The 115,343-nt window shown below is 53.4% G+C and carries 94 protein-coding genes and 1 pseudogene (1 of these 95 only partly in view); 52 read left to right on the top strand and 43 right to left on the bottom strand.

The genetic code is table 11. From position 1 onward, the window contains the following. The 8 genes from hutU to PLF13_04020 form a co-directional block, all read left to right on the top strand. Positions 1–349: the final stretch of a urocanate hydratase gene (hutU, locus tag PLF13_04055; GenBank protein ID HOP06446.1), read on the top strand. Its footprint begins 1,322 nt before the window's first position; 349 of the gene's 1,671 nt are visible here — the last part of the coding sequence; the start codon falls outside the window, past its left edge; the stop codon is at positions 347–349. 419 nt (positions 350–768) lie between these two features. Further along, positions 769–2,064 carry an imidazolonepropionase gene (gene hutI, locus PLF13_04050; protein HOP06445.1) on the top strand — a complete coding sequence of 432 codons (1,296 nt, stop codon included), beginning with the start codon at positions 769–771 and terminating at the stop codon, positions 2,062–2,064. 14 nt (positions 2,065–2,078) lie between these two features. Then, the gene (gene lptE / locus PLF13_04045) at positions 2,079–2,567 is read left to right on the top strand and encodes an LPS assembly lipoprotein LptE (protein ID HOP06444.1); all 489 of its coding nucleotides are present in this window, start codon (positions 2,079–2,081) and stop codon (positions 2,565–2,567) included. 35 nt (positions 2,568–2,602) lie between these two features. Further along, positions 2,603–3,550: a PorV/PorQ family protein gene (locus PLF13_04040; GenBank protein ID HOP06443.1), complete on the top strand. Its 948-nt coding sequence runs from the start codon at positions 2,603–2,605 to the stop codon at positions 3,548–3,550. Between the two features lie 2 nt (positions 3,551–3,552). Next, positions 3,553–4,014 carry a hypothetical protein gene (locus PLF13_04035; protein HOP06442.1) on the top strand — a complete coding sequence of 154 codons (462 nt, stop codon included), beginning with the start codon at positions 3,553–3,555 and terminating at the stop codon, positions 4,012–4,014. A 767-nt stretch (positions 4,015–4,781) separates the two neighbouring features. Continuing rightward, positions 4,782–5,246: a hypothetical protein gene (locus PLF13_04030; GenBank protein HOP06441.1), complete on the top strand. Its 465-nt coding sequence runs from the start codon at positions 4,782–4,784 to the stop codon at positions 5,244–5,246. A gap of 688 nt (positions 5,247–5,934) precedes the next feature. Beyond that, positions 5,935–7,473, top strand: a complete 1,539-nt coding sequence (locus tag PLF13_04025) for a YifB family Mg chelatase-like AAA ATPase (GenBank protein ID HOP06440.1) — start codon at positions 5,935–5,937, stop codon at positions 7,471–7,473. A gap of 80 nt (positions 7,474–7,553) precedes the next feature. Next, a complete protein-coding gene (locus PLF13_04020; GenBank protein HOP06439.1) occupies positions 7,554–8,294 on the top strand; it encodes a hypothetical protein in 741 nt (246 codons plus the stop codon). Between the two features lie 13 nt (positions 8,295–8,307). Here the strand turns inward: PLF13_04020 and PLF13_04015 are convergent, their stop codons facing one another. From PLF13_04015 to PLF13_03985, 7 genes are all read right to left on the bottom strand, one after another. Next, positions 8,308–10,764 carry a M14 family zinc carboxypeptidase gene (locus PLF13_04015; GenBank protein ID HOP06438.1) on the bottom strand — a complete coding sequence of 819 codons (2,457 nt, stop codon included), beginning with the start codon at positions 10,762–10,764 and terminating at the stop codon, positions 8,308–8,310. Between the two features lie 224 nt (positions 10,765–10,988). After that, positions 10,989–11,660: a phosphate signaling complex protein PhoU gene (phoU, locus tag PLF13_04010; GenBank protein ID HOP06437.1), complete on the bottom strand. Its 672-nt coding sequence runs from the start codon at positions 11,658–11,660 to the stop codon at positions 10,989–10,991. Between the two features lie 22 nt (positions 11,661–11,682). Then, complete coding sequence (gene pstB, locus PLF13_04005) at positions 11,683–12,459, bottom strand: phosphate ABC transporter ATP-binding protein PstB (GenBank protein HOP06436.1); 777 nt, start codon at positions 12,457–12,459, stop codon at positions 11,683–11,685. 58 nt (positions 12,460–12,517) lie between these two features. After that, on the bottom strand, positions 12,518–13,480 hold the full coding sequence (pstA, locus tag PLF13_04000; GenBank protein ID HOP06435.1) for a phosphate ABC transporter permease PstA: 963 nt from the start codon (positions 13,478–13,480) through the stop codon (positions 12,518–12,520). Further along, the gene (pstC, locus tag PLF13_03995; protein HOP06434.1) at positions 13,477–14,436 is read right to left on the bottom strand and encodes a phosphate ABC transporter permease subunit PstC; all 960 of its coding nucleotides are present in this window, start codon (positions 14,434–14,436) and stop codon (positions 13,477–13,479) included. The genes pstA and pstC overlap by 4 nt, the downstream gene beginning before the upstream one ends. Before the next feature lie 126 nt (positions 14,437–14,562). Beyond that, positions 14,563–15,414 carry a phosphate ABC transporter substrate-binding protein gene (locus PLF13_03990; GenBank protein ID HOP06433.1) on the bottom strand — a complete coding sequence of 284 codons (852 nt, stop codon included), beginning with the start codon at positions 15,412–15,414 and terminating at the stop codon, positions 14,563–14,565. Positions 15,415–15,466: 52 nt separating this feature from the next. Beyond that, the gene (locus tag PLF13_03985) at positions 15,467–16,588 is read right to left on the bottom strand and encodes a putative porin (protein ID HOP06432.1); all 1,122 of its coding nucleotides are present in this window, start codon (positions 16,586–16,588) and stop codon (positions 15,467–15,469) included. A gap of 342 nt (positions 16,589–16,930) precedes the next feature. On the opposite strand from PLF13_03985, the gene PLF13_03980 reads away from it, so the two are divergent. Beyond that, positions 16,931–18,259, top strand: a complete 1,329-nt coding sequence (locus PLF13_03980) for a putative sulfate exporter family transporter (GenBank protein HOP06431.1) — start codon at positions 16,931–16,933, stop codon at positions 18,257–18,259. Between the two features lie 11 nt (positions 18,260–18,270). Further along, a complete protein-coding gene (locus PLF13_03975) occupies positions 18,271–18,543 on the top strand; it encodes a hypothetical protein (GenBank protein ID HOP06430.1) in 273 nt (90 codons plus the stop codon). Here PLF13_03975 and PLF13_03970 read toward each other — a convergent pair. After that, the gene (locus PLF13_03970; protein HOP06429.1) at positions 18,517–20,283 is read right to left on the bottom strand and encodes an ATP-binding protein; all 1,767 of its coding nucleotides are present in this window, start codon (positions 20,281–20,283) and stop codon (positions 18,517–18,519) included. The genes PLF13_03975 and PLF13_03970 overlap by 27 nt on opposite strands. Before the next feature lie 3 nt (positions 20,284–20,286). Then, positions 20,287–20,973 (bottom strand): response regulator, encoded by a 687-nt coding sequence (locus PLF13_03965; protein HOP06428.1) that lies wholly within the window; start codon positions 20,971–20,973, stop codon positions 20,287–20,289. Positions 20,974–21,149: 176 nt separating this feature from the next. Here PLF13_03965 and PLF13_03960 point away from each other — a divergent pair, with 176 nt between their 5' ends. The 4 genes from PLF13_03960 (at position 21,150) to PLF13_03945 (ending at position 26,367) form a co-directional block, all read left to right on the top strand. Continuing rightward, entirely contained in the window at positions 21,150–22,064 is a 915-nt protein-coding gene (locus PLF13_03960) for a hypothetical protein (GenBank protein ID HOP06427.1), read from the top strand. Positions 22,065–22,294: 230 nt separating this feature from the next. Next, complete coding sequence (locus PLF13_03955; protein ID HOP06426.1) at positions 22,295–23,209, top strand: cation diffusion facilitator family transporter; 915 nt, start codon at positions 22,295–22,297, stop codon at positions 23,207–23,209. Continuing rightward, a complete protein-coding gene (gene rlmD, locus PLF13_03950) occupies positions 23,206–24,573 on the top strand; it encodes a 23S rRNA (uracil(1939)-C(5))-methyltransferase RlmD (protein ID HOP06425.1) in 1,368 nt (455 codons plus the stop codon). The genes PLF13_03955 and rlmD overlap by 4 nt, the downstream gene beginning before the upstream one ends. Before the next feature lie 63 nt (positions 24,574–24,636). After that, positions 24,637–26,367: a DUF885 domain-containing protein gene (locus PLF13_03945; GenBank protein ID HOP06424.1), complete on the top strand. Its 1,731-nt coding sequence runs from the start codon at positions 24,637–24,639 to the stop codon at positions 26,365–26,367. Between the two features lie 139 nt (positions 26,368–26,506). Here the strand turns inward: PLF13_03945 and tpx are convergent, their stop codons facing one another. After that, positions 26,507–27,022, bottom strand: coding sequence for a thiol peroxidase (tpx, locus tag PLF13_03940; GenBank protein HOP06423.1), 516 nt, complete (start codon positions 27,020–27,022; stop codon positions 26,507–26,509). Between the two features lie 208 nt (positions 27,023–27,230). Between tpx and PLF13_03935 the strand changes: the two genes are divergently transcribed. Both PLF13_03935 and PLF13_03930 read left to right on the top strand, forming a co-directional pair. After that, entirely contained in the window at positions 27,231–27,902 is a 672-nt protein-coding gene (locus tag PLF13_03935; GenBank protein HOP06422.1) for an OmpW family outer membrane protein, read from the top strand. Positions 27,903–28,075: 173 nt separating this feature from the next. Next, positions 28,076–28,723: a CDP-alcohol phosphatidyltransferase family protein gene (locus PLF13_03930; GenBank protein ID HOP06421.1), complete on the top strand. Its 648-nt coding sequence runs from the start codon at positions 28,076–28,078 to the stop codon at positions 28,721–28,723. A gap of 148 nt (positions 28,724–28,871) precedes the next feature. Here PLF13_03930 and PLF13_03925 read toward each other — a convergent pair whose 3' ends face one another. The 11 genes from PLF13_03925 to PLF13_03875 all read right to left on the bottom strand — a co-directional run bounded on the left by PLF13_03925 (position 28,872) and on the right by PLF13_03875 (position 43,479). Continuing rightward, positions 28,872–30,122, bottom strand: coding sequence for a hypothetical protein (locus PLF13_03925; GenBank protein HOP06420.1), 1,251 nt, complete (start codon positions 30,120–30,122; stop codon positions 28,872–28,874). Beyond that, positions 30,119–30,823 carry an ABC transporter ATP-binding protein gene (locus tag PLF13_03920; GenBank protein HOP06419.1) on the bottom strand — a complete coding sequence of 235 codons (705 nt, stop codon included), beginning with the start codon at positions 30,821–30,823 and terminating at the stop codon, positions 30,119–30,121. Before PLF13_03920 ends, PLF13_03925 begins: the two co-directional genes overlap by 4 nt. Before the next feature lie 11 nt (positions 30,824–30,834). After that, positions 30,835–32,061 (bottom strand): FtsX-like permease family protein, encoded by a 1,227-nt coding sequence (locus PLF13_03915; protein ID HOP06418.1) that lies wholly within the window; start codon positions 32,059–32,061, stop codon positions 30,835–30,837. A 12-nt stretch (positions 32,062–32,073) separates the two neighbouring features. Then, positions 32,074–33,291, bottom strand: coding sequence for an ABC transporter permease (locus tag PLF13_03910; protein ID HOP06417.1), 1,218 nt, complete (start codon positions 33,289–33,291; stop codon positions 32,074–32,076). Positions 33,292–33,302: 11 nt separating this feature from the next. Continuing rightward, positions 33,303–34,070 carry an outer membrane lipoprotein-sorting protein gene (locus PLF13_03905; GenBank protein ID HOP06416.1) on the bottom strand — a complete coding sequence of 256 codons (768 nt, stop codon included), beginning with the start codon at positions 34,068–34,070 and terminating at the stop codon, positions 33,303–33,305. Continuing rightward, positions 34,067–34,723, bottom strand: a complete 657-nt coding sequence (locus tag PLF13_03900; protein HOP06415.1) for a TetR/AcrR family transcriptional regulator — start codon at positions 34,721–34,723, stop codon at positions 34,067–34,069. Before PLF13_03900 ends, PLF13_03905 begins: the two co-directional genes overlap by 4 nt. Before the next feature lie 194 nt (positions 34,724–34,917). After that, the gene (locus PLF13_03895) at positions 34,918–38,403 is read right to left on the bottom strand and encodes a S8 family serine peptidase (protein HOP06414.1); all 3,486 of its coding nucleotides are present in this window, start codon (positions 38,401–38,403) and stop codon (positions 34,918–34,920) included. A gap of 36 nt (positions 38,404–38,439) precedes the next feature. Next, entirely contained in the window at positions 38,440–41,166 is a 2,727-nt protein-coding gene (locus tag PLF13_03890) for a CHAT domain-containing tetratricopeptide repeat protein (protein ID HOP06413.1), read from the bottom strand. Continuing rightward, a complete protein-coding gene (locus tag PLF13_03885) occupies positions 41,160–41,699 on the bottom strand; it encodes a hypothetical protein (protein HOP06412.1) in 540 nt (179 codons plus the stop codon). The genes PLF13_03890 and PLF13_03885 overlap by 7 nt, the downstream gene beginning before the upstream one ends. A 52-nt stretch (positions 41,700–41,751) precedes the next feature. Next, positions 41,752–42,303 (bottom strand): sigma-70 family RNA polymerase sigma factor, encoded by a 552-nt coding sequence (locus PLF13_03880; protein ID HOP06411.1) that lies wholly within the window; start codon positions 42,301–42,303, stop codon positions 41,752–41,754. Between the two features lie 552 nt (positions 42,304–42,855). Then, positions 42,856–43,479 (bottom strand): superoxide dismutase, encoded by a 624-nt coding sequence (locus PLF13_03875; GenBank protein ID HOP06410.1) that lies wholly within the window; start codon positions 43,477–43,479, stop codon positions 42,856–42,858. 609 nt (positions 43,480–44,088) lie between these two features. Here PLF13_03875 and PLF13_03870 point away from each other — a divergent pair. From PLF13_03870 to PLF13_03805, 14 genes and pseudogenes are all read left to right on the top strand, one after another. Then, positions 44,089–48,987, top strand: a complete 4,899-nt coding sequence (locus PLF13_03870; protein ID HOP06409.1) for a PKD domain-containing protein — start codon at positions 44,089–44,091, stop codon at positions 48,985–48,987. A gap of 253 nt (positions 48,988–49,240) precedes the next feature. Beyond that, positions 49,241–49,900: a TetR/AcrR family transcriptional regulator gene (locus PLF13_03865; protein HOP06408.1), complete on the top strand. Its 660-nt coding sequence runs from the start codon at positions 49,241–49,243 to the stop codon at positions 49,898–49,900. A gap of 319 nt (positions 49,901–50,219) precedes the next feature. After that, positions 50,220–50,576 (top strand): annotated as a pseudogene (locus PLF13_03860) (S-adenosylmethionine decarboxylase). A 2-nt stretch (positions 50,577–50,578) separates the two neighbouring features. After that, a complete protein-coding gene (locus PLF13_03855) occupies positions 50,579–51,577 on the top strand; it encodes a GNAT family N-acetyltransferase (protein ID HOP06407.1) in 999 nt (332 codons plus the stop codon). After that, positions 51,570–52,895, top strand: a complete 1,326-nt coding sequence (locus PLF13_03850; GenBank protein HOP06406.1) for an ATP-grasp domain-containing protein — start codon at positions 51,570–51,572, stop codon at positions 52,893–52,895. Before PLF13_03855 ends, PLF13_03850 begins: the two co-directional genes overlap by 8 nt. Beyond that, entirely contained in the window at positions 52,855–54,174 is a 1,320-nt protein-coding gene (locus tag PLF13_03845; protein ID HOP06405.1) for an alanine racemase, read from the top strand. Before PLF13_03850 ends, PLF13_03845 begins: the two co-directional genes overlap by 41 nt. Before the next feature lie 216 nt (positions 54,175–54,390). After that, a complete protein-coding gene (locus tag PLF13_03840) occupies positions 54,391–54,618 on the top strand; it encodes a hypothetical protein (GenBank protein ID HOP06404.1) in 228 nt (75 codons plus the stop codon). Positions 54,619–54,667: 49 nt separating this feature from the next. Then, positions 54,668–55,318 (top strand): RimK-like ATPgrasp N-terminal domain-containing protein, encoded by a 651-nt coding sequence (locus PLF13_03835; protein ID HOP06403.1) that lies wholly within the window; start codon positions 54,668–54,670, stop codon positions 55,316–55,318. After that, on the top strand, positions 55,306–56,208 hold the full coding sequence (locus tag PLF13_03830) for a RimK family alpha-L-glutamate ligase (protein HOP06402.1): 903 nt from the start codon (positions 55,306–55,308) through the stop codon (positions 56,206–56,208). The genes PLF13_03835 and PLF13_03830 overlap by 13 nt, the downstream gene beginning before the upstream one ends. After that, a complete protein-coding gene (locus PLF13_03825; GenBank protein HOP06401.1) occupies positions 56,192–57,328 on the top strand; it encodes a GNAT family N-acetyltransferase/peptidase C39 family protein in 1,137 nt (378 codons plus the stop codon). Before PLF13_03830 ends, PLF13_03825 begins: the two co-directional genes overlap by 17 nt. A gap of 96 nt (positions 57,329–57,424) precedes the next feature. Beyond that, positions 57,425–58,555 (top strand): M55 family metallopeptidase, encoded by a 1,131-nt coding sequence (locus tag PLF13_03820; protein ID HOP06400.1) that lies wholly within the window; start codon positions 57,425–57,427, stop codon positions 58,553–58,555. Positions 58,556–58,664: 109 nt separating this feature from the next. Further along, complete coding sequence (locus tag PLF13_03815; GenBank protein ID HOP06399.1) at positions 58,665–59,996, top strand: APC family permease; 1,332 nt, start codon at positions 58,665–58,667, stop codon at positions 59,994–59,996. A 260-nt stretch (positions 59,997–60,256) separates the two neighbouring features. After that, positions 60,257–62,467, top strand: coding sequence for a TonB-dependent receptor (locus tag PLF13_03810; protein HOP06398.1), 2,211 nt, complete (start codon positions 60,257–60,259; stop codon positions 62,465–62,467). Between the two features lie 28 nt (positions 62,468–62,495). Further along, positions 62,496–63,524, top strand: coding sequence for an HmuY family protein (locus PLF13_03805; GenBank protein HOP06397.1), 1,029 nt, complete (start codon positions 62,496–62,498; stop codon positions 63,522–63,524). Between the two features lie 207 nt (positions 63,525–63,731). On the opposite strand, the gene alr is transcribed toward PLF13_03805, so the two are convergent. After that, complete coding sequence (alr, locus tag PLF13_03800) at positions 63,732–64,883, bottom strand: alanine racemase (protein ID HOP06396.1); 1,152 nt, start codon at positions 64,881–64,883, stop codon at positions 63,732–63,734. Positions 64,884–65,024: 141 nt separating this feature from the next. Between alr and PLF13_03795 the strand changes: the two genes are divergently transcribed. Beyond that, positions 65,025–65,471 carry a globin gene (locus tag PLF13_03795; protein ID HOP06395.1) on the top strand — a complete coding sequence of 149 codons (447 nt, stop codon included), beginning with the start codon at positions 65,025–65,027 and terminating at the stop codon, positions 65,469–65,471. Between the two features lie 5 nt (positions 65,472–65,476). Here the strand turns inward: PLF13_03795 and PLF13_03790 are convergent, their stop codons facing one another. Then, positions 65,477–65,962: a ferritin family protein gene (locus PLF13_03790; GenBank protein ID HOP06394.1), complete on the bottom strand. Its 486-nt coding sequence runs from the start codon at positions 65,960–65,962 to the stop codon at positions 65,477–65,479. A 178-nt stretch (positions 65,963–66,140) separates the two neighbouring features. Here PLF13_03790 and PLF13_03785 point away from each other — a divergent pair, with 178 nt between their 5' ends. Both PLF13_03785 and PLF13_03780 read left to right on the top strand, forming a co-directional pair. After that, positions 66,141–67,148 (top strand): hypothetical protein, encoded by a 1,008-nt coding sequence (locus tag PLF13_03785; GenBank protein ID HOP06393.1) that lies wholly within the window; start codon positions 66,141–66,143, stop codon positions 67,146–67,148. Between the two features lie 167 nt (positions 67,149–67,315). After that, complete coding sequence (locus tag PLF13_03780) at positions 67,316–67,555, top strand: hypothetical protein (GenBank protein HOP06392.1); 240 nt, start codon at positions 67,316–67,318, stop codon at positions 67,553–67,555. Positions 67,556–67,617: 62 nt separating this feature from the next. On the opposite strand, the gene PLF13_03775 is transcribed toward PLF13_03780, so the two are convergent. After that, positions 67,618–69,645: a T9SS type A sorting domain-containing protein gene (locus PLF13_03775; GenBank protein ID HOP06391.1), complete on the bottom strand. Its 2,028-nt coding sequence runs from the start codon at positions 69,643–69,645 to the stop codon at positions 67,618–67,620. 240 nt (positions 69,646–69,885) lie between these two features. Between PLF13_03775 and PLF13_03770 the strand changes: the two genes are divergently transcribed. From PLF13_03770 to PLF13_03760, 3 genes are all read left to right on the top strand, one after another. After that, positions 69,886–70,575, top strand: a complete 690-nt coding sequence (locus PLF13_03770; protein HOP06390.1) for a YggS family pyridoxal phosphate-dependent enzyme — start codon at positions 69,886–69,888, stop codon at positions 70,573–70,575. A gap of 383 nt (positions 70,576–70,958) precedes the next feature. Continuing rightward, positions 70,959–72,158 carry a DivIVA domain-containing protein gene (locus PLF13_03765; GenBank protein HOP06389.1) on the top strand — a complete coding sequence of 400 codons (1,200 nt, stop codon included), beginning with the start codon at positions 70,959–70,961 and terminating at the stop codon, positions 72,156–72,158. A gap of 158 nt (positions 72,159–72,316) precedes the next feature. Beyond that, positions 72,317–73,147, top strand: coding sequence for a purine-nucleoside phosphorylase (locus PLF13_03760; protein ID HOP06388.1), 831 nt, complete (start codon positions 72,317–72,319; stop codon positions 73,145–73,147). Positions 73,148–73,289: 142 nt separating this feature from the next. On the opposite strand, the gene mscL is transcribed toward PLF13_03760, so the two are convergent. Together mscL and PLF13_03750 are read right to left on the bottom strand one after the other, a co-directional pair. Then, on the bottom strand, positions 73,290–73,742 hold the full coding sequence (gene mscL, locus PLF13_03755) for a large conductance mechanosensitive channel protein MscL (GenBank protein ID HOP06387.1): 453 nt from the start codon (positions 73,740–73,742) through the stop codon (positions 73,290–73,292). Between the two features lie 258 nt (positions 73,743–74,000). Further along, positions 74,001–74,363 carry an iron-sulfur cluster assembly scaffold protein gene (locus PLF13_03750; GenBank protein ID HOP06386.1) on the bottom strand — a complete coding sequence of 121 codons (363 nt, stop codon included), beginning with the start codon at positions 74,361–74,363 and terminating at the stop codon, positions 74,001–74,003. 101 nt (positions 74,364–74,464) lie between these two features. On the opposite strand from PLF13_03750, the gene hflX reads away from it, so the two are divergent. Further along, on the top strand, positions 74,465–75,577 hold the full coding sequence (gene hflX, locus PLF13_03745; protein ID HOP06385.1) for a GTPase HflX: 1,113 nt from the start codon (positions 74,465–74,467) through the stop codon (positions 75,575–75,577). Between the two features lie 55 nt (positions 75,578–75,632). Then, positions 75,633–75,989 carry a response regulator gene (locus tag PLF13_03740; GenBank protein HOP06384.1) on the top strand — a complete coding sequence of 119 codons (357 nt, stop codon included), beginning with the start codon at positions 75,633–75,635 and terminating at the stop codon, positions 75,987–75,989. Between the two features lie 259 nt (positions 75,990–76,248). Here the strand turns inward: PLF13_03740 and PLF13_03735 are convergent, their stop codons facing one another. Continuing rightward, the gene (locus tag PLF13_03735; protein ID HOP06383.1) at positions 76,249–76,728 is read right to left on the bottom strand and encodes a phosphate-starvation-inducible PsiE family protein; all 480 of its coding nucleotides are present in this window, start codon (positions 76,726–76,728) and stop codon (positions 76,249–76,251) included. Between the two features lie 245 nt (positions 76,729–76,973). Here PLF13_03735 and PLF13_03730 point away from each other — a divergent pair, with 245 nt between their 5' ends. The 3 genes from PLF13_03730 to PLF13_03720 all read left to right on the top strand — a co-directional run bounded on the left by PLF13_03730 (position 76,974) and on the right by PLF13_03720 (position 79,844). Next, positions 76,974–77,900 (top strand): alpha/beta hydrolase, encoded by a 927-nt coding sequence (locus PLF13_03730; protein ID HOP06382.1) that lies wholly within the window; start codon positions 76,974–76,976, stop codon positions 77,898–77,900. A gap of 34 nt (positions 77,901–77,934) precedes the next feature. After that, entirely contained in the window at positions 77,935–79,122 is a 1,188-nt protein-coding gene (locus tag PLF13_03725; protein ID HOP06381.1) for an FprA family A-type flavoprotein, read from the top strand. A 155-nt stretch (positions 79,123–79,277) separates the two neighbouring features. Then, a complete protein-coding gene (locus PLF13_03720; GenBank protein ID HOP06380.1) occupies positions 79,278–79,844 on the top strand; it encodes a GNAT family protein in 567 nt (188 codons plus the stop codon). Positions 79,845–80,000: 156 nt separating this feature from the next. Here PLF13_03720 and PLF13_03715 read toward each other — a convergent pair whose 3' ends face one another. After that, complete coding sequence (locus PLF13_03715) at positions 80,001–80,888, bottom strand: hypothetical protein (GenBank protein HOP06379.1); 888 nt, start codon at positions 80,886–80,888, stop codon at positions 80,001–80,003. Positions 80,889–81,155: 267 nt separating this feature from the next. Next, positions 81,156–83,198 carry a hypothetical protein gene (locus PLF13_03710; GenBank protein HOP06378.1) on the bottom strand — a complete coding sequence of 681 codons (2,043 nt, stop codon included), beginning with the start codon at positions 83,196–83,198 and terminating at the stop codon, positions 81,156–81,158. 169 nt (positions 83,199–83,367) lie between these two features. Here PLF13_03710 and PLF13_03705 point away from each other — a divergent pair, with 169 nt between their 5' ends. From PLF13_03705 to PLF13_03695, 3 genes are all read left to right on the top strand, one after another. Next, positions 83,368–83,781: an OsmC family protein gene (locus tag PLF13_03705; GenBank protein HOP06377.1), complete on the top strand. Its 414-nt coding sequence runs from the start codon at positions 83,368–83,370 to the stop codon at positions 83,779–83,781. Between the two features lie 62 nt (positions 83,782–83,843). Then, the gene (locus PLF13_03700; protein ID HOP06376.1) at positions 83,844–84,236 is read left to right on the top strand and encodes a DUF302 domain-containing protein; all 393 of its coding nucleotides are present in this window, start codon (positions 83,844–83,846) and stop codon (positions 84,234–84,236) included. Between the two features lie 218 nt (positions 84,237–84,454). Beyond that, the gene (locus PLF13_03695; GenBank protein HOP06375.1) at positions 84,455–84,655 is read left to right on the top strand and encodes a zinc ribbon domain-containing protein; all 201 of its coding nucleotides are present in this window, start codon (positions 84,455–84,457) and stop codon (positions 84,653–84,655) included. Positions 84,656–84,955: 300 nt separating this feature from the next. Here the strand turns inward: PLF13_03695 and PLF13_03690 are convergent, their stop codons facing one another. Both PLF13_03690 and PLF13_03685 read right to left on the bottom strand, forming a co-directional pair. Then, the gene (locus PLF13_03690) at positions 84,956–86,047 is read right to left on the bottom strand and encodes a hypothetical protein (protein HOP06374.1); all 1,092 of its coding nucleotides are present in this window, start codon (positions 86,045–86,047) and stop codon (positions 84,956–84,958) included. A gap of 14 nt (positions 86,048–86,061) precedes the next feature. Continuing rightward, on the bottom strand, positions 86,062–87,009 hold the full coding sequence (locus PLF13_03685; GenBank protein ID HOP06373.1) for a hypothetical protein: 948 nt from the start codon (positions 87,007–87,009) through the stop codon (positions 86,062–86,064). A 534-nt stretch (positions 87,010–87,543) separates the two neighbouring features. Here PLF13_03685 and PLF13_03680 point away from each other — a divergent pair. From PLF13_03680 to PLF13_03660, 5 genes are all read left to right on the top strand, one after another. Then, positions 87,544–87,864 (top strand): hypothetical protein, encoded by a 321-nt coding sequence (locus PLF13_03680; GenBank protein ID HOP06372.1) that lies wholly within the window; start codon positions 87,544–87,546, stop codon positions 87,862–87,864. Between the two features lie 189 nt (positions 87,865–88,053). Then, positions 88,054–88,233 carry a hypothetical protein gene (locus PLF13_03675; protein HOP06371.1) on the top strand — a complete coding sequence of 60 codons (180 nt, stop codon included), beginning with the start codon at positions 88,054–88,056 and terminating at the stop codon, positions 88,231–88,233. A gap of 11 nt (positions 88,234–88,244) precedes the next feature. Next, positions 88,245–88,808, top strand: a complete 564-nt coding sequence (locus PLF13_03670) for a hypothetical protein (protein ID HOP06370.1) — start codon at positions 88,245–88,247, stop codon at positions 88,806–88,808. A gap of 24 nt (positions 88,809–88,832) precedes the next feature. Continuing rightward, positions 88,833–89,417: a hypothetical protein gene (locus tag PLF13_03665; protein HOP06369.1), complete on the top strand. Its 585-nt coding sequence runs from the start codon at positions 88,833–88,835 to the stop codon at positions 89,415–89,417. Between the two features lie 557 nt (positions 89,418–89,974). Next, entirely contained in the window at positions 89,975–90,412 is a 438-nt protein-coding gene (locus PLF13_03660; protein HOP06368.1) for a nuclear transport factor 2 family protein, read from the top strand. A gap of 140 nt (positions 90,413–90,552) precedes the next feature. Here PLF13_03660 and lspA read toward each other — a convergent pair whose 3' ends face one another. From lspA to ileS, 3 genes are read right to left on the bottom strand one after another with little or no spacing between them, the layout of a single operon-like run. Then, positions 90,553–91,164, bottom strand: a complete 612-nt coding sequence (lspA, locus tag PLF13_03655) for a signal peptidase II (protein HOP06367.1) — start codon at positions 91,162–91,164, stop codon at positions 90,553–90,555. Continuing rightward, positions 91,103–91,489: a TraR/DksA C4-type zinc finger protein gene (locus tag PLF13_03650; protein HOP06366.1), complete on the bottom strand. Its 387-nt coding sequence runs from the start codon at positions 91,487–91,489 to the stop codon at positions 91,103–91,105. Before PLF13_03650 ends, lspA begins: the two co-directional genes overlap by 62 nt. 10 nt (positions 91,490–91,499) lie before the next feature. Next, positions 91,500–94,667 (bottom strand): isoleucine--tRNA ligase, encoded by a 3,168-nt coding sequence (gene ileS / locus PLF13_03645; GenBank protein ID HOP06365.1) that lies wholly within the window; start codon positions 94,665–94,667, stop codon positions 91,500–91,502. A gap of 166 nt (positions 94,668–94,833) precedes the next feature. Between ileS and PLF13_03640 the strand changes: the two genes are divergently transcribed. Beyond that, positions 94,834–95,229, top strand: coding sequence for a hypothetical protein (locus tag PLF13_03640; GenBank protein ID HOP06364.1), 396 nt, complete (start codon positions 94,834–94,836; stop codon positions 95,227–95,229). Between the two features lie 35 nt (positions 95,230–95,264). Beyond that, positions 95,265–95,594: a DUF202 domain-containing protein gene (locus PLF13_03635; GenBank protein ID HOP06363.1), complete on the top strand. Its 330-nt coding sequence runs from the start codon at positions 95,265–95,267 to the stop codon at positions 95,592–95,594. A 15-nt stretch (positions 95,595–95,609) separates the two neighbouring features. Here PLF13_03635 and PLF13_03630 read toward each other — a convergent pair whose 3' ends face one another. From PLF13_03630 to PLF13_03620, 3 genes are all read right to left on the bottom strand, one after another. Continuing rightward, entirely contained in the window at positions 95,610–95,882 is a 273-nt protein-coding gene (locus PLF13_03630) for a hypothetical protein (GenBank protein ID HOP06362.1), read from the bottom strand. A 13-nt stretch (positions 95,883–95,895) separates the two neighbouring features. Beyond that, a complete protein-coding gene (gene pepF / locus PLF13_03625) occupies positions 95,896–97,713 on the bottom strand; it encodes an oligoendopeptidase F (protein HOP06361.1) in 1,818 nt (605 codons plus the stop codon). Positions 97,714–97,799: 86 nt separating this feature from the next. Next, complete coding sequence (locus PLF13_03620; GenBank protein HOP06360.1) at positions 97,800–102,938, bottom strand: S8 family serine peptidase; 5,139 nt, start codon at positions 102,936–102,938, stop codon at positions 97,800–97,802. A 284-nt stretch (positions 102,939–103,222) separates the two neighbouring features. Between PLF13_03620 and PLF13_03615 the strand changes: the two genes are divergently transcribed. Further along, the gene (locus PLF13_03615) at positions 103,223–103,999 is read left to right on the top strand and encodes a hypothetical protein (protein HOP06359.1); all 777 of its coding nucleotides are present in this window, start codon (positions 103,223–103,225) and stop codon (positions 103,997–103,999) included. Positions 104,000–104,001: 2 nt separating this feature from the next. Here PLF13_03615 and PLF13_03610 read toward each other — a convergent pair whose 3' ends face one another. From PLF13_03610 to PLF13_03585, 6 genes are all read right to left on the bottom strand, one after another. Beyond that, positions 104,002–105,330 carry a Fic family protein gene (locus PLF13_03610; protein ID HOP06358.1) on the bottom strand — a complete coding sequence of 443 codons (1,329 nt, stop codon included), beginning with the start codon at positions 105,328–105,330 and terminating at the stop codon, positions 104,002–104,004. Positions 105,331–105,678: 348 nt separating this feature from the next. Further along, a complete protein-coding gene (locus PLF13_03605) occupies positions 105,679–106,938 on the bottom strand; it encodes a GNAT family N-acetyltransferase (GenBank protein ID HOP06357.1) in 1,260 nt (419 codons plus the stop codon). Between the two features lie 464 nt (positions 106,939–107,402). Further along, positions 107,403–109,220: a DUF4153 domain-containing protein gene (locus PLF13_03600; GenBank protein HOP06356.1), complete on the bottom strand. Its 1,818-nt coding sequence runs from the start codon at positions 109,218–109,220 to the stop codon at positions 107,403–107,405. Positions 109,221–109,474: 254 nt separating this feature from the next. After that, positions 109,475–111,409 (bottom strand): T9SS type A sorting domain-containing protein, encoded by a 1,935-nt coding sequence (locus tag PLF13_03595; protein ID HOP06355.1) that lies wholly within the window; start codon positions 111,407–111,409, stop codon positions 109,475–109,477. Between the two features lie 1,162 nt (positions 111,410–112,571). Further along, on the bottom strand, positions 112,572–113,501 hold the full coding sequence (locus tag PLF13_03590; protein HOP06354.1) for a hypothetical protein: 930 nt from the start codon (positions 113,499–113,501) through the stop codon (positions 112,572–112,574). Continuing rightward, on the bottom strand, positions 113,502–114,749 hold the full coding sequence (locus tag PLF13_03585) for an MBL fold metallo-hydrolase (protein ID HOP06353.1): 1,248 nt from the start codon (positions 114,747–114,749) through the stop codon (positions 113,502–113,504). It abuts the gene before it with no gap. Between the last annotated feature and the right edge of the window lie 594 nt (positions 114,750–115,343).

The raw sequence follows: 115,343 nt of genomic DNA, 5'->3' as shown, positions 1-115,343 counted from the left end.
CGACTGCGGTTCGGTCGCATCCCCCTATCGCGAGACAGAGGGAATGATCGACGGCTCCGATGCCATCGCCGACTGGCCCCTGCTCAACGGCCTGCTGAACGCTATTTCGGGCGCATCGTGGGTGTCGATCCACCACGGCGGCGGCGTAGGCATCGGCAACGCCATCCATGCCGGGCAGGTGATCGTGGCCGACGGCACCAAGGAAATGGCGCTCCGTCTCAACCGCGTCCTGACCAACGACCCGGGGATCGGCGTGGCCCGCCATGTCGATGCGGGTTACGGTGAAGCGATTAAATTCGCCAAAAAAGCCAAAATCAAGATCCCGATGAATCCGCATCAGCGCGACTGAACGGGATATATAATCAGGCATTAAGAAAAAAGGCCGCCCCCGGGCGGCCTTTTTCGGGACTGTTGAAAAAGTCATACATTCGGATATTCAATAAAACACAACTGTAATGCGGGCGACACAAGGCTGCCCGCTACGCGAGGTTAGGGTCCTTTAACGCGTAGCAGCGGGGCTTGTCTCCGCCGCAGAAGAAGTTTTTCAACACGCTTTTTCGTTACTACCACAGCTTTTTGGACGGCTGTTCGGTGATGTAACTAATTCTTACAATTATTCAACACTTCTTTCGTAACCCATCACCTCACAAGATTTACACAACCTTCCTCGGACAGTTGCTTTTTCCGGATTCCCTTGTTAGATTGATGCGGTTGTTTCTGATGTAACGTATGAACCTGAAGACCTAAGCATTCTGGTGTAACTGCGCTATGCCTCCTGAAAAAAAAGCTACTCTATTAATCAAGAATATCGGTCAACTTATAACCATGGATGGTCCTGTTCCACGATTGGGCAAGGACATGAACGACCTTGGCATGATCACCGACGGCGCTCTTGCAGTTGCCGGTGAAGAGATCCTGGCGGTCGGCGACTCCGATAAAGTAGCCGGCAACACACCGCTGGCCGAGGGCTGTACGGTGGTCGACGCCGACGGCCGAGTCGTTACCCCCGGTTTTATTGACCCACACACCCACCCGGTTTTCTCCCGCACTCGCGAAAAAGAATTCGAAATGCGAATTCAGGGAAAAACCTACATGGAAATCGCCCGGGCGGGCGGCGGTATTCGCGCCTCGGTCCGGGATCTTCGTGAAACCCCAAAAGATATCCTTATCCAGAACACTCGCAAACGCCTCGATATCATGCTCGCTCACGGCACCACCACCGTTGAAGCCAAATCCGGATACGGATTATCGACCGAGTCCGAGATCAAGCAGCTCGAAGTGATCCGCGAGGTGAATGAATCGCATCCGATGGACTTAGTCCCGACTTTCCTTGGGGCGCACGAAGTCCCCGATGAATATCGGGACAACCCGGATGATTATGTCGATCTCTTGATCAACGAGATGATCCCGGCGGTAGTGAAAAGCAACCTCGCCGAATTCTGCGACATATTCTGCGAGGAAGGTGTTTTCGATATCGAGCAATCGCGGAAAATCCAGTCGGCAGCCAAAAAGGCCGGTCTGGCTTTGAAATTCCATGCCGATGAACTCGCTTCCACCGGCGGCGCCGAACTGGCGGCCGAACTGGGTGCGGTTTCAGCCGACCATATCGTTTATATCTCCGATGCCGGAATCAAGGCAATGGCCAAAGCCGGTACGGCTGCGGTACTTCTGCCCGGCACCACTTTCTCGCTGGCCGGCAAGCAATACGCCCCGGCGCGTAAAATGATCGAGGCCGGTGTGGCAGTAGCGCTTTCGACCGATTGTAATCCCGGATCGAGTTTCACGGAGTCTTTATCGATCATCATTTCCCTGGCAACACTCCAGATGAAACTCACCGCGGCGGAATGTATCTCGGCCGTGACGGTCAACGCCGCTCATGCCCTTAATCGAACCAACTTGATCGGACAACTGACTCCCGGTTATCTGGCCGACATAACTCTTTGGGATATGGAAGATTACCGCGAATTACCATATCATTACGGGGTGAACCTGGCCAGTCGGGTTTTTAAACGCGGCAAGCCCGTGGTAAACAACAGCGGTCACGGGAACGTCCGGAGACAATAGGGGTTTAAGAGGTGATGCCGAGAATTACCATCCTGTTTATTCTGTTTTTGCTGCCGGTTCTGGCCGGCTGCGGATTTTACAGTTTCAGTCAGGCCGGTCAATCCGACATCAAGTCGATTGCAATCGAGCGGATCGAAAACCAGACCGATCAACTGGAACTCGGAGATAAAATCACCGATCTGGTTATCGATGCTTTCATGAGCGATGGGACCATGAAAGTCGCTTCGACCGAAACCGCCGATGCAATCCTTACGGCTACTTTTACCGGCTATTCCTGGCAGCCGTTTAAATACGACGAAAACGACGTTGTCGAGTCGTACGTCGTAAGGATGACTTTTCAGGTAACTCTGAAGAAGGCCGGTGAAGAAGCCGACATCTTTAATGAGACCTTAAGCCAGGAAGGATTCTACCAGGTAGGCTCCGGAACCGAAGAAGAAGCCCAGCAGGATGCCCTGGCGCTCCTTATTGACGCCATTATAGGCAAAACGACCAAGGGTTGGTGAACCTGCTTACCGTGCTTCAAAATCAAGGAACAAATATGCACAAGCGCATGCTCTACGGCCTGATTACGGCCATCCTTTGTTGCACCCTCACCGTTCAGGCGGGCAGCATTAATTCCGATGTCGGCACAACCGCCTTTCCGTTCCTTAAGATCGGCGTCGGCGCTCGCGCCGTCTCCATGGGAGGAGCTTTCACCGGGCTGGCCGATGATGCCTCGGCAATCTATTACAATCCTTCCGGACTGGCGGCTTTCGAACATCCGCAGTATATCGCCGGTTACCATAACTATTTCATGGATATCCAGTCCGGCTTTGCGGGTTACGTTTTCAAATTAGGTGAAGAACAATCGCTGGCCGCCTCGATTAACTACCTCAACTACGGTGACTTTATCGAGACCGACACTTCCGGCACCGAAACCGGCAACACTTTCGGCGGCGGCGATATGATGCTCGCCGTAAGTTACGCTCGTAAGTTCGGTTACTATTACCGGGCCGGGGCCACGGCGAAAGTGATTTACGAGAAAATTGACGATTATTCCGCCAGTGGCCTGGCGCTGGATCTGGGTGTTTCTTACGTCACCGAACGTAAGCGCTTCGGGGCGGGGATTGCAATTCAGAATCTCGGGACTCAGCTTTCTTCACTCGGCGAAGAGAAATACGATTTGCCGCTGACGCTCCGAGGCGGAGTTTTTATCAAACCCCGTGGCTTGCCGCTGACCCTTACCTCCGACATCATTCTTCCCAACGATAACGATCTAATCTTCGCCGTCGGCGCGGAATACTACGAACTCGATCCGTTCTTCGTTCGCATCGGTTGGAACAGCTTTGGCTCCAACTACCGGACGGCTGACTCCGATGACTCCTGGGCCGGCGCCGCTATAGGCTTTGGCGTCAATTATCGCCAACTGCACATCGCCTATGCCTTCACACCGGGAGCGGAGTTGGGAGACAACCACCGGATCACTATTACCGGAGGCATCCTCTAATCATGACCTCATCCTTTTCCAAACTCATCGCCGTGATAATTCTGGCCGTGCTGGCGCTTGGTTGCGGCGGTGAACAAGGCCCCCCCGATCCCAAGAAAACCGTAATAAAACTTTTCGGGGCAATGGAAAAGGACGACAAAGCAGCGCTTACCTATGTTCTCGACCTGCCGGAGTTGATGAAGTCGTTTAACGCCGACTACGCTCTCGACACCGAGAATCCCCGCGTGTTCCACAACCCGGAAGAGATTCTCGATGACCTCACCGGTGACGGCCAGACCAAAACCACCTGGTTCAAATACCAGCGTATCATTAACCAGGCCAATATCATGGGCGAAGAAACCGCATCGGTCGATGTTACCTTCGTCGATAAAGCTCAATCACGAGGATACCGGGCTCGTTTCGGACTACATCTTGTCAACGGCAAATGGAAAATTTACAGCTTCAACACCATCCAGGGCCGCTGATCCTGTTTCTTAGCCGACAATAAATATCTGATATAGCGTTATTCTTCACGTTATATCCTCCCCATAATCCGTTTCGGGATTTCTCTACAGCGATGTTGATAACTTGGTTGTAAGTGTGGACAACAAAAAAAGAGAAGCCCACCAATGGAGTCGTGGAGATAGAGGGGGGGATCTCCTTTCGAGCACCAAAGACAGACTTCCCATCACAAGAAAACAAATGCCTCCAGCGATGTCAACCCCTATTCGTAACTTTCCGGAGACCGCTACTGATAGTTATACTATTGATACAAAACATCTTATAGCGACCGCCCAAATGCCTCACAGAAATCATCGGGATGTCTGCAACAAGATAATGAAATATGGTCCGACCCGACCAGGGATAGCGATTTGTATCGTTTTCGGGACACCCGACAGCAGATACGGAACTTGTGGATAATGTCGAGCGGAAAAGCCTTGTTTCAAACGAGGCAGTAACCGTAAAGTCACCAAACATCAATGCCTTGGTGATTGTCCCCTTAATGCGAACGACTACTACTCCGGAAAACACACTATCCGGGATGAGGTCTTTCATCATGTAAAAATAAGGACGCACCCCGGCCGGAATTACGGTTATTCATTAACAGAGGCGCCCGGAAGTATAGTATTGAACACATATTGCGCTTGGCCGTCTTAAAGTTGATGAAATGGCTTTTTGGTCTTGTGCGGCTCGCCGGGGCTAATTATATTGGGCGGCAAAGTTGTGTGGTAAGTTTGGGAGTATATAGGAAATGAAGAAAGCTCTAATCGTACTGGCGCTGATAGCAGTGCCGCTTTATGTCTGGAATTGTTCCTCCGATATCATTCTTGAGGAAGAAGCACCTATTGAAGGTGAATACGAAGGTATCTATTACCTTACGACCGATTATGGCAATACGGCCGTTGAAGTAACAGATAGTCAATATATCTTCTGGACCTTCACTGAAGAGAACTTCATCATGATTCTAGACACGACTCGTAACCTTGATATTTGCGATTTCTGCCGAGTCGATGGTGTGTATGCCTTCAGCGATGGCATTCGTCTTCAGATACAGCATTATCAACCTGATGGTAATGCCGGATGTACTGCCTGCAATGAGAATCACAATCCGGAAGGTCGTTTCCGCAAGGAGACACAGGGGAGTGAAATTGTCCTCAAGCAGCTAGATGGAACGACATATCACGAAATTCGCCTGACCAAGCTTGCGGATGAATAAAGCAGGTCACAGTACCGAGAAAAATACTTACGGCAGGCTTTATAGTCTGCCGTTTTTCTTTTCTATGGTTGGTGCTTTATTGGTCTTTTGATCATACTCTATATATTTAAGATATAACCAGAACAGGGTGAAAGTCAGCAACCTGACACTGTAGGGCACGTCTCCCCGAGACGTGCCAAAGACCATGTTCGTGTTGAATCGCAAGTCCCACCCTAGAAACCTCTATCGCGGCGGAGACAAGCCCCGCCGCTACGCGTTAAAGTGCCCTAACCTCGCGTAGCGGGCGGCCTTGTGTCGCCTGCATTACAGATGTGTTTTTACTGAATATCCGAGCGTATGACTTTTTCAACACTCCCCGAGGGGTGGGGCACCTAAGCCCGGTTGTACGCAACTCTCACTTGAGGGGGTGGGGCACAGATTCCCCCACCCGTGGACTAGTGGGCCACCTGCGTCTCGTATCACACCCATATAACTCTTTCAAACCGAAATCCCCCCCATTTCTACTGACGTCCCCTGTCACCGGCCCTTTCGATATTGATCCCGGAAAACAAAACGAACCTGTAACTCGGTAATGTGATGGTTTACTAAAACGTGCGGGGAACCGTCCAGGGGAGGACGAGAGGGGAGTGCGGTTCCCCGCCGTTGAAAAACTACAACGAGTCCGAGCGTCAAACAGAGGGAGTGAAAAATGTTAGCCAAAGCAATCTCCTCCGCCACTCACGGAGTTGACGCCTACGCTGTCGAGGTCGAGGCGGATATCCAACAGCAACTGCCCGGGTTCGTAACGGTAGGTCTTCCCGAAGGGGCCGTGCGCGAATCCAAGGAACGAGTCACGGCCGCCATCAAGAATTCCGATTTCGTATTCCCCGCCAAGCGGGTCACGATCAATCTGGCCCCGGCGGATATTAAAAAAGAAGGCTCCGCGTTTGATTTACCGATTGCCGTCGGCATTCTGGCCGCCACCGGTCAGATTCTGCGTGAGCGTTGTGATGATTATGTCATGCTCGGAGAACTGTCCCTTGACGGAACCCTGCGCCCAATCCCGGGCATCCTTCCAATGGCCATGTCGTTCAAGAACGTGGGCGGCATCAAAGGCCTGGTGGTGCCGCGTGAAAACGCCCGCGAGGCAGCCATGGCCGATACTCTGCCGGTGTATCCCGTTCGCTCGTTGCGCGAGACGATTGATTTTCTCGAAGATGAGAAAGCGGTAGCTCCGTTCAAGATTGACATCGAGTCGGCTTTCCGTGACGCTCTCCATTATTCGTGCGACTTTTCTGATGTGAAAGGACAGGAATCGGCCAAGCGAGCGCTTGAGGTAGCCGCGGCCGGCGGCCATAACATCATTATGATAGGCCCTCCCGGTTCCGGAAAAACGATGCTGGCGCGGCGCATGCCGACCATTCTTCCCTCCCTCACCCTCGAAGAAGCGCTCGAAACCACCAAAATTCACTCCGTGGCAGGGCGTCTTCCGGCCAACTCCGCCCTGGTGGCAACCCGACCGTTCCGCTCGCCCCATCATTCCATCTCGTACGCCGGTCTGATAGGCGGCGGCACGATTCCGAAGCCGGGCGAAGTATCTCTCGCGCATCACGGGGTGTTGTTCCTGGATGAACTGCCGGAGTTCAAAAAGGATATTCTCGAAATGCTGCGCCAGCCGATGGAGGACAATCTCGTAACGATCTCACGAGCCGCCATCACTCTCACCTATCCGGCCGGATTCATGCTCCTGGCTGCGATGAATCCCTGTCCCTGCGGTTATTACGGGGACATCAACCACAACTGCAACTGCTCGGCCTCCGAGATTCAGCGTTACATGTCGCGTATATCCGGGCCGTTGCTCGACCGAATCGATATTCACATCACCGTTCCGGCCGTGAAATTCAAGGAGTTGTCATCGGAAACGCGCGGTGAGAAATCGGAAACGATTCGCGAGCGCGTCAATAAAGCTCGTCGGATTCAGAACGAACGTTTCAAAAACGAGAAATCGGTCTTCTGCAACGCTCACATGGAACCGCAGAAAATCCGTCATTACTGTAAAATTGACGACAAATCACAATCGTTACTCGCGACCGCTATCACCAGTCAGGGACTTTCGGCCCGGGCGTACGACCGTATTCTGAAAGTGGCGCGTACGATTGCCGACCTGGCCTGTTCGGAGAGTATCGAGATCGGTCATATCGCCGAGGCGATCCATTACCGCACGCTCGACCGCAAATTGTGGATGTGATCAATCGAGGGTTGATTACCGGCGGTTTTTTTCTATATTGACCTCAATTCGATCTCAAAGGAGAATGCCAGGAGGTTGGTGTGAGGGTCTGTCTAGTAATTCTCGTTTTTTCCTTCGTTTTAATCTGTTCGAGTGTCACGGTCGCCGCCGGTGAGGCCGACCGCCTCGACAATGACTCGGTTCAGGTCATCCTGTTCTGGACCGGTGCATCGATGCGCGGACATGTGGTCGACAGTCTGGACAACGGCACGCTCGTTTTCGAAAGAGCGGACGGCGAACGATTCGAATTCAAAACAAAGGACATCTTTTCCATTACCGGTGAATCAGAGTTTGACAGCGCGTACCAGCGATTATGCAACAGCGAACGCCCCTCACAGGGTCCCCGAATCGGGGTTTCTCTTGGTTTCGCTCTCTTACACGACGACGATGATGATCAACTGACGCCTCAACCAGCTATCGGTTTACGATTCAACAATGGGATATTTCTGGGATTGGCGGTATCACAGGAGAATTGCAACCGATATAAAACCACACCATTCTGGCTGGAATGTTCATACGCTCCATCCGGACAAAAGAACAGCCCTCTCCTGCTGGCACAGACAGGTTTTACGTTGAACATAAAACTCACCGGTGAAACCGGTGATTATTCAGGTTGGCTGGTCGGTTTTGCCGCCGGGTATCGGAGTCTCGTCGCATCCAATGTCTATCTTGACCTGATAGCCGGTGTCAGGTATATCCGAATCGACCTCGGTCAACACTATTCTATCAGAGCTCCGGAAGACTTCACCCAATTCCTGCTCTCATTGCGCTTGTCGCTTTAGCAATACCAGCGCCTCAGGGACAATCGACCGGCGGCGGACCGTCCTGGAACATGTAACTTACCAAATCGACCAGATCGGTTATATCGGCTATGCTGTTGTCGCCGTTGACATCGGCCGATATCGGACAACCGACCACCGGGCCGCCGCTGAACATATACTGCACCAGATACACCAGGTCGGTGATATCTATAGAACCCGCCGCGTCACCGTTGATATTACCCGTTTGCCCCACACAACAACAGGCATCACCGACACCGTCCAAATCGGTATCTTCCTGAAGTGAATTGGCCACATCCGGGCAGTTGTCGATATTCCCGCATATGCCGTCATTGTCGATATCGTTATCGGCATCCTCGGGGCAGACGTCGCATAGATCACCGAGGCCGTCGTCGTCGGTATCGGTCTGCTCGGGATTGTAGATATCGGGGCAATTATCGTCAGGACAGTTGTTGGAAGCATAACCGGGATCACCGTAACCGTCGTTGTCGGTATCGACACAACTGTACCCGGTTGGCCATACGGTGGTCATGGCCGCAATCGAAAAACTACCCGCCTGGCCTTCGGCGTCAACCGCTCTCACTTTGTAGTAGAACTCCCCGACGGCGTGATTACCAAAGGTGTACGAGGTATCGACATAACCGGATGCGAGCAACGTTTGTGTCCCGAACATCTTGACTGGGTAGATATCATCGATATAAAATCCCTCGTTAGCCACATAACCGTCGGTATAATATGAAAACCGCACTCGAATCGATTGTCCGACGTAGGCGGCCAAATCGAAGGTCGCCTCGACCCAGCTTCCGGACTGGCCGGTAATGCCGTTGCCTCGGTTGTTGCCGTAGGGATCGTAGGTCGTAGTGATGCTGCCCGGAATCGGTGTAAAACTGGAACCGCCGTCAACCGAGACCTCGACATAGGCGTAGTCCCAGTCCGTTTCAATGTCGTAGAAAGCCCAGAAAGTAAGCTGGTCACCCGTTTCCACAGTTATGTCCTGGGTCATATCCAGAGTCTGAGACAGGCTGTTCCCCGATTGGGAATAGAACGAGGAAGGATGCGAATGTCTGCGCCCGGTAGCCAGCTCAAAGCCCTGATTTGACCAGTTATAAAAATCATTGGCAGAATCGCTGAGCGTGGTCAAGTCGGCCATCTCATACAGGTCATAACCGACCGCCGGATTGAGACTGTCGCTGTGCGACCAGTCCACGGCATACCCGGTACTGTCGACCGAGTCGGCCACGAACAAATCCGGAACGTTCGGAGGCAGAAGTTTGTAGGGATTATCGGCAATGCGCATCAGGAACAAACAGGGATCGAGATTCTCGCCGACCAGTTGATCAATGCGGCTGGTCTCCGGCCAGAAGCCATCGTCCGAATCACCGACCTCTATGGTCAGCGCCAGGTTCTTGTTCTTGGTGATTTGCTCTCCATAACCCCAGTCGTCGGAGGCCCCGTTGGTCGTATAAAGACCGTGTGATGGAGTCGGGCTGTACCCGTTGTAGGCGGCGATGGAATCTCCCATGATCTGGAAGAGATTCTCGTCGGGCGTAACCAGGTAATCGTACCCCCAGGGCCAGAGAATCAAATTCGAATAGGAATGGAAATAGAGCGTAATTACGAACTCGCGTGCCTCGGTAAAATCTCTCATGATCTGTGTTTCCGGTTCGGAGAAAGGACCCGTTCCACGATAGGTAGCATCACTCGTGGTCGGCGAGGAACCCTCATCGTCGTAACCCCATTCATAGCCGTAATTCCGGTTCAGATCGACTCCGTATGAACCATCGCCATTGTCGCGGCGATTCTTGCGCCATGTCCCGCCGCCGCTGGGGTTGGTCGACTCATTATAGTAGTAACCATCCGGATTGACCGGGATCACGAAAAACAACTCACGGTTGTCGACCAGATAAGTCAGAGCGGAGTCTGTCCCGTAGTTGTCAAGCAAGTATTCCATGACATTGAAAACCACCAGCGGGGTTATCACCTCGCGGGCATGTATCGCCGCCGTGAAAAGCAGCTCCGGTTCATCTTCATCGACTTTGGCGTAATCCGATATTTTTATCGCGTAGATATCACGGCCTTCGATCGACTGGCCGATCAGAAATTTATCGCAGATATTTATATGAGCCATCACGAGACTGTCGGCCCGGGCCGAGATCTCACTCAACGTCATATATCCACCCATATCTTTCTCGGTTTCAATACGACTGCGATAGAACTCCGACAGCTTTTCATGAAGGATTTCCACCCGGAATCCCTGTTCCCGGAGTTGTTCAAGCTGATTCATATCGGTAATTACATCGATGAAATCAGGGCCGACGAAAGCGATATCGAGCGCCAGTTGTTCCAGTTTAAGCCAGTCCGCCTTATTGTCGGGATAGACCCGAACCTGGGAGAAATCGGTTGATAAGACGGATGAAACAAGAAGCAGCGCCAGTAATAACGGCGCAATCAGAGAGAAATAGCGACGATGCAATTATACCTCCGGGGTTAGACCATTCTGCTCCCTCAATATATGTACAATCGGCATAATTCCAAGACAATCCCAGTATCATCAAACGGCAAGGTCCCTGTCGCAGGGCGACAGGGACCCGCACAAAGGGTACACCGACAAGTTCCACTGAACGCTTGAAAGCGCTGAGAAACAGTAAGAAGACCTTTCGCGTACCCGATCTTGCGATGAGTCGTAGAAGCCGATCTCTATTGGCCGTTAAGCATGCCGCCCTGATGCCGTACTATTTCACCCTCAACCATGTAGATGACATCCTCGGCGATATTGGTAGCATGGTCGGCAATCCGCTCCAGATTGCGCGAGATGCTTACCAGCGAAATGTAATAGTCGGCCTGATCCGGCGTGTCGACAATGCGAACGAGAGTGTTTCGATACGCTTCACGATGAACTTCGTCGACCTGATCGTCGGTATCACAAATGGTCCGGGCCAGATCGGCGTCCATGTTAATCAGGGCATCGGTGCTGCCCTTAACCATAGCCACCACCAGCCCCAGCATTTCTTCGAGGCGGAACGGGGCCGAGCGTACGTTAAAATCACGGAGCTGGCTGGCCCGTTCGGCGATATTGACCGCCAGGTCGCCGATCCGCTCCAGGTCGGAATTGATCTTGAGCGCCGCCACGATGAATCGCAGGTCAATCGCCACCGGTTGGTGCAGAGCCAGAATCTTGAGTAGTTCTTCCTCCAGCTCGACTTCCATCAGGTCGATCTCATGATCTCCCTCGATCACCTCACGAGCGAGTTTGACATCCCCCTCCGTTACCGAGGACACCGCCGCCTGAACTCGCTCCTCGACACTGGCTGTCAGATGCAGCAACTGCTTCTTGAGCTTGTCGATCTCTTTTTGATAATGTTTTGTCATTCTCCCAAGTCCCGTCTCATGTTTATCCAAAACGACCTGTAATATAATCCTCGGTCTTCGGATTGGTCGGATTGGTGAAGATATGATTGGTCTCACCGATTTCGATCATGTAACCGTTCAGGAAAAACGCCGTCCGGTCGGACACACGCGCCGCCTGTTGCATATTGTGCGTAACGATCACGATCGTATAGCTTTGTTTAAGCTCACCGATGAGATCCTCTATCTTCGCCGTCGAGATGGGATCGAGCGCCGAGGCCGGCTCGTCCATCAGGACCACTTCCGGTTGTATCGCCAATGCTCGGGCGATGCAGAGCCGCTGTTGCTGCCCACCGGAAAGCATATAAGCGCTGGAATCCAGCTTGTCTTTCACTTCTTCCCAGAGAGCGGCTTTTTTCAGCGTATCTTCGACCACCTCAGTAATTAAATTTCGGTCCGTGATGCCGTTGACCCGCAATCCGTAGGCGACATTGTCGAAAATCGATTTCGGAAACGGATTCGACTGCTGGAAGACCATACCCACTCTGGTCCTCACGGTCGAGACATCACGCACTTCTTTGTATATGTCGAGGTTTTCGAGCAGCACCCGGCCGGTGAGATTCGTTCCCGGAATGGTATCGTTCATCCGGTTGAGCGTGCGCAGGAATGTTGACTTGCCGCAGCCCGACGGACCGATCAACGCCAGCACCCGGTGTTCCTCGATATCGAGCGTAACATCGAACAAGGCCTGGTTTTTCCCATAGTAGAAATCCAGGTTTTCGACGCGCATCTTGGTCTTTCGCTGTGATTCGCTGTCCTTCATTCCGGCACGATCACCACCTTTCGCCGGCATTACCTGGGGCTTTTGTTGTCTGTATAAACTAACCATTGCGATGCCTGGTTCTCATTTTCGAGCGAATTACCATTGCCACCGAGTTCAGCATGAACGTCAACACCAGCAACACCAGCACCGTCCCGTACAGGATCGGCTTGGTGGCTTCGACGTCCGGCGACTGGGTAGCCATAACGTATATGTGATAGCCCAATTCCATGAATTGGTCATTTAATTTCCCGGGCAAATAGGGCAGGTAGTAGGCCGCTCCGGTGAACATGATCGGGGCAACTTCACCGGCGCCCCGGCTGATGGCCAGAATCGCACCGGTCAAAATACCCGGCATTGCCTGTGGAAGAATCACCCGGCGGATGGTCTGGAGACGCGTCGCTCCGAGGGCGAACGAGGCATCCTTGAGCGACCGGGGAATCGTGCGGAGGGCTTCTTCGGTCGAAACGATCACCACCGGCAGCGTCAACACGCTGAGGGTTAGCGAAGCCCAGATGATCGCGGGTTGCCCCCAGACCGGGCCGTCGGAGCTGAAGAACAAATTGTCCATACCCCGTCCGATGAAGCCGATAAAAAAGCCGAGTCCGAACAGGCCGAACACAATCGAGGGCACCCCGGCCAGGTTATTGATCGCCAGGCGAATAATCCGCGTAATGCGCGATGTCGGCGAGGTGTATTCCGATAAAAACACGGCCGTCATTACTCCTACCGGCACCACGGCGATAGTCATTAACAACACCAAAGCGACCGTTCCAAAAATCGCCGGGAAAATTCCGCCGCCCTCCATGCCGTTCTCAGGCGGTTTCGTGAGAAAACCGACACTGATTATGCCGGCGCCGCCCATGATGACATTACCCAGAATAATCACCAGCATAGCCACGATGAGGGCGCTCGATAAAAGCGTCAGACTCTTCGGTATGACACCCGAAGTCTTGCGCTTGAAAACGATCCGTTCGTCCCGGTACGAAGTCTCAGCCGCGGTAGTGATTGTGGCGTCACTCATGATGTCTTCCCGTGGAAACGTTCTTTCAGTCGAGCCAGAACCATGTCACCGCCCAAATTGATCAGGAAGGTGAAAATGAACAGGATCGTGCCGAGAAAGAACAACACATTGTAGTGAGTGGAGCCGAACACCACCTCGGCCAGTTCGGCTGCGATCGAGGCGGAGATCGTACGAATCGAGTCGGTAAACGAAGCCGATATGATAGCGGCATTCCCGGAAGCCATGAGGACGATCATCGTCTCACCGACGGCTCGTCCGAATCCCAACACACAACCGGCGGCGATTCCGGGTAAGGCTGCCGGCAACACTACCGTCAGGGACACCTGCCAGGGCGAAGCGCCCAGAGCCAGGGCGGCATTACGTAATGACGAAGGCACCGAGGTCATGGCGTCCTCGGCAACCGTGAACACGATCGGAATAACCGCAATCCCCAGCGCGATACCGGCATTGAGGGCATTCAAGCGAAACACCAGACCGAATAAATTCTGCAAAACACTGGCCAGGACAATCAGGGCGAAAAATCCCAGCACTACCGAGGGAATCCCGGCTAATATCTCAATCGTTGGTTTGATCAATTCTCGAAGTCGCTTGTTGGCAAACTCGGCCGAATAGATCGCCGCCCCGACACCCAACGGAACCGCGAACAGCATGGCCACCAGGGCAGCTTTAATCGTGCCGATGAACAACGGCAGCAGTGAAAATTTGGGGACTTCCGATTCAGGTTGCCAGGCCCATTTGGCCGGTCGGCCTTCGTAGTACTCCTGTTTAAAAAGCATCTTGCCGACACTGGCCTCTTCCTGAACGTACTTGTCGTAGAAAATCGGCAACGACTCCTTGAAAATGAAAATGAAGATCAGGAAAATCGCCGCCACGGCCGTCAGCGCGTTGATCGCGATGAACCGCTCTCCGAGTATTTCACCCAGGCGGGACTTAGTTTTGAATTTAAGTTTTCTCATTGCGCCACAATTCGTGGTCGCCCGGACTTGTGGCGGACCGGGCGACCAACTCATGAGTGTATCCAACGGCCGACGACAGGCGTCACCGACCGTTGATTTATTGGCCTCTATAAAAGAGGCGTCGTCTTATTTCACCATGTTGGCCTCGGCCATTTCCTTCAAAAGAGGAACATAGCCGATTTCCTCCGACAATTTCTGTCCGGCCTCGGAAAGCGCCCAGTTGGTCAGCTTCTGTAAGTCGCCGGTCGGCTTGCCGTTGAAGAACCAGTACAGTTCACGGGAAATCGGGTAAGTGCCGTTGGAAACGGTCTCAACCGAGGGCATTACCGCAGCGGTAGTATCGTCCTTCTTAACCGAGGCGTACTTCACACCCTTGGCCCAGGCAATACCGCCGTAGCCGATACCGTTCACATCTTCCGCAACCGCGTTCACTACGGCCGCCGTACCCGGCAGCGTCTGAGTGTGAGCGTCGTAGTCTTCCTTATCGAGAACATGCTCTTTGAAGAAGGCATAAGTACCGGAGTTGTTTTCACGACCGTAGAGGATGATTCGAGCGTCCTTGCCGCCAACCTCTTTCCAGTTGGTTATGGCGCCGGTGTAGATTCCCTTAAGCTGCGGAATTGAAAGTTCGTTTACCGGATTGCCCTCGTTCAGAAACACGGCGATACCGTCCAAAGCGACAGAGATGCGATAGACATCGATCCCCTTATCCTTGGCCAGCTTGTATTCCTTTTCCTTCATGTCGCGTGAGGCCTCGCAGACATCGGTCGTGCCGTTCAGCAGAGCGGCAATACCGGTGCCGGAGCCGCCGCCGGAGACCTGTATAACGGTCTCGGAGTTGGTCTTCATGTACTCTTCGGCCCAGCGCTGGCCCAGGCGAACCAGGGTATCGGAACCTTTGATAGTGATGTTGCTGCCGGCAACCGCCATGGAGAATACGGCGACCAGTGCGACCATCATCAGTGCGAGTTTCTTCATTTTCTAACCATCCTCGTTTCTTATGATTCCTTTATCTCATTTGCTGTTTATCTCAGAACTTCAACTGGAGATCAACCTGCAGCCGATTGAAGTCGCTGTCGGCGCCTTCGGCGATTTCAGTCTGGTTGATGAAATACGAGACATTGAAAGTCGTGTTATTGGCCAGCATAATCCCGCCGCCGAACTCGTGACCCTTGGCATCGGTACCGCCGCCACGGAAGTCGGAATCGGCAAAAGTCGCTACGACCGCATCCTTCTCGACATTGCGGTAGATATAGCGTGCTTCCCACTTACCCGGCTTGGAGGCTTTGCCGAGGTGTAATCCGACCAACCAGCCGGTGTTGAGGCTGTCGGCCTGAGTATTGGAGACGAAATCGAACATCGCCTTGACGGGTATCAGGTCTGTCTTGTAACCGATTTCGATACCGGCCTCGATCAGGTCATAGTCATTGGCGTAGAGCATGTTGATTTCTTCTACGTCAGTACCGTTCCAGATCGTATCCGGGACTACGCTGTTGCCTTTGTCGTCGCCGTCGAAGAACGGTTCCATTCCCTGCGTATTCTCATAGTTGTAATAAGCGCCGGTTAGTGCAATGGAGGTCCGCTCATCCGACAGGTCGAAGTGCAGTATGCCTTGAGCCGCCAGCAGATAGGAGTCATCGCCCTTGGAACGCTCCTCGATCCAGAAACCCGAACCCAGTAACTCGATTTTCACCTGTTCCATTTTCTTCGCATACTTGAGCACGCCGCCTTCCGGATTCCAGTCGGAGTCCCAGATAAGCTCGCTGCTGCCCGGCTTAAAAAACGGATTGTGCATCTTACCACCGATCAGAGTGAAACCCGGCAGTTTGTCGTGAGTGGTTTCAAAATAGGCCAAATCCAGGCGAAAATCCTTGGTTGAGAAAGCGTCTCCGAGAGTCTGGTTGGTCGAAACCGGATCGGCTGAACCGGTCGCCATCTGAAGTCCTACCTTGGTAAACTGTGAAACTTCACCGAACACACCGAGGCGAGCCCGAATACGCTGACGATTGCGAACATCCGAACCTTCTTTGTCAATCATCTCGTGCCGATACCGAAGGTCTCCTTTTACCTTCACCGTCTCCCACCAGTTGCCGGCCGAGGCCGTCGAGGCCAGAGCTGCAACAAGAACCGCTACTGAAAGCATGTTCTTCATCGATTGTTTCTCCCTTGTCCCGGTCGGCCGGTTCAGGCCGACATTGAAGTTTGTCCCGAGGACCTTCCCTGGCAAAGAAGATCCCATATCTTGAAAACTCTTGTTTTCTTATCTCCGGGGGAGAAACAACACGCCTAGTGTTAAGGAATTGTTAAGATAGTTTTAGGATAACATGAAGTTTCAGAGGCCTTCAGAGCTCACTAATACTTTAACAACCGGAACGGTGAACAACTTGCCCCCCATTTACTTACCGTCAGAGATCGAGAAGTTTTTTTAGTGACAGCCGCAAACGCGACGGATAATATAACTATAAGATACGGCCTTCAACAGGGAGCGTGAGAAATGAAAGAATCAATCAATTCACTCTGGACCAACGAGGATTACTGGGCAATCTGGTTCGGCTTTATCATTATAGCCGGCTCGTTGCTCGGCTGGATCCCCAAGATACCGAAGGTCGGCACGTGGACCTCCGACCCACTTAACGCATTCGAGGTTATCAAAGACGGTATTGTAACCGGAAACACATTACTGCCTCTGCTGGGATTGCTGATCGGGCTGGCTATCCTTACAGCCATCGGTGTCGCTTTCATGAAAACGACCAAGGTCAGTCATTATCTGCTCGGATTCACGGCCGTGTTCATCCTGGCTACGATATCTTATTGGGTAGCGAATCAGGCGGAAATCAAGTATTGGGGTCTTTCGTATGCTATGTGGGGCCTCCTGGTCGGCTTGCTTATATCCAACACGATCGGCACTCCCAAATGGCTGCTGGCAGGTGCGAAAACGGAGATGTTCATCAAAACCGGTCTGGTTCTGATGGGCGCCGAGATTCTTTTTGCCAAGATCGTTTCGCTGGGCATCCCCGGTCTTATGGTAGCCTGGATTGTCACTCCGATCGTGGTTATCTTCATGTTCATCTTCGCCGTAAAGTATCTCAAGATGAAGAATAAGAAACTGGCCATGATTATTGCCGCAGCCACCTCGGTTTGCGGCGTTTCGGCCGCCATCGCAACCGCCGCAGCCTGCCGAGCCAAGAAGGAAGACCTCACCCTCGGTGTCGGCATGACGCTTATCTTCACGGTGCTGATGATGTTCTTCATGCCGCTCGGGATCAAATTCATCGGTATGAATCACATTCTGGGAGCCGCCTGGATGGGCGGAACGATCGACTCCACCGGCGCCGTGGTCGCGGCCGGTTCGATGCTCGGTCCCGAAGCGGAACAGGTAGCGGCCGTCGTCAAGATGATTCAGAATGTCCTGATTGGCCTCCTTGCTTTCTGCGTCGCCATTTACTGGGTGACCACCGTCGACCGCAGCCCGGAAGGACCCCGTCCCAACGCCATGGAAATCTGGTATCGCTTCCCGAAATTCGTGCTCGGTTTCGTTGCTGCTTCATTGTTGTTTTCGTTCGTGATCATCCCGGCCATGCACGGCGATGTCGCGGCCGTTGAGTCGCGCTTCATCAATCCGATAACCCATACTTTGCGGGGTTGGTTCTTCTGCCTGGCTTTCGTCGCGATCGGTCTGGAGTCGAACTTCAGGGAACTGACAGCCCAGATGGAGGGGGGCAAACCGATGATCCTCTATGTTGTCGGGCAAACCTTCAATCTGATCCTGACCCTGTTCGTCGCCTGGCTGGCGTTCATGGTCCTGTTTCCGAACGTTGTCTGAGGCATGTTGATATGATATCAAAACAGCACCACAGCCTTACGAACCGCCTGTTTCGTTTCCTGGTCGGTCTGGCGGCACTTACCCTTTTCTATGTCTGGATAATGTCCGGCGTGACTCCCCCCGGCATCTGCGGTTCGGTCATAAGACACAACCGCGCGGCCAATATCGATGCCTCTCCGCTCTTTTATTCCGATGTGGAACACATGAACAGCCTCGAACGCGGAGTCGAGGCTCTTCGCCGGGCAGCAGCGAGGAGATCAGACACCGATCGGCAGATGAATTGAGAAAACGCTCCCTTTTCCCACCGTGCTGTCGACCGTAACCCTTCCGCGATGGGTCTGGACGATATGCTTTACTATCGCCAGACCTAACCCGGTCCCGCCCAACTCGCGCGAGCGGGCTTTGTCCACCCGATAGAATCGCTCGAAAATACGCGGCAGATGGCGTGAATCGATCCCGCAGCCGTGATCGACGATATCGATCACCACTTCGTTGTCCGCCTGCGAAACCTTGACCTCAACCGGGGCGCCCTGGGGACTGTATTTCACGGCATTGTCGATGAGATTACTGATGGCTCGCTGAATTAAATGATGATTCGCCAGCAGATCATAATCACGTTTACCTTCAATAGTAAGCGTGATCCCTTTCTCCCGTGCTTTGGGTTCACATTCGGTGACAGCCATATCTAGATCTTTGCTCAAGGGACCGGATTCGAATTCGATGCGGGGACTCTGTTCGATACGGGACAGACTCAGCAAATCCTCGATCAACTGATTCAATTGGTCGGTGTGGCGGGCGATTACCTCGAGGAATTTCTCGGCGTCCTCTGGCTTTTGCAGAGCCCCTTCCTGCAATGTTTCGACATACCCCTTGATCAATGTGATCGGTGTCCGCAACTCGTGCGAAACGTTCGCGACGAAATCACGACGGACACTCTCCAACTCCTGGATACGGGTCACGTCGTTGAGTACGACCACCGCCCCCAGCGCTGTGCCGTTGGCATCGTGCAAAATCGATCCCGAAGCCTGCAAATAGCGAACCTTCTTCCCGCCGGTCGACAACTCCGCCGCGACCGATTCCCCGGTGGTTAAAATTTCGGCAACGAGTTGCTGCATGGCGGAATTGCGTACGACCTCGTGCAGAAAACGGCCGGTCGAATCCATTCCGGAGGTTTCGAAGAAATCGGCGGCGGCGCGATTGATGCTCAACACTCGTTCGTCCCGGTCAACTGCCACCACTCCTTCGACCATACTGGTCATGATCGCTTCCTGGGTCTGCCGCTGTTCGGTAATGGTGTCCAGTTTACGAGATATTTCATCGGCCATGGCATTCATGGCCTGGGCGAGCGTGGCGATTTCATCGGAGCCGACCACCGCCAGCTTAAGCTTGAACTTGCCGCGTGCGAAACGTTCGGCTCCCCTCTTGAGATGTTCCAGAGGCAAAGTAATACGACGCGAATAAAACAAACTCACCAGCGCCGCGAGCACAGCCACGACCAATCCCCCCACGACAAAACGAGTACGCAGCAAGCCGAGGACCTCATCGATACGTTCGATCGAGATCGAGGTCCTGACAACCATTCCCGAATCTCCGGCCGTTTCGGGCATCAGCGCCACGTACATCATTCGTTGTGAAACGGTACTGCTATAACGAATGGAGTTGCCCACGCCGCTGTCGCGTGCCATCCGTACTTCCGGCCGATTGCTGTGGTTTTCCATCCGCTCGGGATCCTCAAAGGAGTCTCCGACCACTTTGCCCGATCCCAGGATCAACGTTACCCGGATACCGGTTTCTCGTCCGATTTCCTTACATAGACTATCGGCGGCGGCATAATTACCGGCGGCGGCGGCGTCTTTTATTTGATGCGCAACGATACGGGCTGTTGAAGCGAGATAGTCGATAGTCCTTTCCTCGTAGAACGGTCTGATCGCTCGCTCGGCGAAAAATACTACCAGAGCTACGGCCACCACGATAATGGCCATAAGTGAGGGGAATAATCTCCAGAAGAGGCGTCGTTGGGCCAAAGGTCACTCCTTGAAGCGGTATCCAACACCGCGAACGGTTTCAATCAATTCCGCCGACTTCCCTAATTTCCGTCGCAGCCCGGCCACATGAACGTCGACCGTGCGGTCGTTCACGAAAACATCTTCGCCGCGAATGCAGTTCACCAACTGATCACGATTAAACACCCATCCGGGACGGCGCATGAGCGTTAACAGCAATTGGAACTCGGTGTGTGTCAACTCAACACGTTTCTTGTCGCACGTCACTTCATGCTTCTTGAGGTCGACGATGATACTCTTATAGGCAACAACATCTTCCTCTTCGGGTTCCTCGGTATCGGTCTGGCGCCGCAACACGGCATGAACCCGGGCAATTAAAACCCGGGGGCTGAACGGCTTGGTGATATAGTCATCGGCCCCCTCCTGTAAACCCGAAACAATGTCCGCTTCTTCACCCTTGGCCGTCAGGAATACGATCGGAACATGCTCCGTGCGATGATCCGACCGAAGCCGACGACAGACCTCGAGACCGTTGAGGCCGGGAAGCATCCAGTCCAATAAAACCAAATCAGGGGGATCGGCCTGAGCAGCTTCTATCCCCGCTTCACCGGAGGTGTACACACCGGTGTCGAATCCTTCATTCTGCAGGTTATAAGCAATAAGCTGACCTATATCCTGCTCATCTTCGATAATCACAATCCTACGGGCCATCGGCAATCTCCCAATCAACACCCGGACTATAATAGCGGTTGAACGGCTCGGCGGCAACCGCAAACAGCGCACTGTACGGCATCAAAAAAGTGGCATTTCTCGCACTTGAGATTACATTAAGCAGGTAGAGGGATATCCGCGTTATTATGAAAAGAACGCAGGAGAGGAGATTAACAATGAAATCCGCAATCCTATTCACGGCGGCCGTAGTCATCGCCCTCCTGGTAGTGTTTAACTGCGGCCCTAAAAGCCCAACCGACTCAGGCGAAACCGGATTCGCCGTTCACGAATGGGGAGTGCTGGTCGGTTGCTCGGGCGAACCCACCGGTTTCATCACTTCGAGACCTGAATACGCGGCCATGGCTCGCGAACCGGTAATCTATTTTCATAAACAGGATAAGACTCCTTTCTCGGTCCGGGCAGTCTTCCGGCAGGGAGAACCCACCATGACCTATCCCGCTGCCCAAATCGCCGGGGATACGGTCATTTGGGATAGAGTCGATTATGAACCCTGGACACGATCAGGCGCCGGTCTGGACACTTCGAATTTCGTGCCGCTGGAGGATATAATCGACGAACTGAACGATGTCGATGCCGACCTGCTTTACATCGGCGGTTATTCTGCCAGATTTCTGTTTTATGAAGGCATGATGCCCAGCATTACCTCAGTCGTAACGACGTTGCTCGATGACGACTCCTCCCTGGTTCTGCAGAATACCGGTGATTACACGGTGTACGACATCACCTACTCGGCTGTCACCGGACAGTTAAGTCCATTCTTGCCGACAACCGGATATGTTGACTCGCTGGCGGCAGGACAAACCGATACAATCCACATTATATATGGCCAAACGGTTTCGTTCCAGGGCCAGTTGGAGCGATTGGGCTTTACCGAAGCCGAAGCCGGGGCGTTCGAGATCCTTTGGGAAACCAGTTTCTACGAAAGCGCATCATCGGTTGCCGCAGCCGGGAATCTGATTTATCGTATTCCGCAAAGCGTTTATGACGGTTTAATCTCACTGGAAGTCGATCCACAGCCCGAGGAGATTATTCGAACCCTATACGTGTTGAATCACATCTACGACAATTAGCATCATACGCGATTAAAAATGACGGCAACCGGTTAATGATCCATACGATCCCGGTTGCCGGTCCCGTTCATTGACGCCGGTACGGCTATCTTCCGACTTATAAACACCCTCGTACATCTTCTCAGGAAATCCCCGGCCATCGGGGTATCAGGTTCCTCCATCAATCTGCTAAAACGTTTGCCAAGCAGCCGCCGGTGGATATCTTAGGCGAAGATGGAAACGAGTAATTTATGAGCGATCATCACCACCACGACCAACTTCCCTCCGGGGCGCGACTCGGCTGGACTATAGCTTTCAACCTGGCGATTACCATTGCCGAGTTTGTCGGCGGTCTGGTGAGCGGCTATCTGGCTCTGACCGCCGACGCCGTCCATAACTTATCCGATGTAGTGGCTTTGATTCTAGCCTGGCTCGGAGCTAAAGGCGCCGTACGCCCCTCCACCAAGCGCTCAACCTACGGCCTTAAAAGACTTGAGGTAATCACCGCCCTGATTTCGGCCATGAGTCTGGTCGTGATCTCGGTTTTCATTTTTCAGGAAGCCTACCGACGCTTGATTGATCCGCAGGAAATCAGCAATCCCGTTCTGTTCATGACGGTGGCGGTGATCGGTTTGATCGGCAACGTCGTGTCGGTCTGGCTGCTGCATGCGGAGCGGGGTAAAGACCTCAACATGAAAGCTGCCTTCCTGCACATGGCTTACGATGCCCTCTCCTCGCTGGCGGTGATTATCGGCGGTATCGTGATCATCCTGACCGGTTTCACACTTATCGATGCCTTCCTTGCGGTCCTGATCGGCATCATGATCCTTTACTCCTCGTATCAGGTAATCAAGGAGGCCGTGCTGGTGTTGCTCGAAGCGGTTCCGGCGCGTATCGATCCGGACGAGGTCAAAGACGCCATCGCCGGTGTGAGACGGGTACGCTCGGTACATCATCTGCATATCTGGTCCTTGTCTTCCAACGAGATCGCCCTCTCTTGTCATATCTGCCTCGATGAAAAAGATTTCATCGATGGTCCGATAATCATTGATCAGATCAATCAGATTCTGCACGATCGGTTCGATATCGGCCACGCCACTATTCAGGCCGAGAAATTCGATTGTGAAACCCTTGACTTATTCCACCGAAGGAACCACTCCGAATGACCGATCCAACCCCCGACAATATGATTGAACTGGAAATCCTGGATCTCGCTTTTGACGGCAAAGCGGTTGCCCATAACGACGGTAAAGTGGTTTTTGTCAACGGCGGACTTCCGGGAGAGCGCATTGAAGCGGAAATAATAAAGCGCAAACGTAAATACGACCAGGCTCGCCTGGTCCGGATAATCGAACCTTCCGATCTTCGTACCGCAACGCCCTGTGAGCATTTCGGCATTTGCGGCGGTTGCACCTGGCAGGACCTGCAATATGCTCAACAGCTCGAGTTTAAACGCAAGCAGGTGATCGACTGTCTCCAGCGGCTGGGACATCTGGAGAATGTGGCCGTCCCCCCCGTGCTCGGATCGGAGCGGGAGTTTTTCTATCGCAATAAAATGGAATTCTCCTTCCACACCGGCGCCGACAGCGAATTCACCCTCGGTCTGCACGCTCGAGGACGTTTCGACGATATCTTTGACCTCAACGCCTGTCATCTTCAGTCGGAACAATCCAATCGTCTGGTTGCCTTCATGCGCGATTATGTCCGACGCGAGAACATCCCGGTTTACGACGTCAAGGAACACGTCGGCTTCATGCGCTTCCTGGTAATCCGGCAAACCTCACGGACGAACCAGCTCATGGTCAACGTCGTAACGAATTTCGGCGACTTCCCTAACCTTGATCGTTTTATCGCGGAGATACGCGAAGCGATTCCTGAAATCACCACCATCGTTCACAATCAGAACGGCCAGAAATCGAACATCGCGGTGGGCGAAGCGGAAACGGTGCTCTGGGGGCCGGGTTACATTGAAGAGGAACTGCTCGGGCGGAAATTTCGAATCAGCGCCAACTCGTTTTTTCAGACCAACTCACTCCAGGCAGAACGGCTTTACTCGACCGCTTTCGACCTGCTTCACCCGGAACCGACCGATCGCGTTCTCGACCTTTATTGCGGCACCGGAACGATCGGCATTCTGCTCGCGGACCGGGTCGAGGCGGTGGTCGGGGTGGAGTTGGTCGGAGATGCCGTCGCTGCAGCCGAGAAAAATGCCCGGCTGAACGGCGTAGAGAATATCGGTTTTTACCAGGGGCACGTCAAAGATTTCCTCCGCCATGACCCCCGGGCTCAGGAAAACTATCGCTGCGTGATCGTCGATCCGCCTAGAGCGGGCATGAATCCAAAGGCACTCAAGCAGTTAATCGCTCTTGATCCGCATAAACTGCTCTATATATCCTGTAATCCGGCCACTTTCGCACGCGATGCCGCCGCCCTAATTGAGGCCGGTTATTTGTTGCCCGAGGTTCGTCCGGTCGATATGTTCCCGCATACTATGCATATTGAATTGGTAGGAAGATTCTACAAAGACTGACACGATGACCGATTTACATAATGCTCAACCGGGCCATCGGTCTCAACGATTCAAGGAGACAACATGCTTCGTAAGCTGCTTTTCGTAACGATAATCACCACCCTGTTCCTGACCGCCGCCTCTCTACAGGCCGCCTCAAAACAGACTTTTGATGAACTATGCGCCGAGATACTGGAATCGCTGCAATCGATGTTTCCCGTCCAGGCAACCCAGATGGGTATTCATCATTACGATCTTCGCCTGACCGATTATTCCTCGAAATCAGTCAAGAGTATGATCAGCAAACTCGACGACTACGAAAAGAAGCTACACAAAATCAATATAGAGAACCTTGACGAACACCAGCAGGTCAACTACCGGCTGATCAAATCCAATCTCGACATCGCTCTTCTCGACTTGAAGGAAATCGCCTGGTACAAACACTCACCGGTGCTCTATGTCGATGAAGCGATCACTGGTGTTTATTCCCTGATGCGTTCTCAGCATGCTCCCCTCTCCGCCAAGCGGGTGTTCATCGTCTCCCGCATGAAAGCGATTCCGGAGCTGTTCGCCAACGCCCGTCGCAATCTCAAGGATGTCCCGGCGCCGTACATCGAAACCGCTCTGGAACAACTCGAAACCGGCAACCAGTTTTACCATGAAGTAGCCGGCGCTCTCATGAACGAGTCACCTGAAGACGCGGACGAAATTCTCCGTATCTCCACGGCCGCCCGCGAAGCTATGAACGACTTCACCACTTTCCTGCAGGGACTGACTCCGGCCCCTGAGGGTAGTTTCGCCATCGGTAAACTAAATTACGACTACATGCTGAGTCATCTCTACTTCCTCGACTTCGACAGCGACTCATTGCTGGCTTTGGGGAATGCTCTTCTCGAAGAGGCTCAGCAAGCCTATCACGACCAACAGGAATACGTCGATAACGAGCACGTGACCGGGATCGACTCGGTCTTTGTCCCGGCCGAGTTCAGCCGCCAGGATGTTTTCGACTACTATCAATGGGAAACCGACCAGGTTAAACTCTGGTGTGAAATGACCGACTTCGTGACCGTTCCGGAGGATATCGCCCCGGTCCGGGTGGTTGAAACACCGCCGTTCTTGCGGGCGCTCGTACCGGGTATCGCCTATGAACCGGCCGGACCGTTCGACTCGCTCCAGGAAGGTTTGTTCTACGTCCGTCCGCTGCCGGAGGAGATGGACCGCAAACAACTCGAAGCTCGCTACCGCTACGTTTATCGGCGCGGCTTCAAGGGCTCGGTGGTGCACGAGGCATTCCCGGGACACCATTTACAAATGCAGATCGCTGCCCGCAACGAAGACCCCGTGCGCAAATGGCAAACCAATATGATGATGCTCGAAGGCTGGGCGCTCTACTGTGAAGAAACGGTTTACGATGAGGGGCTCTACGGTCGCGAGGATCCCACCCACTGGCTTAACGTTCTCGGCGGGATCCGTTACCGAGCGGCTCGTATCGTTTCCGATGTGAGTCTTCATACCGGCCGCATGACCATGCAGGAATGCATCGACTGGATGAACGAGGTGCTCGAGACCGACAGTGAATCGGGTCGGGAGTATATCCGTAAGGAAGTCCGCAAGCAGTCGCTTTATCCGACCAATCGGATAACTTACATGGTCGGCAAACGAGAGATTATGCGCCTGCGCGAGGCAGCCGAGGCACAACAGGGACCGGATTTCGATCTCGGGGCATTCCACGACGCTCTCCTGGCCGAGGGTTCGATTCCGCCGGTAATGCTTTGGGATATCATGGGCCTCACCCCCGCCGCCGAAGGAGAATAAGCATCGCGAGGAAAAATCTTTGAGCCCATACCACCCGCAGGCTCTGAACCGGTGAACAGGGTATCAACCACTTCAGATAAAAATAAAAAAGCCGGTCTTCAAAAAAAGATCGGCTTCTTTGTTTTTTTTGTCGGAACTATCAGCCAACAGCCTTCTTGAGGGCTTCCATAGCCTCATCGTAATTCGGTTCTTCGGTTACCTCGGGAACCAACTGCAGGTAGCTGATCTTGTCGTTTTTATCGACAATGATTACGGCACGACCGAGCAACCGTAAATCCTTTATCGCCAGACCATATTTCTCACCGAATGACAGATCGCGATGATCCGAAAGGGTTTCGGTGTTGGTGATATCATGCTCCGAGCAGAATCGACCCTGCGCGAACGGCAGGTCGGCCGAGATGGTGTAACTCTTGACGGCATTGCCGAGACTGGCCAGTTCCTTGTTAAACCGTTGCGTCTGAAGCGAGCAAACCGGAGTGTCAAGCGAGGGAACTACCGAAAGCAGACGTACTTTACCGGACGAATCCGCCAGTTTGACCGGACTCAGATCCTTGTTGATCAATGTAAAATCAGGAGCCGGGTCACCCGGTTTAAGCTCCGGACCTATCAAAGTCAGCGGATTGCCTTTCATTTTTATGATATTAGAACGTTCCATTTTGAGTCTCCTTTATTTTTTCATAAAGCCATATTTCGATTTGGTTATAGGAGTAAACGCCTTGACAGGAAAAAAGTTCACGGATTTTAAAAGATCCGCTAACAGACGCCTAGTTTTCGTTGACAGATGATTTTCGTCGATATAGTTTTTCCCCGCTAATAAGAAGTTCACATTGATGGAACGATGAACCCAAATCATGGAGGAGTCTATGAACAAGGCGTTAGTTATTGGATGTGCGTTTGTCCTGCTGTTGGCCGGTTTGTCAACCGCTCAGGATCTTACCGGGAAAATTGCCGTGTCGCCGTTTGCCGGTCTCGGTGTGCCGGTTGGTGATATGGCCAGCGATGATTTCACCGACGATGACAGCAATGCCGCTTATCGTAAGATGGGATTCAAGTTCGGTGCGAGTGGTGAGTATTTCCTGAGCCCGAACTATTCTCTCGGATTGAGTTTCAGATATGCCTCTTTCGGCGCTAAGGAACTCGAAGGCTGGGATCCCGGCGACAAGATCAATCTCTTGGCTTTCACCCTCAACGGCAAGTATTACTTCGCTACCGAGGGTACGATTCGCCCTTACGGAGTGATCGGCGCCGGACTCGCATCGGCCACCTTCAAGGATATCGTGGTCGACTATGAGACGGGACTGACGGTGGACTTCGATGCGATCACCAAGCCGTGCATCCTGTTCGGTATCGGTGGCGACTATTTCGCCTCCCCGAATATGTCGATTTTCGCTGAAGGTTCTTTTGACTATTACTTCTCCGACGGCGGCAAGATTAAGTACGACGGAGAAGAAACCGGTGATGAACTCGGCACCAACTACTATTTCCTCGATTTCGTCGTGGGTGTCCGTTTCTGGTTCGGAGGCGCGACCGAATAGTCTTCGATCCTGAATGATTTCGAATCACCAGCCCTGCTGTTTCATTCAGCGGGGCTTTTTTTATTTCCTTTCCGATATGCAGGAGAGATTTCGGTAATCCGTATTTCTGCTTGAACCCGGGCGCTCGGAGGCGTAGTTTTACTTTGATTCCGTTGAAGGGAACACGATAAGCGATGTCGCGATACGAAATTTTACAGCCGCCGAATCTGGTCAGTCTCTCGCGAGTAATCCTCGCGCCGGTGATCGGCTACTACCTATTTCAACCGGAGCCTCAGGCGGCGTTCGTGGCTCTGGCGCTGGTGATCGTGGCCGGAGTTACCGATGCCCTCGACGGCTTCCTCGCTCGCAAGATGAATCTGGTGGGACCGATGGGGATCGCTCTGGACCCTGTCTGCGATAAAATCTTTGCCGGATTGCTGGTAATTCTCCTGATCCCCACGCGCGACCTCCCGATCTGGCTGGCGGCGGTGATCATCGGCCGAGACCTGCTTATTTTGGCGGCCGGATCGTTGCTGATGAGCGGCCGCAAGATCTCACTTCCCTCCAATCTTACCGGGAAATGGGCCTTCGCCGCCATCGCCGTGTTGTTGGCTTGTTATGTCGTCCGCTTTCAATTCGGGATATGGATGATTGGCCCGATAGCGTTATTGCTTATAGCCGGCTCTTTGTTCGGCTATGGCCGGGTGTTTATCAAAGTTCGTCGCGGTGAGACACCGCAGCCCTTCGCCGACCGTCCCGTGTATAAAATCACTCGCGTTGTCCTGACGCTTCTGGTTGCAGCGATTTTCCTGAACCAGTTCTATACGTTTCTTTTCAAGTAAGGCAAGTCTTCCCAAAACCTGCTAACGATGTGCCGTCAGCGATCTCTCCCTTACGCTTCCTCAGTAAAAGCCACCCACAGAAGCAGTCAAAAGACACCTGACCACACCACGTATCGATATGACACGCGGAATGTCTGCCGCCCACAGACTACCAATACCATCTAAATGAACTGAAGAATAAATCCGGATAAGCCCCGAACTCCGACCGATACTCCAGCCGGTCGCTCAAACTGCGACCGATTCCGGTGTACATGCCTCCCGTCAGATAAACGTTCGGAGCCAGGTTGTACTCGGCCGATACGAGCAGGTAGGTCGACGGGTCAGACAGGTTCGTCAATAGCTCTACATCCGAAGTCAACAACGGCGTGATTTGATAACTCATTCCCGGGGTGAGATAATGTTTTCCCATCAAATAAGTCGCCCCCTCGAGATAAGCGGTCTGGACCGAGTTTGTCGCATATTCTTCGGCTTTATTCGTCCCCGGACCGTTAAAATGATATTCGCAGAAGAAATAAGACTCCCCCGAGAAGGCATAGTCGAACCCGGCGCTCAAGCGCGTGTAATCATCGGCGTATTGGTCACGATCGGCAAAACTGTTGACATACACCTGGGCCGCTTCGAGCCAGACTCCGGCCCCACCGACCGAGCGCGCCATATCCAGACCTATCAACAAATTCTCACGAAACGCCAGTGCGATCACGGAGACATCGGTCCGGAACAGGTAGTATTTGGCTCGTAAATACGCCGCCGACTCTTCCGAATCGAAATCATCGCCGGCAACTACCCCGGCGTCCAACTCGCCCATGAATCCCAGAGGAGCCTGAACGCGAACGGCATCGATCCCCAGCCGATCCTCGGTATCGAGTGTGCCATAGCTGTACGGAGTCAGGATATCGGTCGGGTTAATCACCCGCGCCGAGCCGAAGGCAATCGGCTGGCGACCGATGGTCACATCGGCGAAATCGAGCCTGATCGTTACGTTGGCCCGATCCAGATTATGATACAGCCCGAACGATGCCACCGGATCGTCCGGATCAGGATAGAGGCGCGGCTTGAGGTCATCGAATCGGTACCCCTCAGCCGGCGAAGTCATCGCCGTCGGTTGATATGAAAACAGCAAATGATCCTGTACGGTCGGGGCGAGATCGTAGGCGAAATTGATCGACAACCAGTCGTTCGGTCGCCAGTCGGCGTTGATCCTGAGTCGGTTCACCACACTCCCGAGCGGCGGCAAATCGACCGACAGGAGCGAATCACCGATATCCGGCAGTTCGTAACAAACCATGAACGATTTGTAATACCCGTTCACGGAGAATTTTTCCGAGGCCTGTCCCGTCAATGCTCCAAAATACATCAGCGACAGAACCAGCAACAGCAAACCGATAAACCGCGCTTTCATTCACGCACCTCATCGCTGTCGATCAGACCGTCTTTGAGCGTCACCAGCCGGGCCGCTCGCTCCATGATCATGTTGTCGTGAGTCGAAAAGAGGAAAGTCATCCCGGTCGAGCGGTTCAGATCGCGCATCATATCGAGCAGATCGGCGCCGGTTTTCGAATCCAGGTTGGCGGTCGGTTCGTCGGCCAGCACCAGAACCGGCCGGGAGACCATCGCCCGCGCTACGGCCACGCGCTGTTGTTGTCCACCGGAGAGTTTGGTCGGCAGACGGTCGGCATAGTCGGCCAGGCCGACCTGGGCCAGGATATCGTCAACGCGCCGTTTTCGTTCATCGGCCGGGATCGACTGGAGAAGCATGACATACTCCACATTCTCCCTTACCGATAAAACCGGTATCAGATTGTAAGCCTGAAAAATGAAACCGATATTGTCCCGCCGAAAATCCGATAACTCCCGTCCGGACATTTCCGACAGCAACTTGCCGTCGAGCCAGACCTTTCCCTCCGTTACCGTATCCAATCCCGATATGATATTCAGAAATGTGGTTTTACCGGACCCGGACGGCCCCACGATAGCGGTGAACTCCCCGCGCTCGACAGTCAGGTCGATCCCTTTGACCGCCTTCACCGGCACGCCGTTGTCCTCGTAGGTTTTGGTCACCCCTTCGGTGACGATAACCGCGTTTGGCTTGGTCTCGGACATATTTCAATCTCCTAAAATGATCTTCGCATAGCCTCGGCCGGTTTGAGCCGGGCGGCATAGGCGGCCGGATAAAGAGCGATCAGCAGGGTGAATAAAAACACCGCCACGGGATAAACGATAAACTGACTCGGTTCCACGACCGGATAGAGCAAATCGCGAAAAGTTACCCCGGCGAATTCGATGCCGCCGTAGTCGATTCCATAATGATCGGTGATCAGCAGCGCCGCCAGACAGAGTAATGCCCCCAGCACGATCGAGATTACCGCCAGGGCTCCGGCTTCGAGAACGATCAGGCGACCCATCGAAAGCGGCCGTGTGCCCAGCGCTCGAAGCACCCCGAATTCGAACATCCGTTCGTAGAGCGACATGAACAACGAATTAATTATCACCAGCGCCACCACCGCGAACAGCACGATCCCCAGCAACAATGTCGAGAATTGCGACATCTCGAACACACCCTCAAGCTGCGGCAACAGCACCACCCAGCCGGCCGCCTCGTTGCCGTCAGTTGAATATCGCGCCCAGAACGGATTCTTACGGTCGCGGCCAATATCGCGGTGCGTGAAATCTATCGCTATCTGATGTGCCTGTCCTTCGATCCCGAGCATCTTCCGGGCCTGATTCAACTGTACGAACGCCATGCTCTGATCCATTTCGGCGACGTTGAAAAAGAAGATCCCGCTGACGCGAAACATCTCCTGAGACAACTCACCGGTGTGCGCTTCCGCAACCGTCAGCACCACCCGGTCGCCTAACTCGACCTCGAGCAACTCGGCCAGTTTGCGACCGATAAGCAGATCACGGGGATTGTCGCCGCTCAGATATTTCCCCTCGGTCAACGCCTCGTCGATTTGCGAGAGCGGCGGCTCGGTGGCCGGATCGATCCCCACCATGCTGATCGAACTGATATTGGCCGGAGAACTGATCATCCCCAAACCGAGCACTCGTTCGGTAAAATGTTCTACCTCCGGCTCACGTGAAAGCCGGGCCATGACCGAATCGAGATCATTGATCGTCAACTCCGCTTCGAACGTTCGCCGGAATCCCTCGCGATTGATCTGCCCCTCGCCCAGGAACGATGAGGTCGCCGATGCGATCATGTTGTCTTCAAGCCCGATCCAGAGCGCATCGGTATAAATCAGCGACGCCAGACCGATTCCAAGCGCCAGACCGGCGATAATCGTCCTCCGCTTGTTGCGCATGATATTGCGCCAGGCCAGCTTAATGTACAGTTTCATCGCCGCTTCTCCTCAGTGCGTCCGCATCGCTTTGGCCGGAGCCGTTCGAGCCGCTTTGAGCGCCGGAATTACACTTACCAGCAACGCCGCTGCCGTTACCGTTATCGCCGGGATTGTGAAACTCTGAAGATTCACTTCCGAATACATGGTTTTGAACTCCATGCCTCCGTACGTAAAGGCCTGCGCCATGTCGATTCCGGTCCGGCTCAGCCAGTAATTTACCCCAAGGCTCACGACTGCACCGAACAACACCGCGACCACATCCATCGCAGCCACTTCGTACAAAACCAGTCGCACCACCTGGCCCGGTCGTACGCCTATGGCGCGAAGCACCCCATACTCGCGGCGGCGCTCCAGAACGGTCATGAGAACAGTGTTGAGCACCCCGACCGAAACGATCAGCACGATAATGCCCAGCATAATCCAGGTCCCCTGACGGTCGGCCTGCATCGCCGTGTAAAACGAAGCCGCGAATTTCTGCCAGGGGGACACATCGTATTTCTGAAGCGCCGGCAAGGCCTGAATTTGATCCGCCAGATCGAGCACGTCGTCCAGATTATCAACTATCACCACCATCTCGTGGGCTCTTCCGTACAGCACCAACAAATCCTGCGCATCAGTCAGGCTCAGGTACATCGTGTTCTGATCGCCAACTTCATCACCGGTCTCGGCCGTACCGATAATCTCGTAAGCATCGTTGGCAATCGAGCCGTCCGCTCCCTGCGAAACCACTACCAATGTGTCGCCGGGACCGGCCTTGAGAACGATTGCCAGCCCCTTGCCGAGAATTGTCCGGTGCGTCGCACCGGGCATAAAACTCTTGCCGGAAATAATCTTCTTGTCGAATCTCGTCGCCGTTTCTTCACGCTCGGGATCGATTCCCACGATTCGCACCGCAGTCGTTTTTTCGCCGACCGAACCCAGCCCGGCCGAATACACCCGGGGCGACCAGGCTATCACTCCGGCCACACTGTCAATCGCCGCACCGACCGTTTCGTAATCGTCGATCGTGTTGTAGAGAGTCGGACGATCCAGATAGCCCTTGCCGTGGATCTGGATATGCCCCATTTGCGTGCGTGTAAAAGTGCTGATTATATTCGCATAGCTGCCGTCGGAAAAGGCAATCGAAATCGAGGCCAGAGTAAAACCGCCCATCATCGTCAGCACCGTTAACAACGTTCTTCGTTTTTGCCGAAAAACGTTGCGGGCCGCTATGCGAAATGTGAGCATCGACATATCCGTTACTGCCCCGACTGAAGATTCCTGAGCGAGAAAATATCCTTGTCCAGCTTGATATCGAATTTTGCCACGGTATAACGAATCACCGTCTTGTGTCCTTCCTTGGTCGTCGGCACCATCGCCATCGTCGCGGGGAGCGTACGGCCGTCGAAAGTCCTGACGTCGGAGTAAGTCATCACCCGCATTAACTCCTTCTTTTCGTCATAATAGCGCTGCCAGACCGGAAGGCGCGTATCTTTCTCGACCCCTATCACGATGTTGCCCCACACCACGGCCAGGTCCGGACGCGGGATGCAGTTGATGTAATAAAGATTCTCATCGCCGCTGTCGGAGGGAATCAACTCGTAGGAATAATCATCGAAAAACGAGGACTCCTTGACCAGGTCGTCGTTAGTGAAATCGGAGCCCATCCAGGAACCCATCATCATCGACGGCGGTATTTTCATCACTTTGTCGGTTTTGGGAAGGTAGTTCCACATTTCGTTGTCGATCCGCAGCGTGGTAACCCCTTTTTCTTTCAGCGGTTCGTTGATGCGAATGAAAGTCTTGTCCATCCCCTCGCTCCAGGCATCCATCTTCAGGGTTCGCTGCCAGTGGGGAGTGACGATCTCCATCTCCATCTCGGCATAACTGCTGGATGAACGATAGAGCCGATCCACCTCGTTGACCAGGCTGTCGACCAGCGGATCACCGCTCTTTTTCAACTGCGCCCGGACCGCGACCACGCACAACAAAACCACCAGCCCCGTTGTCGTCCATATCCGAATCATTGCTTTATCTCCCTTGTCCTGGAGCTTTTTTTCTTACTTCGGGCCGCCCGGTTACTCAATCCCGACAAAATCATGTCTGCCAACCTGGGGCCGTTTATACCCTTTTTCATTGGCGTTACCCGGAGCGCCATCTGGAACCAGAGGCCGTCGATTGTCGCCAGGATCATCGCGGCGAAAAATCGTGCGTCGACCGGCCGAAACACTTTCCGGGCGATTCCCTTTTCGATTATACCGGCCAGGTCCGCAATCGCCTTGCGATAGGCATCGGTCATTTCAAAAAGCGGTGAGGCGCCGTTCTTGCGCGGGATACCACCGGCATAGAAATCGAAAAGACCGTCCACCAGATCCTCGCGTTCGCACAGGAATTCAATCGAATAAACGACATAGCGCCGAATCTTTTCCGCCGGGTCCTCGATTCCGGCCATCCGTTTCCCTATGTATTCGAGAAATTCGGCGAAGAACATCTCGAAAACCCCGGAAAGCATCTTCTCTTTACTGGGGAAGTATTCATAGAGAGTGCCCTTGCCTACCCCGGCCTGCTCGGCTATTTCAATCATCTTGAAGCCGTGCATTCCTTTGCGTGCCACCACCTGAAGCGCAGCCGACAGGATCTGTAATCTTTTCGATTCTTTATCCGCGGTTCTCGGAGCCATCGTATTTCTCAATCTTCAATACCGACCAGTCGGTCAGTTATTATACTCTACAATGCGAGTGATGTCAATGGATACCCCGGCAAAGCCGCATTATTCCGTCTACAACCGTATAAAACGAACCCGGTGATCGGGGGATGATCACCGGGTCGATTAATACTACTACCTATTGCAGCAGAGGAAATTTACGGCAGCCCTTACCGTAAGAGGAGAAGTTTGCGTGTGGCCGTGGTGTTGTCCGTTGTCAGCCGGTAGAAATACACTCCGGAGCCGACGGGGTGACCGCTCGAAGATGTGCCGTTCCAGACAAACTCATGCTGTCCGCTCTCCAGGCGATCATCGACCAGCGTAGCCACTTCCTGACCGAGCACGTTATAAATACGAAGTTGCACCCGGCCCGGAGCAGCCAGACTGAACGATATGGTGGTTTGGGGATTGAACGGATTCGGGAAGTTGTTCAGAGCCGTCACCTGCTGAGACGTGTCGGCGCCGATTGCCAGAGCTACTTCAAACACCAGCACGCCTTCATAACCCTCGACATCGAACAGAATCGAGTCATGGTATAGACCCTCCATGAACCCGGTCGGATCGACCTCGATAAAAATCATGTCGCCTACCGTTCCCAGGGTATCACGAAGTGAGACGAAGCTCTCGGGACCGCCAAGCACATGGCCGATAAACATTGCCAGCGAGTCGGCGTAGTGAATTACGGTCGTGCGTTCCTGAATATCCGTGTCTCCTTCATACGCGACGAATCGCATCCAGTAAGGGTCGAGCCAGGCACTACCGTCACCACCGGTACCGCCGCCGCCGGAAGTCGTGTCGCTGACGTTGATCTGCAGATAGCAGTACACCGGGCCGGCGTCCGGCAAGGCGTCGTTATCGAGATAGAAAGCCAGCGTGTCGACATAAATACCGGCCGTAAGACTGGACAAACCGACCATAGTGAAGTCGAAATAGTCACCCGTATAACCGGTCGTCGTCTCAAGTTGCACCAGATCGTTGATCCCCTGGATCTCAACGTAATAACCTTCCGGATCACCCGGATAACTCACCAGAACGCTCACATCGAGCGACGTGTCCGTTCCCTCCGGCATGTAGATCGTTACTTCCGATGGAGTCAGTACGAACAGACTGTCATAACCGCCGGAGTTTTCCTCGATCACGAGCGACAATACGCACGGCACCGGATCACCCGCTCCGTTGGCCCGGAAGTCCAGCGTGTCGACGTAAGTTCCCGGAGCCATGGAAGCTGCCGTGACGATACCGACGAAGAAATTCTCGTTGGTATAACCGCTGCTGTCGAACATCACCGTGAAGTCATTGTCGTCTCTGACAGTCACCAAATACGGGGTAGGTGGATTCGGGGAACTGACCAGAATCGGTTGCAGCAACATGCTGTCCACACCGGCCGGCATGTTGAACGAGGCGATATCGGGCCAGAGAGTCAGAGGATTGTTTTCCGAAGTATCATCTCCAACCACCAGGGTGATGATCTGGTCTACTTCCGTATTCGTTACTCCGTCGACCCAGACCTTGATCGTGTCGTAATACCAGCCCGGCTCCAGCCCTTCCGCTGAGACGGTGAAGTCCAGGTCCTCATCGGTGATACCGACAGGTTCTTCCATCATCACAAAGGACTCCGTGCCGTAGATACCGATCAGGTATGGAGCCGGAGCGTTGGTTGAATAGACATGTATAACGCCATTGGCGCCGACCTCATCTCCCTGGGGCAGGTAGAAAATCGAGTCCGGCTCGATCATGACCCAGGCGCTGTCTCCGACGAGCGTGGTATCACTTATGACCAGCGTGATTGGAATGCCCAGTGCGCCGGAGATACCCTCGACGGATACTTCGATAATACCTCCGTAAGAGCCCGGTGTGCCGATCAGCGACGGGTCGACGCTGAAATACAGACTGTCGTCGTTGGTAGTCCCAGAAGTTGTTATGAGAGACAGGAATTCCGATCCCGTGACAATCGTCGCCGAGAAAGCCGCCGGGGCGTTGGTCGAGCTGATCAATGACGCGCCGTAGTACGGTGTTGTCGCGCCTGTTTCGTCGATAAATTGGAAATACGACGGAGAGGCGACGGCCGTCGGGTCCGGCGGAGTTCCGGGCACCACTCTCTGACAAACCACCAGATCAACGGGATCGACAATGCCGTCTACCCAGAATCGGATAATGTTGTAATAATCGCCTTCATCCGCGAATTCAGCCGCCATAACGATCACCGAGTCGTTGGTCCGACCGGTCCCCGGAAATACATTGGCAAAGATCGAGTCCACTTCGATCAACTCGTAGGTGTAGTCGGCAGGAGCGTTGGTAGACTGGATCCACGCTATTCCCATCGGGGAATAGACATACTGTCCACCCTGGACCACCTCAATGATGAGGGTGTCGGGGGTAACGGTAGCATAATCGCCCGAGCCTGCGACATTCAAAGCGGCAACTGGATCAACCAGCCCGGCGCCGAGCAATCCGGCAATAGTTGGATTGACGCCGTCGATATCATCGGCCGTATTTCTCAGAATCCAGCTTAACGCGGCCGGTGTAATATCGGGATCGCTCTGAATAAGCAGCGCGGCCGTGCCGGTTACGAACGGTGTGGCGAAACTGGTACCGCTCCACCAGGCATAATCGGTTCCCAGATATCCCGAGTAGATGTCCGATCCGGGAGCGCAGAGATCGATAAAATTACCGAAGTTCGAATAGTCCGAGAGAGTCAGATCATCTTCGATCGCTGCTACGGCCGTCACGCCATCTTCAGCGGCGGGATAGGTCAGATCCGAAACATTTTCATTGCCGGCCGCTGCAAATACCGCCACTCCCTGCGAAACGGCATAGGCAATGGCATCACGAACGGCCAGATGCCGTTCAGTAAGCACGAGGCTGAGGTTGATGACATCACAGCCGTCCTCAACCGCCTGCTCGATCGCTCTGGCCAGCGTGAAACCGTCACCGTAACCGTTGATGTTGATTACCCGGTAAGAGCGAAGTTCCGCATCGGGAGCCATGAGATGGAGGACACCGCCGACGAAGGTTCCGTGCCCGGAAGACGGCCCACCGGTCTCATCGGAGGCATCGATATCACCGTCAACGAAGTCATACGCCGAAACGGCTTTCCCCTCGAACAACGGGTGCGTTAACTTCATGCCGCCGTCGATCACCGCAATCGTGACTCCGGCGCCCGTGGCCGACATCTGAGCATCATCGAGGTTCAGCAGATCTGCCGCAGGCTGTTGATGATAGCTGCCGGAACTGGCCTCATCGGGAAAAGGATAACTCCCCTGCACCGGATGCAATTGCACGAAATGGTAGTTCGGGTGGGCGTATTCCACTTCCGGCTGGTTGGCCAACTGACCGCTGATTTGCTCCAGATCGATTCCATCGTTGACGTAGATCAGATACGCCCCCGAGTGACCCAGATAACCGGCAACTCCCATTCCGACACCTTCGATAACGGCATCGACAGAGTTGATATCCTCGGCGAATTTGACAACCAGTTGACCCGGTACGTAAACGGATGTGACTATCGGATCGGAAGCCTTGGTGGTGCCTTTGTCCAGCACGGTATTGCCGGAACCATCACTGGCCAGGGCCGTCACCGCCAGAAACAACAGGCAAAGCACACATCCCGTGGATATCGTCCGGATCAGTCGTTTGGGATCAGGAGTGTGATGCATAATCGGTACCTCTTGGATAAGTATTCATATACCTTTTCAGTCAGCGCCGAAAGCGGAGAACGCTCCCCAGTGGTAAGCTGAAGGATACCGTTCCCGCACCGCCAGAGAAGACCGGCGTACCGCTTCGGCAGGCTTATTGCCATCTATATAATTTCGATAGAGTTCGCTCATCCAAACGGACGTGGATTTATCGGCTACGGCCCAGTTACCGGCAACTACCGTACGTGCGCCCATTTCCAGCAATGCCCGCACGAGTCCGGCTGATTCCTCGGCCGGAAGACCCGCTTGTTGCCCGGTCCGGCAGGCAGCCAGGGTAACGAGTGCGACGCGGTTATGGCGCAGGCGAAAGTCGGCCGCGAACATCGGTCCATCAGCCAGATGCAACGAAGAGTAGAACGGATTGTCAGTACGCAACGAAGCATGCCCGGTGTAATGCCAGAGACGATAGCTGCCGCTTTCCGGCCAGTCCTCACGACGACAGGGATCGGCAACCTGGACGGACAGATCGCCGAGGCTGTCAAGAACCATATCCAGTTCATCCCGGACATGGCGAAGTCCGTCGACCGGACCGACGAACACACGAGCCTGTTGCGAGCGACAATTCTGCTCGCGAGCAAACTCGTAATGCCGCAAACTCGGCGAGAAAACCAATTCGTGGCGATCCAGCAGACAGGTTCCCCCGTTGCCGCGCAACGCCTGCCAGGGCAAACCACTCAACTGGCCCTCGGGGATAATCAGCACCCGGCGACTCTGAGCCGGAATCTCCAGCGGCGGCAGCAGCCAATGACCGATACGTGAAAGTATGCGTGTCTCATCATCCAGTTCCGATCGACGTAGTTTCCCCCGCCGGTTCGGGACGCATTCGACGAAATAGCGCCATTGCCCGATCAGATGTCGTAGCGTAAGAGCGCCGTCGGCATAACGATACGAACGGCACTCACCGCGTCGGTGCACGAAAGCGACGATATCCTGAGGTCCGACATAGAACTGGACAATCGGCATTTGATAAGAACGGCGGGCGAACCCGGCCGCGATTTGTTCGAAAGTGGAAATATCCCCCTGGGCTTTTTCGACCGCGGCGAGACCATCGCGCACTTCTCGCTGCATGGCCAGCAGGCGGCGGGAGCGACGGCGGCGCACGGAGAGGCCGCGTTCCGAGGGATCGTTCAGATTGCCGCTGATCGAGGCCACCTGATCGGCAAGCTGTGCCAGGCTTTCGGTCACGCGCTGTCGTTCGGGCTTGTCGGCGGGATCGCTCAGCGTTGACCAGAGTCCGGTGGTCTTAAGACGTTCCGACCACACCGCCGCCTTGAGCGGCTCCCGTTCGGCCTGAGATTCCACCAGTTTGCGATGCGGTTCACTGCGCGTGGCAAAAAACGACGACCTCATTTCCACCGGAGGCAGCTTGGCGCGGACGGCATCGAGCAGCTCGGCCGCCTGCGACCAGTGGCCGATCGCTCGATCCAGATCATCCGCCTCGGCGCAACGATCACCACGCAGAGTGTGATAACCGGCTAAAAGATGCGGGACGGTATGCACGGCGGAATTGCGTGCCAGCCGGTCGAGGGCGCGGTCGTCATCGCTGGTCTGGGAGGCAATTTGAAGATCACATATAGCGGCCCAGAGCGGCAACTGCGCTCGGCGGAAACGGCGGCGGGCCGCTTTCATTTTAAGCGTGCGGTTTTTGGCCGACCGGTCAAGACGCGCTTCGGTCAGCGCTACAGCCGCACTGAAACCTTCGTTACGCACCGCTTCGAAATTGCGACCGGCATCCTTCAACATCTGTCGCGCTTCGGCGTTACGGCCCAGTCCGGACAAGGCCTGTGCTCCGAAAAAACAGCCCTTGGCTAATTCGTATTTAATTTGCAGATCTCTGGCCGAGGTAATCGCCCGGCGGGCGTCATGCAGCGCATCCTGATATAAGTTCAATCCCAGGAACGCCTCAGCTCGATCGAGACGGCAAAGGACCACTTCCCGACGCTGACCGCCCTGAAGATAGGATGTCTCACATTCGTTAAGCTCGATCAGGGCGCGATGAAAATCTCCCTGCAGCATGTGGATCCAGGCCAGACCGTAAAGGCACGAAGTGGCGTGCAGTTGATGGCCGTGACGGGTAAACAGTTCGTGCGCCGAGCGATAACGTTCTATCGCTCGTTCGAAATCGAAAAGTTGTACCAGGGTGTTGGCCTGGTTGTAATAACACAAGGCAACCGCTACTTCAGCACCGGTACCCTCGAAATAAACAGCCGCCTGCTGATAACGACGATGCGCCTCACGATGGCGGTCCATGCGATGCAGCAGGTTGGCAAAATTGACCTGGGTCTTGGCGATGTCGGCCTGAGCTTTGAGTCGCCGGAATGTGCCGAGCGCCATCCCGGCCCGTTTGCGTGCTTCGTTGAAATCGTTCAGATACATGTAGATATCAATCAGGATACGATCGATCCGAGCACGCGCCATGGCGTCCTTTTTGACAATTTCTCGGGCCGCCAGGTAATGCTTCCGCGCCTCTTGATATTGACCGGCAACAACCAGGGCCCAGCCGAGCGCGCGTAGGGCAATTGCCCTGGCCCGGTCGTCGAGTTGTCCGGCCCGGGTCAGGAAGCTCCGTCCGAGCGCTATAGATGAATCAGCCGACCGCTGTGTCTCGGTGCGGACGAGACGGTCACAGGCGGCAACCATCTCGGCCTGGCCGGATGAACCCAGCGCCCCGGTCTGCAAAAATTCTTCAACCGCCCTGCGTGATATGTCGGCTTCGGTTACCATGCTATCTCATCGAATTGAATGATGTGATCGTAAGAAAGCGCCTGTACGAGCCTCGGCACCTGCCGCGAGGACCAGAAAAAGAAACCGCCCGGACCGGCCAGGAAACGGCGTCCGCCGACCCGCAGCACGAAATCGTGGGCGACTTCACTACCTTTGTATATTCGCGCGGTGAACTCCCAGACCTGTCGGCGTTTTTCCGCTACGATTTCTATCGTATAGCGACCCGCCTCGAAACGCAGGCGGCGGACATGACCGTCGATCGTGTCGCGAAGACTCGGTGACAAGGCCGTCGACCAGGAATCGTAAGTAAGTTTGCCGGATGCGGGATGGTCCGGGTCGACCGGTTCGAACAACATCGGAATCGTACTGCAACGCTGGATCATCTCATCGGATGGCTCAGCCAAAGCGGTAGATCCAAAATTAAGAGCGGTACCAAGGATATCTTCCAGGGCCGGGATCCGTGTTTTGCGACTTGAAGTCGAACCGGCCTTTTGCCTGGATTTAGAGAGTTTTTTGTCGCTGTTGCGTTTCATTTTTTTACGTATTCCGCTCTTTTTTCACCCCAAGGATCATCGAGACGCGAATTTAGTCCCATTCGAAGCCCATTATTTTTAAAATTCTTCTAAGTTTGTTGAGACAGCGAGAACGCAAAGAACCTATGGAGTTGATGTTAACTCCAAGACTGCGAGCCAGTTGGTTGTAGCTGACCTGAGTCGCCCCAAGATACAGCGCACGGATCAGACGTTGACAGCGAGAGTCCATTTGTCTCATGGCCTGTCCGACTACCGCTTCGTATTCTAGCTGTTGAACGATTTCATCGGGAAGTCGAGGCGACGGCGTCCGATCCTGTTCGGAATCACTCCTGATCGGCCTCAGTCGCTGAGCGATGTAGATGGCTCGTCGATGGGTGGTGCGAATTAACCAGGCCGGGAGACTGACCGGATCTTTAATTGTGAACCGTCGCCGATAAAGCGCCAGCCAGGTGTATTGGGCGCAGTCTTCGGCATCGGCGGTTTCGAGACCGACCCGGACGGCAATGCTGAAAACCAGGGGTGAATAAGTCGCTACCAGTTTCTGCCAGGCAGCATGATTTCCCTGGAGCACAAGGTCCCAGATTTCATGTATGTTGTCTGTCATGGACAAGGCCTCAAAATGGCCCGCAACGCGACAAAACTGTAAGGCGGTATACTTGGTACTCTCTTATACGACCCGCAAAGCCCACGGATTCGGCAAACCGGGTTCAACCGAAATATACAAAGGTTCTCGAAATACCAAGAGAAATCTGCAGGAAAAGGCTGTTTTGAGAATTATGGACAATACCGGGCGACGATATTGGCCTGTTCGATAATGAAGAATAAAAAGCTGCCGGATCAACTCACCAACTGACGATGCCATGAATAAGCAATAGGGGCTGATTCCGCTTTGAATACTTTGAAAAAGTTATACGCGTGGATATTCAACAAACCACAAACGTAATGTGGGCGACACAAGGCCGCCCGCTACGCGAGGTTGAGATTCTTTAATACGTAGCAGCAGGGCTTATTTCTGCCACAAAAAAAGGTTTCTCAACACTCCCCTCCGCTCTGGGATTTGCCGTGAAAGCGGTTTGCGATCACGCTCATTAAATCAAATGGAAAACCCGCTTTGGCCGTTACCAAGGCGGGTTTTCTTATCTTCAGCGAGCTGCTTTCAGTTGGTCGCAACCACCTCACGAGTCTTTTTATAATTCTCGTTAACCGCCTCCCAGTCGATGACGTTAAAAAACGCCTCGATATATTCGTTGCGGAGACTCTGGTACTTGAGATAATAGGCATGCTCCCAAACATCGAGACCTAGCACCGGTGTTTTGCCGTGCGACAGCGGGCTGTCCTGGTTGGAAGTACCCATAATCTGAATTTCACCCCCCTTGCCGATTACCAGCCAGGCCCAGCCGGAACCGAACACCGACATGGCGGTGGCGGCGAACTCTTTCTTGAACTGGTCAAGACTGCCGTATTTGGCCGTAATGGCCTCAGCAATCTCGCCCTTGAATTCGACGCCCTTCTTGAGAATCTTCCAGAAGAACGTATGGTTCACATGTCCCCCGCCCTGATTGCGAACAGCGGTGCGAATCTCCTGCGGAACCTCATCGAGGTTGCTTACCAGTTCTTCGGCGCTCTTCTCGGCCAGAGCCGCATGACCCTCGAGGGCTGCGTTGAGCTTGTTGATATAACCCTGGTGATGTTTGGTGTGATGGATTTCCATGGTACGGGCATCGATATAAGGCTCCAGGGCATCGTAAGCGTATCCGAGTTCGGGCAATGTATGTTTCATTTTAATGCTCCTTTCAGCCACCGGTCACATAGAGTATATCGACCGGCGTTGTCTACATTCATTTATTGAATACTAACACCGCCCGGTTTCTAATGTTCCCCGAAATTGTTCATTATCGAAATCGATAGCTGCAGATCAGGGGAGTGTTGAAAAAGACATACGCCCGGATACTCGTAATGCAGGCGACACAAGGCCGCCCGCTACGCGAGATTAGGGCTCTTTAACGCGTAGCGGCGGGGCTTGTCTCCGCCGCGATTGAGGTTTGTCAACAATCCCCCTGGAGCCGGGTGTAACCGGTATTGATACAAATTCACCGTTAATTTAGGTTTGTATAGAACCGGTTCGCTTCGTATACTATCTACTGCAGGATGGAACAACCTAATATAAGCAACGAATACGATTCAATAGGTAACGCTCAAGGCGCATAAGCATTAATGCGTCCGGAGATGGGTTTGGAGTATATCCGGCTCTGTCTCGAAAGCAGTACTATGGTTGGCTTCAAGAGCGATGCTGTAACCAGTAAGGAGGGAAGCCCGTGAATTGAGTTAATGATGCTGTTTTCCGCGGTTTTTCGAGTAACTACTTCACTTCGTCAGGAGGTTTTCATTAATGAAGACTAGAGTAACTCTAACTGTGTTGTTGATCCTTAGCTTCGTCTGTCTCAGCGCCTTCGCCGAGGATTTCCAGATAAAGCAAGCTCGCGATTATTCTCAGAGTCCGGAGTATGTTCCCGGTGAAATAGTCGTTAAATATAAGGACGGGATAAACGACGGCCAGAGATCCGGACTGAACATGGCTCTCGGCACGGCGGTATTGTCGACCAGCCAGTACACCGGCATAAGTCGCATTGCCGTTCCGGAAGGCAAGACCGTTGAAGAAATGGTAGCGGCTTACGAGGCCGATCCGACGGTTGAATACGCCGAACCGAACTATTATTTCCACGCATTGATGACTCCCAACGACACTTATTACTCGTACCAGTGGCATATGCCGATGATCAACATGGAAAGCGCATGGGATCTAAGCACCGGTTCGGGTGTGACGGTAGCGGTGATCGATTGCGGTGTGGCTTATGAAGATTATGGTTCGTTCTCTCAGGCTCCGGATCTGGCCGGAACCAATTTCGTTTCCGGGTATGATTTCGTAAACAACGACAGCCATCCGAACGATGATGAGGGGCACGGCACACACGTAACCGGCACCATCGCTCAGACGACCAACAACAACCTCGGTGTAGCCGGTGTTGCTTTCAACTGCAGCATCATGCCGGTCAAGGTCCTGGATGCTTCGGGCAACGGCAGCTTGACCGATGTGGCCGATGGTATCATCTGGGCCGCCGACAACGGCGCCGATGTCATTAATATGAGTCTCGGGGCGACTTCTACCACCACGACTCTTCAAAATGCCTGTAACTACGCCTACAATCAGGGCGTAACGATCGTCTGTGCAGCCGGCAATGCAGCCAACAGCACGCCACAATACCCGGCTTCTTATTCGTCCTGCATCTCCGTTTCGGCGGTAGGCTTTGACAGCAGTCTGGCTTATTATTCGAGCTACGGCTCATACGTCGATATCTGCGCCCCCGGTGGAGACCTCACTGCCGATGAAAACGGTGACGGCTATTACGACGGCGTCCTGCAGCAGACGCACGATGGCTCCAACTACGGCAGTTTCGGTTATTATTTCTATCAGGGTACTTCAATGGCCTCACCGCACGTGGCGGGTGTGGCGGCTCTGATTCTGGCCAAAGCCGGCGGCGGCGGTTCGCTGACTCCGGATCAGGTCAAGGATTATCTCACCAGCACGGCAGTCGATCTCGGTTCGTCGGGCCGGGATAATTATTTCGGCTACGGCCTGGTAGACGCCAACGCGGCGGTCAGTGCGGTCGGCGGCGGCGGTAATCCGCCAGTGGCTGATTTCTCAGCCTCGACCACTTCCGGTTGCGCCTCGCTTGCAGTGACGTTCACCGATGCGTCGACCAACGATCCGACTTCATGGTATTGGAATTTCGGTGACGGCGGCACTTCGACAGCTGAGAATCCGTCGCATACCTACAGCGCGGCCGGCACTTATACCGTGACCATGACCGCGACCAACGATTACGGCAGCGATACCGAAACCAAGACCAACTATATCACGGTTACGACGACTCCGACTGCGGGCTTCACCGGCACACCCACCTCCGGCGAAGTTCCTTTGGCGGTCAGTTTCACCAACAGCTCCAGCGGAGCAACTTCATATAGCTGGAACTTCGGTGACGGCGGAACTTCCACGGCGACTAGTCCGTCGCATACTTACACTGCGGCTGGTACTTATACGGTCGTTCTGACGGCGACCAATTCCTGCGGCAGCGATACCTACACGCGCACGGATTACATCACCGTCACTTGCACGGAACCAACCGCGTCCTTCACGGGTACACCGACTTCGGGTGAAGTACCGCTCGTGGTTGCCTTCACCAACGGCTCCAGCGGAGCAACTTCGTACAGTTGGGATTTCGGCGATGGCGGAACTTCCACAGCGACTAGTCCGTCGCATACTTACACTGCGGCTGGTACTTATACGGTCGTTCTGACGGCGACCAATTCCTGCGGCAGCGATACCTACACGCGCACGGATTACATCACCGTCACTTGCACGGAACCAACCGCGTCCTTCACGGGTACACCGACTTCGGGTGAAGTACCGCTCGTGGTTGCCTTCACCAACGGCTCCAGCGGAGCGACCTCGTACAGTTGGGATTTCGGCGATGGCGGAACTTCCACGGCGACTAGTCCGTCGCATACTTACACTGCGGCCGGCACCTATACGGTTGTTCTGACGGCAACTAATTCCTGCGGCAGCGATACCTACACGCGTACGAATTACATTACCGTCACCTGCACCGCTCCGACCGCTTCGTTCACCGGCACACCAACTTCGGGTGAGACTCCGTTGACCGTTGCTTTCACCGATGCTTCCACCGGCGCCACCTCCTGGAGCTGGAATTTCGGTGACGGTAACACTTCGACGGCTGAGAATCCGTCGCACATTTATACCGACGCCGGTACCTACACCGTATCCCTGACGGTGACCAACTCCTGCGGCAGCGACAGCTACACTGCGACCGATTACATTACCGTCACCTGCACCGCCCCAACCGCCTCGTTCTATGCTTCGCCCACCTTTGGCGACACCCCGCTGACGGTTGATTTCTACGATGGATCAACCAACGCTACTGCCTGGAGTTGGGACTTCGGCGACGGCGGAACCTCGGCCGACCAGAATCCGTCCCACACCTACACAACTGTCGGCACCTATACCGTGTCTCTGACAGTGACTAACTCCTGTGGCAGCGATACCTATACGGAGACGGATTATATCACGGTGAATGAGTCCACCGGCAGCTATTGTGACGACTTCAACGATGGTGACGTATCCGATTGGACGGTTATTTCCGGCGACTGGACTGTCTCCAGTGGTCAGCTTGTAGGCTACGTTTCCAGCGGCAACGGCTATATCATGTCGCCGTTCGGGGATGTGTCCGATGCGACGATCACAGTGGACTGGACCTCGTTGAGCGGGGGAAGTTTGACCAACGGTATGGTGGTATTCGGCTATGAAGATGCCAACAACTATCGCGTGGCCGATTTCCGCGATGGCGCCAACGCGTGGTATATCCGTGAATTCATCAACGGTACGCAGTATAACCGCGCTTCCGCCTCCGGGACCATCAATACTAACCAGCAATATGCTATGACGATAACAATTGATGCCAGCGGGCTGGTTACGGTTGCTGCCGATGGCGCGACAAAAGTCTCCTATAACTTCAGCGATGTGCAGACTGGTCAGGTAGGCCTTGAGGTCAACCGGTCACAGTCGCAGTTCGACAATTTCTGCGTTGATTACGAACCGGTAGCCGGGGACCCGCCGACAGCCGGATTCTCGGCGACTCCCACCTCCGGCGAAGCGCCTCTGGCGGTTACCTTTACCAACAGCTCTAGCGGTGCGACGTCATACAGTTGGGACTTCGGCGACGGCGGCACTTCCACGGCCACCAACCCGTCGCACTCATATACCGCCGTCGGTACTTACACCGTCTCTCTGACCGCCACTAACGCTTATGGCTCCGACACTGAGACCAAGACGAACTACATCACTGTCGCCTGCACCGAGCCGACGGCCTCCTTCACCGGTACACCGACCTCGGGTGAAGTCCCGTTGACGGTTGCCTTTACCAACAGTTCGAGCGGTGCGACATCGTACAGTTGGAACTTCGGTGACGGTAACACTTCCACGGCCACCAGCCCGTCGCATACCTATACCGCTATTGGTACCTACACGGTAACCTTGACGGCGACCAACTCCTGCGGCAGCGACACCTACACCGCGACGAACTACATCACCGTCGTCTGCACCGAGCCGACAGCCTCCTTTACCGGTACACCGACCTCGGGTGAAGTCCCGTTGACGGTTACGTTTACCAACGGCTCCAGTGATGCGACGTCGTACAGTTGGGACTTCGGCGACGGTAACACTTCCACCGCCACCAACCCATCGCATACCTACACCGCTATTGGTACCTACACGGTAACCTTGACGGCAACCAACTCCTGCGGTAGCGACACCGAGACCAAAACCAACTACATCACCGTCGTCTGCACCGAGCCGACAGCTTCCTTCACCGGAACGCCGACCTCAGGTACAGCCCCATTGACAGTCGCCTTTACCAACGGCTCCAGTGATGCGACGTCGTACAGTTGGGACTTCGGCGACGGCGGCACTTCTACGGCCACCAACCCGTCGTACACCTACACTGCGGCAGGCACTTACACGGTCACTCTGACGGCAACCAACTCCTGCGGCAGTGACACCTACACCGCGACGAACTACATCACGGTCAATGAAGTCGGTGAAAACTTGATGCACGTGTACAACATCACCGTGACCCGTGTCCGTTACTGGTGGTATTATTACGGTCAAGCAGTTGTAACGGTTTACGACCAGAACAACAACCCGGTCGAGGGCGCAACGGTTTATGCCAACTACAGCGGTCCGAATTCCGGCAGCTCCAGCGCTGTGACCAACAGCAGCGGCCAGGCGACATTGACCTCTGCCAATGTGTACCGCCCGCGTGTTGAATGGTGCTTCGAGGTCTCTGATATCCAGTTGACCGACTGGACCTATGATCCGACAGCCAACGAAGTCACCGAAGCCTGCCAGAGCGGTTACGTTTACGATGCGGGCGCTGTGGAACTGGTTCCAAACGAGTATTCACTCGGACAGAACTTCCCTAACCCGTTTAACCCGGTCACGACTATTGCTTTCAGTCTGCGTGAGGCCGGCCCGGTACAGTTGATTGTTTATAACGTCAACGGCCGAGCGATTGCCGTCCTGGCAGATGAAGTTATGTCCGCCGGTTCGCATGAGATCTCATGGAATGCTTCCGACTACGGCAGCGGCGTTTACTTCTACAAACTGGTGACAACTGACTTCACCGATACGAAGAAGATGATTCTGCTGAAATAGTCTATCCTCCTTTCTGTAAAAAAGGCAGGCCCCAGGGCCTGCCTTTTTTTGTTACACAAAAATACTATCATATTGCATTACAATAAGATAAATCAAGGTTTCCACCTGATCCTGCTTGAAAAAACACCCCAAAAAACGGAACAAAAAAACTCAATATTATGTTGACATTTCCGTCAAAACTGACGATAGTGTCAAAAATGACAAGAGCGTCGAAGTTGACGCTACCGTCAGAGTGGAACGAAATGAGATGCATATGACAGCTTCTACAGATTCCGGCAAGAATCCCTCCCGGCAGAAGCGGCGTTACGGTCGCACTCGGAGACAGATTCTTGAGGCGGCGCGCGCGGTGTTCGCGGAGCGGGGTCTCGCTGCGGCGACGGTTGAAGAGATTGCGGATCGGGCCGATGTCGGTCGGGGTAGTGTGTACTATCATTTCGAGAACAAGGATGACTTGATCAGCGAGTTGATGACTGCCTTACTGACCGACCTGAGTAATCAGATGAAGCGGCAGTGTTCGGGAAAAGAAGAACTTTACTCGATGCTCGAGGCGATCATCACGGCGCATATCGAGTTTTTCAGTCGGCGGTGGGAGGATTTTGTCCTGTACTACCAGGGCCGCGCCGATTTGACCTTGAACGAAAGTTACGGAGGGCTGGAAACGCCCTTCCTGAAATATATTAGTTGTATCGAACAACTGGTTGACGAGGTCATTTCGCCTCCGATATCAAAGCCGCGTCTGCGCCGTCTGGCCTGCGCCGTTGCGGGGTTCATCTCCGGCTATTATTCGATTGCTTCCGTCAGCTCGGTGGATGATGACGTCGATCGGTCGTTCATGTCGCTCAGAGATGCTTTTGTGGTGGCTCTGGCGCGTTTCATTCGTGAAGCGCTGCCGGATCCGAAGGATATTAACTGACTGCGCAAAGGTAGACGAGCAACGTTCGACCTGAGATAACAGAATCAGCCGGGCGTCAGGGAAGGCGACTTCAGGCGACGAACCTGAATCACGTGTCCCGCGATCTTTTAAGATCGATGCGGATAACAGCTTAACCACCCAAAACAGTTTTTTTATCATCAGTTCCAAGGTGCAGACTGCCCTGGAATAATTAGATGAAAGGGTTCAAAAAATGGAAGCAACTGTCGTCAAGAAGTCGTTTGAGTCGGGTCAGGCCGTAAAGGATGTAACGAGAAAATTATCGGCTTGTTCTGAACTCAAACAGTACCACTCCGAGGATATCGAAAAGGCCTGGGGGTTGGCTTGTAGTTTCGACATCTACAACTGCAATCCCGGTACTATTCGCGATGCCGAGGCGATCAAACGGTTCGTGGCCGAGTTGTGTGATTTGATCGACATGAAACGTTTCGGTGAGTGTGTTGTGGTAAACTTCGGTGAGGATGAACGGGTTGCCGGTTTTTCGATGACGCAATTGATAGAGACCTCTCTTATTTCAGCCCATTTCGCCAACGCCGCCAACACAACTTATCTCGATGTGTTCAGTTGCAAACCGTACGACCCGGCCGTGGTTGAGCAATTCGCCCTGCAATTCTTCGGCGGGACTAACTGTATCACCCATATCAGTCTGAGGCGCTAACGATGATACGGATCGAGACTATTCGTAATCTCGATGAATGCCGCGACGTCTGGCGGCAGCTTATGCCTCAGGAGTTGGTTTCGGATCTGTGGGAAGTCCGCGATTGCTTTAACCGGTATTACCAGCATCCGGCTCATTTCGTGGTTGCCCATGAAAACGGCCGTCTGTGCGGTCTTTTACCGATGTCCTGGAACCGCGAGACCGGTCAGTATACTTACTTTCCCGGTGAAACCTGGGAAGGCAAAACCTGGCTGGAACAGAATCGAATCATCGCTGAAAGCCCGGAGATGCTCGAAGCGATGTTGGCCGTCCTGAGGCGTCCTTATCAGCTTCGTTATCTCCGTACCGAGGGACAATTTGTCGGACGACTGGAAAACGTCGATGAAATCGGTTATTTGTTCCTACCCTCGGAGCACGAATTCAGTGTAGACAAGTACCTTGAGGCATTTTCACATAAAACCGCCAAGAAACTCCGCAAGGAGCTGGCTCATTGGGACGAACATGATGTGCACTGGCGCATCAACGATCCCGACGATTTCGAACTGCTCATACAGATGAACCGCAGCCGCTTCGGACGGCTGTCATATTTCGACGACGAACGCTTCCTGGGCAGTTTTCGAGCCATGGAGAATCTCCTTCAGGAACGCGGCTGGCTGCGCATAGTCGCGGTGATCGTTGACGGCGAGCCGGCGGCCATCGACATGGGCAGTCTCTATCGCGATATGCTGACCATGCTGGCGGGGGGTACCTCCGAGGCATTCCCCGGTATTGCCAAGTTGATCAACATGCATCATATCGCCTATGCCTGCGAGAATCGCCTGGACAGTGTCGATTTCCTTTGCGGCGACTTCAACTGGAAAACGCTCTTCCACCTGACACCGGTTCCCCTTTACGTACTTCAGAGCATAGTTTCGACCGGAATCGAGAAAACTGTCCCGCATCCGCTCGCAGCGATGGCCTCCGTAACGGAGTTCTCTCTGGACGGAGTCAGCCATGGCTAGTCAGCGGGTTCTTGTAGTCGGTACTACCCCCGATTACATAGCCCACATCGACACGCGTTACCCCGGTCGGGCTTTGTTTCTGACCGATCCGGTCCTGCGTCGTGCCAGTCGTGAGCCGGCTCCGGATGAAATGTCGGAGTTACTAGTTGATCTGATGCAGTCCGACCGCGTGATGTCGTTGTTGACGGAGCATCTATCGCATTACGGACTGGAACTGAGCGGAATCGTCTGTTACGACTGTGAATGGCTCACGCTAGCCGCTCAACTGGCTGCCAGGCTCAGGCTGCCGTACCCGGCTCTCCCGGCAGTGCGGCTGAGTCGTTCGAAATACCTTACCAAGCAGCGCTGGATTGAACACGGTATTCCCTGCCCGGCAGTCAAGCTCGTGGCCGCGACCGATGATGCCCTGGCGTTTGCCCGAAAAGTGGGTGGTGAAATCGTTTTGAAACCACTCACCGGCAGCGGCAGTGAACTGACTTTCCATTGTGAAGACCAGGCACGCATTCTTCAAGCCATGCGCATCATCGCCAAGGGCCTGACTCAGCGCGGTTCATTGCCGATGTATCAACCGGACAATGAAAGCACCGCGTATATCGATCCCCGCAGCGCCGTGGTGGCTGAGGCATTCATCGCCGGTAATGAATACAGCGCCGATATCCTTCTCGACGGCGCCCACTTCGAAATCATCCGCATTGCCCGTAAATATCGCGGTGACGACTATCCGTTCGGCACGACCCTGTCATACGAACTACCTGCATCGGACCATGAACTGCACGATTACCCTCAACTGGCGGACATCCTGCGCCGTGCGGCCGAATCGCTGGGACTGCAACGATCGCTCTGCATGGTGGATTTTATCATTGGGTCCGAGGGTCCGACTCTCATTGAATTGACTCCCCGCATCGGCGGCGATTGCCTGCCGCCCCTGATCGAAATGAGTTGCGGCCTGGATACGATTGCCCTGGCGTTGGACTTTGCCGAAGGGAAAACCATCACCCTGCCTCCCGCCGACCGATGGCGACACATGATCGGCCGTCGTCTGTTCGCGGCACATGCGGGACATATTCGACATATCGATATATCACGCGCCGCAGCGGACCCCCGGGTAAAAGATATTTACCTCAAACGTGCTCCCGGGCATCGCGTGGTGTTGCCTCCAAAAGATTACGATTCATGGTTATTGGGACATATCCTCTTCGCCCCGGCTACGCGCCCGAATATCATTATTCAGGCCGACCAATTGGCTTCACTCGTCAAGGTGGAAATGGAAACGGAAGATGACCAAAAACGTGTCTCTGTGCATCCAGCAGGCCGTTGATCAACTTCGCGGCCGGACTCCTCGCCTTAATCCGGTGGATTTGCGTCGGACGGTGCAGTCGTTTCTGGATCGCCGACTTCAATTCCTTTCGACAGCGGCTGAACACGGCTCTCCTCTCTACGTGATCGACGGCGAAGCTCTGCATGAGCGAGCGACTCGGTTTTCACAGGTATTCGCCCATATCTGGCCTCGCACTGAACTGTATTATGCATTAAAAAGCAACAGCCACCCGGCTGTTTTGAGTCATCTGATCGCAGCCGGTTGCGGCCTGGATGTATCATCCGGTCTCGAGTTGAGAACCGCCTTGGAACTTGGTGCGGAACGAATTGTTTTCTCCGGCCCCGGTAAAAGGACTGATGAGTTACGCCTGGCTTTGAGTCATCGCGAACGCGTTACCGTTCTGATCGACAGTTTCTCGGAACTCGAGAAACTTGGCAACCTGGCGGAAGAAGCCGGGGTTGATATCCGCGCCGGGGTGAGACTTACTACCGACGACAACGGAATCTGGCGCAAGTTCGGGATTCCCCTGGAACGTCTGGGAGAGTTTTTTGATAAGGCTGCCGAACAGACTCATGTCGATCTGCAGGGAATTCAGTTTCATCTGAGTTGGAATATGGACTCTGGACCGCACGTGCTATTTATCGCTCGGCTCGGCGCTGAACTGCGACGTCTCTCCCCCGCCTTGCGTAAACGTATCAAATTCATTGACATCGGCGGCGGGTATTGGCCCGAAGAAGGAGAATGGCTTCAAACAGCAGCTACTCCTCACGGACAGTTGACGGCTGCTGCGGGATCGGCGCCGATCGTTTATGATGAGCATTATTCCAATCCCGCCAGCACCCTGGAGAGTTTTGCCGATCATATCGGTCAGGCTTTGAAAAAACAAATCCCGGCAGATATCGACTGTACCATCTGTTTCGAACCCGGACGTTGGATATGCCACAGCGGCATGCATATCCTGCTGACGGTCGTAGACCGAAAATCTTCACGCGTGGTTATTACCGACGGCGGCACCAACGCGGTCGGCTGGGAACGTTTCGAGAACGACTACTTCCCGGTGATAAATCTTTCCCGACCGAGTCTCGAAGAACACGAATGTCTCGTGGCCGGGTCGCTCTGTACACCGCATGATCTGTGGGGTTACGGGTATTTCGGAGCGGACATTCGCACGGGCGATGTGTTGCTTATGCCGAATCAGGGCGCTTACACTTACAGTTTGCGCCAGGAATTTATCAAACCACTGCCGACCTCGGTCGAACTGGCACGAATCGAGGAGTAGTGATGAAAAGCCCGCACTCGTTGAAATCGGCGGCAAGGTGGGCGACGCAAGGCTGCCCGTTACGCGGGAACCGGATACCTGAAGGCGTAACCGGAGAGCTTGCTTCCCCGGCAATTATGAAAAATAGTGCAATCGATGACTGAAAGGCTCGGATTGTCGGGCGCAACGATAGTAACATTCAACCTTAATGATAGCATCTTAAACGGGTAATTTGTCATGGGTCGCTCAAAGAAAGGTCGCACCTGCCCGAAATGCGGCAGCAAGGATGTCCTCTTACAGGATACGCTGGAAGATCAGACGCAGGTATATCTGTGCATGGACTGTGATCACGTGTTCGAGATCGGCGGTCGCTTCGATCGTAAAAACGATCGACGCACCGAGCGCGATAAGATCAAAGACACGGCACGTCGCCAACGAGATATCGATCCGCATTCAGGGAGATAAACCATCTTAGGGGCCGGCGGCGTAACAGCCGTCACCCGGAAATATCACCATGAAACCAACAGAATCTTCGGTTGAGTTTCTCGCCGAGGCGGATCGCGCCAATCACATCGCACGGGTTGACGAACGTGAAGAGTTGATCAACCTCGGCGGAAACTATGACTATCTTAGCCGAGCATATTATGTCTCGCGAGATCTCGAACACGCCGGCAAACCGATTCGTCCCAACTGCCGTCAGATGCTCGATGCCTATGTTCCCCCTCTCTTCCTGGAAAAAGCACGTCTGGCAAACGTGCCTATCCCGGAATTTTATATCAGCAACGGTTTTTTTGAGCCACCGGCGATTGTTGATCCGATCAATCCTTTCACCCTGCGCGGCCGGGTCGTCATGAAGCCCGGACGGGTGAAGACTATCTCACGCTCGTTGACTCGCAATCACACTTACGCCGTCTGTTGTCAGGAAATTCCTCCACAGGCTCGGGTGATTCGCTTTCGAGCCATTCTCGGCTGGACCGTGTCGCCTTCATTGCGAGAGGCGGCAGCGATGGTCTGGAACGTATTTTCCATCCCGCTGGCGACCGTAAGAGCCCTGAAACTCGAGGATGGATCGGTTCTCCTCAGCGACATTGCACCGCTGTATCTGGAAGATCTTAAACCACGCGAGATGCACCATCTTAAGGAGCGGGTAAAATGGGTCAACTAGGAATTTACGTTGAACGCTATACTATCTCCAGCTCCGATGAGATGAATTCTCTGATGCGTCTGAGTCAGATAGCGCGCAAGCTCGGGCACCGGGCCGATTTTCTTTTTCGTCCCGACATGTATAAAATACCATTGTACGATGCGATCTACATCCGGGCGCTGACCGATCCGCTCAACTCCGCTTATGTCGCAGCGCGTCTGGCGGAGATGCACGGTATTCGGGTAATCGACGATCCCGAATCGATCCGGATCTGCTGCGATAAAGTCAACATGTACCAGCACCTGCTGGCGCGCAAAGTGCCGATCCCGGCCACTCGTTTTATCGAGCGCGAAGATATCGACACGGAAACCGCGAAAAAAGTGCTCGAGGAACTGGGTGTTCCCGTGGTACTCAAGGCACCCAACAGCAGCTTCTCGATGTACGTGGAGAAAGCAGCCACACCCGCCGAACTGGTTGCGGTCGCGAAACGTTTCGCCCGCCGCGCTCATCGCATCGTAGCGCAGGAGTATATGCCTTCATCGTTCGACTGGAGGGTGGGTCTTCTCGGAGGAGAACCGCTTTATATCTGTCAATACACGATCCCGAAAAAACGCTGGAAGATTCTCAGCTATACGGCCGAGGGCCGCACGGTATACGGCCCGGTTAAGGCTGTTCCGATCAACGCCGCACCGAATGAGCTAATCCGAACCGCCAGGGAAGCGGCTCGAGCTGTAGGCGACGGTCTCTACGGCGTTGACTTGAAGCAATTCGATGATCGTTTCGTTGTAATCGAGGTGAACGACAATCCTACCATCAACGCCGGTGATGAGGATGTGATGAACGGCGACCTGTACGAGCACCTGATTCATTTCCTCCTCGACGAGCGAGGACACCATGAGTCCACACATTAAAATTCGCCAGGCTTCCGAACACGACCTGCCGTTTCTGCTCCGGCTCGAGGAAGCCGCTTTCAGTAAAGATCGCTTTACACACGATCAGATGGAGTACTTGCTGACCCGATCGCGGGCGACAACTTTCCTCCTGGAACTTTCGGGACAACCGGCCGGCGCCGCAATCATGCTCTGGCGCAACAACCTTCGCCTGGCGCGATTGTACAACATCGCCATCGATCCGACCATACAAAGTCGCGGATTGGGATCGAAACTGCTGAAAGCATGCGAACGTGAGGCGGTTTTACGCGGGTGCGACCGCATCTCCCTCGAAGTCCGCGAGGACAATACGACCGGAATTCGCTTTTACGAGAAACACGGCTACACGATTGAACGAGCCATGCCCGATTACTATTCGGACGGCATGACCGGTCTCAAAATGGCTCGATCCCTCGCTCCCGGCAAACCGCTCAGCCTGCGTCTCGATGTACCCTATTATGCCCAAACGCTGGATTTCACCTGCGGTCCGGCTTGCCTGATGATGACTCTCAAGTATTTCAATCCCAGGCTGGAACTGACGCGAGCGCTGGAGATGCAGCTCTGGAAAGAAGCGACTTTGATATTCATGGCTTCGGGATTCGGAGGAACGGACGGGTACGGTCTATCGCTGGCGGCATTCAATCGCGGCCTGAGAGGTCGTATCGTTATGTCGATGGACACGACGCCTATGCTCAAATCCGTTCGTACCCAGCAAAAACGTGAGGTCATGCGGATCGTGCATCGCGACATGAAACGGCGCGCACGCAACGCGGGACTGGCGATATCGGTTTATCAGTACGGGATCGAAGAGATCATTTCCGCCCTGCATCGAGGCTACCTGCCGATCGTTATGATCAGCACCTATCGTCTCACCGGCGACCGCGTGCCGCATTGGGTAATCGTTACCGGCCATGACGAACGGAATATCTATATCCATGATCCGGATATCGCGTCCTATCGCAAGAACCGGGCTCGGGCTCGAAATATCAAAATCGACAAGGATGAATTCCTGAAGATGAGTCGGTACGGCAAAGAGGTATATCGCTGTTTGCTGACCCTGGCTCAATCATCGCGACCGCAGGCCAAACCGACCCCCCGCTAATCAAGTCCGATCAGGGACAACTTGAGCAACTATCCTCTCACGGCCTCGTAAATCAATCAGAAGCGATTCTTCGTATTGTTGATTGCGAGGTTTATTTTGAGAGAATACAAACAGCTCCTGCGATTGCTGGTAATCGGTCTTGGCCTGATTCTTGTCGTTGGTTGCTCCGGCGCCGACAATCAGTCCGGGCAGCCGCTGAAACAAACCTGCACGGTTTCGGCCGACACCGACAATCTCGTCAAGATTCTACTGATTTATGATATGGAAGGTGTTGCCGGTCAGAATATCCTGACCTCGATCGACTTCCCGCGCCCGGAGTATTTTGACGCGCGCGAGTTGCTGACCACCGACGTCAACGCGGTTATCGACGGTCTCGTCACCGGTGGAGCAGACTCGATTTTCGTTGTCGACGGACACGGCAGCTTCAATCCGGAACCGGATATCCTGCTCGACAAGATGGATTCGCGGGCACAGATGCTCTTCAAGAAGGAGAAGTTTCACCCTTACGTCGATTTGCTGGATGAAAACAGCTATGACGCCGTGGTCGCGGTAGCGATGCACTCCCGCACCGGCGGCGGCGGTTTCGCCGAACACACCGTTAATCTCGGGACCAATTGGATTCTCAACGGCATGCCGGTGAACGAATCGGAGATCGTAGCTTATTCATGGGGACGCAAAGGTATCCCGCTGATTTTCGTCTCCGGCGATGACAAACTCGCCGAACAACTAAACTGGATGGACTGGCTTGAATACGTAACGGTCAAGGAAGCTCACGGTATCGACGATGCTCTGCTCTACCCGGTCGAAGAGGTTCACGCACGGATGAAAGAAGCCGCGGAGCGTGCCGTACGTAACCGGCAAAAGGCTAAGGCTGTCCGTCTGACCGAACCGATCACGGCCACCCTGCAGGTAAAACCCCCGGCCGATCTATCGCTGTTGGCCAATGTGCCGGGAGTCGACTATCGGGATCAGTCGGTGACGTTCGTTGCCGAGGATTTCCAAGCCGCCTACGACGGTATGCGCGGTCTGATGACCGTCGCCCAATACGGGCTGTACGATATCGCCGCCGGAATCCTGTTTGCTCAGGGACAGGAATCGTTCACGGCCTTCAAAGACGGCGTCTTCGAGGCCTGGCGCAAAGGAGTTCAGGAACCGCCGGACCAATCCGGGACAGACCCCGAGACGGAAACCGACTCCGGTGAACAACTCTATTTCGGATCACGATAGAGAAAACCGTTTTTTCCTGGAGCGTCGCTCAACAAACACACGCTTCATACTTGTGTGCCTGCCTTACCGGACTTATGCTGCATAAAGCAAACCGGACCATTGGAGGTACATGAACAAGGATAAGAAACAGATAGGTTTCTGGGGCGCAGCAGCTATCGGTATCGGCGGAATGGTCGGCGGTGGTATTTTCGCCGTTCTCGGACTGTCCGTACAACTTGCTCACGGCGGCGCACCGATCGCGTTTGCCCTCGGCGGCATCGTGGCTCTCCTGACAGCTTATTCTTACAGTCGTCTGTCGGTCACTTTCCCCAGTCAGGGCGGGACGGTAACGTTTCTGGATCGAGCGTTCGGTCCGACTATCCCCGTCGGCGCCATGAATATCCTTCTCTGGCTCTCCTACATTGTCATGCTCTCGCTCTACGCTTCGGCTTTCGGCAGCTACGGAGCGGCGTTTGCCTCGCAGTCCTCGCACGTATTGGTAAAACATATCCTGATCGTGGCAGGCGTGGTGCTGATCAGCGGTCTGAATCTGATGAGCGCGGAAGTGATCGGAAAAGCCGAGACCTGGATCGTCGGCATTAAGATCACCATCCTGCTGTTTTTCATCGCGGTCGGTATCTCACAGGTACAAGTGGCGCAGATAAGCCCATCGGCCTGGGCGCCGCCGGTACAAATTATCGCCGGCGGCATGATTATCTTTTTAGCTTATGAAGGCTTCGAACTGATTGCCAACACCGCCGACGATGTGAAAAATCCACATCGTCTTTTACCGCGAGCGTTCATGTTCTCGGTGCTGTTCGTCATTTTTCTTTACATTCTCATAGCGGCAGTTGCCACCGGGACTCTTTCGGTGGACAAAATCGTCGCAGCCCAGGACTATGCTTTGGCCGTGGCCGCCGAACCGACTCTGGGCAAAGCCGGCTTTATCCTGATCGCCTGCGCCGCATTGCTTTCGACCAGCTCGGCCATGAACGCCACTTTCTACGGAGCGGCGCGATTGAGCTACATCATCGCCAAAGAAGGTGAACTGCCGGAAGTGCTCGAAAAGAAAGTATGGAATCGACCGGCCGAAGGACTCTTGATCACGGCGGCGGCAACTCTTCTGGTAGCCAACTTGTTCGATGTCTCCAGCATTTCAACCATGGGCAGCGCCGGATTCCTGTTGATCTTCGCCGCGGTCAACGCTGCCAATCTGAAACTCCGCAAGGACACCGGCAGCAACCTTTTGGTTCCGATATCAGGTGTGGTCTCCTGCCTGGGAGCTTTACTCGTACTGCTCTGGCAGACTTATCGAACCAAACCGGCGGAGCTGTTTACCCTGGCGATCATGCTTGGACTATCCTGGCTGGTTGAATGGCTTTATCGTCGCTTCAAACGCGGCGCCCTCCGATTCGTTCACAAACCGGCGCGCAAACCACCGGAACCGGAAGCTCAGAGTTGAAAACTCCCGCCCGGGATTTCGGTCCACGCATGATAATGGGTTTCGCTTACAATTTCTGATTATCAGATCTTTATAGTTCTTGTGACTGAGGGGAGACCGGTATGAAATGCGCCCGTCTCCCCTGACTCATTGCTGCAGACAGCCTTAACCTCCCCCGGGCTTTCGAAAACCTGCTTTTTTTACAACAAATGACATTCAAGTGACAATTGAAGACATAAGAAGGCTACTTTAGGGCCGCTAACTGAGGCTGGGAAACGAACATGAGAATTATAGCCTTCTACATATTATCATTTATTTTGATCCTGTCCACGCGGGTAAGTTCGGCCGAACTTACCGGGCGCGTCCTGAACGAACGCACCGGCACCCCGATCGAGGACGCCAACGTGACCGTTATCGAAACCAGTCGCACTGTTCCGACCGATCATCGCGGCGTCTATATCATCGACAAACTCGATCCCGGCGACTACCATGTGGTGGTTTCGCATATCAATTACGATCACTCCGACACGCTCAGCGTAACGGTGGCTGCCCTCGTCACACTCGACGTCGAACTTACTCCGGCCCCCTGGGTCATCAACGATGTCGTGGTGACCGGCACCCGCTCGCCGCACCTGTTAAAGGAAGTGCCGGTACAAACGGAAGTTATCGGCCGTCATGATTTCGAGCGATCCGGGGCCAGGTCGATCGACGAGGCGTTAACCTCGGCGATAGGAATCCAGATCAACGAGGATCTCTCGGGGCAGGGCGCCACCATTCGCGGCATCGAGGGGGAACGGGTGCTGGTGCTGATCGACGGTGAACGCGTGGTGGGGCGGGTCAACGGCTCGCTCGATCTCGGTCAGTACTCGTTGACCAACGTCGAGAAGATCGAGGTTGTCAAAGGAACCGGCTCAACTCTCTACGGCTCCGACGCCATGGGGGGAGTAGTCAACATTATCACTCGCAAGCCACAACTGGCACGCACGAATCTCAACCTGTACGGTGATTTCGGAACCCACAAGGGTTATAATCCGTCAATCGCTTTCGAACACGGTAGCGATGATTTCGGTTTATCGGTCGATGCCAAGCTCTACCATACCGACGGTTTCGATCTCGAACCGAGCACGCCGCACACCAACGGCGTCGAAAAGACCACGCGGTTCAATCTGAACAGTCAGGCCCGTAAAGTATTCTCACCCAAATGGAGTATGACCGCCGCTGCTCGTTTCATGCGCGAGCGCAAGGACTGGATCGAATACGAAGAGATCGACGAGTTAAACAAATACAGCTACGACGATGTCGAGATCAACAAGCGTTACGAGGGATCGGTTGCCTTCAATTATCTCTCGGGAGATAATTATTCGATGAACATGCGCCTCTTCGGCACTTATTACGATCACGATTTCGATAAGTATTACGAGCAATACTGGGTAGATACCTCGCACACCGAGGATCTCTTCTGGGAGGCTTCTTACACCTCAAATTATACTCTCGGTCAGGGACATGTCGCCACCTACGGTATCAACTACAACTACCAGGATTTACGGTCGCCGTCGCTGGTAGACGACACCAAAGCCGATCAGACTTGGGCCGCTTATATACAATACGAACACACGCCGTTCCGCCGTCTGACGGTCCTTCCCGGCATTCGCTACGAACATCACAGCTCATACGGCGGCCATGTCAATCCATCGATCAACATCATGTATCAAGCCTCGGATCAATTCAAGCTGCGCGGTTTCGTGGGGCGCGGTTTCCGGGCTCCCTCGATCAAACAGCAGTATTACGTGTTCGATCATCTCGCTGCCGGTTACGTGGTTTACGGCGGACTGGTACCGTTGCCCGAAGAACTGGATTTCGGCGGCGGCAATTACCAGCCGTTGCGCCAGGAAACTTCGATCAACTCCTCGATTTCGGCCGAGTTTTCCTACGGCACGATCGGTCTTCACCGCATTACCTATTTCTATAACGATCTGAAAGACCTGATCGAGTTCCAACTGATCGGCTTTACGCCGGAGTATGACCGAGGGGTATACATCTACCAAAACGTCGAAGCGGCCGTCACCCAGGGGATCGAATGGGAATCACGCATTCGCCTGACCGACGGACTCGAATTTTCATTCTCGTACGATTACCTGCATACGCGGGATATGGTGAACCATCGCGAGTTGATCAACCGTCCGGCGCACACGTTCAAGTTCAACGTTTCCGGCTTCAACAAACGAACCGGGATCGGGGCCTCGTTCTGGGGCGACCATCATTCTTCCAAGCTCTGGAACGCCCGCTCCAATACGGGCGGCAACGAAGGCGATCCGGACGAATACGCTCCGGCGCGAACCCGCCTGAACGCAAACGTTTATCGACGGTTCGGCGAGGGCCTCGAGCTGTTCGCCCGCGTTGAAAATATCCTCGATGAAACTGAATACGAATACGGCTATTGGCCGGGACGGGAGCTGTTTGTCGGCTTCAAATACGACTTCGGCAATAATTGAGAATAAGAATAGTTAAGGAGATATTTAAATGACACGCGTACTGACGACCTTTCTGTTGATGTTCACCCTTCTCTTGTGGGTGGGTTGCTCCGATGACGACGACGACAATCCGGTCAGCCCGGATAACAGTTCACAACAAACCGAGTCGTTTACGGTCGATGCCTCATCCTACAGTAATTTCGCCTATTTCTCGTTCACTTCGGGCGATACCGTCGCGCTCGCCAAACCGGCAGCGACAGGCTGGGATATTGCCTTTCGCCGCGAGGTAATCAAGCTGAACGGCGGCAGTTCCACCACCAACGGCGGCGACGCCCTCGGAGTCGATCTCGGCGAAGTAACCTACGATGATGTGACTATTGCCGATACCGCCGGTGCCGAATGGGTCGAGGATGCTATCGACTATTTCATCGACGAATGGTACACCTATAATCCGATCACTCATTCTCTGGCGGCCAACAAATACGTCTATTCCATGATCGACGCCGAAGAGGACAATTATTTGAAGTTCCGGGTTGATTCAATTGTCGATCCCGGCATGCCGCCCGATATGGGCACAGTCTGGATAAGTTATTTCTATCAATCCGTCGCTCTCAGCACTAACCTGGACGGCCCTATCCAGACGGCTTCGATCCCGATCGGTTCCGGCACCGGCTATTTCGATTTCTCCAGCGGCGGAGTCGTAACCCCGGCTGATCCCTCCACTTCGACCGACTGGGATATCGCCTTCCACAGCTACGACCTGATGCAGAACAGCGGCCCGAACGGCCCCGGCGATTGCGCAGCTTTCCTGGCCTGGGGTGAGTTGGACGATCCTACCGACATTGAAGGTTTCATGTCGCAGCCGTCTTCGGCTCCGATGTTTCCCGATATTCCGAGTTCGGCGCTGACCGACTGGTACAACTACGACGGCAACACTCATCGCCTTACCTCAAAGGGACATGTATACCTGGTTAAAACCGCCGGCGCAGTTTACAAGATTGAGATCTTGAGCTACTACACCAACGTTTCCGGTACGCCGGTCTCGGGGCATTATACCTTCCAATGGGAGCAGCTCTAAAGATCCTTGATTCATAATACCTCATACCTCCCCCTGAGGCCGCCTGAAGAAACGCACAGGCGGCCTCTTCTTTTTATCAAAATATCATAGAGTTCCCGCCCTTGCGCGATCAATACGACACGGAGATTCCAGCACTTCGCCGATAAAGAAATTCACTTGGGAAAGAAACCAGGCGTGCCCGATAAATTGTTCACGGAGTCGTTGAACTTACCTGATAATGCGCGGAATCAGCGGGGATAACCGAGCAAGAATCTCATAGTTGATGCTGTCGGCCCAGGCGCCGAGTTGTTCGGCTGTCAGGACTTCGGAGCCGTCACGACCGATCAGGGTTACCTCATCCCCCACCTTCACACCCTTGATGTCAGTCACGTCGACCATCATCAAATTCATACAAACTCTCCCGCGCACCGGGGCGCGACGACCGCGGATTAACACATAAGCGGTGTTGGAAAGTGAGCGGGCATAACCGTCGTAATAACCGACCGGGAGAATCGCCAAACGGGTAGTCGAGGTGGTGCGATAAGTACAGCCATAACCGACGAACGAATCCGGCGGCACCTTTTTCAACTGAGTGATACGCGTCTTCCAGGTCAGCACCGGATGGAACAGGTCATTGTCGTTGCCTTCGAGGCGATACGACAGGTAGGTTTCTTTTGAGGGCCAATGACCGTAAACGGCAATACCGGGTCGGACCAGGTCGAACAGCGTTTTTTCGAATAGAATCATTGCCGCCGAAGACGCCGTATGACAGATCTTCGGTTTGATTCCCAGCCGAGCCATTTCCTTGAGCAACGCCTGAAATTGCTTCAACTGGTATCGAGCATATTCGTGATTAGTGGTGTCCTCGATATTGGCGAAATGCATCCCGGCGCCGTAAGGCCGCTCCAGGTATTTATGCTCGTGGTATATCCTGGCAAAATCCGGCATTTCAGCGGCGGTTATACCTTGACGGTTGGTGCCGGTCTCGAGTTTGAGATGAGTAAAAGCCGACTGGCGGCGTTTATCGGCCGCTTTGCCAAGAGTGCTTAAGAAGGTCTTTTCAAAAACCGTTGGTTGGAGGTCATGCTCGAAAACCGCCTCTATTTGACTAATATCGGTCGGACCGAGCACCATCACCGTGCGGTCCCAACCGGCAGCACGGACACCGATTGCCTCATCGACAGAATGGACCGAAAGCGCTCCCACTGCCGGGTTTTCCTGCAACAATGAAGCGATTTCAGCCAGACCGTGACCATAGGCATTGGCTTTAACTGCCACGGCCAGTGTTCGTCCCCGCGCAAGACGTTCCAGTGCGGCGATATTGCTGTTCAGGGCGTCGCGCGACAGTTCAATCCAGCTAAGATGTCTTTGTTTCATCATACTCTAAGATGAACGTTCGGCTGTTTGCCTCACAATAAAAAAGATGAATCCATCGATAAATCCCGATCGGGTAACTTCAGCTTTCCGGAAGGTAATCCGATACAATCAGTTAGTGTAAAATATCTGTGTCCGGAGTATTAATTGCCAGTAAACGCTGATATCATCGCCGAAACTTTGCCTCAAATCATGGCCGATCAACCAAGATTTCGTGAGTTGTACTATAGCCTTCTTAAAGAAGTCAGCCCCGAAACTCACGACCGGCTCGATGACAACGATCGGTTGATGATATCGACCATGTTCTACGTCTGTATTGAGGCTTTTTTAATGTTATACGATAAACCGGAAATGCTCGAAGAAGAGCTGTTCACGATTAACAATAAATATGGGAATGTGGGGATGCTCCCCGAGGTACAACTATACCTCAAAGAAACCCTGCTACAGACACTGGAGCAGTTTTTCGGTAAGGATTGGACACGCGATCACGAAGCAGCCTGGGATGAAACGATTGGCATGCTTTACGCAATCATCACCAGCACCGATGAAAACACGGTCCGTTACTTGTTACCGATAACGGACCGCCGTCTTTAGGATCTTCAATACTTCTTTATCAACTCGTTAATTTTACGAGCGTGGCCTTCTTCGAATTTGGCAAGACGACGAAACATCTCTTTGCCTTCCGCAGAATCGACCTTCTGAACAGCATCATCGAAAAGATCGCAAGCTTCTTCTTCGAGGCGCAAAGCGATCAACAGTATTTTATGGATATCGTTACCTGTCGCGGTTACTTCATCGATCAATTCGCGGTGTTTCTCCTGCATCTCCTCATCAACCTCAGGGAGGCCTTCCTTACGCAGAGCATCGGTGGTGGTGTTCCATTTTTCACTACGGACCAACGCGTCGTATTGCCGTTCGAGAATCATGTAATGGTCTTTTTCTTCGAGAGCGAGCATGGTGAGAATGTCCTTAACCTCATTGTCGATGTCTTTCAGGGCAGCCTCTCGATAGAATACATAACTGGCGACCTCGGATTGGATACCGGCAGTCAGAGCCATAAGAGTGTCATGATGAACAGCAGACATGATCTAATCCTCTATCAGTAATGTTTGTTGGCAAACCTTTTGAATTTAATGCAAATAACATTCTCCGGTCGGTTTGTCAAGTTTACCTCGCAGCCGCATAAATCTAAAACAGACTTATAACTCTCCGGTTTCCGTCCGATAAAGAAAACATACCGGTTGACCTTAAACAGGACAAGAAATGGATCTCCTGAACTTGCTGGCCCAAAGTCAGACCAACAGCAGCTATCCATTGCCGGATCTGAACCGCCTGGCCGAATCCGGCCTGAGCCGTCAGACTGAGCAGACCGATGAAACCACCTCCACACCCGAAACAACCGACAGCTATGTTCCGAGCTCTGCCTCCGATTCGGACAGCACCTATCGTTTCGAGCGTGAAGCACGCCTCGATTATTCCATGACGCTTCAGTTCAACCTCAGCAGCTTTTCCCGAACCGTGGCACGGATTGCCAACGGAGATATGCAGGCGCTGGAAGAATACGCTGCAGCATCGTTCGGTCTTACGGCCGATATGAGTTTTGAAGGATATCAGCAAATACGGGAGTATAGCGACGTTTCGGATCAAAGCAGTTCGTTGAGGCGGTCGTCGCAATCAGTAACATCGAATTTTTCATCACGATCCGACTGGCAAAACCGACAATATCAGGTCCGGAATTTCCTGTCCGAAGCAAGCGAGGTCCGGCGGGGATTGTCGCTTCAGGTACAAAACGGCCATCGCTCCGCCACGAACAATCTTGCGGCGCGCTATCGTCTCGATACGAGCATGAGTCTCAAATACATGAACGCTTTCAACAAACAAACCACACGCCTGGCGGAATCAGCTCCGGAAAGCCTTTCCGACTATTTCAATACCACCGCGTCGGTTGCTGAGAGTGCACCGATTGATATCCTGAGCGGATTTTTCGAGGCAACCGAGGAATATCTCGATGCCGCTGAACAGAGTCTCACAACTCAGGCGACCGAGTATTTCGATATGGCAGTTGAGGAACTTGGTTTCGATGGAGAACTGGTCGATATGGCTCGTGAGCAATTAGTAGATTCCGTGACCGGATTCTTCGACCGTGTCGATACGGCTATTGACCAAATAGAAAATTTCTACTCCTCCCGGAGCGATTCGTCGGGATTGCTGGCCGACCGCTTTGCCGGAGCAGGTCAATCGCCCGGTAGTTCGTATCTAACCTATGCCTGAGGAACATTTTAAGGAATTGGACACCCTGACATTCATTCAGACACGACTGTTTTGCGAGTGACACAAGGCCGCCACTTCGCGAGGTCAGCGAGCTTCGACGCGTAGCGGCGGGGCTTGCCTCCGCCGCGAATGACATGTCTTTAATGTGCCCTAAAGAAAGACAAACCATGCGCATATACGATCCGGATAATGACCAGACTATGAAGGAAGTCGAAGTTTACCTGACCGAAAGCGAAGCGGCACAACTGCTGGCTGATCTGCTTGGTCTGGTTAATGATGTGCGTGTTAAGAAAGCGTCCGTGGCCGATGCCGGTTTCGCGCATCGACTGTCGATATTCAAATACAGCAAGCACGAGCAATCCGGCTTCGATCCGCGTCGGAAAGAAATACTCGTTCGAGATGCATGAGGTTTACCGAACGAAAAAAAAGGACAGGCCAGGCCTGTCCTTTTTTATGCGTTACTCTCAACTCATTTGAGTAACATCATCTTGCGGGTTTCGGTATAATCACCCGCTTCGATTCGATAGAAATAAACTCCCGAAGATACCGCCTGGCCGGATTCGTCGGTACCATCCCAATCAACCCGGTAATGTCCCTGAATCAGCGATTGACTTACTAAAGTTCGAATCAAACCGCCAAGGATATTATAGACACCGATACGTACTTCCGTTTTCCGGGGGATGCCGTATTCGATCGTAGTGCTCGGATTGAACGGATTGGGATAGTTTTGTCCCAGACTGAATTGCTCCGGAAGGCCCTCCTGACGTGCAATTTCAACATCGGTCGGTTCGGTGAAATAGTATTCGACCGGGAAGTATAACTCGTCGTACAATTCGGTTGAGTCGATACTTCTGATCTGAAAACGCAGTTCATCGACCGTCACATCGGCGGCGTTGTTGATCGAGAAGGCCATGCTGTCTGAGCCCGTCGAAGTCCAGGCATACAAGCCGGGATCGACGATCGCACCGGGAGACTCGTTCCCGCCGCTCATCGGCATAACCCAGGTACGGAAAGATGAATTGCACATGGTCTCGAAATCGAAATTAACGACCACCTCATCCCCCATTTCAACCGTTGCCGGGCAGGCGGGGGTCAACTCGGTAAGAGTGAAGTGAGATCCCGTAAAGTCGTAATCGACAGCTATCCCGGTGTCCTGATAGATCACGCTGTTGTCGGTCGACATTACCCGCAAATGCACTTCATCGACTCGGGCGCCACAATCAACGGCCTTGAACCATTGATTGCCGTCGCCAACCCCAACCGGATATATCGGTGTGCCGGAATAAGAAACATAGGGGCTGATACTACCATCCAGCCAGGGAAGCACGAGAATTTTTATACCCTCCGGATCGAAGGCATTATAAGTGAAGGCAACATGAACCTTGTTGTCCCAGTCGATCGTAGCCGGACTGGGTGTTAAAAGCGTGATCGAGTTCACCTCGTTAATCGGATTGACGAAGTCATAAGCGACGCCAATGTTAAAGCCGCAGGCCATCTCGACGCTGTCGGCATCGTACATACGAATCTGCAATTGCTGAACATGTCCCGGCTCGGTATAGGTGAACCAGAGGGTGTCATAGCCAATTCCCTCCTCCACGGTAAATCCGCCTATAACCGTGTCCTTATCGGAAGGGAGTCCTTCTTCAAGGCAATCCAGAGCAAACAGGGCGCCGTTGTCCCAATTGCAGGTATACGAAAAACTTACCTGAACCCACTCGCCGATATTGAGCGTAGTCGGTTGTGGGTTAACAAAAACCGTCTTATAGAAATTCGGGACGAAGTGGTAATTGACCGACAAGGTTTTCTCGAACAGGGTGTCGCTCTGGTCATTGTTGGTGACATAGAAATAGACGCTGTTAATCTCGGCCTGCTCGGTTGAAATTTCGAACCAGCAGGAACCGGTACCGGCTCCAACCGGGTAGAGCGACGACGGTGAAACCACCGCGTTTCCGTCCGGGATACCGTCCAGTCGAGGTTCCACAAAAACGCGAATACCGCCTGACTCAGAAGTGAAATAGTCGAAATCTATATCCACCCTGGTGCCGGGTTCCTCATAACCTCCGGAACCCGGATCGAATCCGATATTGAAAAGGCTGTGCTCAGGCCAGTAATACTGGCAGGTGGTACCAACTTCGAAAAGGATGTTATCCTCTTTGTCCACCATATAGATACGGATTTCATCAACCTGACAGACACCGGAGTTAATGGTGAACCAGATCGAGCCGGCACCGGAGGAACCGTTGGGACAGGACAACGGATCGGCCGCTTCAAAACCGGCAGGTAAACGACTGTTGTGATAGGCTTCAACGACAATAAAGGCAGCCTTACCAGAGTTGTTTTCATAGGCAAAGTTTATTGTCACGTGCTCACCGTAGTCAAGCGAGGCAGGTTGAAGCGGCGAAATCAACAACTTATTGATGTTCTGTGCTGCGACCGAGGAGAAAGCCGCCAATAACAGGCATCCAACGATAAAAATCACATATAACAAACGGGGCATATATCAATCCTCCGTAAGAGCGGTTTGCTGACTCCATGATGTCGAACACAAGAGGTGCGAATCCTCTGTTATTCAAACACAAGATAACTTATTTCCCGAATTTTACAAGGAGGGATATCCCCTCACCACGGTATCCTGCTGCCTGCGAATCGGTTGAAGAAAGGCTTTGATCAATGATTTTGCCTCCTTCCCGTCGTTTTCTCTTGCACATTTTCTCCTATATTCAAATATTTGATTAAAATGAAAGTGGAATTATCCAAGAACATCGTTGACCTGCACGGCCGAATTCTGGCCGCCTGTGAGGAATACGACCGCGATGTTGACGACATAACCGTGGTCGCTATTACTAAAACCCATCCCGCGGGAGTGATTCGCAGCGCTGTTGCGGCCGGACTCCATAATATCGGCGAGAGCCGGGTTCAGGAATTCCAGACCAAATTCGATGAAATCGGTCGTATTGCCCGGTTTCACATGGTCGGCCACCTTCAGACCAACAAGGTCAAAAAAGCAGTTCAGTTATTCGACGTGATCCAGTCGGTTGACAGCTTCAAACTGGCCGAAGAAATCAACAAAGAGGCGGCTGCCGATGAGTTCACGATTGAATGTTTGATCGAGGTCAATTGCTCCGGTGAGGAACAAAAATACGGAGTTCCGCCCGATGCCTGCCTTGAGCTGGTACGTCAGGTCCACTCGATGGACAATATCGACCTGATCGGTCTCATGACTGTCGGTCCCAATTCCGACGACGAGGAAGCCGTACGAGCGGCTTTTGCGCAATGCCGCGAGCTGTTCAAGCAGGGGCGGGATATCGTAGGGGAAGAGTTCGATACGCTTTCAATGGGCATGTCAGGTGATTTTCCGTTGGCCATAGCCGAGGGTGCAACCATGATCCGGATCGGATCGGCGCTGTTCGGCCCGAGGGAATGGTAACACTCACAGGTTTTTTTCTCCACATCTGAAACCGTATTCAAGACTTCGGGGAGTGTTTAAAACGTCCTTTCGCGGCAGAGTCCAATCCCCACTGCTGCAGTTAAAATCAAGCCTTACGTAGCGAGCGGTCTTATATCACCTGCGATACAACCGAGTTTTACCTAACATCCGGCGTGTGTTTTTTTCAATAGCTCTCAAGAATGAACCTCGGCTTTGATGCCGCCCCCCTCGGCTCAATCCCTCTCCCACCGTTAATATTTCCGGCCGATGTGGCGATAATAACTCTATAGGCAAACGGCCGAGGCTTGTACGTTTTTTGCACACAACGATCGGCCGGGAAAACGAAATGCAAGAGTTATAACCTAAAGATAAGCGAGATCACAATGGCTCTATCTCCCACCGATATCCGCAATTTCGAGTACACGACTCAGATGCGCGGCTATAACAAGGAGGAAGTAGACGACTTCATGGAGCAGGTCGCTTCCGCCCTGGAAGAAGCCAAACAGGAGAACCTGAAACTCTCGATGCAGGCCGATTCGCTGAAAACGCAGCTCGAGGGACTTCGCCAGTTCGAGGACACGATCAAGAACGCCGCTATCGACGCTCGCCGCAATGCCGATCAGACCCTGCAGCAGGCTCGTAATGAGGCGGAGAAAATCGTGACCGAGGCTCGCCGGGAGGCAGAGCGTCTTGTTGGTGACAAGGAAAAACAGCTCGAGGATATAGAATCCCGTACGGAAAAGGCCGACCTGGTCAAGCGGGCCTATATCGGAAAATTACAGGATTTGATCGAATCCCACCTCGATATGGTTAAGGCTTTAGCGCAGTCCATGCCCACCCTCAGGCACGACGAGGAAGAGTCGGTTGACGAGGATCCCGACCGGATCCAGGTAACCGATTCCAACGAAGTCGAGCGGGACGGCATGAGCACGATCGGCAGTCATCCTATCGAGTCCGAATCGAATGATCAGGAAGAGTCCAAGTCGGCTTCGAACCTGGTTCAGGCCGATGAACTCTCCGCTCAGGAAGAACAGCCGGCACCGACCGAGGTTGCTTCTCAGGCTGATTCATCTTTGATTAATGAGTCCGAGACGCCTACCAACCGCACCGAGATCGCTGAGAGCCAACCGGTCGAGGAAGACAAACCGGTCGATCCTGAGTTGGCGGCCGCGTTGGAGCGGTACCAGTCCGGTACAAGCATGACTGAAGAGCCATCCGAGGCTACATCCCAGATCCCGGTCGAACAAACGGACCAGCAGCCAGCCAATGAGGTTTCTGAGCAGCCCTCCGAAAGCACCCATAAAATTCCGGATGGTTTCAACGAGGGAATAATCGAGACAAACACGCGCGCCGAGGATATCCCGCCGGAGTTTATTGTCAAGAAAAACGGCGCCAATGATCCGAACGCCACTGACCGTCTCGATGACTATGTCGAGGATCGTCGTCGGCAACAGGTCCTGGACGCCGACAAGAAGGTCAACCGACCGTCGGCCGAACCGCCGGATCCGGAGAAATTGGCCGAAGAACTGGACGCTGTAGCGGCCAAGTTCGAGGAAGAGATGGATCGCGCGGCAAGCAATTAGATCTTCTCATCAATCGTGCAACCTTCGCCGGCCCGAGCAATCGGGCCGGCTTTTTTAATCGGCTTTTATGATTACCCCTTTTCGCTGGCGAGCAGCATGGCCGCAGTCTATATTCCATCCTATGTGAATGTGAACGATCAAAGCCCCTAAGGAGCCTTATGCACTCAGTCGAGGACAACCGCCGCATGATCGACGAGGCGGTCGCTTTTATTCAGAGTCAGGTTACATTCAAACCGGAAATAGGCATTATTCTCGGGACCGGGCTCGGGACTCTTGTTGACGGGATCGAGATTAACGCCGTCGTCGATTATGAAACTATCCCTCACTTCCCGGTATCGACTGTCGAATTCCACGCCGGGAAACTTCTGTTCGGAACTCTTCGCGGCAAACCGGTCGTTTGCATGCAGGGCCGGTTCCATTATTATGAGGGCTACTCGTTCCAGCAGATAGCCTTCCCGATTCGCGTGCTAAAACGACTCGGCATCCACACCCTGGTAGTATCCAACGCCTGTGGCGGCCTGAATCCGAATTTCGTTGCCGGTGATATTATGATGATCAGGGATCATATCAACTTCTTCCCCGGCAACCCGCTGATCGGCCAAAATGACGATGAGATCGGCATTCGTTTCCCGGATATGTACGGCTGTTACGATTTCGAACTGCAGGCATTGGCCAGGCAGATCGCCCTTGAACAAAAGACTCACCTGCGGGAAGGAGTCTATATCGGCGTCACCGGACCATTGCTCGAAACGGCGGCGGAATATCGCATGTTTCGCGGTTTCGGAGGTGACGCGGTGGGGATGTCGACCGTGCCGGAGGTGATTACCGCCCGCCATCAGGGCACCCGCGTACTGGGTTTCTCGATCGTGACCGACATGGGTCTTCCGGACAACATGCATCCGTTGAAGCTGGAGGAAGTGATCCAGATCGCCGGCAAGGCCGAGCCGTTGCTGCGCGAGTTGATCGCCGGCTGCGTCGAGAGAATGTGAACCATTAAGCTGCGGTAATCAGCCGGGATATCCGGAAAGAGCAGATCCCCTGCCCACCGTATGACCGCAGTCTATCGGAATAAAGAAGAAAGCCGCGCCCAAGACGGGTGCGGCTTTAATCTTACCTGAATTCGGCAAATGGCTATTCAACGTTCGAGGTGCAGAAAGGGCAACGCTTGGCTTTAATGTTGATCGTCGAGAAACAATGCGGGCATTCCTTGGTCGTGGGGACAGGCTCGGGAGCCGGAGCCTCCTGCCTCTTGAGGCGGTTGATATTCTTGACCAGGATGAAGATGGCGAAAGCGACAATCAGGAAGCTGATAATCGTGTTGATAAACATGCCATAGTTGATAGTCACGGCGCCGGCAGCCTGAGCTTCGGCCAGGGTGGCGAACGGTCCGGCGGTGGCCCCTTCCTTGATCACTAAGAAGAGATTTGAGAAGTCGACATTGCCCAGGAGAAGACCGATAGGCGGCATAATAATGTCCGCCACCAGCGATTTTACAATAGTGCCGAAGGCGGCGCCGATGATGATACCCACGGCCATGTCGACGACGTTGCCTTTGACTGCAAACTCTTTGAACTCCTTCATCATACCCATATCAAGGCTCCCATGATATTTAATTAAGTTTTGCTCTTATTCGGTGTTGTGCACAAAATGTGTTCAGGTTAATAACTGCAGTCAAGAACAATCTGTTCCCGGCCTCACCGGCTCGGGATGCAATTCACGCAACAAGAAATCTGTTGAAATGAATGAGACGATTGTTGCCAGGATAAGCCACATCAGGGTGAATAAGTCCTGCCAGGCAAGTGACAGCCGTATTTCTGAGGCTAAAACCAAAGGAATGCGGATTTACTTGTGGCGGTATTGCTCGATCGCCTGGTGCAAAGCCTCGGGAGCGAGAGTCGAACAATGGATCTTGCGTTCCGGAAGTCCCTCGAGATAAGCGACGATATCGGCCGAGCTAAGAGCTTCGGCCTCTTCGAGGGTTTTGCCCATGACCATTTCGGCAGCGGCGGATGAAGTGGCAATCGCGGCAGCACAGCCGTAGGTCTTGTAGCTGACATCCACGATACGGCCATCGACGACCTTGAGATAAAGTTTCATCATGTCTCCGCACTCGGGGTTGCCTACCGAGACAACCGCGTCGGCGTCGATGATTTCCCCCGCGTGGCGGGGATTCTCGAAATGATCCAATACTTTTGCGTTATACATGGCCTTATATGGTAATCGATTTTGCTAATAACGCAACAGGATTATGCAGGTATTATCTGAAGTAATTGTAAAAGGGACGACCGTTATATATATTCAGGTCGATGGTTCTCGAAATCGGCAAAAAAGAAGTCGAAAAGGCTGTTTTAGTCGGACTGGCGCGTAACTCCCGTGAAAAACAGGAGGTGGAGACATCGCTTGACGAGTTGGGCCGTCTGGTCTGGTCGGCCGGAGCAGTGGTGCGCGACCGGCGAATCCAGGTACGCAATCACCCCGACCCGGCGACTTTCATTGGCCGTGGTATGGTTGAGGAACTCAAACAACGCCTGGTCGAGATCGAAGCCAACTCGGTCATTTTCGACGACACTCTCAGCCCGGCTCAGCAGCGCAACCTCGAAAATGCTCTCCAGGCTAAAGTGATCGACCGGCCGATCCTGATTCTGGATATTTTTGCCACCCGCGCCCGGTCACGCGCGGCACGCCTGCAAGTGGAATTGGCTCAGCTCGAATACACCCTGCCCCGCCTCACCGGCGCCTGGGTCCATTTCTCGCGGCAATACGGCGGGATCGGCTCCAAGGGACCGGGCGAAACTCAGCTCGAGATCGACCGCCGACAGGTCCGGACGAAGATATCCCATCTGAAAAAGCGGCTCGAAAAACTCGACCAGCAACGCCACAGCCAACGCAAAGGACGCCACGAGTTCTTCAAAGTAGCTCTGGTGGGTTACACCAACGCCGGGAAATCGACCTTGTTCAACCGGCTGACCAAAGCCTCCGTCGGCACCGCCGATATGCTTTTCACCACGCTCGATTCAACCACCAGAACAATGTCAACCGGATTCCCGGTCAAGGTGATGATTTCCGATACGGTGGGATTTATCAGAAAATTACCGCACCAGTTGGTGGAATCTTTTAAATCAACTCTCGAAGAAGTTTCCTTGGCGGATCTTTTGTTGCAGGTAGTCGACGCCTCGGCCGAGGATCTGGACCAGCGTATTCTTCATACCCGCCAGGTATTGACCGAGATCAGCGCCCATAAAGTTCCTTATCTGCTGGTATTCAACAAGATAGATGCCTGCCCTGAATTCCTGCCGTCGGCAATCGTGGATGCCCCATTCGTTACTATATCAGCCGCCGAAGGAACCGGAGTGGCTCATCTCCAGGAAGAGTTGATTACCCGCTGCCGGGAGTTCCAATCACAAAAAAACGGTTTCTGACAAAGTTTCTTCTCGTATCTGCCGATACTAAAAGTAGTTACATTGGGAGATACGAATGGCTAAATCAATCTTGATCGTCGACGACAACCCCAATATGTCCTCCCTGCTTTCGGAGATGCTCGAAGTCTTCGATTATAAATCCGTACGCGCGGAGGACGGCGCCGATGCGCTCGCCAAATTGGACGAGGGCAAATTCTCCATGGTAATCACCGATATGCGCATGCCGAACATGACCGGTCTCGAATTGCTGCAACAAGTGAAAGCCAAACATCCGAAACTGCCGGTGGTGCTGATCTCCGGTTATTCCGTTTCGGAAGTTGAGGACGAAGGTCAGGAGATCAAACCCGACGGTTTTCTGGCTAAGCCGTTTCTGATGTCCGACGTGGAAAAACTGCTCAACTCGCTGCTTTAAATGCGAGAAGAACGAACCGGGCTCACCTGCGCCCCCCGAGTTCGTCGTCAAACGAAAAAGGATAATCGCCGATCCAATGCGATCGGCGGTTTTTTTATTAATCCGAAGACAAGCCCTCTCCTCTAAATAGTCGCATCACACGATTATAATCCCTCCGGTAGCTTATCCCGCAGCAGAGCATAGTCTCTCAAGTATGGTTTTTCTCCAACTTGGAGACAGGTTAACTATCAAACAGGATTGGATGACCAGCCAGGTCGGATCACGGCGTCGTGTTGGCAGCTTCTCGATTGCGCTGGCGCCGCAGGAGGTAGATGCTAAAACCGAAGAATAACACCAAAACGGTCAGTACCCCCATTTCAATCATATAGTCGACAAACACCTCATGCCCGATCTGGCTGATATGTGCCGCCTCCAGTGAGATCAGCAGTAAACGCCTGACAGTAGCGATCAGACCGACAATTAAAAACGGTTCAGCCTGAAGGGCGTGAGATTCGAATGAAACAACCACGGTATAGAGGATCTCGGCAACCATGAGACCCAGCAGGATATTGTCAATTACACGGATGATACCCAAGGCGGTGCTTCCGCCGGTCATGGCCTCCATGAACGATGCACCCGCTTCGTATACCACCACCAATCCGACGGCGACAAGTAAAATGCCGATCAGGCCATATATCACATCCTCACATACCGCGAAAAATCTGGTGGCCCTCTGACGCGTTTTAATAATAACGGACATTGCCGTACCCCCTGTTTTGTTTGATTGGAAATTAAGATTCTCGTCTCCCCGTGCGCAATTTAGAAAAGCAGCACCCGAACGGATGGCTGGTTTTAAACCTGTCCCCCCCTGCCTCCTATACCGAAAATTACGGTTGACGGGCTCCGGCCGTGCTCTATCTTAATTGTCTGAAACGTAAACCGACCGGCCTCGGCCAATCACCCGATAGGTAACGGCGGATCAACCCTAATTAACGGGAGCAAACCGTGAAGCTTTCCAGGCAAACCAAGGAAATCATACAGATCGTTGTCTTTCTCGTAGTTGCAGCGTTGTTAGTCATCGCCTTTATCATCTATCCGCTGGGGCAGGTAAAAGACCAGTTCGCTCGGACGGATATCGACGACTACGATAACAATGACACCGTTATAGTCAACGATCCTGCAGTCTGGATCGATCACGGCCTTCCGGTCGATACTTTCAAGGTCGAGTCCGATGGCCTCACCGTACTGGCCTGCCTGATCCTTCAACCGGACAGTTTGATTTTCGATTCAGCGGCCGGCACGGTGGTTCTGATTCCGGATGAACGTTACAACCGTGATTCGGTCATGTCGCTGGCGGAAGAATTCCATAACGCCGGTTACGTGGTAATAACTTATGACCAGCGGGCAACCGGTCATTCAACCGGCAAATACCACGGTGAAGGGCGCCTGGAGACCGATGACCTGCTGGCGGTTATCTCTTACGCCGATTTAAGAACCTGGATCAGGCCCCCATTGACGGTTGTCGGCGAGGGACTTGGAGGCGATGCCGGTATCATGGCCGCCCCCGAAGATGAACGGATCAAGGTGGTGGTAGCATTCGAGCCACACCTGACCACCGAGCGATATCTCGTCCGGCTCAAACAGCGCCACGAGGCCCTCTGGTTACCGTTTTATCAGACTATCATTTACTGGTGGTACGGTATGCGTTCAAGCTATGCCTCAGAATTCCGCGAGGCCGATCAGCTTCAACCTCTGGCCGGACCAACGCTGATTATCGCAGCGGAACCGTCAGACGAGGCACTGGACCAACTGGAGGAACAATCGGGCGATAAACTCGAATTGAAACAAGCCGTCAATCCGGTCGGGCTGTTTGATCTGACACTCGAGTTTATCGGGGGAACGCCGCCGGTCGATTCGACGTTTTCAGAATAAATATAATGATGAGAAACTAAGGAGTCCGTACGATATGAGCGCTATACAAATTGCCAGGGATACTTTCTGGGTGGGAGTCAAAGATCCCGACCTGCCGGTTTTCGATATTATCATGAAGACCGAATCAGGCACGACTTACAACGCCTACCTGGTCAAGGGAACCGAAAAAACCGTCCTTATCGAAACCGTCAAGGCTAATTTCGCCGAGGAGTATTTTGCCAACCTCGCCGAGCAGGTCGATGTGGCCAGGGTGGATTACCTGGTGGTCAACCACACCGAACCGGACCACAGCGGTGCGATTGTCAAGCTGCTGGAAAAGAACCCGAATATCGAAATCATCTGCTCCGCGGCCTGCATACCGTTTATAAACAACGTGATCAACCGCGAGGCAAAAATCACCGGCGTGAAGGACAACTTCGAAATCGATCTGGGTGATAAGAAGATGGTTTTCAAAACCATGCCGTACATGCACTGGCCGGATACGATGATGGAATTCGTTCCGGAGACCGGGGTGTTGTTCTCATGCGACGGTTTCGCGGCTCATATTTCCGCCGATACGATTTACGCCGATGAGCTTCCCGCCGATAAGTTGGAACACGAGGTGGACTATTACTACGATGTCATCATGCGCCCGTTCGCGTTCTTCATAGGCAAGAATCTCAAGAAGCTCGAAGAGTTCGACATTAAGATGATCGCTCCCTCACACGGCCCGATTTTCCGACAGGACCCCGGCAGACAGATCGAGCACTACGCCAAATGGTCGGCCGACAAATCCGAGGGGAAAAAGCAGGCTACGATTCTTTACGCCTCCGCTTACGGCAACACCGGCAAGGTGGCTCAGGCGATCGCGGCCGAATTGAAGCCGCACGGCTGGGATACGGTTTTGCTCGATGTCGCTGAGATGGATCCGGATAAAGCCCGCGATGAGATCGAAGCGGCTAAACTTATCCTGTTCGGAACCCCGACCTTCAACGGCGACGCCGTAAAACCGGTCTGGGATGCAGTCAACCTGCTCTCGACCGTCCACAGCCAGGGGAAAAAGGCGGCGGTATTCGGCTCCTATGGCTGGAGCGGCGAAGGTCCCAAACTTGTAGCCGAACGCCTGGCCGGCCTGCGCGTTAAAGTATTCGAAGAAAACTACCGCGCTCGTTTGGTTCCATCGGAGGAGGACCTGGCCGAGGTGAAACGATTCACCGCCAAGTTGCTTGATTTCGTCGGCTAAGAAACAGCTCAGCCACGACGACAAAGCGATCCTCTATTAATACAGGTGGTTGTTCAGTCAACCACCTGGCCGACAGCCTTAGCGTTGAGCTGGAAAAAAGACATGTTCTAAATGACAAAAACGGACAATTCATCTCTTTCACGGAGAGTCTTGTTATGTCCGATCCCATAATAGAAACCGAACGCCTGGCTATCCGCCGGGCTCTACCTACCAAACAGGACGCCAAGTTTTACTTCTGCCTCTGGACCAACCCTGAGGTGATGGTCAATGTCGGATTCCCAAACGGGTTGCGCACGACGGAGAAACAGATTGCCGCGCGCCTGGCCGATGAAGCGAAAGACGCCGTGTTTAATCGCCTTCTGATCGTTCAGCTCAAGAAGACAAAAGAACCGATCGGCGAAGCCTGGATGACCGCCCCGGACAACGAGGGAGTATGTGAAACCGACGTCAAACTCCTGCCGCAATTCTGGGGCAATAAATACGGTATCGAGATCAAACAGGCCCTGGTTGATTACCTGTTCGAGAATACCGCCTGTCTCGCCGTCAAAGCAACCCCCAATCGGGACAATATAGCCTCGCAGAAAATGCAGGAGGCGGTGGGGGGCAAGAAAGTCGGTCTGGGCGTGGCGCAGTTTCCGAAGGAGATGCGGGACTACACCTGCGATGTACCCTATTTCACCTACATTGTCACCCGCGACGACTGGGAAGACCGCAAGGGGTAGGAACTCTCTTCGCAGGGCAGGTCCGTCTTCGAACCTGCCGACGTAACAATTCCCTGCCGCGACGCCACCATTGAAGACACAAAAAAAGGGCAGACAAAACGTCTGCCCTCAATCATAATAATCTATTCTATCGAGTTCGCGAACAATTAGCCTGGACTAATTTCCGCCGCAGTCTTCAACATGGGTCCACTGATTGGTCCCATCGGATATGACCACCTTCTCAGTTACTCCGTTGTAGCTGGCGGTGACAGTCCAGGTGCCGTTAACATCAAGCTGTGAACTGTTGGAGCCGGCACAGCTAAGGTTCACCGTCACCGTGGCGCTCAGTGACCCGGCCTGCGGGCAATCGTCGGCCGACAAATCCAGTTCGATGCCGTTGGCGGTAACGTTCGAGCCGAACATGAGCGAGCAGGTGGTAGTGCCGTCGCTGACCTCCGCCTCGGCCGATTCAACGAAAGTCCCGTTGATCTCGACCATATCATCGCCGCCGGCAATCCGCTCCATGTTGACACTGTGCACTGCACTACGAGAGAGATTGTCCGAGCGCGAATCCATATCGATGTGCACCCGGTAGCGCAGTTCATCGATAGTGCTGTCGGGAACATATTTCACCGAGTCGTTGGCCAGAACCTGGATCGAATCAATGCCGACGAAATCGATCGTATCGTTGCTGTTCCAGTCATAGATAACCATATACCCGTCAACGTTGAAAACATGCCAGCCGTTTTCATTGGCATAGCTGCCGGTATTAATGAAGATATTGTCATCCTCATCCATACTCAGGGCCGGACTCAGGGTGTGCCCTACGGCGGTAACGTTGGGAATCGAGTCAATCAGCATGGTCGACATCAGCAAGCTCAGATCGATTCCGCTGAGGAACTGCTCATCGAACACCTCGGACGTCATAAACTGATAATTGATGTCGTTGGTGTCTCCTTCAGGGAGACTGGATCCGACGCTGTCGTCGGAGTCGTCACAACCGACCGCCCAAAGCAGCCCCAACAGGATAATGGCAGTCACGGTAAGAAAAGACAGACGTTTCATTGTATACCCTCAGATTGGTAAATAGGGTTAGTAGTTTTCTCCGCAGTATTATTATAGTCGGAGATAAAAAACGCAGTCTTTAAGTTTTTATATCTTAAACCGCTGAAACATTTTTTCTACGAGGATCAGGGTATATAGATACTTATTGACGAATAAAATAACTGCCGATCAGGCTTTGGGCGTCTATCTCATGTGCGTCTCGTCGGAGAAAGAAACCGCGTCGGTCAAGGTGGTGCTGATGAAATAGCGGGATTAAAAAGCTACTTCCTACTTCCGGTCCAGGCGTTCGAGCAGCGCCTGGGCCGCTTGCTGTTGGGTCGGAACGGAAGTCAGCGACAGAGCCTTGCGAGCCAGCGAAGCGGATCGATCAATATCCCGCTCCCGTTCGGCAATCAGCGCTAAATTGTAACAGGCCAGGTACGAGGTGGAATCCAGACTCATCGCCCGCTCGAACAAACGCTCGGCAGCAGGCAGTTTACCCTCTTCGAATTGAAGCGAGCCGTAGTTGAGCACAATATCGACATCGGCGGAGTCCAACTGATACGCGCGACCGAGTCGCTGCTCGGCCAGGGGGAATCGTTGCTGTTTAAGATTTACCACTCCGGCATACATCTGCGCCCGTGAACTGTTCGGCAAATGTCGACCGAGTATCTCGGCGAGATTCTCCTGCTCGGCGGGAGAGCCGGCATTAAGGAAATAACGAGCCAGAAGCAACCAGGCGGATTCATCGTCAATGGCAAATCCGAGACTCGATGCGACTGCCTCGACACTGTTGACCGCCCGATTTCGTTCCACCAGGTTGTAATGCAACCGACGAATAATGTTCAACGAGTCTACCGGCCGATAAGGAGGCTGCTGCCAGGCCTTTCGGGCGAACTCCGGGACACGATTACGCACCGCCGGATCGGACTGGGCATGGTCGATTAGATTCAGGTACTCCCAGATCTGGTTGCGGACACGCGACTGATCGAGTGTCCGGGCAAAACGATCAACCGAGGCCTTCATCGAGGCATTGACACCTGTGAACATCCCGGTCACCAATAATGTCATCAGCACAACCGGCGCCACCCACGACCAACAGCGACAACCTGAAACCGAATCATCAGGATCAAGGACGATAAGCGCTCCGGCCGTAAGGAGCCATCCGGCCAGTGAAAACAGGTCCCAGTCGCGGACACCTCCCAACTGCGGCAGAAACAACAGGATGAACAACAGCGAGGGGATCATTAACCAGACAGCCAGGAATTTTCGCGGCGCCACAGCAAGGGAACGAACAGCCGAGAGCGTCGACGGCAACAGAAACAAAAACGGCAGCGCCGTCAAGAGCAACCAGCCGATCACATTCTGCCAGTGTTTGGAATCAAGCAGGCTGATCTCATAGGGCCCACTAGCCGTAAAGCCCATCACATAACGGGGCAGATCGAACAGACCAAAACCGCGCAGGAGAAACAGAACAACCAGACCGGCGGCAGTCAGGATCAGGAAAAAGCGATTGAGCCTTGAACGTCGCGAAGGTTCATCCCGATCGGAGACGGTCAGCACCACCAGCAGAACACCGGCAAACAGGATCGGCGTAACACTGTGCACGACCGTACCGACGACGAACCATAGGACAAACGCCACCCGTGAGCCTGTCCCCTCAATCGCCCTGAGGGCGCTCAGGAGAAGTTGCGGCAACAGAGCGGCGATAAGCGAATAGCTTTCGATATAACCGAAAAATAAAGCCGCGGTCCCGGTAAACAGCAGCAGAAAAACAACGCCCCCTCGCTCCCGAAACAGATAGAACGAAAGACGGGCGCTGTTGATTACGAAAAATATCCCGCAAAGAATACTGAACCAGCGATAAGTATCGGCGGCGGTCAGGCCGAGCGGCTCGCTGATTACCCGATTCCAGAGAGCGTGCAGGACAAAATCACCCGCCTCGGTCGGCAGCCACCAGCGACCGGAATCGAGTTGGTTTAACCGCAATGAAGCATCACCGGTAAGATTGGTGGCGGAAGAAAACAGGATCGTCAGGACAACGAACACCGCCGCCGCCAGACCAAGCATGATGATTTTACCTGATCGGGATTTCCGGTTGATCCTTTCCCCTGTTTTCGCAAGCAATTGATACACCCACGACCTGACCGGGTCCCACGCGCCTAACAGAAGAAGTCCGATGCCGATATAGATGGCCGCCCCCGGATAATACGGGGCAAAATCTATCGACCAGAACCAGGCAAGATCGAACAAATTGACCGCTGCCAGGATAAGCAGCAAAGTGAAAAAGAGAACGGCCGCTAGTGAGGAATTGTGATCGACATCGTTCATTGAGGTAATATCGTCTTCGCCGGTGTTATAATCAAACCGTAAATGTTTTCGGACGTATCCGAAAAGAATCCCGGAACGAATCAGGGACTCGCCTGTTGTTGATTGAACATACGGCTTTTAATATAGCCGCAAAACGTAAGAAGAATACCAATTGCCGGAGACAAATACTATGCAGATAAAAATGAACTGGGCCGGAGGGATTAAATTCGAGGGAGTCAACATATTCGGCCACAAGATTATCACCGACGGCGCCAAGTCGGCCGGCGGCGATGAATCCGGGTTCAAACCAACCGAGTTACTTCTCTACGCCGTGGCCGGATGCACCGGGATTGACATCGTAAGAATCCTCGAGAAGCAGCGCCAGAAACTCGAATCGCTCGAAATCGAAGTAACAGCGCACCAGAACGAAGACTATCCCAAGCCGTTTCATACTATCGAAATCAAGTATTTGGCCAAAGGGGACAATCTGGACAAAAAGAAACTCGCCAAGGCGATTGAGCTGTCCGAGTCCAAGTATTGCGTGATCAGTCAGACCATTCAGAGCCCGGCCGAGGTGAAAACCAGCTTCGAAATTCTTGAATGATTCTTGAATCGTTTGAGCGGTCTTTCTATCTAAGGAGGAAAGACAACCATAGGAGCGTGGTTATGAACACAACCGAATTTACATATAAGTTGCAGTCGGATAAGGCGTTCGACGATGTCGTCGAGAATCTGAAGAAGCAGGCCGCCGAACACAGCTTTCGCGTTCTGGCCATTCATGATGTTCAGAATACATTGAAGGAAAAAGGCATCGAACGCGGCCCGCTGAAAATAATCGAGGTCTGCAACGCCGGTTTCGCCCATCAGGCGACTCAGCAAGAAGTAGGGGTAGCGATCTTCATGCCCTGCCGGTTTTCGGTTCACACCGAAAGCAACAAGACTTTTGTAACCCTCGGCCGACCCGGCATGATTGCAACCATGTTTCCCGAAGCCGGTCTGGACCAGCTCGCCAGTGAAGTGGAAACGACGTTGAAGTCGATCATGGAGGCTTCGGTTTGAAAAGACCGAATTTAGGGAAATCGTGATAAGTATGACAAAGGCCGGATACAAAAGAACCGCGTTGTTCGCCGCAGTGGGCGGTGTGATCGGTCTGACGTTCTCATTGCTCTATATCGAATTTGGAGCGACTTGAGCCCTTATGTGTAACCCTTATCTGGCGACCGGATTGGGGCTGGTGACCGGGGCGGTCATATCGGTAACGGATTAACGAGGTAATTATGCCGCTTTATAAATACGAATGCGAGAGCTGCGGTAATCAGTTCGAGGAATTGGTCTCGGCCAGTGCACCACCGCCACCCTGTCCCAAATGCGGATCGGAAAAGGTGCACAAAATGCTCTCGTTGGTGGCGTCTCCCTCGGGAGGATCGGACAGCGGTTCCGGCAGCGGCGGATCGCGTTGCTCCAGCGGATTCAGTTGAGGGGCTTGAACGACCTCTCTGCCGGGAGCAGAAAAACCTTCATCTTATGCCTCTCATGCCCGTCGGGGAAGCCTGATCCCCGGCGGGCTCCTTCCTTTGGGAGTGTTGAAAAAACCTCCGCAAGAACCCAATCGCCGGGAAGACAAGCCCTTCAGCTACGCGCCTGGAAGCTCTAACTTCACGTAGCATACGGCCATCAAAAAAACATCGCCCGAGGAGTATCTCCTCGGGCGACGCGAAAAAAAGAACCTATGCGCGACTCAATGTTGTTTATCGCGTCGAGTCGCTTAACTCACAAAATCAGAATCCCAATTTCAGACGGAAGGCGTAATTGAACTCGCCTTCTCCTCCAACCCGGCTGGTTCGTTCGGTGCCGTAAACGACGCCGTCAAGCTGAATGAAACCGAAATCGAGACCGGCCCCGACAGAGGGATAGCCCTGCCCGATCCCGGCTCGTACTTTGAGCGGTTTGCTCAATGGCACTTCGGCCCCGAGGTGAACCTTGTTGAAGAACGACTCTCCCTTATGGAAGAAAGCATCGTTGATATCCGCCGCAACGAGGATACCCCTGGACAGGCGCATCGAACCGCCGATATTCACCTCGAGTGGCGGCCGTTCATCGTCGATATCGGCCAGGAGGTCAACCACCCGAAGACCGAGATCGGCTTTGTTGGGGATCAATTCATACTTGAGTCCCAGGTCTACACCATAACCCCAGGCGGATTCTTCGAGCAGCGTGTCATAGGCATCCGAGAGATTAACCTCGGAGGCGGACAGCCGCAACTCGTGCAATTCATAGCGCTTGATAATTTTCAGCGCCGCGCCGCCGTAGAGACGATTTGGCAGGACATTACCGGTAATCGATGCGGGGATCTCGAACGATAGACCACCCGTAGTTACGATATCGGCAATACCGCATTCGTAAACACTCGGCTCGAAAATACCTTTGTCGGTCTTGAACTCGACATCCATCGAACCATACTGGCCGATTGCGAAACTGCCGTATTGAACACCGATATGACCGTACACACCGGCCCCGAGCCAGGAGTCATCCCACTCGGCCAGACCGTCGAGCAGTTCCTGCTGTGCTGATAAAGTGGTGTCGGCATAATTGTCGAACAGTTCCTCGTTGTCGGAGTAAAAGTCGACCATGCTGCGGACGTCCTTGTCCAGACGAACCTGCAAGGCAAAAATATCGACTTTCAGTCCATCGCGATGCTTCAACGAAGCCGGGTTGTACATGATCGCCCGGAAATCGTCAAAGGTAGTAATCGCCGTACCGCCCATGGAGAGCGAGCGGACATCTAGGTATTGCGAGTTTCTGGTCTCGGCCGAAACGACTCCCGACAGAACCAGAAGCATCAGCGTTATAATGATTATTGTAGATTTCATCACGGTCTCCCTCCTCACAACAGTTCCCAGGAACCGTCGCTATCCTCATCGATGCGACCGTCCCCGTCGTCGTCAAGACCGTTAATGATTTCTTCATCGATCCGACTGTCATTGTCGTTATCCAGATTGTCGGCGATGCGGTAATAATGGGCTAAGTTCTTAGCCTCGGTCAGCACGCTGGCGACATCGGCCGGATCCACTCCGAAATTCTCCGTAGCGATCGACATGATGATTGCGTAGGCGAAATCGATAATCTCGGCGATGTTGTCAACGAACGCGTTGAACGCAGCGATCAGCAACGGGTCGATCGGCAAAGGAGCCAGTGTCATAGACCCGGAAAGCTTGGCGGCGCCGCCGGAGTGCTGATTGATATACTCCGGAAGATTACTGAACTCGAAACCCCGACTGAGACCGTCGAGATATTCGATCAGCCAGTTGAAATCATCGTTGTCGATGATCCCGTCGAGGTTGGTGTCCTGGAACATCAGCAAACCCTTCATACCGGCCGCCAGACCCAGATCGAAAACAATGTCGGAGGAGTCAAACGAACCCTCTGTCTCATGCCGAAAGATCGGGCGCAGATCATCGAACAGCACACCTGATACCTGGTACAGGCTGTTGGCCCGGATCTTGGGCCAGTCATCGCCGGTGAACGGGAAATCCGAGCCGCTGTAGAAATTGTTGTCGCCCAGAGTCTGAGCCAGATACAAGGCGTTGAAACCCGAGGCATGAATAGCAGCCTTGGCATGATAATAGCGGGCTTCGGAACTGTTTGGATCCTCCTCCATCGCCTCAGCGAACGAGGCCAGTGCCTCCTCGTACTCGGCGTTGCGAAGATGCTCCTTGCCCTCGTCGATCTTAGACTCGGCGCTCTCACCGCTGGTCCAGCCGAAGATATTACAACCGGCCAACAGCAGCGCCATGGCTATGATCAAAGGAGGAATTACGTATTTCAGACGCATTTTTTCTCCCTGGGAAATGGTTTTCATCTTTACCGGGCCCTAACCGGAGTCAATAAGTCAGGTACCTACCAACAATATCGGCCGGGTTAAGACTAAGTCAAGACTTAGTTTGTGGGATTCAATAGAGCTTGTATCGGTTTCGTACCAATTCAACCAGGGTGTAAAACCCAGGGGATTGTTGAAGAAGTCATACGCTCGGATATTCATCCCTATCACAACAGAGGTACAAGCGACACAAGGCCACCCGTTACGCGAAGTTAGAACTCCTAACGCGCAGCGGCGGGGCTTGTCCCCGTCCGCAGAAGAGGTTTTTCAACACTTCCCCGGTCCCGGGCACTCCAGAACCAGGTCTATACTGCCGAAAATACCTATAGAGAGATTGCCGGGGGATCGGATCCTGAGAACGTTTAGAGGCGGTTGTTTCTCTGCTTCTACACAACGGGGAATACACAATTTCCGGCAGCTTTCGAGTTTTGACGACCGGTCTGATAAACCGGGTTGTGAAAAGGGGTATTATGTGAAGCGGACTCTTCCATGAGAATTACGGCGATTAAGGATATAGACGAATGTATCGGCAAATCCTGGATGAAGGAAGTCGTGTTCGAATCGCCGATAACCGGAGAGCAGATAATCGCTCTCGGCAGTTTTGGAAAATTGGAATTCCACGACTCCTTTCAGCGGCCGTTGTTCCGGCTGGACATGTCCGACGGAACTATCGTGAAAGGGGTTCAGGGAAGCTGTTCACTCCGGTTGATTCCAAATCGTAGAAATATCGCCGAAAGCGTCCGTCGTTTTCAGGAATTGGTAGAACAAGTTCCTGCCGATTCGGTAGATACCGCGACGGAGCTCAATTGAGTGCAATACGTGATAAAACGTTCGTTACGGAGTTGTATTTATAAACGGTAACAGGTTAAACACCATCGGAACAAGAGCTGCAGGTCGCTCCCGATACCCGTTACCTGACCGACGTTGCAAGAGAACATTAACGCCAACATGGACCAGACCTAATATAATTATGCAATCCTGCTTCGAAAGGAACCAAGCATGGGCACAAAACTCGTAGATTACTACGAGAAAGCGAAGGCAATCGGGGGGATGAAAGCTCAATTCCGCCTCGCCATGCTCACCCTCCTGCCCTCTCAAAGAGCCTCCCAGGCGCCGGATTCACCCGAGTTGATCCAGAAATTTGAGAAGGCCATACAACAAATCAAGGCGGAAGCCTAGAGGAGATATTCATGCCTGATGTAGCATCTACAAAAAGGTATGCTTCGCATAACTCGACCGTCAAGTTCAAGGTGCGAGAGGAGTTCGATAAGAACCGGATGCGTCACTATGTCAACGGTGAAGTGAGTGTCATGCACTGTCATCATTATGCCACCCTCTTCACCCAGCTCGCTCTCGATGCCTCTCTTTTAAACGGAACCGACCATTTAATACGCACCTCGTTCGAGGCATTCCATGCTCCTCTTATCAGATATTACGAAGTGGAGAATGTGAAGAATATCGCCGACCGCCTCGCCATTGCGGAACAGTATTTTTCATTCGTTGGTCTCGGGGCGATTCGGTTTGCGTGCAATGACCGGTCGGCGGTTGTAGTCATGGAGTACTCTCATGTCGATGAAGGCTGGCTGAGCAGATGGGGTCGACGCGATAGTCGAGTCAACTACATCGGTGAGGGATATATCAAGGCTGCCTGTGCAGCCGCGTTTGATCTGACAAATCCGGACGATATCAAAGTCGTCGAAGCCGAGAGTATCGTATGCGGAGCCCCTCGGTCCCGTTTCGATGTGCAATGGTAACGGGTCAAGGCAAGGAGTGAAGACATGGCTATAGACAGAAAAAAGATTATCAATGAACTTTCCGGGCTGCAGGTACGGGGAGACGATCAGGGTCTAATCCCGGCCTACGGCGTCCTGGTTCAGCGTATTCCCGTTAGTTTCTGGAACGGATTCTCGAAAGCTATTCTCGATGCAGCCGGAGACGACGTCGGTGATGCCGCTGAGGGACTTCTCGAAAATGCTGCGGCCGAGTGCGGTTATCATACCGGTCACGGTATCATCACATCCGAGGAATTCCAGGCGGTTGTTTCGCCGATGGTTGAAAAAGAGCCGGAAGATATCCTCCACGGAGCGTATGGAGTGCTGACGGCCTGGGGATGGGCGAATGCCGAAATTACGGAACTGATTCCCGATGAAAAAATGGTCATCCGCGCCTGCGACTATTACGAGCACGACATGGGACCGACCAAACGCCCGTTCGCATTTATGATTCGCGGTGTTTCCCGCGCGTTCATGGATTTAGCCTACGGCGATCCTTACCCGAACGGCTTCGGTCGGTTCAAGTGCGAGCAGACCAGGGGAATCGAGGTCGGCGACGAATATGGGGAGTTTGTCGTTACCCGCGCTTGAAAACGTATTGAAGAAATCCGCTTTGATCTCTGGACAAAACCTGCTCTGAGATTCTTCATCTCGTATGGCGGGCGACATCATGTCGCCCGCATTAAAACCTCACTTATAATAGATATCCACCGCACGCTTTATTCACAAACATCTGAGTGTAGCAGACCGTCTTTTTTAACAATTCCTGAACATCATCGATCTTATTGCACATTTCATGCTCTGAACTGTCTATATTGCAGGCGAAGCAGTCGGTCGGCAGGTCGATCGGTCGCCGACCGGAAAGCCTTCCGGTTCGAGGCTTTGTTGAAAAGTCGTCCGCGCGAATACTCGACTATTCGCGGTTGTCGTGCGGGCGATACAGGACCACCCGATACGCGAGGTCAAGATTCCCTGGACGCGTAGCGACGGGGCTTGTCTCCGCCGCCAACGTGATTTTTCAACACTCCCCTGAGCCGGAACAACACGACCAAAGAGCCTTTTGGAGGAGCCTTATGTTCTCGAACATCATTTTGAGAACCGTCGTCACCATTTTAACCATCAGCTTTATCATTACAGGATGCCGGACCATGCCCGCACAAACCAATCTCGAGACCGAGCGCGAGGCGATTGTCGCAACGATCAATGCCTCGATCGGCTGGGCCAAGGAGAAAGACAAAGACCTTCTTTACAACGCCATGGCTCAGGATGAAGAGTTATTCTTTTTCAATCCGGACGACGACGGAGTCATGCGAGGATTCACCCAGTTCCAGAAACTGGTCGACGGGTTCTTCATGACCGACGCCTTTAAGGCGACCAACTATGAAATCCGCGACCTGAAGTTAGGGCTTTCTCAAAGCGGAACGGTTGCCTGGTGGGCTTGTCGTCTGGATGATTTCTGTGAAATCAACGGACGAGCGACCGGCTGGGAAGATATCCGCTGGACCGGCGTGATGGAAAAACGCGACGGCCGCTGGCAAATTGTCCAGCAACATTTCTCTTATCCCACAGAACGCTTTCAGAAATAATCCGAACGGTATATGTCGTCGGGTCTCTCAACCCGACGACCGTCCTCTCTTATAAAACGTCAACGGATGGCAGATATCCTCCTGAAAGGTAAGCCACTGCCTCCAGTTTCGTTAAATTCCATTCAGATGTCGATAATAGGCTATATTTGCCCGCCGTAGGGGGGGATTTCCGGCGATGGCTCCGACGATGATTGTTGTTCGTCTTTATTCGGACTCAGGAAAATGATATTGATAAACAACAGAACTATCGCCACCGAGATGGCGGCATCGGCAATGTTAAACGTCCACCAGCGGTCGATCTGGTAACCGAACAGGTTCATATTGAAAAAGTCGAAATCGAGGAAATCGACCACTTTCCCGTAGGCAATGCGATCGACAATGTTCCCGATCGCTCCGCCTGCCACGAGACCGAGTGGGAAAAGAATACGCCATTGGTCGCGATGGAACCAGGCATAAACGACCACCAACACGAGAATCAAAATCGAGGAGATAAGATAGTAAGTCGGTGTACCGAAATTGGTCCCCATAGCTCCACCGAGATTGTAGATCAAGGTCAGCATAAAAAACCGGCCGAACACTTCGACCGATTCCCCGAGGGTAAGATTCTGCACGGCTAAATACTTGGTCCCCTGGTCAAGCAGGGCCACGACAACCGCAATCACACCGGCCAGAATAAGTCTCTTTGTGGAACTATTTGCGGCCAGCTTTTTTGTCCTCTTCGGAAGATTTACACTCGATGCACAGGCGGGCATGGGGCACGGCGTTAAGCCGATGGCGGCTGATTTGTTTGCCGCAGCTCTGGCATTTGCCGTAGGTACCGTCCTTGATACGACGCAAAGCCTCATCGATATGGTACACCAGCCGACCGGATTTGGAAGCCATCATGAAAGCCAACTCCCGCTCCATAGCGTCAGTCCCCTGGTCCGCCATGTGATAGGAGTAGGACGACAGATCACCGGTCGAGTCTTTGATGGTGGTCGATACATGGGAGTCCATGAGTATACCCATCTCCTCCAGGAGTGCTTTTTTGCGCTCGAGGAGTTTTTTCTTGTATCGTTCCAATTCGGCTTTGCGCATGCTGTCCCCGCTAAACTTTGGCAACCGTTATAGCTGCTTTCTCGCCGTTAATGTTCCACTCCTGTGAACCATCCGGAGCATCCCCGACCAGATTCAACCGGTCGGCCAGTGTTTCTTTCCGGATGAACTCCTCGAACCGCTCGGCGGCCTGCTTCACCGGCTCAGTGCAGACCATGGTGACGGTGATGCGATCAGTGACCTCGAGATTGGAACTCTTGCGCATATTCTGGATCTTATTGACTAACTCGCGGGAGAAACCTTCGTCAATCAGATCCTGGTTGAGATCGGTCACCAGCGCTACCGAAAGCGGGCCGTCATTTTCTACGGCAAAGCCCTCTCGCTCATCACGAATAACCGCGATATCATCTTCACCAAGGGTATATTTCTTACCATTGGCTTCAAATTCAAGTGTTTTTTCAGCGGCAAACTTACGAATTGACTCCGAGGGCAACTCGGCCAGCCAGGCCGCGGCTTTTTTGACATCCGCCCCCAACTTGGGTCCGGCTGTCTTGAAATTCAGTTTGGCGCTGTAGCTGACATATTTATCGAGGCCGTCGACCGGAGCTAACTCCTTGATATTCAACTCGTCGGTAATGATATCGGTGTAATCGGCGATTCTATCGAATCCGCCCAGCCCGCCGAGATCGACCATAATTTTGGAAAGCGGTTGGCGAACCTTGAGATTCTTGCGCGACCGAGCCGCCCGGCCGAGCGAAACGGTCCGCTCCACCAGCGACATGGTTTGTTCCAGGTCTTTGTCGATGGCTCCTTCGTCCGATCTGGGATAAGCGGTCATGTGAACCGACATCGGGGTGTTCTTGTCGCCGCCGACCAATTCACGATAGAGCAACTCGGCCATGAACGGTGCTACCGGCGCCATCATTTTAACCACCCCGAGTAATATGCGATAAAGCGTCAAAAACGCCCGCATCTTGGAGGGATCATCCCCCTCGGCCCAGAACCGGCGACGGTTGTTGCGTACGTACCAGTTCGACAGTTCCTCGATTACGAAATGCTGAAGCGCTCGCACCGCACGAGTAATATCATAGCCGTCCAGCGAGGTCGTGACATCTTTGATCAGGCTGTTATAACGCGACCATACCCAGCGGTCGAACCGGTTCGGCTCACCCGCTTTGGAAGCCAGGAAATTCTCGATAGACAAATTATCGGCCGCGGCGCGACCGGTGATATCGTCAATGTTGGCGTAGATGGCAAAGAAACTGTAGGTATTACGCAAGGTATCGAAATACTTGCGGATCACCTCTTTGAGTCCCTCGAAATCGAACCTGGTCGACAACCAGGGATTCGAACTCGCTACCAGGTACCAGCGGGTCGGGTCGGCGCCGTAGTCGTCCATCGTGGTAAACGGGTCGACCACGTTCCCTTTATGCTTGGACATCTTCTTGCCGAGCTTATCGAGAATGAACTCTAGCACGATCACATTCTTAAACGGCGGCTGGTCGAACAGGATCGTCGAGATCGCCAGCAATGAGTAGAACCAGCCTCGGGTCTGATCGACTGCCTCCGAGATAAACTCGGCCGGGTATTTGATCTTGAACTCTTCCTGGTTCTCGAACGGGTAATGCCATTGGGCGTACGGCATCGCACCGGAGTCGAACCAGACATCGACCACTTCCGGAATGCGAGTCATCTCGCGGCCGCACTCACATCTGAGCTTGACCTCGTCCATCATCGGCTTGTGCAGGTCAACCTCGTCCGGGCAGTTGATCGCCTCTTGCTTCAGTTCCTCGATCGACCCGATCGCCCGCATTTTGCCGCATTTCTCATCGTCGCAGACCCAGATCGGAATCGGTGTACCCCAAAACCGCTCGCGCGAGAGCGACCAGTCGACGTTGTTTTCGAGCCAGTCGAGCATACGGCCGGTGCGGATTTCGTCCGGATGCCAGTGGATAGCGTTGTTGTTGGCGATCAGGCGGTCTTTGAATTGGGTCGTCTTGAGATACCAGGATTGCCGCGCAATGTAAATCAGCGGCGAATCACAACGCCAGCAGAACGGATAGTTGTGCTCGTACAGCTCTTTTTTGAACAAGCGACCGGAGATTTTCAAATCCTTGATAATCTCCTTGTCGGCGTCTTTCACGAACATCCCGGCATAAGGACCGGCGAAATCTTTGAAAATACCGTTGGCTTCGATTGCCTGCAGCACCGGCAGACCGTATTTCTGACCCGCTTCGTAGTCGTCGGCGCCGAAGCCGGGAGCGATGTGCACGATCCCGGTGCCGTCCTCTAGGGTAACGAAATCGCCGTTGATCACGAAAAAGGCGTTGTCCTTCTGATCGGCGAAAGTGTCGAACAACGGCTCATACTTGCGTTTCAGGAAATCGGAGCCCTTGGCCCGTTCGAGCACTTCTTTGGGTTCATCGAACAGTTTCGGCACGAGCGCCTCGGCCAGGACCAGTTTTTCGCCCTCGTGCTCGATCATGACATAATCGGCGTTGGGCTTCATACAGAGGGCGGCGTTGGAAGGAAGTGTCCAGGGAGTGGTGGTCCAGACCAGATAGCTGAAATCGCCGTCGGCGGCCTTGATCTTGACGAATATCGAAGGATCCTTGACCAGTTCGTACCCCTGGGCCACCTCGTGTGAGGAGAGGCCGGTTTCGCAACGGGGACAGAACGGGACGGTTTTGTAACCTTTATAAATGAGGCCGCGGTCGAAGAAATTCTTCAGAATCCACCAGACCGTTTCCACGTATTCGGTCTTGAGGGTGACATAGGCATCGTCCAGATCGAGCCAGTAGCCCATGCGGCGAGTGATCTTATTCCACAAATCGAGATACTTGAACACCGACTCGCGACAGCGCTGGTTGAACTCGGTGATCCCATATTTAACCACTTCGCCCTTATTTTTCAGGCCGAGTGTCTTCTCGACCTCAATCTCGACCGGCAATCCGTGGGTATCCCATCCGGCCTTACGGTCGACGCGGAAACCCTGCATCGCCTTATAACGACAGATCAAGTCTTTGACGGTGCGGGATATTACATGATGAATCCCGGGCTTGCCGTTGGCAGTCGGCGGTCCCTCATAAAAGACAAAATGCGGGCGGTCTTTGGCCGCTTCACAAGATTTCTCGAATACCTTTTGGTCGTCCCAGAAGGCCAGGATTTTCTCCTCGGCGGCCGGGATGGCGAAGTTCTCTTTGAGTGGATCGAATTTCATATATGCGTTTCCTTCCAAGCCAAGCAATTTAGGCCGAAAGGCTGTTTTTGTAAAGATTTTTCGGGGGGCTACAGCTCCCCACATTATCGTCTACTACTGGTTGACTTCGGCCCCTCAGGTCGGTTTCTTCAGAACAAGACCCAGAAAAAAGACGGAGACAAAACCAATGGCTGAAGGCAAGTTTGGAACCTGTATTAATTGTATGGACGGCCGCGTTCAGGAACCGATGATAGAATTCATGAAGAAGGGATTCGACCTCGACTACATTGACATGATCACCGAGCCCGGCCCCGATGCTATTTTAGGCAAACGAGAATCCGGCCTGGTCGAGCTGATCAGAGGCCGCGTGCTGCTTTCGATCCAGAAACACGGCTCGGACACGATTGTCCTGGTCTCCCACGGGGACTGCGCCGGCAACCCGGTCAGCTACGAGGAGCATCTGTCGCACCTGCGCAAGGGGATGGAAACGATTCGATCCTGGGACCTCGATGCCGATATTTACGGTGTTTGGATCGACGACAAGGACTGGAAAGTCGATATCGTCGCCTCTATTGAGCGTTAGTGAACTTTTCCGTCCGGTTATTGTTGTAGGCGGACATGGATAATGAATTTGACCTGAACCCAAAGACTTTGCAGCCGCCAACCAGGCAGATCACCCACGATCGCGATGCCGTATTTCGGCTGCACCTGGCCAATCAGCGGACCTTTTTGTCCTATCTCCGGACCGCGCTGACTTTTTTCGTGGCGGGGGTGTCTTTTATCAAGTTTTTCGATTCACTGTTGATAGAGATCCTTGGCTGGGTTTTCGTACCGCTAGGGATCATCACGACCGTTATCGGAATTTACCGTTACAATCGGATTCGTGTCCGTCTGCGCCAGACTCGTGAAAATCTCTACGGCGGCATGAAAAACATCCCGCCGGTGTAAAGAATACGGCGCGTCTCAAATTTTAAGGCGCGCCAATCCCATCAAAACTCCAATACAACCCCGCTCCCAGTTGAACTTGGCTTTGCGAATCTGTTCGGCGCTCAGTTTACCCGCGACCGCCTCGGCATGATGTTTCGGACACAGCACGGCCAGATTGGCGGCTTCCTGATTGTCCGAATTGCCGTCGATATAGTGGATCACCCCCGGCATCTGAAAGCAGATACAGCACATCTGCCGGTTGGTCATCAGCACCCGTTCGCGGTTTTTGGTCGAGCCCGGCTCGGCCATGACAAAGCCCCCTTTATCCGGCCATCTCCCCCATCTGTTTGATCTGGTCGGCGAACAATTTGATCGTCGCCTTAACCGCGTCCGATTTAGTCATATCCACGCCGCATTTCTGAAGCTGTTCGATCGGATGGGCATTGCCGCCTGAAGACAACAGCGTCAGATACTTGTCGACAATCCCCGCCTCGCCCGCTAGGAACTTGTCCAGGATAGCCTGTGAGGCGGCATACGAGGTCGCATACTGGAACACGTAGAAGGCGTTGTAGAAATGCGGCACCCGGCTCCATTTCATCGGCGTGAATTCATCGATCTCGAACCCGTCACCGAAATAACGCGCGGTCAGGTCGGACCACATTTTGTTCATCACTTCGGGCGACAACGCCCCGCCCTGCTCGACTTGCTCGTGAGTCATCAGCTCGAAATGAGCATACATAACCTGATTGAAATACGTCCCGGAGGTGTTGTCGACATGGCGGTTGAGCAAATACAGCCGATCCTGGTCGTCGACCGCCTTCTTGAGCAGATGCTGCAGAAGCAGACCCTCGTTAAGCGTCGAAGCCACCTCGGCTACGAAAATCGAATACTGCGATTTGGCAAAATGCTGGTTGGTCGAGGACAGGAAGCTGTGCATGGCATGTCCCATCTCGTGCGCCAGGGTGAACATGTTGTCAACCGTGTCGCTGTAGTTCATCAGGACAAACGGATGCACCCGATAGTTGCCCCAGCTATATGCCCCGCTCCCTTTCCCCTCAGTCTCGAAAACATCGATCCAGCGACTGCTGAACGCTTCCTTGAGCTTTGCGATATACTTATCGCCGAGCGGCTGCAACGCCACCAATATCTCCTCGATCGCCTGGTCGTAGGGGACTTCGTAGTCGCGGTCCGGAAAGAGCGGGCAGATCATATCGTACGATTTGACGGCGTCGATTTTGAGAATCCGCTTACGCAGTTTCACATAGTCGTGCATGCAGGTGATATCCGCCTCGGTGTTCTCGATCAGACCACGATAGACCGCTTCCGGGATATTGTCGTCGTAGAGAGCCGCCTGAAGGCAACTATCGAAGCGCCGAGCCCGGGAAGCGAAAATATCCGCTGTGACGCTACTGGAATAAGCTGCGCCGGTAGTATTAAGGTGATCCTTGTAAACCGAATAAAACCGGTCGTGGGCATCTTGGCGCACGCGACGATCCTGCGACTCCATGAATTTCATGAACCGCTGCTTGGTCAGCCGGACCTCATCGCCGTCCTCGTCTTTGATAGTCGGATAGACCAGGTCGGCATCGTTAAGCATGGTAAAGATGTTGTTCGGAGCGCGGGTAACCATACTCGCCTGGGCCAGCAGTTCTTCGACCTCCTTGGAGCGAATATGCCCGCGTGAGCGGATCAACTCATCGATGTAAAAATCAAACTCATCTTTGACCGGGAACTCAGCCGCCATACTGCGTAGAGTTGCCTCGTCAATCTCGAGCAATTCCGGCTCGATATACGAAAACGCTGCCGAAGCCTCCGCGCCGAGACGGGCGGCGCGGTCGTCATATTCCTGGTATTTGGAAACCCTATTATCCAGGTCGCGACTCAAATGAGCGTATTGGAACAGGCAAAACACGGTGAGTGAAAGATCGCTTTTGGTCTTGAGACACTCGTAGAGGAGCGCCGGTGATTCCGGCAGGCGTCCCTGGTATTCCGAGGCCTTTTTGATGATCGCCTCGGCCTTGCGATAATCCTCTTCCCAGGCCTCTTCAGAAGCGTAGATATCGGTCAGTTGCCATTTGTGCTTATCTTCGATTTGATCGCGTTGCTTGATTGCTTTGGTAGCCGCGGTTGCATCGCCCATGACGTGTCCTTTCTGATTGGTTCTTGCAATTGCGCTAAATTCGCCGATTTTCCCGCGAAAATCAAGGGGAAGTTGACTGACAGATATTACCGCAACAGCAGCATTTTCTTCGTCAACACCGTCTCCCCTGCCGTGAGTCGATAGAAATAGACACCGCTTGCCACCTCACTACCGGCATTATCCAGGCCGTTCCACACAACACCGTGAGTCCCCGGATCGAAAGGTTGATCGACGACTGTAGTTATTCGCCGCCCGAGACAATCATAGATGTCGATCTTAACTTGAGTTGCAATGGGCAGCACAAAACATATCCATGTGTTCTCGTTGAAAGGATTGGGGAAGCTTTGACAAAGCTCGTAGTCCATTTGATGACCGTACATGTACTCGACTGCAGTCGAGAGTGTTCCTTCAACGAAATTAGAATCGACGCTGCAAATATAATAGAAATAACGTAATCCGGTAATGAGTCCACGGTCTTTATAGCTGCTGTCTATCTGTGGAATCAGTTCATCGTTGATTTTGATTGATGAAGTCCCCGGTCCGAACGAGCGATAGATATTATATCCGACACTCTTCCACGGCGGGCGCGGCTGCCAGCGTAGTGTCACGCTGTTTTCTTCAATGTATCCGATCCGGAACGAATACGGAGGTATACCGGGGATCTCCTGTGCACCCGGTTCGAACGAAACAGCCGACTGAACGCTGGGAGCACTCATTTCTCCCAGGGTATCCAGGTTAATAATCGAATAATAATAGAAACGCCCCACCTTGACCGTCCTGTCTTCGTAGCTGCTATCGGTTAAGGGACGCGTGAAATTGTGAATTTTCTTCCCAATACAGTCCTTTATCTCGGATCTATAGATATGATAGCCGCTGCTCTGCCAGGCCGGTTTTGCCTCCCAACATACCACGATCGAAGAATCAGTCACGTTGCAAGCCTGAAACATGTCCGGAGCGAAATTGTCGGTCGGCCCGTCATCAGGGCCGCACCAGATACCGATATCGAGCGATGGGAGGCTCTCCGTACCGGCAGTATCGACACTGGCGATGGTATAATGGTAGCGCTCACCGGCTACAAGGGCAGCATCGTAAAAAACGCTGTCGGTACGCGGGATCAATACATCATTCATCAGTTCGGGTGTTCCGTATCTGCTTACGGCACGATAGATATTGTAGCCTGCAATGTTAACATTCGGTACCGACAACCATTTTAAAGTAACAGCATCCCGCTCGACCGCCGCCAGGCGAAACAACGGTGGTGGATTCACTCCGAGTATCGATTCATTCGGCTTGAACCAGACGGCAACCGGGTCCGAGAGATCGCTCTGTTGGCCGTAATAATCGAAATTCGATATCGCATAACTATAGAATCCCCCCGGTTCCGGATCGATATCATCGTAGCAACTATCGCTCGCTTCAATAGAAACACTGTCGTACCGATGTGGATAAACACACAGATCGCCGGTGCGATAAAGACGGTATCCGGTTGATCTATTATAATCCTGAGGTGTCCAGGCCAGCACGATACTGCTATCGGTCATCCGCTGCACCCGTAAATCTCGAGGCGCCCTACTGATAACCTTGTTTGGGTCCGGCTTAAAACCACTTAACCCGCTGTTCCAATTATCGTGAAGGTATTTAGGCCAGGGAGCACAAGACGAGTCAAAAGGAATCGGAAATTCCCAAAATGAGAGGCAAGCGTCGGGATAGTCCGTCAGCGTCAGGATATCAAGAAATCCATCGCGGTCGATATCTCCGATCGAAGGATCACTCGGACCGATATCAAACAGCCGCGATGTAGGTGAAATAACAATCGGAAAACCGTCAATCGGACGCCCCTCGTAATCGAAGGCATACAAACGACAGAAATCAGAATGCAGATAGGTTCCGCCAAACAGGACGATGTCATTATAATGATCACCGTTGATATCGGCCAGGATCGGATTTCCGAATACATCCGGCCCACTACCCAGAACCGGATCAGAATAGTCCGATTCGCCCGTTGCCGAGAGCAGCGCCGTCTGTTGATTAACACTCATTAGCTCCAGAGAACGACTGACTTTCTCGATATCGTCTCCCAATCCCTGCTCGATTAAGTGTGCCAGTTTATCCGACGCTCCCGAACAACCGCTGCGTACGAGCAGGCCTTCGGCACCGATAGATCCCAGCGGCGTACCGTCGTTATGCCAGGCATACAGCCGCGCCTCACCAGCGGTGAAAAACGAAACGACTATTTCGAGAGAGCCATCGCCGTCCAAATCACCGAGCGCCGGCTGTTTCGCCAGCCAGAGGTGCGGGACCAGGTCCTCCAGCACGATTGGGAAACCGTTCAGTTGATCTCCGCTCAGCCTGAGCACATTGATGGTATATGGCTCCAAATGATCGGTTTCACCGATAACCACCAGTTCCTGGCCGGGCAAACTATCGAGATTTCCCGCTGCCATACCATGCGGAATTATGCCGAAGCCGGGATCACCAGGCTCGCGAATCAACGAGAAATCCTCATTCATAACAAAAAGCCCCTCACCACCGGTAATGATCTCACGCGGTCCATCACCGTCAAGATCGGCCTGAAGAACCATCGGCGTTCGCAGGTCACCGCTCAGTCTCTTGATCTGAAATCCCGGAGCCAGACCCAGACCATCACGATAACAACCATACAACCAGTCTCCGGCGCGGTATAAAACTTCTGCCTTACCGTCATTCTCCAGATCACAGATAAGGGGTGGCAGACCGTACACCTGGTCATAGGCACTGGTTGCCTTGGCGGACCAGTTCGACGAGCCGGATAGATACGAGTAGATATTGTCAGGCGAAGTTATAACGATATCATCGACACCGTCATCGTCAAGATTCCCCAACGCCGGCGGGCCATTCATGGAAACGGTAGAATAAACGGAGCCCTGTGTGTGGGGATGTCCTTCCAGATCAAAAACCCACACTCCGCCACCGTTGCCTGACCCGCTTCGCGTAATGCCCAGAACAATTTCATTGAGGCTGTCACCGTCGATATCTCCAACAGCCGGTGAGAAAACATCATACGGCAGTGAAACAGTCCAGAAATCACGAAGCGAACTTGCCACATGAACAGCAACACTCGTACTCACCGCTTCACCGGAATCGGGGAAAACCGTCAGATGAATTTCATACTCACCCGTTTCAAGGAACGACACCGGCCATTCTCCCAACAACTCATCGGCTCGCATCCGAGTCGACTCGGTTATATCGGTCAAGGTGGAAGGAGACACACTGCCGGAATAATCAAGACGGTAGGATTTGAAGTTCGGCAGTACGGTTGAACCATATATTGCTACCGTCCCCGCAAGCGAAGCACCCTCGGAGGGCGAGTCGATCTCCACCCGCACACCATTGTCAATCACAACCGGTACGATTATCTTATCAGTGTCGCCAATACTCAAACGCAGGCAGTACCGTCCAACCAAACCCGAACTATTCCACACCCCCAGCGTATCGTTGTACACAACGGCAGGTCCGCCGGCGATCTCGATCCATGACTGCGGTTCATAACCGACACCGTATTCGAGAACGAAAAACTCATCCGCTTCTCCCAAGGCGGTACCGGTCACGATCACCTTTCCCGAAACCGGCTGATTGACGGCTGGTTTGACAATATCGACCAATCGTCCGCTTACCAAACCCAGTGCACGATTCAAATTTACCCGCCCGTAACCACTGTAAACATCCTTGCCGGGTGCATAGAGGCTATCACCGCCGTATGGATAAACGATATCATCGGCCGACAATTCAATCAGGCGTCGAAGGCTGTCAACCCCAAGTTGCGGCGCTAGGGCACGAAGATATGCCGCCAGTCCGGTGACACACGGAGCAGCCATACTCGTGCCGTCCATCAGGTAATACCGCTCGGCCACGATATGTACCCACGGTTCAAGCTCATAAGGATCAAGACTGTCGGCTCGGAGCGATAAAATATCCCGGCCGGGAGCGACTACATCGATATGGTCACCGTATGATGAGAAATAAGTCACTTCGTCGAGACTGTTGGAGGCGCCGACAGCAAGAGTGTTGTCGTAAGCCGCCGGATAGCTGTGAAAGTTCTCGAGATGACCGGCATTACCGGAAGCCGCTACCGGCAGGGTGCCGCGCGAAACGGCATAATCGAGTGCTTCTTTGAGCGCTACGGAGGGGAAATTGCTTCCCCAGCTAAGGTTGATCACATCGCAGCCGTGATCGGCAGCATAAACAATCGCCTCGACACAAACCGAAGTAAAGGCGTAAGGAAACACCTTCAGGGCCATAACCCTGGACGACGAGGCAATCCCTGCGATGCCGATTCCATTCCCGGACGCTGCGGCCGCAATGCCGGTTACGTGTGTCCCATGGCCGTGATAATCAGTGGGATCATTGTCGGGGAAATAGACAATCCCGGCCTGGTTTACAATTTCCGGTTCTACATCGCCGCTGAAATCCCATCCGTAGAAATCATCGATATAACCATCGGCGTCGTTGTCGATGCCGTCAATTTCACTCGACTCGATTATTCCGTTACCATTAAGGTCTTCTCCGGGATTGACCCAAATCTGTCCCACCAGATCCTCGTGGTCGAGATCTATTCCGGCATCGATTATGCCGATCAGAGGAGAGGATGTCTGCCGATCCGCAACAAATACCTCCAAGGCATCGATATCAGCATCGACGCTGCCGGTTGTAATTTCCTGGGTATCGTTATAGTTCCCATCGCGGCGGACTACTCCCGGATATTCCTGCCCGGTATTGTTAAGTGACCATTGGTATGCGAAAAGACTGTCGTTCGGGACTTCGAACAACTCCATCAGATAGTCCTTTTCGGCCCAGGCAATTTCCGGCAACGAAGCATAGGCTGCAACTACGGAATCAAGATTGACCGAGGCAGAGCACTCGAGAATACAGAGCCTGTCGAGTCCGTTCATTCCAACAGGATAACCGGTTGTTTCGTGAAGCAGAGATCGTTGTTGTGTAACACCGAATCGCCGGTGGAGCTGGTCGACCGAGGCTATTCCCGATGTTGCCAGACCACCGACAACGCCGGTTTTTAGATTCGGCGAGAATTCCTCAGCGTACTTAATTATAACTCGCCCCGGTGCGAAGCGGACATTGCCAGCAGGAGCACCGTGTATCTGAACGGAAAGTATTATCAACGCCAGGACAATAATCGACGCCGAACATATCCGTCGCTGTACTCCAGTGACTACATTCGCAGGTCTCATTTACGCGAACCTCCCAAATATATAAGGGACTACTGAGTGCGACTATTCAAACAGTGCAGAGCTCCCGCTGCAATTCCATCAGGGATTTTCCCCGACCACCCGCTTCCTTTAAGACGTGCTGGTTGCACTCTTGTGTATTAACAATGTAAATTGTTTGATGATTTTGTCAAAGTCTGATTAACAGTTTCGGAACTGCGCCGTTGTTGATACGTAGACAGATTGTATCTACTCGGAGGTGTTAATTGCATCCTGCGGCACAAAGACGCCGGTCTTCATCGCGGAAAATGATAAAATGGCTCCTGCGGCTGATCGTATTCACCGTCGCGGCGGTCTGCCTCCTGCTTGCCGCCCTCGCCTGGCCGTCGGTCTGGTTCTCGCATACACAACGACTCGGCAATATCACCTTTCACGCCGATTTCGATTTCGACGGCGACTGGCCCGCTATTCTGGCCGACATCACCTCCCGCTATGAACATGTGCCGGTTTACGATTCCAGCCATTTACCCGATGTCTACCTCTTCAGCGAGCAGGACAACTACAACCTGTTCGCCCGCCTGGCTCTGGTTCCGGATGCCGTCCCCGGCTTCAACCTGAGTATTTTCGACAACAGTTACATCTCTCTGCCCGGTCTGGAGTTACGTCGCGAACGGCCGACCGACCGCTATGCCTACAGCTCGATCACCGGTGAGATCGCTCAATGCGTGACACACGAGCTGATTCACGGACTCCTTCAGGAACGACTCGGTTACGCCGCGGTGTTGTCGATCCCGCACTGGAAGGCCGAGGGATATTGCGAGTATTTTGCCGCACGTCCGAGACTTGAGGCCGATTCGGTGAAGCTCCGCGATCGTATCGGACAATGGTTGAACGTTCCCAAAGACAGCCGCACCCGTGAGTATTTTCTCTACGGCCTCATGGCCAATTATCTCTTCGCACAGGAACAACTGACACTCGAGTCGTATCTGAGCAATTCACTCACTTTCGATGAAGCCCGCAACCGCATGCTGACCTGGTACGACACGCTTCCTCACGATTCCACCCTCACCTCATCGATGCCTTAGCCTCAGCTTAGAAGTTCCGCTATCTTTTCGGTTGGGAGAAAATGCCGGAATTTACCGACCTTGCGCGAGGAGAGAAACCCGAGTTTCTCCAGCGATTCGAGATCGGCCTGGGCCGTCGGGCGGGTGACCGAATAAAGCCGCGTGTGCGTCTTGATCGTAGTATATGCATCGGGTCTTTTGTGTAAGTACCGGAGCAACTGTGCCTGCCGCGTATTCATGCCGTATCGCTCCACCAACTCCGGTTGAATGGCAGGAGCTTCACTCTGTTTGTCGGCGCGGTATTTCTCGAACTCCGACTGCGCTTGTTCCATCTTCTTGAGGGAATAGTCTATGAAGTAGGTGAGGTCGTTGCCGTCTTGTTCGGTGAACACGAACGCCTCGCGGTATTGGGCAGGAGCGCGCTTGATGATGAGTGACATCGGCATGTAAGCGAAAGTCCAATATCCATGGCGCAGTAAATACCAATACATGAGAGCCCGGGCCGCGCGGCCATTACCGTCCGTAAATGGATGCAGATAAGCCAGCCAGAAATGCAGCATGATCGCTTTGATGACCGGATGCAGGAAGACAGATTCACGCATATTGTCGTTGGCAAAATCGATCAACCGCGGCAATTCGCGCGCTACTACGTCAGTCCGAGGAGGAACATGAGTGATAGCGCCACTACCCTCAACCACCACTATCGGCTCGTCTTCGAACCGTAACCGGCCAACCTCGGAGTCTTTGATGGTGCCTTTAGTAAGGGTGGTGTGCAAGGCAAGCAGCCGCTCTCCGGTCATCGTCGTGAGCTTGGTTTCCTCTTCGATGTCGACCATGGCGTTGTAGGAATTCAGAATCATTCTCTCCGAATCCGTCGTTGGACGGCGGCCCTCCAGGAGCATCTGCTTAGCCACCTTGCGAGTAGTGCTGGCTCCTTCGAGTTGCGCGGTTGCGATGGCTTCCTCAATCAACCCACTCAATATGAGTTGCTTGTTGGTCTGTCGAGAACGCCGATGGGTAACGGAAGACTTGTCCGAGAGGTAAGTATCGCACTCATGAAGGAAGCGATCGAAATGCGGCAGCCGAAGCCACGAAAACGGGATCGAGTGACGGTCAAGGATTGGGGTCATAGATCTTCCCAGAGACATGCGACGCTGGTAAGTCACGAAAGCCCAGAACTCGCGGTCTGTCAGTTCCTCCGGTCTGGGCATATAACGAGCCTTGTCCCAAAACAGATACTTGGGAGAATTGACACGTTCGGCCAACTCAAGCCACTCGGGTGTGCTTCGCGCCAGCAATCCTGCTAACTCATCCGCGGAGTAGGTTTGGTCTGAGCCAGCTAGCTTGAGCATATCGTGTTTATCTCTTTCCCATCAATCATATAAAATAATTATCATCTTTTATATAAAAAACGGTCAATATCATATAAAGTCAATGAAATTTTTATATAAATTCACATTATTATATAAAATAGAAAGTATTCTTTATATATATTTTACATGACAGGGTCCAACCCGAGTGACAGGACAGAGCTTCTTACCCCCCTCTCAGGGATTGTTGAAAACCACTTTTGCGGCGGAGACAAGCCCCGCCGCTACGCGTTAAAAGACCCTAACCTCGCGTAGCGGGCGGCCTTGCGTCGCCCGCATTATGGATGTGTTTTACTGAATATCCGCGCGTATGACTTTTCAAAAATTCCCTCAGAACTGGGTCAGGCAGATCGGGCGGGTTTCGGCCGCGAGCAGGCGGTCAAGCTGATCCAGTCGAGCGGGATCGCTCACCGTCGCCCGGGAGTACATCACCAGTTTCTTTAAGCGCACCGCGCCGATAATCAGCGAGGAGAACTCCGGCATATTAATCGACAGCTCCACCTCCGCTTCGGCTACATTTTCAACTACCTCGGGGGTGCCGTTGTTGAACTGAATTGTCACCGGTCGATTGTTGGTTTCGATGAAATTGTCCGCGACGTTGAACCGTACCCGAAGCGTCTCGCCGCCGAAGTTCCGATGTGCCAGCACCTGGAACATCCCGGCCGTATCCAGCACGCGGTACATGATACCGACCGTCGAGATACAACATTCCTGATAAACCTGAGGGTGAACATTGTTGCTGTCGTTGCGCGGATCATCGAGCATCAGGTGAAAATCACGATCCGGGGTCGGCAGCAGAATATGTCCGATCTGATCCTCCTGGCTGCGGAAAAACGCCGTTAAACCGGCCAGCGCCGCCGGACTGTCGTAAAGCCACTCGTTGACCTGAATATGATTGTCCAGAGGATTATTCGGATTGTCCTTAACGAAACGGAAGATCGCATAGCCCTGCATCTCGCCGTTTTCGAAATAACCGATATAGCGATCCGATTTCTGACGCTCGAAACTTATCTCGCGATTCATCAGTTCATCCTCAATCATACCATGCGTTTTGGCGGCATAGCGATTATAGAACGCCACCAGCGCCGGCAGGTCTTCCTTTTTGAGGAAACGAATCTTTTCTTTGCCGCAGCCATGAGGGAGAGATTTTGTGTGAATTTTGAAAAAATCGGTCCTGGGCCCCTCACCCGCTCCCATCCTGGCGTAAAAATCCGGTCGGAACGGCCAAAGGATAGCCAGCGGGGATTGCTTTTCACGGTAATGATCAAAAAAGAAGCGCATGAAATCCAACGCGGCATGTTCGTGCTTATGGCAGAGATCGACCGCCAGCGCACCGCCGCCGCCCACGAGGGTCTTCTTGCCGAACAGGTTCATCTGATAATCGTGCAGACGCATCACTGCCTGCATCTCACCGTCACGGAAGAGGCCGTGGAACACCATCTGCTTGTCCTCGCGGATCCTTCGCGTGAGTCCTTTGATCATCCGCTCGCGAGCTTCGGGGCTGTCGGCCCCATAAGCCGGGTAAGCATTGTTGAAAATATCAACCGCGCGCTCGAGGTCTTCGACGACAAGGGGTCTTATTTCGCTCATGATATTCCTTCGTATCAGTCTTTCTTATCTCTGTGTATTTTTATACCCTCAACAGACGGGGATAACAACAAATACGTTGCCGGGCAGGGCGAGGTTGCGTGATGAGATTCTGTGAGTGGATTATGCCGCGGTTGCGAAAGGGTGTGTTGAAAAACCTCCGTACAAATCCATCCCGATGGCCAACATTTTAGGTGGGTTCCCGTCTTCCCTCGCTCCGATGCTCTGCACCGGAATTAGGTGGCCTACCCGTCCACGGGTGGGATATATCTGAAAGCTTCGGATAAAGGTGCCTCACCCCTCGGGTGGGATTTGCGAAGCGAGGTTTCGACAAGGTGAAACCAGCGCAGGTTCGAAGACGGACCTGCGGTAATGCTCTCAGTATTCGGCCGGGATCGCGGGGATCCCGGCTACGGATTTTTTAGGCGACAACACCCTGTCAGGTCGCGGAGAGACCTGCCCTTATCCTACTCCTCTCCCTTGCGTGAATAAAAGACCAGGGCCTGGTACGAATCAGCCACGACAGTGCTGTCGTTACGGTTGAAGCCGGCATTGAGCATGACCACCTTGGCCCGAAGTCCGGTCGTTTCGTACTCGAAGGTCGCTTGTTCAACCGGAATTTGCTTCCCGTTGCCATTATCGTGTATAGAAACCAGCCGGTCGATCAACGGGCGAATAGAGATCGCGGTCGACTCCACGTCGACGCTGTCGACAACAATTTTGAGAATCATGGAATCGGCAGCGGCTGCGATGATTTCGGCCGATGTCTGTTCGAGCGAGTTGATATCCTCATTATAGCCGTTGTAATTGACTCGCACCAAACGATCGTATCCGGAGATCGAAATGGAAGCCTCGGCATCAACCGCAACGGAGAAATATCTATCCGGGTCTATACCGCCGTATGGTTTGTACTCCACTCCCATAAGGTCCGCCACGTACCCCGGACGTTTGAAGCGACGTCCACTGCCCGCGCTGTCCGGGCGAAGACTCTCGGTGAACCAGGACTCTATCCCGGAGAAGCCGTGTACTTCATCCAGGTAACGGAGTATCGCACTGATCTCGACCTCGTCTTTTCCGGATATGGCCGACGGCGCTTTTTGCGCCTTGCCGTCCACGATGATCGAATCGGCGACTAGTATCCTCTCCAGTCGTTGAATCTGGCTCCGCTCCGAAATCGAGAACATCCCCCAGGGACCGAAAGAGATCAGGAAAGTAAGAACACAAAGGGACGCGGGAATCATTTTGACGCTCTTCGCGCGGCTAAGCAGAAAATAACCGGCGATGAAGGCCAGCCAGACGCCGATCGCTAATCCGATATAGCGGTCCTCGGTGATGCCGTACTCGGAGATACGTCGCCAGAGAGCCAGGAACAACATGACGATCAACGGGAGAAGAATAACGTAATACCACCGCGCGACCTTTTTGATCCAGAGATTTTCCATTTTCTCGCGCAACGGATCGAGCACGAACAGCGCCAGAATGCCGGTCGCCGAAAATCCGAGAATCAGCCGTCCGACCCATCCCTCGGGCCAGCTCCAGGTCACGATGATTTTGGCTATATAGATGTAGAGAATTACGAAATACACCAGCACCAGGGGAGAAAGAACATATTGACCCAGAACTTTCAGCGCCCTGGGATAGTCGGTCACCCGGTCAAGTTCACTCAAATTGTCCGGAATGCCGGACAGGATAAACGGAACCACAAAAAGCCCCAGTATCATGAACCATAGCTCGGCATATCGTTCTCCGGGGATATCCATGCCGAAAAGGTTGTCGAGCGCCGCCAGCGCTAAACCGAGACCAGAGAACAGCACCATGGCAAACGCCCCCGCCAGGATAATGCGAAAGACAACGATCTTATTGAACTGCCAGAAACCGTTGCCCTGTCCCCTTTGCAGGAACGGCAGAAACGAAAGCATAAGAGAACAGCCGATCATGAACGCAAAGAACCGGAAGAGATAATACATCGGTACGTCGGGCAAATCGGTCGGAACGTTGACGGCATACACCGCTAGCAGGGCAAGCCCGATTGCCTGCAGGGTCCAGACACGACCCGAGCTCGACCTCTCCCCTTCGGCCGTCAGCCTAAAGGAAGTCAGGAGCGGAAGCGCCAGAATCGTCGTAAGGATAACGCTGAAAAGAATCGAGGGCTCGGAGGGATGGTCGCGTTCGATTAAAATGATCGCCGTGACAGTCCCGATCACGGCGCTGATCATCGTCAGCGGAAAACGCCGCAACGTCTGAATATACTCCACCCCAATCTGGGTAATCGATGGTAATTTCATACCGTATCCTGCTTTTGGTGAATCTTTTTCATTAAACATTTATACAGACCGGGATTGCCGGGCAACTAAATACTTATAGGGGAAATCATCGTCACGGATGTCGAAACTTCGCATCACGATCCACCTTCGGCGGACAAGAGTATCGACTTAAAACCGATATCTTACGTAGGCGGCAGACGTCCTTCGGTGCCCCACCCCTCGGGTGGGAATTGGTGAGTTCCAAGGCCGGGATCCCCGCAATCCCACGGCATCGACTACTTCAGCAGGACCATCTTCTTCGTTCGGCAGAAATCTCCGGCGCGTAACCGATAGAAATAAATCCCGGTCGAGACTTCCTCGCCCGCATCGTTGCGACCGTTCCATGAAATCTCATGCCTTCCAGCCGATTGGAACTCTTCGACCAGCGTGATCACCTTTTGACCCAGAGCGTTAAATATCTCGACGACCACGTCGGATCGGCGCGGTATCTCGTACTCTATCGTCGTGACCGGATTGAACGGATTCGGGTAACAGTCGGACAGCTCATAACCGGGAATCGGGTCGTTCTGATCCGGGGATTCGACATCAAGCACGACATCGGTCACCAGCGTGATTCCCCATGCTCCCAGGGTACCGTCATTTCCGGACATGCTGTCACACACCATCAGAACCCAACTGCCGTTGGGATTCATTCCCGCGAAGGCGTTCAGGTTTTCTTGAGGCCGGAAGGTACCCGTATACGGAGCCTGACCGCCGTTTAGCATGGTCATAGCGGCATCGGCAAAGACCGTTCCCACGAAATTTCCTCCGGCCGCCTCCCCTTTGGCGACCAGGGTGACATCCACCTCGTCGTGCGACAGCATTACGGTAAGTTCATCCACAGCCGGGTGAATCAGAGTATCCAGAACGACTCTTAATCCCAGGAGACTGCGACCGATTAGATTGTCATCGCTGATCAGCAGGGTGTCAACCGCGGGGGCTAGATCGCTGACGGATAACTCCAGATAGGCGTCGTAGAAAGTGAAAGGATCAACGCTCGACTCAGGCTCGAATTTGACAAGATAAGCCGAGGTGACATCTCCGGACATAAGCCCGCCCACCGCATAGCCGTGGTCGGCCGTTTGAACGAGACCGTACGGCGTATGGCTGTTTTCCGGATCGCCCCAGAAAGCGGTCCAAACGGTGTCGCCGTTGCTGTTATACTTGATCAGAGCGGTTTTCCAATTGCCGTCGAGATACCACGACGCCGAAACCGCATAGCCGCCGTCGATCGTTTCAATACAACATCTCGCCTCATCATGATACGTGCCGCCCAACTGTGACGTCCAATCCACGTTGCCGATCGAATCGGTCTTGACAACGTAAATATCCTTGTGCACGGTCGTGGTGTTTCGGCGATACCCGCACATGAGATAACCGCCGTCGGAGGTGTGACAGATATGGTTGGCGGCCTCGTCGTACGGGTCCGCCGAACCGAACGGCAGCGACCAGGACTCGCCGCCGACCTGGTTCAGCTTGAGAAGATACATGTCGTAGTCATACTCTTCGTCAAAAGACTGCGTGTACCCGGTCAGGGCAAAACCCGAATCCGAAGTCACACATATCGAGGTGGGGTAATCGGCATCGGACCAGATCACATGATTCGGGGTTTCTAGTATGCCGACAGAATCCGTCTTCAGGAGCCAGATGTCCCAGCCTGTAGGGGAATCCCAATAATATCCCGCCACCATATAACCACCATCGATCGCCGGGGCGACGCACACACCGGTTTTACTTACACCGGTTCCCCCAAAAGTCGAACTCCATTCCGGATCACCGAGTTGATCGGTCTTGACCAGGTATACGTTGCTCATATACGAATACGGTTCGTCCTGATCGCGACTGCCGACCAGAACGAAACCACCGTCGGCGGTTGGGTACAAACAGGCGCCGCTTTCACCGCGACCGGACTCCCCGATCGCTTTTGTCCAGAGCGTGTCGCCGTTCGCATCCGTGCGCACGATAAGCATGTCCCTGTAGGACTCCCCCTCTGGATTGACATAACCGCCCAACACGAAGCCGCTGTCGGGCAGCTCGTACAACGACAGGGCCGCCGAACTCGACAGATAGGTATGAGACCACACGGCCTCCGGAGCCTGGGCGAACGAGGGCAGGGAAAACACAAAAATGACGGACAAAGCCGACAATAGAAAGGTAATGCGGTTTCTCATAGAAAACTCGTCGATTAGAGTTGATATAGGTTATGTTGAGATCAGAGGTTGCGGGTCCGCCACGTATGATAGACAATACATCCAATCCGCTATGTATAAAGTCCTAAATAAACCATAATTAGTCAAGCGGGATGTGTGTAGATTTTGCAGCAACAACAAGATGTTAAGACTTCACTTCGCGATCCCAAACCCCAGCCGAGCGGTAGAGCACTGAGTTCCGTAGCGCGGGATCCCCGTTATGTGGGCGGCAGACCTCCCGGTCTGCCCCTGTGTCCGCACCCTTTCTCCTCGCGACGATGCTCTACGTCGGCGCGTGACCATTGGACGCTCCGCGTCCTCTGTTGTTATGTTGCAGGATACCGTAGCGCAGGTCCGTCTTCGAACCTGCGCTTCTAAGCTACGTAGGTAGCTGTCAGGATTCTTAATACCGTGATACCAACACCATTCCGCTAGACGTCTCCCCTGCGAAAGGGACTGTTGAAAAAGTCATACGTCCGAACATTTAGTAAGACATACCTGTAATGCGGGCGACGCCCGCTACGCGAGGTTAGTGCCATCAACCGCAGCCGGGGGGCTTGTCTCCCCGGCTATGAGAAGTCGGTCTAGTTTTTTCAACAGGCCCCAAGCCTCAGGCCACCCGACATACTAATCACTCCGCTCGGATGAAGCGTGTAACATCATTTAGGACGTCAGTGAAACGGAAGATAAGAGTATCCCCGTTCAGCCCGAACGGCCATCGAGAAGTGTCAATCCTTTGACCGTTTTCTCCTGAGTCCGGATATACAAAACAAAGACGATGGTCGTCGGTATAATAGGTACCGCGGAACACGGTGTCTTGCATGAAAATGGCAAAATGTCTGTCGTATTGGAGACGAATGGAATCTATATTCGATCTGTGGATTTCAAACCGGGGAGAATGCACCCACGTTCCGTACAGACTGTCTCCCATCAAATTGCCAATGCCAATGATAATCGCAGACCAATACCTCTGCGAGTAGTCTCCTGTAGTTCATACGAGCTTTCATTCCTTGATCAGAGGGACCATCAACCCTTACTCACACCCCACTCTCGGCGCCGGGCCGGACGAGAACATATACGTCACCAGATAAACCAAATCGGTGATATCTCCTCGCTCCGCCGCGCACGTCGGGTAGGATGAACGCTACAACAACTTTCTGAACACATCCAAATCCAGCATGCATCTCGCGTGAAAACCATACCCGGCAAAACCAGCCACAAAGAACCGCAGGTCGAAACGGTCCGAACGGCCATACTTCAAAACCTCAGGGTCATTCAGGATGCTCGCGAGTTTAGAACTTCTGGGATTATGATTGGCCAGAACAAAGATCACCTCAGGTTTATCGTCTGGATCGAGGCTGACTTCGGTTTCTCTGGCGCTGTGCCTGAATCTGAGCAGTCCAAGCTGGTCCAGTTGGTCGAACTGGCACTTGGTTGTCTCGAGAACGGCAGCATATCGGTCACGGTCCGCGATGAGTTGATCCATGTCCTCGAGGTGCTTCTTCATCCCGGCTGTTCCGCCAAGAGCGCCGTCGCCGTACTTCACTTCAATTAACGCCGGTCGGCAATTGGCGCCGGTTCTTCGCTGAGTGGCAAGCCACCGCACGGCGAGCATGTCAAACCGGGCATGCAGCTCGGAATCGGCGAATTCGATATCGGAAATAAAATACTCACTGGCATTGGCGATATTGGAGAAGTTGTTCTCACGCGCAATCAACTGCTGAAACTCACGCTCTGATTTCTCGCTGCTTGAGAACCATATATCCATAACCTGTTTAATCTGCGGGAAAGAGCCGACCCAAGCGGCGACATCCGCCACGCTTTCGACAACCTCCGGCAGTTCAGGTAACGGAAAACCCGTTTGGTTATAGCTCGTGTTAAAATTACAACGATAGGATCCAGATTTATTCTCCTCGATTCTCATCAGATTTCCGCCGCGATAGTAGATATTTATATAATCGCTGCGAACAGCCAGCATAAGGGTGTGATCCTGCTTGACTCGCTCAAGAATCGCATGAAGCAGACCGTCATCGCTCGCAAGATCACTCAGGAATGAATCGGATAATTTTCTCATTTATATCTCCCACCACTCGCCGTCTTCGTGAAACTCAACGTTTGGAAACAAGCCCGGATAAAGGTCGGGCCGGAAAGTATGGATTGGCGTTACTTTTTCAGGTTTAATTGCCTCCACCAGCCGGTGAAGGTCTTCAGGATCGGCATGCCCGGACGTGTGCAGACTCTGTTTGTGAATGCTGTTTCTGCTCAGCCAGTCCGCGACCCGGTCGAACGAGCCGCGATTCCAATAACCCTCCCAAAGCGAATAGATATAACAAGCACCTTCAAGACAACCGCCCTTCTCAAGATCATCACGGTAAACCGGGCGAAACAACAACGTGAATTTGTTAAGGTTGTCTCGCAGTTGCTCAATAAAGATCCGGTTGATCGAATGTCTCTTGAGTAGCTCGAACCAGCCGTTCTCCTTAATTTTAATGCGTTGTTTATGAGGCACGAACAAGGCAACCTCCGGCCAGTGCGATTGCGGAACATTAGGATTGCGGGTGGCCTCAAGCACGGCGGCGGTGTAGAGGTCGATAAGTAGGCGCCTTCCGCTCCTTTTAGACGCGCGGAAAATCGACACGATACGGTCAATGTTCTGAGCCGAAGTATGAACCATTGCCAGACCCGGAGTGGCCTTGAATACCTCAACGAGTCGTGTTTCGATTTCTTTTTCGGTGAGAGCCGGAGAGCTGTTGTCCGACCGTCCCAGCGTTGTCCCTTCCAGCAACAACGCATCGACGTCGGCCGGGGGATTGCTGATAATATCGTTATATAATGTGGCTTTGCGTCCGTGACCTCGAAAATCGCCGCTGTAGAACAGCCGCTTTTCGTCGGCCTCGATCAACAGCGCATAGGCGTCATAAGCAGAATGGTCCATCAAGTAAGGTGTAACGCGAAAACTACCGATCTCGAGCATTTCACCCGATCGAAAATCCCAACCGCTGTTGGTGAGGTTGAATCCGGACGGCATCCACGGCGCGGCAGCAGCGAGGATATGACGTGCCGCAGCGCCCATTCCTACTGGAAGCTCGGGAGAGATGTGAGCCAACAGGCCGTAGTGGTCGATATGTGGATGCGAGATCAGGATTCCTTTAAGGCCCGGATCGTTGCCGTCGAGTCCCGCAATTGGGGGAAGATAAGCAATGGTGTTATCGTCAACATCCAGAGGCAGACCCAGATCAATTAGAAGTCGCTCTCCCCCGCTCTCAACTTCGACACAACTTCCCCCGATCTGATGGGAGCCCCGGTGAATACAAGCACGCAAAGAATCCTCTCCTGGATGAAAGGTGATTTTTCAAAGATATATGGACGTTTCAAAATGTCAACTAGGGAGCGGGTTTTCCCGCATGCCCCGCCTCGTCGTTAACCGAGTCGAGAAAGAGTCTTTTTGAGTAGTCTTCTTGAGTAAGTCAAAACTCGTGTAGTTTTGATCCCCATATCGAGCCGAAGGCTCGAATGTTAATGTAGAAACTTCGCTTCGCGAGCCACCTTCGGCGGGCAGGAGTTTCGACGAAGCTGTAACACGGGCGACAAAGGCCGCCCGCTACGCGAGGTTATGGCAGGTGGCCCACCCGTCCACGGGTGGGATAAGTAATGGGCGGCAGATCTCCCGGTCTGCCCCTGCGTCTGCACCCTTTCTACTCGCGGCGATGCTCTGCATCGGCGCGTGATCATTGGACGCTCCGCGTCCTCTGTCAGATTGTAGGCAACCTGGCCTCCAAAGACCTTTGTCGGGCAGAGACGCCCGACGACACCTTGCATCGAGCCCCCCTCCCCCCTCCCTCCAATCATAGGGTCAAATAAACGTCGATTGCGCTTGACGAGTCGAGATTTACGATTATATTTGTGGGCTATAATT

This window comes from Candidatus Zixiibacteriota bacterium (assembly GCA_035380245.1).
GTDB lineage: Bacteria > Zixibacteria > MSB-5A5 > GN15 > FEB-12 > DAOSXA01.
This window is presented reverse-complemented; position numbering and strand designations above follow the sequence as displayed.

What these genes read in the sequence shown, in the direction of transcription:
- hutI (HOP06445.1), top strand. Translation starts at nt 769, where the DNA reads ATGCCTCCTGAAAAAAAAGCTACTCTATTAATCAAGAATATCGGTCAA.
- lptE (HOP06444.1), top strand. Translation starts at nt 2,079, where the DNA reads ATGCCGAGAATTACCATCCTGTTTATTCTGTTTTTGCTGCCGGTTCTG.
- PLF13_04040 (HOP06443.1), top strand. Translation starts at nt 2,603, where the DNA reads ATGCACAAGCGCATGCTCTACGGCCTGATTACGGCCATCCTTTGTTGC.
- PLF13_04035 (HOP06442.1), top strand. Translation starts at nt 3,553, where the DNA reads ATGACCTCATCCTTTTCCAAACTCATCGCCGTGATAATTCTGGCCGTG.
- PLF13_04030 (HOP06441.1), top strand. Translation starts at nt 4,782, where the DNA reads ATGAAGAAAGCTCTAATCGTACTGGCGCTGATAGCAGTGCCGCTTTAT.
- PLF13_04025 (HOP06440.1), top strand. Translation starts at nt 5,935, where the DNA reads ATGTTAGCCAAAGCAATCTCCTCCGCCACTCACGGAGTTGACGCCTAC.
- phoU (HOP06437.1), bottom strand. Translation starts at nt 11,660, where the DNA reads ATGACAAAACATTATCAAAAAGAGATCGACAAGCTCAAGAAGCAGTTG.
- pstB (HOP06436.1), bottom strand. Translation starts at nt 12,459, where the DNA reads ATGAAGGACAGCGAATCACAGCGAAAGACCAAGATGCGCGTCGAAAAC.
- pstA (HOP06435.1), bottom strand. Translation starts at nt 13,480, where the DNA reads ATGAGTGACGCCACAATCACTACCGCGGCTGAGACTTCGTACCGGGAC.
- pstC (HOP06434.1), bottom strand. Translation starts at nt 14,436, where the DNA reads ATGAGAAAACTTAAATTCAAAACTAAGTCCCGCCTGGGTGAAATACTC.
- PLF13_03990 (HOP06433.1), bottom strand. Translation starts at nt 15,414, where the DNA reads ATGAAGAAACTCGCACTGATGATGGTCGCACTGGTCGCCGTATTCTCC.
- PLF13_03985 (HOP06432.1), bottom strand. Translation starts at nt 16,588, where the DNA reads ATGAAGAACATGCTTTCAGTAGCGGTTCTTGTTGCAGCTCTGGCCTCG.
- PLF13_03980 (HOP06431.1), top strand. Translation starts at nt 16,931, where the DNA reads ATGAAAGAATCAATCAATTCACTCTGGACCAACGAGGATTACTGGGCA.
- PLF13_03975 (HOP06430.1), top strand. Translation starts at nt 18,271, where the DNA reads ATGATATCAAAACAGCACCACAGCCTTACGAACCGCCTGTTTCGTTTC.
- PLF13_03965 (HOP06428.1), bottom strand. Translation starts at nt 20,973, where the DNA reads ATGGCCCGTAGGATTGTGATTATCGAAGATGAGCAGGATATAGGTCAG.
- PLF13_03960 (HOP06427.1), top strand. Translation starts at nt 21,150, where the DNA reads ATGAAATCCGCAATCCTATTCACGGCGGCCGTAGTCATCGCCCTCCTG.
- PLF13_03955 (HOP06426.1), top strand. Translation starts at nt 22,295, where the DNA reads ATGAGCGATCATCACCACCACGACCAACTTCCCTCCGGGGCGCGACTC.
- rlmD (HOP06425.1), top strand. Translation starts at nt 23,206, where the DNA reads ATGACCGATCCAACCCCCGACAATATGATTGAACTGGAAATCCTGGAT.
- PLF13_03945 (HOP06424.1), top strand. Translation starts at nt 24,637, where the DNA reads ATGCTTCGTAAGCTGCTTTTCGTAACGATAATCACCACCCTGTTCCTG.
- tpx (HOP06423.1), bottom strand. Translation starts at nt 27,022, where the DNA reads ATGGAACGTTCTAATATCATAAAAATGAAAGGCAATCCGCTGACTTTG.
- PLF13_03935 (HOP06422.1), top strand. Translation starts at nt 27,231, where the DNA reads ATGAACAAGGCGTTAGTTATTGGATGTGCGTTTGTCCTGCTGTTGGCC.
- PLF13_03930 (HOP06421.1), top strand. Translation starts at nt 28,076, where the DNA reads ATGTCGCGATACGAAATTTTACAGCCGCCGAATCTGGTCAGTCTCTCG.
- PLF13_03925 (HOP06420.1), bottom strand. Translation starts at nt 30,122, where the DNA reads ATGAAAGCGCGGTTTATCGGTTTGCTGTTGCTGGTTCTGTCGCTGATG.
- PLF13_03920 (HOP06419.1), bottom strand. Translation starts at nt 30,823, where the DNA reads ATGTCCGAGACCAAGCCAAACGCGGTTATCGTCACCGAAGGGGTGACC.
- PLF13_03915 (HOP06418.1), bottom strand. Translation starts at nt 32,061, where the DNA reads ATGAAACTGTACATTAAGCTGGCCTGGCGCAATATCATGCGCAACAAG.
- PLF13_03910 (HOP06417.1), bottom strand. Translation starts at nt 33,291, where the DNA reads ATGCTCACATTTCGCATAGCGGCCCGCAACGTTTTTCGGCAAAAACGA.
- PLF13_03905 (HOP06416.1), bottom strand. Translation starts at nt 34,070, where the DNA reads ATGATTCGGATATGGACGACAACGGGGCTGGTGGTTTTGTTGTGCGTG.
- PLF13_03900 (HOP06415.1), bottom strand. Translation starts at nt 34,723, where the DNA reads ATGGCTCCGAGAACCGCGGATAAAGAATCGAAAAGATTACAGATCCTG.
- PLF13_03895 (HOP06414.1), bottom strand. Translation starts at nt 38,403, where the DNA reads ATGCATCACACTCCTGATCCCAAACGACTGATCCGGACGATATCCACG.
- PLF13_03890 (HOP06413.1), bottom strand. Translation starts at nt 41,166, where the DNA reads ATGGTAACCGAAGCCGACATATCACGCAGGGCGGTTGAAGAATTTTTG.
- PLF13_03885 (HOP06412.1), bottom strand. Translation starts at nt 41,699, where the DNA reads ATGAAACGCAACAGCGACAAAAAACTCTCTAAATCCAGGCAAAAGGCC.
- PLF13_03880 (HOP06411.1), bottom strand. Translation starts at nt 42,303, where the DNA reads ATGACAGACAACATACATGAAATCTGGGACCTTGTGCTCCAGGGAAAT.
- PLF13_03875 (HOP06410.1), bottom strand. Translation starts at nt 43,479, where the DNA reads ATGAAACATACATTGCCCGAACTCGGATACGCTTACGATGCCCTGGAG.
- PLF13_03870 (HOP06409.1), top strand. Translation starts at nt 44,089, where the DNA reads ATGAAGACTAGAGTAACTCTAACTGTGTTGTTGATCCTTAGCTTCGTC.
- PLF13_03865 (HOP06408.1), top strand. Translation starts at nt 49,241, where the DNA reads ATGACAGCTTCTACAGATTCCGGCAAGAATCCCTCCCGGCAGAAGCGG.
- PLF13_03855 (HOP06407.1), top strand. Translation starts at nt 50,579, where the DNA reads ATGATACGGATCGAGACTATTCGTAATCTCGATGAATGCCGCGACGTC.
- PLF13_03850 (HOP06406.1), top strand. Translation starts at nt 51,570, where the DNA reads ATGGCTAGTCAGCGGGTTCTTGTAGTCGGTACTACCCCCGATTACATA.
- PLF13_03845 (HOP06405.1), top strand. Translation starts at nt 52,855, where the DNA reads ATGACCAAAAACGTGTCTCTGTGCATCCAGCAGGCCGTTGATCAACTT.
- PLF13_03840 (HOP06404.1), top strand. Translation starts at nt 54,391, where the DNA reads ATGGGTCGCTCAAAGAAAGGTCGCACCTGCCCGAAATGCGGCAGCAAG.
- PLF13_03835 (HOP06403.1), top strand. Translation starts at nt 54,668, where the DNA reads ATGAAACCAACAGAATCTTCGGTTGAGTTTCTCGCCGAGGCGGATCGC.
- PLF13_03830 (HOP06402.1), top strand. Translation starts at nt 55,306, where the DNA reads ATGGGTCAACTAGGAATTTACGTTGAACGCTATACTATCTCCAGCTCC.
- PLF13_03825 (HOP06401.1), top strand. Translation starts at nt 56,192, where the DNA reads ATGAGTCCACACATTAAAATTCGCCAGGCTTCCGAACACGACCTGCCG.
- PLF13_03815 (HOP06399.1), top strand. Translation starts at nt 58,665, where the DNA reads ATGAACAAGGATAAGAAACAGATAGGTTTCTGGGGCGCAGCAGCTATC.
- PLF13_03810 (HOP06398.1), top strand. Translation starts at nt 60,257, where the DNA reads ATGAGAATTATAGCCTTCTACATATTATCATTTATTTTGATCCTGTCC.
- PLF13_03805 (HOP06397.1), top strand. Translation starts at nt 62,496, where the DNA reads ATGACACGCGTACTGACGACCTTTCTGTTGATGTTCACCCTTCTCTTG.
- alr (HOP06396.1), bottom strand. Translation starts at nt 64,883, where the DNA reads ATGATGAAACAAAGACATCTTAGCTGGATTGAACTGTCGCGCGACGCC.
- PLF13_03790 (HOP06394.1), bottom strand. Translation starts at nt 65,962, where the DNA reads ATGTCTGCTGTTCATCATGACACTCTTATGGCTCTGACTGCCGGTATC.
- PLF13_03785 (HOP06393.1), top strand. Translation starts at nt 66,141, where the DNA reads ATGGATCTCCTGAACTTGCTGGCCCAAAGTCAGACCAACAGCAGCTAT.
- PLF13_03780 (HOP06392.1), top strand. Translation starts at nt 67,316, where the DNA reads ATGCGCATATACGATCCGGATAATGACCAGACTATGAAGGAAGTCGAA.
- PLF13_03775 (HOP06391.1), bottom strand. Translation starts at nt 69,645, where the DNA reads ATGCCCCGTTTGTTATATGTGATTTTTATCGTTGGATGCCTGTTATTG.
- PLF13_03770 (HOP06390.1), top strand. Translation starts at nt 69,886, where the DNA reads ATGAAAGTGGAATTATCCAAGAACATCGTTGACCTGCACGGCCGAATT.
- PLF13_03765 (HOP06389.1), top strand. Translation starts at nt 70,959, where the DNA reads ATGGCTCTATCTCCCACCGATATCCGCAATTTCGAGTACACGACTCAG.
- PLF13_03760 (HOP06388.1), top strand. Translation starts at nt 72,317, where the DNA reads ATGCACTCAGTCGAGGACAACCGCCGCATGATCGACGAGGCGGTCGCT.
- mscL (HOP06387.1), bottom strand. Translation starts at nt 73,742, where the DNA reads ATGATGAAGGAGTTCAAAGAGTTTGCAGTCAAAGGCAACGTCGTCGAC.
- PLF13_03750 (HOP06386.1), bottom strand. Translation starts at nt 74,363, where the DNA reads ATGTATAACGCAAAAGTATTGGATCATTTCGAGAATCCCCGCCACGCG.
- hflX (HOP06385.1), top strand. Translation starts at nt 74,465, where the DNA reads ATGGTTCTCGAAATCGGCAAAAAAGAAGTCGAAAAGGCTGTTTTAGTC.
- PLF13_03740 (HOP06384.1), top strand. Translation starts at nt 75,633, where the DNA reads ATGGCTAAATCAATCTTGATCGTCGACGACAACCCCAATATGTCCTCC.
- PLF13_03735 (HOP06383.1), bottom strand. Translation starts at nt 76,728, where the DNA reads ATGTCCGTTATTATTAAAACGCGTCAGAGGGCCACCAGATTTTTCGCG.
- PLF13_03725 (HOP06381.1), top strand. Translation starts at nt 77,935, where the DNA reads ATGAGCGCTATACAAATTGCCAGGGATACTTTCTGGGTGGGAGTCAAA.
- PLF13_03720 (HOP06380.1), top strand. Translation starts at nt 79,278, where the DNA reads ATGTCCGATCCCATAATAGAAACCGAACGCCTGGCTATCCGCCGGGCT.
- PLF13_03715 (HOP06379.1), bottom strand. Translation starts at nt 80,888, where the DNA reads ATGAAACGTCTGTCTTTTCTTACCGTGACTGCCATTATCCTGTTGGGG.
- PLF13_03710 (HOP06378.1), bottom strand. Translation starts at nt 83,198, where the DNA reads ATGAACGATGTCGATCACAATTCCTCACTAGCGGCCGTTCTCTTTTTC.
- PLF13_03705 (HOP06377.1), top strand. Translation starts at nt 83,368, where the DNA reads ATGCAGATAAAAATGAACTGGGCCGGAGGGATTAAATTCGAGGGAGTC.
- PLF13_03700 (HOP06376.1), top strand. Translation starts at nt 83,844, where the DNA reads ATGAACACAACCGAATTTACATATAAGTTGCAGTCGGATAAGGCGTTC.
- PLF13_03695 (HOP06375.1), top strand. Translation starts at nt 84,455, where the DNA reads ATGCCGCTTTATAAATACGAATGCGAGAGCTGCGGTAATCAGTTCGAG.
- PLF13_03690 (HOP06374.1), bottom strand. Translation starts at nt 86,047, where the DNA reads ATGAAATCTACAATAATCATTATAACGCTGATGCTTCTGGTTCTGTCG.
- PLF13_03685 (HOP06373.1), bottom strand. Translation starts at nt 87,009, where the DNA reads ATGCGTCTGAAATACGTAATTCCTCCTTTGATCATAGCCATGGCGCTG.
- PLF13_03680 (HOP06372.1), top strand. Translation starts at nt 87,544, where the DNA reads ATGAGAATTACGGCGATTAAGGATATAGACGAATGTATCGGCAAATCC.
- PLF13_03675 (HOP06371.1), top strand. Translation starts at nt 88,054, where the DNA reads ATGGGCACAAAACTCGTAGATTACTACGAGAAAGCGAAGGCAATCGGG.
- PLF13_03670 (HOP06370.1), top strand. Translation starts at nt 88,245, where the DNA reads ATGCCTGATGTAGCATCTACAAAAAGGTATGCTTCGCATAACTCGACC.
- PLF13_03665 (HOP06369.1), top strand. Translation starts at nt 88,833, where the DNA reads ATGGCTATAGACAGAAAAAAGATTATCAATGAACTTTCCGGGCTGCAG.
- PLF13_03660 (HOP06368.1), top strand. Translation starts at nt 89,975, where the DNA reads ATGCCCGCACAAACCAATCTCGAGACCGAGCGCGAGGCGATTGTCGCA.
- lspA (HOP06367.1), bottom strand. Translation starts at nt 91,164, where the DNA reads ATGCCCGCCTGTGCATCGAGTGTAAATCTTCCGAAGAGGACAAAAAAG.
- PLF13_03650 (HOP06366.1), bottom strand. Translation starts at nt 91,489, where the DNA reads ATGCGCAAAGCCGAATTGGAACGATACAAGAAAAAACTCCTCGAGCGC.
- ileS (HOP06365.1), bottom strand. Translation starts at nt 94,667, where the DNA reads ATGAAATTCGATCCACTCAAAGAGAACTTCGCCATCCCGGCCGCCGAG.
- PLF13_03640 (HOP06364.1), top strand. Translation starts at nt 94,834, where the DNA reads ATGGCTGAAGGCAAGTTTGGAACCTGTATTAATTGTATGGACGGCCGC.
- PLF13_03635 (HOP06363.1), top strand. Translation starts at nt 95,265, where the DNA reads ATGGATAATGAATTTGACCTGAACCCAAAGACTTTGCAGCCGCCAACC.
- PLF13_03630 (HOP06362.1), bottom strand. Translation starts at nt 95,882, where the DNA reads ATGGCCGAGCCGGGCTCGACCAAAAACCGCGAACGGGTGCTGATGACC.
- pepF (HOP06361.1), bottom strand. Translation starts at nt 97,713, where the DNA reads ATGGGCGATGCAACCGCGGCTACCAAAGCAATCAAGCAACGCGATCAA.
- PLF13_03620 (HOP06360.1), bottom strand. Translation starts at nt 102,938, where the DNA reads ATGAGACCTGCGAATGTAGTCACTGGAGTACAGCGACGGATATGTTCG.
- PLF13_03615 (HOP06359.1), top strand. Translation starts at nt 103,223, where the DNA reads ATGATAAAATGGCTCCTGCGGCTGATCGTATTCACCGTCGCGGCGGTC.
- PLF13_03610 (HOP06358.1), bottom strand. Translation starts at nt 105,330, where the DNA reads ATGCTCAAGCTAGCTGGCTCAGACCAAACCTACTCCGCGGATGAGTTA.
- PLF13_03605 (HOP06357.1), bottom strand. Translation starts at nt 106,938, where the DNA reads ATGAGCGAAATAAGACCCCTTGTCGTCGAAGACCTCGAGCGCGCGGTT.
- PLF13_03600 (HOP06356.1), bottom strand. Translation starts at nt 109,220, where the DNA reads ATGAAATTACCATCGATTACCCAGATTGGGGTGGAGTATATTCAGACG.
- PLF13_03595 (HOP06355.1), bottom strand. Translation starts at nt 111,409, where the DNA reads ATGAGAAACCGCATTACCTTTCTATTGTCGGCTTTGTCCGTCATTTTT.
- PLF13_03590 (HOP06354.1), bottom strand. Translation starts at nt 113,501, where the DNA reads ATGAGAAAATTATCCGATTCATTCCTGAGTGATCTTGCGAGCGATGAC.